We start from the raw sequence: 94,136 nt of genomic DNA on the forward strand, positions 1-94,136 counted from the left end.
GCGGGGGGCGCCGGGCCGGTCCGGCCGGCCGGGCGCCGTCCGTGGCCGTCCCCGTACGCACCGAAGCGGTGGACGGAAGCCCCTTACGTACCGGCGGTACGCGATCTACGCTGATCGCGCCCGGCCGGGGGTTACCCGGCAGTTAAAAAGTGCCTGCTCAGCGGCGTCAGTGCGGCCGCCGCGGGCCCGGAGGACGTCTTGAGCGACACACAGACCACGATCGACAACCGCCCGGCCTCGGTGGCGATGCTCTTCGCCGAGCGGGTGGCGGCGACGCCGGACGGCGAGGCGTTCCGTTATCCGGTGCTCGCCCCGGCCGTCGCGGCCGGGTCCACCGGTCCGTCGGAAGCCGGGCCGGAATCACCGGCCGAGACCGCGCAGTCGGGCACCGGCACCACGGGCACCGGCACGGGCAGCACCGGCACCGACTCCGAAGCGGAGGCGGAGGCGGACGGTCCGGCCGAGGGCTGGGAGTCGCTCACCTGGGCCCAGACCGCCGAGCGGGTCCACGCCGTCGCCGCCGGACTGATCGACCTGGGGATCGACCCCGAGGACCGGGTCGCCCTCATGGCCACGACCCGGATCGAGTGGATCCTGGCCGATCTGGGGGTGATGTGCGCGGGCGGCGCCACGACCACCATCTACCCCACGACCAACGCCGAGGAGTCGGCGTACATCCTCACCGACTCCGGCAGCCGGATCCTGATAGCCGAGGACGCCGAACAGCTCGCGAAGGCCGTGGAGCGCCGTGCCGAGCTGCCCGAACTGCGCCATGTCGTGGTGATCGACCCGGTCGGCGCCGACACCGGTACCGACGGCTTCGTCGTCACCCTCGCCGAGCTGGAGACCCGTGGCCGGGCCCTCCTCGCCGAGCGCCCGGCGGCCGTCGACGAGCGGATCGCCGCGATCACCGCCGATCAGCTGGCGACCCTGATCTACACCTCCGGGACCACCGGCCGCCCCAAGGGCGTCCGGCTGCCGCACGACAACTGGTCGTACATGGCGAAGGCGATCGCCGGGACCGGGCAGATCAACAAGGACGACGTCCAGTATCTGTGGCTGCCGCTGGCCCATGTCTTCGGCAAGGCGCTGATTTCCGGGCAGATCGAGGTCGGCCACGTCACCGCCGTCGACGGCCGCCACGACAAGATCGTGGAGAATCTGCCGATCATCCGGCCCACCTATATGGCGGCCGTTCCCCGGATCTTCGAGAAGGTCTACAACGGGGTCGCAGCCAAGGCCCGTGCGGGCGGCGCCGCCAAGTACAAGATCTTCCGCTGGGCGGCCGAGGTCGCCCGCGACCACGCCCGGATCACCCAGGACAACTTCCGCCGCACCGGCTCCGCCACCGCGCCCTTCGGGCTGCGCTCCCAGCACCGGCTGGCCGACAAGCTCGTCTACAGCAAGCTCCGCGAGGCGTTCGGCGGACGGCTGCGGGTCGCGGTCTCCGGCTCCGCCGCGCTCTCCCCGGAGATCGGCTACTTCTTCGCGGGCGCGGGCATCCACATCCTGGAGGGGTACGGCCTCACCGAGTCCAGCGCCGTCAACTTCGTCAACCGGTACGGGTCCTACCGCACCGGCACCGTCGGCAAGCCGCTGCCCGGTCTGGAGGTCCGGATCGCGGACGACGGGGAGATCCTCCTCCGCGGCCCCGCGGTGATGGAGGGCTACCACGGCCAGCCGGAGCGGACCGCCGAGGTGCTGGAGGAGGACGGCTGGCTCCGCACCGGTGACCTGGGCGAACTCTCCGCCGACGGCTATCTCACGATCACCGACCGCAAGAAGGACCTGATCAAGACCTCCGGCGGCAAGTACATCGCGCCGACCGAGGTGGAGATCCAGTTCAAGGCGATCTGCCCGTACGTCTCGAACATCGTGGTGATCGGCGCGGACCGCAACTACTGCACGGCCCTGATCGCCCTCGACGAGCCCGCGATCCTCGGCTGGGCCGCGGAGCACGGCCTGGAGGACCGCAGCTATCGGGAGGTGCTCGCCGCGCCCGCCACCCGGGATCTGATCGCCGGCTATGTGGAGCGGCTCAACGAGGGCCTCCAGCGCTGGCAGACCGTGAAGAAGTTCCGGCTGCTGCCCCGGGACCTCGACGTCGAGCACGGCGATCTGACCCCGAGCATGAAGCTGAAGCGCCCCGCCGTCGAGCACGAGTTCCAGCACCTGGTCGACGAGATGTACGCGGGCCAGCGCGAGGCGTGACGAAGGGCGGGCCCCGGGCATCCCGGGGCCCGCGCCCTCCGACCCCTTCGGCGCAGGTCGGAGGGGCTTTCGAGGCCGGCCCGACGGCGGGTGCCGGGAGGTTGTCCACAGGGCGCAGTGAGCCGGGCGGAAGTACCGGACAATGGGGGGTATGCCTTCCGTACTGCCCGACGGGGTGCCGGTGCCCGACGACGGGTCGCTCCCCGCCTCCGCGCTCGACGGGGCCGCCGAGCGGCCCCTCGCCTTCTATCTGCACGTGCCGTACTGCGCCACCCGCTGCGGGTACTGCGACTTCAACACCTACACGGCGACCGAGCTGCGCGGATCGGGCGGGGTGCTGGCGTCCCGCGACAACTACGCGGAGACGGTCGCCGAGGAGATCCGGCTGGCCCGCAAGATCCTCGGCGACGACCCGCGTCCCGTGCGGACCGTGTTCGTCGGCGGCGGGACACCCACCCTGCTCGCCGCCGCCGACCTCGTCGCGATGCTCGACACGGTCCGGACCGAGTTCGGCTTCGCGGACGGCGCCGAGATCACCACGGAGGCGAACCCGGACTCCGTCGACCCCGCCTACCTCGCCGAACTGCGGGCCGGCGGCTTCAACCGGATCTCGTTCGGGATGCAGAGCGCCCGGCAGCACGTGCTGCGCGTCCTGGACCGCAGCCACACCCCCGGCCGGCCCGAGGCCTGTGTCGCCGAGGCCCGCGCCGCCGGGTTCGAGCATGTGAACCTCGACCTCATCTACGGCACCCCCGGCGAATCCGACGACGACTGGCGGGCGTCCCTGGAGGCGGCCGTCGGCGCGGGACCCGACCATGTGTCGGCCTACGCCCTGATCGTGGAGGAGGGCACCCGGCTGGCGAGCCGGATCCGCCGCGGCGAGGTGCCGATGACGGACGACGACGTCCACGCCGACCGCTATCTGATAGCCGACGAACTGCTCGGCGCCGCGGGCTACGACTGGTACGAGGTGTCGAACTGGGCCACCACCGAAGCGGGCCGCTGCCTCCACAACGAGCTGTACTGGCGCGGCGCCGACTGGTGGGGCGCGGGCCCCGGGGCCCACAGCCATGTCGGCGGGGTCCGCTGGTGGAACGTGAAGCACCCGGGCGCTTACGCGGCGGCCATCGCCGAAGGCCGCTCCCCGGGCGCGGGCCGCGAGCTGCTCACCCCGGAGGACCGCCGGGTCGAGCGGATCCTGCTCGAACTCCGCCTCCGCGAGGGCGTCCCCCTGTCCCTGCTGCGCCCGGCGGGCCTGCGCGCCGCGACCCGGTCCCTGACGGACGGCCTGCTGGAGCCGGGCCCGTACGAGGAGGGCCGCGCGGTCCTGACCCTGCGGGGCCGCCTGCTCGCGGACGGGGTGGTCCGGGACCTGGTCGACTGACCCCGCCGCCCCCGGGGGCCGCCGCCAGCCAGGCACCCGCGCCCGGCGCCCGGCCCGGCACCCGCGCCCCGGGTGCCGCGGACTACTCCGGGGGCGCCGTGACGAAGTCGATCAGCTCCTCGACCCGGCCCAGCAGCTCCGGCTCCAGGTCCTTGTAGGAGTGGACCCGGGAGAGGATGTGGCGCCAGGCCGCGCCCGTGTCGGGGGGCCAGCCCAGCGACCGGCAGACGCCCGTCTTCCAGTCCTGGCCGCGCGGGACCCGGGGCCAGGCCGGGATCCCCACCGACGACGGCTTCACCGCGCCCCATACATCGATATACGGATGCCCCACCACCAGCACCTGCGGATCCGTCACCGACGCCGCGATCCGCGACTCCTTCGAGCCGGGCACGAGATGGTCCACCAGGACCCCCAGCCGGGCGTCGGGACCGGGGGCGAACCCGTCGACGATCGCGGGCAGATCGTCGATCCCCGCCAGATACTCCACCACCACCCCCTCGATCCGCAGATCGTCCCCCCACACCCGTTCCACCAGCTCGGCGTCGTGCCGGCCCTCCACATAGATCCGGCCCGCCCGCGCCACCCGCGCCCGGGACCCCGGGACGGCCACCGAACCCGAGGCGGTACGCGCCGGACGCGCCGGAGCTCCCGCCCCCGGGCGCACCAGCGTCACCACCCGCCCGTCCAGCAGAAAGCCGCGCGGCGCCAGCGGGAACACCCGGTGTTTGCCGAACCGGTCCTCCAGCGTCACCGTCCCCGCCTCGCACGCCACCACCGCCCCGCAGAATCCGGTGGCCACCTCCTCCACCACCAGATCGGGGTCCGAGGAGTCCGCGGGCACCTCGGGAACCGGCGCCGACTTCTTCCACGGCGGGGTCAGATCAGGGCTGTAGCTGCGCATTCGCCGACGCTACGACACGCCGAACCGGTCCGCCAGCACAGCGCGCTGCGCCCGGACGAACGCCGCGTCCACCACGGCCCCGTGCCCCGGTACGTACACCGCGTCCGCCCCGCCCAGCGCCAGCAGCCGGTCCAGCGCCCCGGGCCAGCAGGCACCGACCGCGTCCGGGCCCGCCTGCGGTTCGTCCGACTCCTCCACCAGGTCCCCGCAGAACATCACCCCAGGGTCGCCGGGGACCCAGACCACCAGATCGTGCCCGGTGTGCCCCGGGCCCGCGTTCACCAGCACCACCCGCCGCCCGCCGAGGTCCAGCGCCCGTTCGTCCGTCACCGTGTGCCCCGGCACCACCAGGGCCCGCGCCGACCGGGCGGCCTCCTCCCGCGGCACCCCGAACCGCACCGCGTCCTCGTGCAGCACCTCCCGCTCCGCCCGCAGCAGCGCCGCCACCCCCGCCGCCCCGAAGACCTCGGCGCCGGGGAACGCCGCCGTCCCCATCACATGGTCGAAATGGGGATGGCCGAGCGCGATATGCGTCACCCGGCGACCGCCCAGCAGCGCCTCGGCCTGCGCCCGCAGCTCCGCGCCCTCCGCCAGCGTCGAGCCCGTGTCGTACAGCAGGGCGCCGTCGCGGCCCGCGATCAGCCCGCAGGTCGCGTCCCACCCCGGCAGCCTGCGACGGCCCACCCCCGGGGCCAGCCGTTCCCACCCGTGGTCTTCCCAACCGATGTCCATACCGGGACGCTATCGCCACGATCACGGGCGAAGCGGTCGGTGGTGGCGCGGTAGCGTGGTCGGTCACCTTGCTACGGCCGTACCGGGCGGCCGTACACTGGCACGAAGAAAACTTGGCACTCGGGCACGTGGAGTGCCAGGCGAACCACCGGGGAACACTTCCGGGACCACCAGACAGGCGGACGAGCGGCCCCGGCCGCTCCTTCGAGCAGCCGGACGACGCAGTTGGAGGTGGGCGCGATGCTCAGCGAACGCAGACTCGAGGTCTTGCGCGCCATCGTCCAGGACTATGTCGGCACGGAGGAGCCGGTCGGCTCCAAAGCGCTCACCGAGCGCCATCGGCTCGGCGTCTCACCGGCGACCGTCCGCAACGACATGGCGGTGCTGGAGGAGGAGGGCTTCATCGCCCAGCCCCACACCAGCGCCGGACGCATCCCCACCGACAAGGGGTACCGGCTCTTCGTCGACCGTCTCGCGGGCGTCAAGCCGCTCTCCGCGGCGGAGCGGCGGGCCATCCAGAGCTTCCTCGACGGCGCCGTCGACCTCGACGACGTCGTCGGCCGTACGGTGCGGCTGCTGGCGCAGCTGACCCGCCAGGTCGCGATCGTCCAGTACCCGTCGCTGACCCGGTCCACCGTCCGCCATGTCGAGCTGCTGTCGCTGGCCCCGGCCCGGCTGATGCTCGTCCTGATCACGGACACCGGCCGGGTCGAGCAGCGCATGGTCGACTGCCCGGCGCCGTTCGGCGAGACGTCTCTCGCCGATCTGCGGGCCCGGCTCAACAGCCGGGTCGTCGGCCGCCGGTTCACCGATGTGCCCCGGCTCGTGCAGGATCTGCCGGACTCCTTCGACCCGGAGGACCGCGGCACGGTCTCCACCGTGCTCTCCACCCTCCTCGAAACCCTCGTCGAGGAGACCGAGGAGCGGCTGATGATCGGCGGTACCGCCAATCTCACCCGCTTCGGACATGATTTCCCGCTGATCATCCGGCCGGTGCTGGAGGCGTTGGAGGAGCATGTGGTGCTCCTCAAGCTCCTCGGCGAGGCCAAGGAGTCCGGCGGGATGGGCGTGACCGTGCGTATCGGTCACGAGAACGCCCATGAGGGCCTCAACGCGACGTCCGTCGTCACCGTCGGCTACGGTTCCGGCGACGAGGCGGTTGCGAAACTCGGCGTGGTCGGACCGACCCGCATGGACTACCCCGGAACGATGGGAGCGGTACGCGCAGTGGCACGTTACGTCGGACAGATCCTGGCGGAGTCGTAAGTGGCCACGGACTATTACGCCGTACTCGGCGTACGCCGCGACGCGTCCCAGGACGAGATCAAGAAGGCGTTCCGCAGGCTCGCCCGGGAACTCCATCCGGATGTGAACCCGGATCCGAAGACGCAGGAGCGGTTCAAGGAGATCAACGCCGCCTACGAGGTGTTGTCGGACCCGCAGAAGAAGCAGGTCTACGACCTCGGCGGCGATCCGCTGTCCCAGGCGGGCGGCGGCGGGGCCGGTGGCTTCGGCGCCGGTGGCTTCGGCAACTTCTCGGACATCATGGACGCTTTCTTCGGTACGGCGTCCCAGCGCGGCCCGCGTTCGCGCACCCGGCGCGGCCAGGACGCGATGATCCGGCTGGAGATCGACCTGAACGAGGCGGCGTTCGGGACGACCAAGGAGATCCAGGTCGACACCGCCGTCGTCTGCACCACCTGCTCCGGTGAGGGCGCCGCGCCCGGCACCTCGGCGCAGACCTGCGACATGTGCCGCGGACGCGGTGAGGTCTCCCAGGTCACCCGCTCTTTCCTGGGCCAGGTCATGACCTCCCGGCCCTGCCCCCAGTGCCAGGGCTTCGGCACGGTCGTCCCGACCCCCTGCCCCGAGTGCGCGGGCGACGGGCGGGTCCGTTCGCGGCGCACCCTGACGGTGAAGATCCCCGCCGGTGTCGACAACGGCACCCGGATCCAGCTCGCGGGCGAGGGCGAGGTCGGCCCCGGCGGCGGCCCCGCCGGTGATCTGTACGTCGAGATCCACGAGCTGCCGCACGCGGTGTTCCAGCGCCGCGGCGACGATCTGCACTGCACGGTCACCATCCCGATGACCGCGGGCGCCCTCGGCACCAAGGTGCCGCTGGAGACCCTCGACGGGGTGGAGGAGATCGACATCCGGCCCGGAACGCAGTCCGGCCAGTCGATCCCGCTGCACGGGCGCGGGGTGACCCATCTGCGCGGCGGCGGCCGCGGCGACCTGATCGTCCATGTCGAGGTGACGACCCCGACCAAGCTCGACCCCGAGCAGGAGCGGCTGCTGCGCGAGCTGGCCGAGCTGCGCGGCGAGGACCGGCCCCTGGGCCAGTTCCAGCCCGGTCAGCAGGGCCTGTTCTCCCGGCTGAAGGACGCGTTCAACGGCCGCTGAGCCGTCCCCGCGCACTCTTCCCGGCGTACGGAACGCCCCCGGTCCCCCTGTCGTTGTCGGGACCGGGGGCCCGTTTCGTCACGGACGTGCACAGGTGGCACGATGCCTCCATGTCCTCCCCGCCGCCTTCCGTCCTGTCCGAGCTGTCCCGGTACCCCGTGATCGCGGCCCCCATGGCCGGCGGGGCGTCGAACTCCCGGCTCGCCGCCGCCGTCTCCGCGGCGGGCGGCCTCGGGTTCCTCGCCGCCGGTTACAAGACGGCCGACGGGATGTACCAGGAGATCAAGCAGATCAGGGGAGCGACTTCCAGGCCCTTCGGTGTGAACCTCTTCATGCCGCAGCCCCGGACCTCCGACCCGAGCGCCGTCGAGGTCTACCGGCAGCAGCTCGCGGGCGAGGCGACCTGGTACGAGACTCCGCTCGGCGACCCCGAGTCCGGCCGGGACGACGGCTACGAGGCCAAGCTGGCGATCCTGCGGGACGATCCGGTGCCCGTCGTCTCGTTCACCTTCGGCTGCCCCGCCCCGGACGTCCTGGCGTCCTTCGCGCGGGCCGGGACGTACACCGTCGTCACCGTCACCACGCCCGATGAGGCCCAGGCCGCGCAGTGGGCGGGCGCGGACGCGCTCTGCGTCCAGGGCATCGAGGCGGGCGGCCACCAGGGCACCCACCGCGACGACCCGGCGAACGACGGCACCGGTATCGGACTGCTGTCGCTGATCACCCTGGTCAGGGCCGTGGTCGAGCTGCCCCTGATCGCTACCGGAGGGCTGATGCGGGGCGACCAGATCGCGGCGGTGCTGGCGGCCGGGGCGAGCGCGGCCCAGTTCGGTACGGCGTTCCTGGTCTGCCCCGAGTCCGGCGCCAACCCGCTGCACAAGCAGGCGATGACGAACCCGCTGTTCGTACGGACCGAACTGACCCGCGCCTTCACCGGCCGCCCCGCCCGCGGCCTGGCCAACCGCTTCCTGCGCGAGCACGGCCCGTACGCCCCCGCCGCCTACCCCGAGGTGCACCACCTCACCAGCGGTCTGCGCAAGGCCGCCGCCGCGGCCGGCGATCCGCAGGGCATGTCCCTGTGGGCCGGGCAGGGCCACCGGCTCGCCCGTGAGCTGCCCGCCGCCGATCTGGTGGCCACCCTGGTCGCCGAGTGGCACGAGGCGGCCGGCGCGGCCGAGCACGACGCCGCCTCCGGAGCCGTAACGGACGAGGAGGGCACCCGATGACCGCGCCCGTCTTCGTCGTCGACTCCCTCGACGGCACCGCCCCCGGCTCCGTCGTCACCCTCGAAGGGCCCGAAGGACGCCACGCCGTCTCCGTCAAGCGGCTCAGGGCCGGGGAGGACGTCGTCCTCACCGACGGTCTCGGCCGGGGCGCCGCCGGCCGGGTCCTGGGGACCGAGGGCAAGGACCGGCTCGTGGTGGAGGCCGTCGGCCTTCTCGCGGAGCCCGAGTCGTCGCCCCGGATCACAGTCGTCCAGGCCCTGCCCAAGGGCGACCGGGGCGAACTCGCCGTGGAGACCATGACCGAGACCGGCGTCGATGCGATCGTCCCCTGGTCGGCGGCCCGCTGCGTCACCCAGTGGCGGGGCGAGCGGGGCGCCAAGTCCCTGACGAAATGGCGCGCCACGGCCCGCGAGGCGGGCAAGCAGTCGCGCCGACTGCGCTTCCCGGAGGTCGCCGAAGCGGCCACCGGCCGTCAGGTCGCGGAGCTGCTGGCCGCCGCCGACTTCGCCGCGGTCCTCCACGAGGAGGGCGCGACCCCGCTCGCCACGGCCGATCTGCCCGCCGACGGCTCGATCGTGGTCGTCGTCGGCCCCGAGGGCGGGGTGTCCCCGGAGGAGATCGCACTCTTCGAGGCCGCGGGAGCCCGCCCGTACCGGCTGGGCCGCAGTGTGCTGCGCACCTCCACGGCGGGTACGGCGGCGACGGCCCTCCTCCTGACCCGTACGGGCCGCTGGTCCTGATCCCCATGTCGGCCGGTCCCGGCGGTGACCCCCGCGTCGGCCGGTCCCGGCCGCCCGCGCGGCCGATGGCACAGTCGGGGCGCGGCGCGCACCGGTTTCCCCCGTCGTTAGGCCGTTCGGGTGATGTATGGCCGCATGCGGTCTGTCGCCGGGGCCCCGGTGATGCCACCCTTCCGTGCATGCGCGACAGGACGGGCGGTACGGCCGCCGCGACACGGCGGCGGGGAGCGGTGGCCGGGCTGGCCGTGGCCGCGGTCGTGATGGGGGCCGCGGCCTGCGAACCGGGCGGGGAGCGGACGATGTCGGCCGCCTCCGTCGCCAGGACCACCGAGCACACCGCGCAGAGCACCCTGGAGCGGATCGGATTCGACGTACGGCGGTTCACCTGTACGGCGACCCTGCCCGGCGAGGGCGGCCGGAGCGCGGCCCCCGCCGGTACGGCCGCGGCGACCGTCGCCTGTGAGGGCCGGACCCGCGACGACCGCCCGATCGCGGTCAAGGGGAAGGTCACGGACGAGACACCGGGCATCTGCGTACGCGGCGACCTCGACGCCCGGGTCGACGGGAAGCCGGTCTTCGAGGCCCGGTATCTGGGCCGCTGCGACAAGGGCAGGACCTACGCCCCCGTGACCCGGGAGGCCGGCGAGCGGACCGAGCCGACTCCCGCACGCAGCGGGAAGCGGACCGAGGAACGGCCGGACGACGGGACCAGGACCCGGATCAGGACCAGGACCGTCACCGAGACGGCGACGAAGACGGCGACGAAGACCGCCACCGAGACGGCGACGGTGACGGCGACCGTCACCGTGACGGCCACCCGGACCGCCGCCCCGGAGAACTGACCCCCGGCACCGGGGCCCGCACGTCCCGACCACGGTCGATACCATGCAGACGCTGACGACCAGTGGTGTCGAGGAGTCGAGAAGGAGCCGGGCATGGCGGGAGAACCGCAGGCGGACTGCCTGTTCTGCAAGATCGTGGCGGGGGAGGTGCCCGCGACGATCGTGCGGGAGACCGAACACGTCGTCGCCTTCCGCGACATCAACCCCCAGGCGCCCACCCACGTCCTGGTGATCCCCAGGGCGCACTACCCGGACGCCGCGTCCCTCGCCGCCGCCGCGCCCCACCTCGCCGCCGAAGTGCTGGCCGAGGCCGGGCAGGTCGCCGCCGACGAGAAGGCCGACCAGTACGGCTACCGGATCGTCTTCAACACCGGCGCGGGCGCCGGGCAGACCGTCTTCCACGCCCACGCCCATCTGCTCGGCGGACGCGGTCTCGCCTGGCCCCCCGGATAAACCGGACGGGCGGCGGACTCGGGCGGCGGGCTCGGGCGACGGGCGACGGGCTCGGGCGAACAGAAGGCAGTCATCGGGACAGGCAGGTCAGACATCGTGTCCGTACGCGAACTCGTGGTCCTCGGCACGGCGAGCCAGGTCCCCACCCGGCACCGCAACCACAACGGCTATCTGCTCCGGTGGGACGCCGAAGGGCTGCTGTTCGACCCCGGTGAGGGCACCCAGCGGCAGATGCTCCGCGCCGGGGTCGCCGCCCACGACATCAACCGGATCTGCGTCACCCACTTCCACGGCGACCACTCCCTCGGCCTCGCCGGAGTGATCCAGCGGATCAACCTCGACCGGGTCCCGCACGAGATCACCGCGCACTATCCGGCGAGCGGACAGCGGTTCTTCGAACGATTGCGGTACGCCACCGCCTACCGCGAGACGGTCTCCCTCACGGAGGGGCCCGTCGCCGCCGACGGGGCGATCGCCCGGACGCCCGCGTACACCCTCGAAGCCCGGCGGCTCTCCCACCCCGTCGAGTCCTACGGCTACCGGCTCGTCGAACCCGACGGACGCCGGATGCTGCCCGAGCGGCTCGCCGCGCACGGCATCGCGGGCCCCGACGTCGGACGGCTCGGACGGGAGGGCGCCATCGGCGGTGTCACCCTCGACGACGTGAGCGAGCCGCGACCGGGCCAGAAGTTCGCGTTCGTCATGGACACCCGGCTCTGCGACGGCGTCCACGCCCTCGCCGACGGCTGCGATCTGCTCGTCATCGAGTCGACCTTCCTCGACGAGGACGAACGGCTCGCCGTCGACCACGGCCATCTGACCGCGGGACAGGCCGCCCGGGTGGCCCGGGACGCGGGCGTACGCCATCTGGTGCTCACCCACTTCTCCCAGCGGTACCCGGACGCCGACGCGTTCGAACGCCAGGCGCGGGCCGCCGGATACGAGGGCGAACTCACCGTCGCCAAGGACCTCATGAGGATCCCGGTACCCAAACGCACCCGATGACCCCGGCCGCACTGCCCGCACTGCCCGCACCATCCGTACCACCCTCACCAGCTCAGAAAAGATCCGACCGTGCCGCTCCCCAAAGCCGAACTCCACCTCCACATCGAGGGCACCCTCGAACCCGAACTCGCCTTCGCGCTCGCGGAGCGCAACGGCGTCACCCTGCCCTACCGGGACACCGCCGAACTGCGCCGCGCCTACCTCTTCGAGGACCTCCAGTCCTTCCTCGACCTCTACTACGGACTCATGGCGGTCCTGCGCACCGAGGACGACTTCGCCGAACTCGCCGACGCCTATCTCGCCCGCGCCGCCGCACAGGGCGTCCGCCACGCCGAGATCTTCTTCGACCCCCAGGCCCACACCGCACGCGGCGTACCGCTGCCGACCGTCGTCGCGGGACTCACCCGGGCGCTGGACGCGGCACCGGAGCGCCACGGGATCTCCACCCGCCTCATCATGTGTTTCCTGCGGGACCAGTCGGCCGAGTCCGCCATGGAGACCCTCCGGGCCGCCCGGCCCCATCTGGACCGGATCACCGCCGTCGGCCTCGACTCGGCGGAAGTCGGCCACCCGCCGTCGAAGTTCAAAGACGTCTACGAGGCCGCGGCGGCGCTCGGACTGCGCCGCGTGGCCCACGCGGGCGAGGAGGGCCCGCCGTCGTACATCCATGAGGCGCTGGACGTCCTCGGCGTCGAACGGATCGACCACGGGCTGCGCTGCCTGGAGGACACCGACCTGGTGGACCGACTGGTCCGGGAGCGTATCCCGCTGACCCTCTGCCCGCTGTCCAACGTCCGGCTCCGGGCCGTCGACACACTGGAGGCCCACCCGCTGCCCCGGATGCTGGACGCCGGGCTGATGTGCACCGTCAACTCCGACGACCCCGCCTACTTCGGCGGATACGTCGGCGACACCTTCCACGCCGTACGCGAGGCGCTCGGCCTCGACCAGGAGCAGCTGCGCGAACTGGCCAGGAACTCCTTCCTGGCCGCCTTCCTCGACGACGACGAGGAGCGCAGGGCCCTGCTGCTCGCCGAAGTGGACGCGTACGACTTCGCCGCCGAGGACACCGCGACCGGCTGAGCCGCGACCCACCGCAGACACGGCCCGGGACCGGCCGGACGCGCCTCCCGCGCGCCGGCCGGTCCCCGCGACCGCTTATCGCGCGCCGGCCTCCCGGTGATCACCCCACCTCCCGGACGGGGATTTGGCAGACTGGCCGAATCTGCACCACGCACAGAAGCGGCAGGCACGGTGATCACCCGACACGGCGCACAGCACCCCGAACTCCCGCACTCCCCGAAGCACCGGGACGGCGGCTCCCCGACCGCGCGGAACGAGAGTCTGCTCGATCCGCTCGCCACCCTCAGGGCCCCCGGCGACCCGGCCTGCGACGTCTATCTGACGGGGACGGTCTTCCTCGACATCATCCTCACCGGGCTCGACTCGGCGCCCGTACGCGGCACCGAGTCCTGGGCCCGGGGCATGGGATCCAGCCCCGGCGGCGTCGCCAACATGGCCACCGCCCTCGCCCGGCTCGGCCTGCGCACGACCCTGGCCGCCGCCTTCGGCGACGACCACTACGGCGACTACTGCTGGGACGCGCTGGAACAGGGCGAGGGCATCGACCTCTCCCGGTCGCGGACCGTACCCGGCTGGCACTCCCCGGTGACCGTCTCCATGGCGTACGAGGGCGAGCGGACCATGGTCTCCCACGGCCACGAGGCCCCACCGCCCGACGTCCGGCACCACTGCCCGCCCGCCCGCGCCGCGGTGGCGTCCCTGGGCCCCGAGGGGGCGCCCTGGATCGCCGAGGCCGCCGCCGAAGGCACCCGGATCTTCGCGGACGTCGGCTGGGACGAGACGGGCCTGTGGGACCCCTCGCGCCTCGCCGACCTGGCGCACTGCGAGGCGTTCCTGCCCAACGCCGAAGAGGCCATGCGCTACACCCGCACCGACTGTCCCCGCCGCGCCGCCCACGCGCTCACCGCCTACGTACCGACAGCGGTCGTCACCCTCGGTGCCGAGGGCGCCTACGCCGTCGACGGCGCGACCGGCGCATGCGCCGAGGTCCCCGCGATCGCGGTCGAGGCGCTCGACCCCACGGGCGCCGGAGACGTCTTCGTCGCCGGATTCGTCACCGGCACCCTCGCCCAATGGCCCCTGGCCGACCGGCTGGCCTTCGCCGGACTGACCGCCGCGCTCTCCGTCCAGGAGTTCGGCGGATCGCTCTCCGCGCCCGCCTGGTGGGAGATCGCCGCCTGGTGGCGCTACGTCCAGGACGCCCCCCGGCAGGACCCCGCGGCACTGCGCCGCTACGCCTTCCTCGACGATCTGCTGCCCGCCCCCGCCAGCCCCCTGCCGCTGCGCCGGGCGGTCCCCACCATCGGCTTCCGCAACCCGGCCTGACCACCGGATCCCACGGCTCCCGGCCGGTCCCCGCCGCCCGGGAGCCGCCTCCGCCGGAAATGCCTCGGCCGTTGTCGGCGCCGCGTCGTAGGCTTGTGACCCAGAGGTTGTCGAGCGGCGAGAACCCTGCATCAGGAGGTAGGCGCAGGCCACAGAGCCGGCCCATGACTCAGACACCCACAGCACAGAACTCGAAGTCCGCGCGGCGCTCCCGGAGCGACGAGGCACGAGCCTTCTTCACCGTCCCGGCGAAACACCCCATGGTGACGGTCCTCGGCTCCGGCGACTCCCTGCTGCGCGTGATCGAGGCGGCTTTCCCGGCAGCCGATATCCATGTCCGGGGCAATGAGATCAGCGCCGTCGGCGTACCGGCCGAAGTCGCCCTGATCCAGCGCCTGTTCGACGAGATGATGCTCGTGCTCCGCACGGGACAGCCGATGACGGAGGACGCCGTGGAACGCTCGATCGCCATGCTCAGAGCGGAGGCGAACGGCGACGGCGACGGGACGGAGACCCCCGCGGAGGTGCTCACCCAGAACATCCTCTCCAGCCGCGGCCGCACCATCCGCCCCAAGACGCTCAACCAGAAGCGTTATGTCGACGCCATCGACAAGCACACGATCGTCTTCGGCATCGGCCCCGCGGGCACCGGCAAGACGTATCTCGCCATGGCGAAGGCGGTCCAGGCCCTCCAGTCCAAGCAGGTCACCCGGATCATCCTGACCCGCCCCGCCGTCGAGGCGGGCGAGCGCCTCGGCTTCCTGCCCGGCACCCTCTACGAGAAGATCGACCCCTATCTGCGCCCGCTCTACGACGCGCTGCACGACATGCTCGACCCGGACTCCATCCCCCGCCTGATGGCCGCCGGGACGATCGAGGTGGCACCGCTGGCCTACATGCGGGGTCGCAGTCTCAATGACGCTTTCATCATTCTGGACGAGGCCCAGAACACCAACCCCGAACAGATGAAGATGTTCCTCACCCGGCTCGGGTTCGACTCGAAGATCGTCATCACCGGTGACGTCACCCAGGTCGACCTCCCGAACGGCACCAAGAGCGGACTGCGTCAGGTGCAGGACATCCTCGACGGGGTGGAGGACGTCCACTTCTCGCGGCTCACGTCGCAGGACGTCGTCCGGCACCGGCTCGTCGGCCGTATCGTCGACGCGTACGAGAAGTACGACGGCCGCTCCGAGGAGCGCGCCGGCGGTGCGCACCAGCACGGCCGGCAGCATCCGCAGGACGGCCGAGGCTCCCACGGGAAGTAGTACGAACCAGACCATGTCGATCGACGTCAACAACGAGTCCGGAAGCGAGATCGACGAGCAGGCGGTGCTCGACATCGCCCGCTACGCCCTCGCCCGGATGCGCATCCACCCGCTCTCCGAACTGTCGGTGATCGTCGTGGACGCCGAAGCCATGGAGCAGTTGCACATCCAGTGGATGGACCTGCCGGGGCCGACCGATGTCATGTCCTTCCCGATGGACGAGCTCCGGCCGCCCGCCAAGGACGACGAGGAGCCCCCCCAGGGGCTCCTCGGGGACATCGTGCTCTGCCCCGAGGTCGCCAAACGGCAGGGTGAGGAGTCCCCGACGAAGCACTCCATGGACGAGGAGCTCCAGCTGCTCACCGTCCACGGGCTGCTCCATCTGCTGGGGTACGACCACGAAGAGCCCGACGAGAAGGCCGAGATGTTCGGACTGCAGGGCGCGATCGTCGACGGCTGGCGCGCCGAGCGGGGGATCACCGGTCCCTCCCCGGCCCCGACCGTGTCATGAGCGGCCCGTTGATCGCCGGGGCGGTCCTGCTGGTCGTCGTCGCCTGGCTGGCGGCCTGTGCGGAGGCCGGGATCGCCCGGGTCTCCAGCTTCCGGGCCGCCGAGGCGCTGCGCTCGGGGCGGCGCGGGGCCGCCAAGCTGGCGCAGGTCGCCGCCGACCCGACCCGCTATCTCAATGTCGCCCTGCTGGTGCGGGTCGCCTGCGAGATGGCGGCCGGGGTCCTGGTGACCTATGTCTGCCTCCGGGAGTTCCCCGAGACCTGGGAGGCGCTGGCCGTCGCCATCGCCGTGATGGTCCTGGTGTCGTACGTGGCGGTGGGGGTGTCCCCGCGCACCATCGGCCGGCAGCATCCGCTGAGCACGGCCACGGCCGCCGCCTATGTCCTGCTGCCGCTCGCCCGGATCATGGGCCCGATCCCGCAGCTGCTGATCCTGCTGGGCAACGCCCTCACCCCCGGCAAGGGCTTCCGCAAGGGGCCGTTCGCCTCGGAGGCCGAGCTGCGGGCCCTGGTGGACCTGGCCGAGCAGGAGTCCCTGATCGAGGACGACGAGCGCCGGATGGTGCACTCGGTCTTCGAGCTGGGCGACACCCTCGTCCGGGAGGTGATGGTGCCGCGGACCGACCTGGTCTGCATCGAGCGGCACAAGACCGTCCGCCAGGCGCTCACCCTGGCGCTGCGCTCCGGCTTCTCCCGGATCCCGGTGACCGGCGAGAACGAGGACGACGTCGTGGGCGTGGTCTATCTCAAGGACCTGGTCCGCAAGACGCATGTCAACCGGGACGCGGAGAACGACGTGGTCTCCACCGCGATGCGGCCCGCGGTCTTCGTGCCCGACACCAAGAACGCGGGCGATCTGCTCCGGGACATGCAGCAGAAGCGGAACCATGTCGCCGTCGTCATCGACGAGTACGGGGGCACGGCCGGGATCGTCACCATCGAGGACATCCTGGAGGAGATCGTCGGCGAGATCACCGACGAGTACGACCGTGAGCTGCCGCCCGTGGAGGATCTGGGCGCGGGCCGGTTCCGGGTCACCGCCCGGCTCGACATCGGGGACCTCGGCGAGTTGTACGGGGTGGGCGCGCTCGACGACGAGGACGTGGAGACCGTCGGCGGGCTGCTGGCCAAGGCGCTGGGCCGGGTACCGATCGCGGGCGCCACGGGCCGGGTGGAGCTGCCCGACGGACGGTCGCTGCGGCTGACGGCCGAGTCCCCGGCCGGGCGGCGGAACCGGATCGTCACGGTCCTGGTGGAGCCCGTCGCGGCGGCGCTGGGCGAGGAGTCGGCGGCGTGAGCGGGCGCGGGATGGGACCGGCCGGAGTGCGGGCGTTCTGTCTCGGCTTCAACGACGCCGTGGAGGAGTTCCCCTTCGGGGACGAGGTCGCCGTCTTCAAGGTGGCGGGGAAGGTCTTCGCCCTGGGGTGGCTGGACCGGCCGCCGCTGCGGATCAACCTCAAGTGCGAGCCGGAGAACGCGCTCCGGCTGCGCGCCGAACATCCGGAGATCGTCCCCGGCTACCACATGAACAAGCGCCACTGGAACACGGTGACGGTCGGCGGGCTGCCGCCGCGGCTGGTCCGGGAGCTGATCGAGGACTCGTACGACCTGGTGGTCGCGGGTCTGCCGCGGGCCGTCCGGCTCCGGCTCGACCGGCCGTGACACGGCCTATGCTCGGGGCATGACGCAGAGCAGCGATTCGCCGGGCGCCGGGATCGACCCCGAGGACCGGAAGATCATCACACTGGCGCGGAGCGCGCGGGCCCGTAACGGGGCGGCCGAGGGCGCCGCCGTACGGGACGAGACCGGGCGGACGTACGTCGCGTCGACGGTGGAGCTGCCGTCGCTGCGGCTGAGCGCGCTGCGGACGGCGGTCGCGATGGCCGTGGCGAGCGGCGCGCGGTCGCTGGAGGCGGCGGCGGTGGTGACGGCGGCCGGCGGCGCGGTCTCCGACGAGGACCGGGCGGCGGTACGGGACCTGGGCGGCACCGGCACCCCGGTCCTGCTGGCGGGCCCCGACGGCGCCCTCGTGGAGGCGGCCCCGGCCGGTTGACCGGCCGGGACCTTTTCCGGCCGACCGAGCCTCCGGGGCCCATGGGCCCCGGCCCGCGCCTCCCGGTCCCGGTGGGGGACCCGCGCCGTGTTGCCGTCCCTTCACGGACCGCCCCCGGCCCCCCCCGTCGACCCCGGGCCGGAGGCCCCCGGCCCGGCCTGATGTCCTCGCGGACCGAAACCCCCTGAGAAATCAAGGGGATCCTTCTTGCAATCCCCGGCCGGTTGCGCCTCAATGAACAGCAGCTCGACCGACGGATCGTCAGATCCACCGTGACGGCCCGGTCCGGGACCCGAGAGCCACGGGTCCCTGCCGGCTCGGGCCGTCGTCTTCCGCCGCGCGGCGTGCGCACCCCGCCCGCGGTGTCCACCGGCGATCCACGCACACCCTTGTGACCGCGGCCCTCGGCGCGGTGTACCCGTACACGCAGGTGACGATCCGATCCGTGCCGCTCCGGGGCGGCACGCGCCGGGACGCCGCCCGGTCCCGGGTGCCCGTAAGCGGTGGGCCGTACCGACGATCCCCCCACGGGGAAGTGGAAAGGGGTACCCATGCGAGGCAGCAGAGGCAGCGGCATCGGAGGCGGTAGGGGCAGAGGCAGGGGCCGTACCGCCGCGGTCGGTTCGGCGGTGGTGGGGGCGCTGGCGGCCCTGTCGCTGGCGTACGCGCCCGCCGCCGGGGCGGTCACCCCGACCCTGGCGACGGCGGACTACGACTGCGGCACCTGGGGCGGCGGCCAGGCCAGGCTGACCGCGACCCAGGACGGGACGCGGGCCACCATGACCCTGCGGTCCGCCGTGAAGACGCCGGTCGCGGTGGCCGCCGACACCATCAACGCGACGCTCACCTTCGCCAAGGCGGGCGGGGGTACGAAGGCGTTCACCGGGATGCGGAACCCGGCGCTCCCGGCGTTCGGTTCGGTGGTGATCGGGCCGCTGTCGGCCACGGTCGCGCCCGGTGACAGCCTCAACTCGTACTTCGCGGGACCGGCCCTGACGATGACGATCTTCGGGTTCCCGGTGAGCTGTGACGCGGTGACCTCCCAGTCGCCGGGGCCGTTCGTGTTCTGACCGGCCGCCCGGGGCCGCCCGCTCGCGCGGCGGCCCCGGGCACGTACCACTTCCACCGCCCCCGTCCGGGCGCCACCGCCGGACGGGGGCGGCGCGTTGCGCTCCGGCGGCCGGATCTTGACAGTATCTGATGGGTCATCAGTCAACGGGTCCCGTCCGCCTTGACTTCTTCCGGCCACCGCTCGTCAATGGCCGTCCGTCAGTCGCGGAGCCCCCCGGCGCCCGAGGCCTCCGGGACGTCCCGGGCCCGGCCCCCGGGCGTCCCGGGCCCGCCGCGGCCTTCCGAAGGAGGCACCCCATGGCCCCTGCCATCCGGACCAGCGGGCGAAGACCACCCGCCCGACGGGCCACCGGCCGGCTCCGGTGGGGCGCGGCGCTCGGCGGCGCCGCGCTCCTGGCGTCCACCGTCGCGCTCTCCGCGCCCGCGAGCGCGACCACCGCCGCCGTACCGGTGGACTTCGCGACCCGCTGCGTCCCGCCCCCGATCGCCGGGCTTCCGCCCATCAACGGCACCACCACCGCCGAGATCACCGTCGACAACGCGACGCCCCGGGTCGGCGACACCGTCACGGTGACGTACAAGGTCACCAGACCCGCCGCGAGCAACCCGGTCGATCTCGCCCTGCCCGCCGACATCATGACGCCCACCGGCAAGGTCGTCGTCGGCGGCGCCCAGTCCGGCGTCCTCACGGTCGCCGGGCCGAAGAAGAACCCGCCCGTGCCCGGCAAGGGGGAGTTCCCGCCGTTCTCGATGACCGGGACGTTCACGGTCACCGCGGCCGGTTCGATCACCCTCGCCCCCGGCGACTACAACATCCACACCAGCTACATCATGGAACTGGACACCCCCTGTACGGTCTCCAACCCGCCCGCCCCCGTCTCGCGGACGATCGTCGCCACCGAGCGGCCCGGCGCCAACGAGCGCGCCATCGCCCTCGGTACGGCGTCCGGGAAGCCCGGTGAGCGGGTCACCGTCACGGGGAGCAGGTTCACCCCGCTCGCCGACATCACCGTCGCCGGACGGGCCGGGGCGGCCGAGACCGCCGACCGGATGACCTTCACGGCGGACGCCGAGGGCGGCTTCACCGCCCGGCTCAAGGTCAACGACAAGGCGACCACCGGGGTCGTCGCCTACGAGGGCGCGGCCTGGACCGCCGACAAGGGCGCGGGCCCGGCCGCGTACACCGTGATCGACGACACCCCGCTGCCGCGGAACAGCCAGAAGCTGACGGCCTCCGTGACCGCGGGCACCCTGTCGATGACCCAGGAGGGCGACGCCGTCCAGCTCTCCGCCGTGGACTTCGGTACGGGCGGCGCGGCCACCGGCGATCTGCGGAAGGTGACGGTCAAGGACTTCCGCGGCGGCCCCGCGGGCTGGTCCCTCACCGGCAAGGTCACCGACTTCACCGGACCCGGCGGCAAGATCGACGCCGGGGCGCTCGGCTGGACCCCGGCCTGCGCCACGAAACCGGGCAGCCCCAGTACCTGTGTCCCGGGCTCGGCCGGGACCGTCGGCGGCCAGGGCGCGACCCTCGCCTCCGCCCCCGACGGAGCACTGACCGGCGGCGAGTTCACCGTGGACGCGCGGCTGTCGCTCGACGTCCCCGCGTTCACCGCGCCCGGCGCCTACTCCGGGGTGCTCACACTCACCCTCACCTGACCGCCCGGCGGCCCGGGCGCGCACCCGCCCGGCCGCCCCGATCCCGGGGGTCCGCACCCATGATCCGGCTGTCCCCTTTTCCGTCCCCTTCCCCTTCCCCGTCCCCGTCCCGCGCCGCCCGGCGCCGTGTCCTTCCGCCCGGTGTGCTCGCCGCCGCCCTCGCCCTGGTGCTGCTGCCCGCCCCCGGCCCGGCCCGCGCCGCCGAGAACGCCGAATGGTCCGTGTACCCCGTCGCCTCCGTACCCGGCGGCCGGCCCTACTTCCATCTCGCGGCGGCCCCCGGCACCACCGCCGGCGACCGGGTCACCCTCACCAACAAGACCGCGGCGCCCCTCACCTTCCGGCTGTACGCGGCCGACGCCTACAACACCGAGCGCGACGGCGGCTTCGCCGTCCGGGCCGTGACCGAGCGGCAGCGCGGCATCGGCGCCTGGGCCAGGCCCGCCCGGGAGCGGGTCACCGTCCCCGCGCGCGGCTCCGTCACCGTCCCGTACACCCTGACCGTGCCCGAGGACGCCGAACCCGGCGACCACGCGGGCGCGCTCGTCGCCCTCGACGAGCGGATCAGCCGCTCCGGCGGTCCCGTCGACATCGGCGTCCGCCGGGCGGTGGGCGCCCGGATCCATCTGCGGGTGGAGGGACCGGCCGTGCCCGCGCTCTCGGTCGAGGATCTGCGGCTCGCGCACCACCGCCCGCTGCTGCCCGGCACCGGCGACAGCACCGCCGTGATCTCGTACACCCTCCACAACCGCGGCAATGTGACCCTCAACCCCCGGGTCGAGCTGGCGGCCGAGGGGCTCTTCGGCCGCGATCTGCTGGCCCGGCGGCTGACGGCCGTCCCCGCCGAGCTGCTGCCCCGGCAGAAGGTCCGGCTCACGGAGCGCTGGCGGGGCGCGCCGCACACCGAATGGGGCGAGGTACGGCTCACCGCCACGGCGCAGGGCGTCCGGGAGTCCGCAGGAGTGTCGTACGTCGCCCTGCCCTGGGTCGCCGCCCTGGTCCTGGCCGTCCTGGGCGGGGGCGCCGGGGTGTGGCTCCGGGTTCGCCGGAGGGCCGGTCATGCCGGGGATACGGCCTGAGGACCACCCCGCCGGAGGTCCCCGGAGTGCGGCTTCCGGGGGGTCCGGCGGGGGAGCGGGTACGGAGGGCGCGCGCATCGGGGAGAATGAGCGCATGAGCGTCAGTACCCAGTCCACCGAGTCCGTTCCCCACCGGGCGGGCTTCGCCTGCTTCGTCGGCCGCCCCAACGCGGGCAAGTCGACCCTCACGAACGCTCTGGTCGGCCAGAAGGTGGCGATCACCTCCAACCGGCCCCAGACCACCCGGCACACCGTGCGGGGCATCGTGCACCGCCCCGAGGCCCAGCTGATCCTGGTCGACACCCCCGGCCTCCACAAGCCGCGAACCCTGCTCGGCGAGCGGCTCAACGACGTCGTCCGCACCACCTGGGCCGAGGTCGACGTGATCGGTTTCTGTCTGCCCGCCGACCAGAAGCTGGGCCCCGGCGACCGCTTCATCGCCAAGGAGCTGGCGGGGATCAGGAAGACCCCGAAGGTCGCCATCATCACCAAGACGGACCTGGTGGACTCCAAGACCCTCGCCGAGCAGCTCGTCGCCGTCGACCTGCTCGGCAAGGAGCTGGGCTTCGAGTGGGCCGAGATCATCCCGGTCTCGGTGGTGGGCGGCAAGCAGGTGCAGCTCGTCGCCGATCTGCTGACCCCGCTGATGCCCGAGGGCCCGCCGCTCTACCCCGAGGGCGACCTCACCGACGAGCCCGAGCAGGTCATGGTCGCCGAGCTGATCCGGGAGGCGGCGCTGGAGGGCGTCCGGGACGAGCTGCCGCACTCCATCGCGGTCGTGGTCGAGGAGATGATCCCCCGCGAGGACCGGCCGAAGGACCGCCCGCTGCTGGACATCCACGCCAACCTCTACATCGAGCGGTCCAGCCAGAAGGGGATCATCATCGGCCCCAAGGGCGCCCGGCTCAAGGAGGTCGGCTCCAAGTCGCGCAAGCACATCGAGGCGCTGCTCGGCACCCCGGTCTATCTCGATCTGCACGTCAAGGTCGCCAAGGACTGGCAGCGCGACCCCAAGCAGCTCCGCAAGCTCGGTTTCTGACCGCCGCCGCGACCGCTTCCCGCCGCGACCGCTCCCCGCCGGGGGCCGTCGCCGGGGGCCGTCAGGCGCCCTCGCGCAGGACCCGGGAGACCAGCCGCCGCTGGGCGGCGGTGAGCCGGGGTTCGGCGGTGTGGACGGTCCGCCCGTCGACGGTGATCTCGTACGCGAACCCGTCCGGCACCCCGGCCCGGGCCGGGCCCGCCGAAGCGGCCTCCTCGACCGCCGCGCGGGCGAGGGCGCCCCACTCGGCCGCGTCGGGGCGTCCTGTGGTGTCGACCGTGGCGAGACGCTCGATCCCGGCGAAGCCGCCGGTGCGCCGGATCTGGATACGCATGACATCCGTTCTAGTACGGATCCGGGCGGGGCTCCAGTACGGATCCGGGCCGGGACGCCGGTACGGATCCGGGCCGGGACGCCGGTACGGATTCCGGCGGGGCTCCCGTACCGGCTCGGGCGGGGCGGTGCCGGACCGCCCCGCCCGGATTCGTACCGCCCGGATCCGTACCGCCCGCCGGTTCAGGAGGTCGGCACTCCCACCGTCGACCACGCCTTCAGCACGCCCTCGACCTCGTCCCCGCCGTCGCCGTAGCGGGCCCTGGCCGCGGCCACGGTCAGCCGGGCGAACTCGTCGAAGCGGGCGTCCTGCGTCAGCTCGCCGCCGGTGAGGGTGTCGTACCAGATCTGTCCGGCCCGCTCCCACGACTTGCCGCCCAGCTCGGTGGCGAGGAGGTAGAAGGCGTGGTTGGGGATGCCGGAGTTGATGTGGACGCCGCCGTTGTCCCGGCCGGTGCGGACGTAGTCGTCCATCGTCGCGGGCTGCGGGTCCTTGCCGAGGACGTCGTCGTCGTACGCGGTCCCCGGCGCCTTCATACTGCGCAGCGCGACCCCGGTGACCGCGGGCGCCAGCAGGCCCTCGCCGATCAGCCAGTCGGCCTGCTCGGCGGTCTGGCCGAGGACGTACTGCTTCACCAGGGCGCCGAAGACGTCCGACACGGACTCGTTGAGCGCGCCGGACTGGCTGAAGTACTCCAGGTTGGCGGTGTACTGGGTCAGTCCGTGGGCCAGCTCGTGCGCGATCACGTCGACCGGGATGGAGAAGTCGAGGAAGATCTCGCCGTCGCCGTCGCCGAAGACCATCTGGGAGCCGTCCCAGAAGGCGTTGCCGTACTCCTCGTCGTAGTGGACGCTGGCGTCCAGCGGCAGCCCGGCGTCGTCGAGGGAGTTGCGGCCGTACGACTTCAGCAGCAGCTCGAAGGTGGCGCCGAGGCCCGCGTAGACCCGGTTGACGGTGGCGTCCTTGCCCGGCTGGTCGCCCTCGCCGCGGACCTTGCGGCCCGGCAGCACGGTGCGGTTCCGGCAGTCGTAGATCGTGCGGTTCGGCTCGGCGTCCTCCGCCGCGACCGCGGCGCCGGCGGCGGCCGCGAAGCCGCGGACCGTGGTGATCCGGCGCCGGGTCCGCTGGGCGGCGTCGCGTTCCAGGGTGCGCAGGGCGCGGTCGGCGATCCGCGCGTTCTCGGCCCGGGCGAGTTTGTCGAGCAGATGCGGCGGGACGACGGTGCAGAAGACGGTGTGGAATGCCATGGAACGCAATGTGACACCGGGGCACGGACCTGTCACTAGCCGCGAGCGGTATTAGTGAAATGGAGTGAAGGGCCCCGTTTCGCGCTGACGGAACGGGCGCCCCCGCGTCCTTCGGAGCGCCCCCGGAAGGACCCCGTCGGCGGTCATCCGGAATCCCGCATACTGATACGGGGCGGCGGGCGTCCGGTCCGTCGGATATGCTCCCCGGCATCATGCGTTTCGGGCTGCTTCTTCTTAGCTGCCGCGGCGAGGGCCTGTAGTCGTAGGCCGACCCCCTCCCCGCGGGACAAGCTGCTGCTTCGAACCGTCGGCCGGTCGATTTTCCACCGGATCCCGAGGAGCCCGCGCACATCATGACCGACGCCGCCATCGGCCGCCCCACGCCGATCACCACCGCCACCCACGCCCAGCAGCCGTCCGGGATGCCGATCCACAAGTACGGACCGTACGAGGCCGTGGCCATCCCCGACCGCACCTGGCCGGACAACCGCATCACCAAGGCGCCCCGCTGGCTCTCCACCGATCTGCGCGACGGCAACCAGGCGCTGATCGACCCGATGTCCCCGGCGCGCAAGCGGGCGATGTTCGATCTGCTGGTCCGGATGGGCTACAAGGAGATCGAGGTCGGCTTCCCGTCCTCCGGTGAGACCGACTTCGCCTTCGTCCGCTCGATCATCGAGGACGGCGCGATCCCCGAGGACGTGACGATCTCCGTCCTCACCCAGGCGCGCGAGGAGCTGATCGAGCGCACCGTCGAGTCCCTGAAGGGCGCCCGCCGGGCGACCGTGCATCTGTACAACGCCACCGCCCCCACCTTCCGCCGGGTCGTCTTCCGCGGCTCGAAGGACCAGGTCAAGCAGATCGCGGTGGACGGCACCCGGCTGGTGATGGAGTACGCGGAGAAGCTGCTGGGGCCCGAGACGGTCTTCGGCTACCAGTACAGCCCGGAGATCTTCACCGACACCGAGCTGGACTTCGCGCTGGAGGTCTGCGAGGGCGTCATGGACGTCTGGCAGCCCGAGGACGGCCGCGAGATCATCCTGAATCTGCCGGCCACCGTCGAGCGGTCCACCCCGTCCACGCATGCCGACCGCTTCGAGTGGATGTCGCGGCACCTGTCCCGGCGGGAGTACGTCTGTCTCTCCGTGCACCCGCACAACGACCGCGGCACCGCCGTCGCCGCCGCCGAGCTGGCCGTCATGGCGGGCGCCGACCGGATCGAGGGCTGTCTGTTCGGCCAGGGCGAGCGCACCGGCAACGTCGACCTGGTGACCCTGGGCATGAACCTGTTCTCCCAGGGCGTCGACCCGCAGATCGACTTCTCGCAGATCGACGAGATCCGCCGGACCAGCGAGTACTGCAACCAGATGGAGATCCACCCGCGCCACCCCTACGCGGGCGACCTCGTCTACACCGCCTTCTCCGGCTCCCACCAGGACGCCATCAAGAAGGGTTTCGACGCGCTGGAGGCGGACGCCGCCGCGGCCGGGAAGACCGTCGACGACATCGAGTGGAACGTCCCGTATCTGCCGATCGACCCCAAGGACGTCGGCCGGTCGTACGAGGCCGTGATCCGGGTCAACTCCCAGTCCGGCAAGGGCGGGATCGCGTACGTCCTGAAGAACGACCACAAGCTGGACCTGCCGCGCCGGATGCAGATCGAGTTCTCGCGGATCATCCAGGCGAAGACGGACGCGGAGGGCGGGGAGGTCACCCCGGCCGACATCTGGACCGTCTTCCAGGACGAGTACCTGCCCAACCCGGGCAACCCGTGGGGCCGGATCCGGCTGCGCTCCGGCCAGTCCACCACCGACACCGACGGCGTGGACACCCTGACCGTGGAAGCGGTCGTCGACGGCGCGGACACCGTACTGACAGGCTCCGGCAACGGCCCGATCTCCGCCTTCTTCGACGCGCTGCAGGCCGTCGGGATCGACGCCAGGCTGCTCGACTACACCGAGCACACCATGAGTGAGGGCGCGTCGGCGCAGGCCGCCTCGTATATCGAGTGCGCCATCGACGGCAAGGTGCTGTGGGGCATCGGGATCGACGCGAACACCACCCGGGCGTCCCTGAAGGCAGTCGTATCGGCGGTGAACCGGGCCGGGCGCTAGCCCGGACCCCGGGCCTGTGATCCCGGGGGTCGCGGCCGCCGCCCGTTGTGAGCGGGCACCCGGTACGCACCGGCCGTAGGCGGACCGCGCGCCGGCCGTGGTCACCGCTCGTCCGTCCGTCCGATCCGCCATCACCCGGCCGGGAGCCCCCGGACCGCCCCCCTCGTGTCACCGCAGCTCGGGAGGGGAGCCGGTCCGGGGGCTTCGTCGTCGGTATCCGGCCATGTGCGGACCGGTGCGCTCCGGGGTGCTGACGTGCCGCCGTCCGTGTGGCTAACATCACGCCAACACGGCTGTGCCGTGGCACAGCGATGCCCGTGGGCGCAGGCCGGCGGGGGAGGCCGGCGGAGGTGCGACGAGGTGCGGACGGACCGGGGTGTATTCGGTCGACGGTTGTGGGTCTGCGGCGTTTCCACCGCGTGGAACACGGTCGGTGACGGCGAGTTCTTCTGCGCCGCCTGCGGCGGCGACCGCAACTACCGGCGCCGGACGGGGCGCCGCAGGTTCACCCTGCTGGGGATCCCGCTGCTGCCGCGCGGTTCGGCGGGGCCCGTCGTCGAATGCGCCTCCTGCCACGGCCACTTCGGTATGGACGTCCTCGACCACCCCACGACGGCGCGGTTCTCCGCGATGCTGCGGGACGCCGTGCACACGGTCGCGCTCGCGGTCCTCGCGTCCGGCGGCACGGAGTCCCGGCCGGTCCGCGAGACCGCGGTCGCCACGGTGCGTGCCGCGGGGCTCCACGACTGTACGGAGGACCAGCTCACCGGGTTGATCGAGGCCCTCGCCGCCGACACCGGGCGCTTCATCAGCGACACCGGGCCGTGCGGGGCCGCCCTCGCCATCGAACTCCACGAGGCGCTGGAACCCCTCGCGCCGCATCTCGCCCCGGCCGGCCGGGAGTCGATCGTGCTCCAGGGCGCGCGGATCGCCCTCGCGGACGGCCCGTACACCCCGGCGGAGCGCGAGGTCCTCACTACGGTCGGCACCGCCTTGCAGCTGCCGCCGGCCGACACGGTGAGGCTCCTGAGCACGGCCCGCTCCTTGTCCCCTTGACCCTCCGGGTCCGGCTCCCCGGCATCTGCGGAGATCCCTCCCGTCGCTGCCGTCCGCGCCTTGTGCCTGGCTTGTCGCGCAGTTCCTCGCGCCCCTGAAAGCCCTTGGTGGCCCGGCACTCCGAAATGGGGCACAAAATCAGCGGCGGTGGGGGAGCAGTGTGAGGATCAGGGCGGCGGCCGCGGCGACGAGTGCGGCCGCCGTGCGGAGGGCGAAGGAGAAGCCCTCGGCGGCCGCGAGGCCCACCAGTGCCGCGATTCCCACCGCCCCGCCGATCTGCTGGACCGAGCCGAGCAGCGCCGACGCCAGGCCCGCGTCCCGCTCCGTGGTGTCCGCGACGGCCGCGATCGCCAGGGCGGGGAAGCCGAGGCCCGAGCCCAGGGCCGCCACCAGTACCCCGGGCGCGATCCCCGTCGCGTACGCGCTGTCCGCCGTGATGCCCGAGAGCATCAGCAGTCCGGCCGCGCTCACCAGGAACGACACGATCAGCGGCGATCGCACGCCGTACCGGGCCACCGCCCATGAGGAGAGCCGGACGCCGGTCAGCACCCCCACCGCGTACGGCAGATACGCGAGCCCCGCCTTCAACGGCCCGTACCCCAGGACGTTCTGGAGGTGCAGCATCACCAGGAACGACATGGCGAAGAACGCGGCCGTGAACAGCAGCGCCGCCACCAGGGACACCGCCCGCGACCGCCGCGCGGGGAACGCGAGCGGCACCAGCGGGTCCGCCGTCCGCGCCTCCACCGCCAGGAACGCCCCGCCCAGCGCCGCGGCGAGCGCCAGCGGTACGACGGCGTACCCGTCCCAGCCGTGTTCGGCGCCCCGCAGCAGTCCGTGGACCAGGGCCAGCAGCGCGCCCGTCCCGAGCAGCGCGCCGGGCACGTCGATCCGGGCCCGGCGCTCCGGCCGTCCGCCCGCGGGCAGCAGCCTCGGCGCCATCAGCAGCGCCGCCGCCGCGATCGGCAGATTGATCAGGAACACCCACCGCCACGACAGCAGATCCGTCACCACCCCCGAGATCACCAGTCCGGTCGTCCCGCCGAGCGCGGCCACCCCGCCCCAGACGCCCATCGCCTTCGCCCGCTCGCCCTCGCCCGGATACATCAGGGTGATCAGCGACATCGCGGCCGGGCTGGCCAGTGCCGCGCCCGTGCCCTGCGCGAACCGGCCCGCCACCAACTGCCACGGCTCCTGGGCCAGTCCGCAGAGCAGACTCGCCGCCCCGAACAGCGCCACCCCGGCGATGAAGACCTCCCGGCGGCCCAGCAGATCGGCCGCCCGGCCGCCGACCAGCAACAGGGCGCCGAAGGCGAGGAAGTAGGCGTTCACCACCCACGCCAGACCCGCCGTACCGAAGCCGAGATCGTCCCGGACGGTGGCCAGCGCGACGTTCACGACCGAGTCGTCGAGGACGAGCATGAAGTGGATGAAGGAGAGCAGCACGAGCGCGGCGGTACGCCGTCCGCCCGTGGTGACCTGGGCTGTTGTCGTCATACGCCGACGCTATGCAGCCCGCTCGAAGGCCGCGATACGCTACCGGGACAGGTGATAGCGCGTTGGGGACAAGGCCGCGCGTCCGGACGGAGGCACCCTCGTGGATCTGCCCGCACCCTGCCCCGCCCCGGACGGCGCCGGCGCGATCGTCGTCGGCAGCTTCCCGATCCTCTCCGGCGAGTGGTTCCCCGACCACAGCCACGACCGGCACCAGCTCGCCTGGAGTCGCCGCGGCGTCATCGGCGTCGCCGTCGGCGACACCTACTGGGTCCTGCCGCCCACCCGCGCCCTGTGGATCCCCGCCGGGGTCGTCCACCGGCCGGGCGCCACCCGCGGGGCTCTGCTCAGCTCCCTCTACCTCACCCCCGACCGCTGCGCCGTCGACTGGACCGAGCCCACCGCCGTCGCCGTCGACGGCCTCCTCGCCCGGCTGATCGTCCATCTCGGCCGCGACGATCTCGCCGCCGACGCCAGGCTGCGCGCGGAAGCCGTCGTACCGGATCTGCTGCGTCCCCTGCCCGCCGCGCCCATCGACGTCCCCGCGCCCACCGACGCCCGGGTACGGGCCGTGGCCGACGCCCTCGCCGCCGATCCCGCCGACCCGCGCGGACTCGACGCCCACGCCCGCGCCGTCGGCGTCAGCCGCCGTACCCTCACCCGGCTGTTCGCCGCCGACACCGGCATGAACTTCGACCGCTGGCGCACCCATGCCCGGCTGCGGGCGTCCCTGCCGCTGCTCGCCGAGGGGCAGCCGGTGTCCCGGGTCGCCCACGCCGTCGGCTACGCCACCGCCAGCGCGTTCCTCGCCGCGTTCAAGAGGACCGTCGGCACCTCCCCGAGCCGCTATCTCAACGGCGGCCCGTACGACGGGGCCTGACGGTACTTCCGGCGCCTACTCCCCCGGGAGTAACGGGGGACCCGTTGCGCCCCCGGCAGTACGTGTCATCTCGCCCCCCGGCGGGACGAGGAGACCCGTCCGGCGGCGGGAGGGTGGGGCTGTAGCCCGCGCACCCGAACGCCGTACGAAGGGGGAACCGCAATGAGGTCCACCGTCCCGCAGCACACCACAGGCCGGGCCGGTCCACCGGGACCCGGCACCACCCCCACCCCCGGCGAACGGCGCCGCCGCCGGGCCCTGCCCTGGGCCGTCGTCCTGCTGTGGCTGGCCGTCGTCGCGGTCGTCCTGCCCTTCGCGGGCAAGATGGAGGAGGTCCAGCGCGACAACATCGTGGACTATCTGCCCGCCGACGCGGACTCCACCCAGGTCGCGAGGATCGAACAGAGCCTGCCCGGCGGCGAGACCACCGAAGTCGTCCTCGTCTACGGCCGCGACGGCGGACTGCGTCCCGAGGACCGCGCCGCCGTCGAGCGGCAGGCCGCGTCCTTCGCCGCCGAACACCGGCTGGTGACCCCGCCGAAGCCGGTGCCGTCCGCGGACGGCACGACCCTCATGGTGCCGATCGCCAGCAACGAGCCCGGCAACGAGGAGGAGAGACGACTCGCCTTCGTCGAGGACGTCCGCGCCGCCTTCTCCGGCACCGGCGGACTCACCGTCGACGTCGGCGGGCCCGCCGCCCTGGAGAGCGATATGGACGAGGTCTTCTCCAGCATCGACGGCACCCTGATGATCGCGACCGTCGCCGTGGTGACGATCCTGCTGATCCTCACCTACCGCAGCCCGTTCCTGTGGCTGGTGCCCCTGGTCACCGTCGGGGTCGCCGCCCTGCTCACCCGCGGGGTGATCTACGGACTCGTCCAGGGCTTCGATCTCACCGTCACCAGCCAGAGCGCGGGCGTCATGACCGTCCTCGTCTTCGGCGCGGGCACCGACTACGCCCTGCTGCTGATCGCCCGCTACCGTGAGGAACTCCGCCGCCATCCGCGGCCGTACGACGCCATGGCCGCCGCCCTGCGCGGCTGCGGACCCGCCGTCCTCGCCTCCTCCGGCACCGTCGCAGCCGGACTGCTCTGCCTGCTGGCCGCCGACCTCAACAGCGCCCGGGGACTCGGCCCGGTCGGCGCCGTCGGGGTGGTGGCAGCGCTGGTCGCCATGCTGACCCTGCTGCCCGCCCTGCTCGTCCTCCTCGGACGGCGCGTCTTCTGGCCGCTGATCCCCGCCCACGGCACCGAACCGCCCCGGGGCAGGTCCCTTTTCGCCGCCATGGGCAGCTCCGCCGGGCGCCGTCCGCTCGCCGTCCTCGTCACCGGCGGAGTCGTGCTGGGCGCGCTGGCGCTGGGCGCGTTCAACCTGCCCGGCGGGATCAAGACCGAGGACTCCTTCACCGAGAAGCCCGAGTCCGTCGTCGCGATGCAGCGCCTCGCCGACGCCTTCCCCGACCGCAGCAGCCGCCCCATCGCCGTGATCGCGCCCACCGACCGCGCCGACGAGGTCGCCGCGAAGGCCAGGGCCCGGGACGGGGTGGCCGCCGTGGAACGCGGCCGCAGCGCCGAGGGCTGGACCGAGATCGCCGTCTTCGCCGATGACGCCCCCCAGTCGGCGGGCGAGACCGCGACCATCAAGGGGCTCCGCGCCGACCTCGGCGGGACGGCCCACGTCGGCGGGGAGAGCGCGCAGGAGATCGATCTGGCGGCCACCAACGAACGCGACCTGAAGGTCGTCATCCCACTCGTCCTCGGCGCCGTCCTGCTGATCCTCGTCGTCCTCCTGCGCTCGGTCGTCGCCGCGCTCGTCCTCGGCGCGGCGGTGGTCGCGGTCTGGGGCGCCGCCTGGGGCCTGGGCGGGCTGGTCTTCGAACCCCTCTTCGGCTTCCAGGGCGTCGACCGGGGCATCCCCCTGCTCTCCTTCGTCTTCCTCGTCGCCCTCGGCGTCGACTACGGCATCTTCCTGATGCACCGGATGCGGGAGGAGGCGCTCGCCGGCGCCGAACCCGCCGAGGCCGCGCTGATCGCGCTGCGTACCACCGGCGGTGTCATCGCCTCGGCGGGCGTCGTCCTGGCCGCCACCTTCGCGGTCCTGATGAGTCTGCCGCTGGTGCCGCTGGTCGAGATGGGCTTCCTGGTCGCGGTCGGCGTCCTGCTGGACACCTTCCTGGTCCGTACGTATCTGGTGACGTCCGCGAGCCTGCTGCTGGGCCGCGCGGTGTGGTGGCCCGGCGCGCTCTACCGCCGTCGCCCGGCGGCCGTGACTTCCACGGGTCACGACCCGAAGTCGCGGGACGACACAGTCGACTCCGACGAGACGGCCGACGCGGCCGGCATCGTCACCAAGGGGCCGGAGGACCGCCAACCCGCGGCGACCTAAACCCTGTTCGAGCACGGACAAGCCCCCTCGGTTCCGCTCCCGAGGGGGCGGGGCCGTATCCCGTACCCCAGGATGGAGCCGATGGACACCGCCGACGCCCCACCTCCAGCCCCGCCCGCCCCGGGAACCACCGGGCCCCGGCCGAAGTCCGGCTGCGGGCCCCGGCGGCCGGGGGAGTGGCTCGCCGACGTCCTCGGCCGGGACCCGCTCGCCGTCCCCCGGCTGCGCCGCAACGACGCCGTACTCGCCGCCGTCGCCGGCGCCTTCGCCGTCGGTCTGGCCGCGTTCGCCAAGGACGGCCGGCAGCCCGACCCCATCGGCTGGCTGCTGCTCACCGGCGCGGTCCTCCCGCTGGCCTGGCGGCGCACCCACACCTTCCCGGCGATGCTGGCCGGGATGGCGTGCGTCGCCCCGTACCACGCCATGGACAACGCCCATGTCGCCCCCATGCCCGCGACATTGATCCTGCTCTACACCGTCGCGTCCCTCTCCCGGCCCCGGACCACCGCCGTCGTCGGCGTCGGCATCGTCGGAGTCGCCGTCGGGGTGATGTTCGCCGTCGGCATGCACCAGGGCATCGAGGCCCTGCGGACCTCCGGCTGGATCGTCGCCGTCCTCTTCCTCGGTTCGGAGATGCGCGTCCACCGCCGCTACATCGCCTCCGTCATCGCCCGCGCCGAACACGCCGAACGCACCCGGGAACAGGAGGCCGCCCGCCGGGTCGCCGAGGAGCGCATCAGGATCGCCCGCGATCTGCACGATCTGCTCGCCCACTCCATCACCGTCATCGGGGTGCAGACCTCCGTCGCCTCCCACGTCCTCACCGTCGATCCCGACCGACTGGACCGGGCGGCCCTGGCCAGGGCCCTCGAAGACATCGCCGACACCTGCCGCACCGCCCGGGGCGAACTGCGGACGACCCTCACCGTCCTGCGCACCGACCCGCCCGGGGACACCGTCGGCCCGCCGGGCGCGGGCGGCCCCGGCCGCGGCGGCCCCCTGCCCGACCTGGCCGCCCTCCCCGGGCTCGCCGCCGCCTCCGGCGCCGCCCTGACCCTGTGCCCCGGGGACGACCGCCTCCCGCCCGCCGTCGCCGCCGCCGCGTACCGCATCGTCCAGGAATCCCTCACCAACGCGGTACGCCACGGCGGTACCGGCGTCCGCGTCGACGTTGCCGTCGAACGCCGTGACGACGCCCTCCACGTCGTCGTCACCGACGAGGGCGACGGCGCCCCGCACGACCCGGCCGCCCCCGCCGCCCCACCCGGCTTCGGTATCGCCGGAATGCGCGAGCGCGCCCGCAGCGTCCGCGGCACCCTCAGCGCCGAACCGCGCCCCGGCGGCGGCTTCCGGGTCGCCGCCGTGCTTCCGCTCCAGCCCACGGAGACCCCCGAATGACCACCGGAACCGGCCGTCCGATACGCGTCCTGCTCGCCGACGACCAGCATCTCGTCCGCGCCTCCTTCGCCCTGCTCGTCTCCTCGGCGCCCGATATGGAGGTCGTCGCCGAGGCCCGCGACGGCGCCGAGGCCGTGGCCCGCGCCCGCTCCGCCCGCGCCGACGTCGTCGTCATGGACATCCGGATGCCCCGGCTCGACGGCATCGGGGCCACCCGGCAGATCGCCGCCGACGAGGACCTCGCCGGGGTCCGGGTCCTCGTCCTCACCACGTACGACACCGATGAGTACGTGGTCGAGGCGCTACGCGCCGGAGCCTCCGGCTTCCTCGTCAAGGACACCCGCCCGGCCGATCTGCTCGCCGCGATCCGCACCGTCGCCGCGGGCGACGCCCTGCTCTCCCCGGGCCCCACCGCCCGGTTGATCGCCCGGGTACTCGCCGCCCCCACCGCGCCCCGCCCCGGCAGCGCCGGACCCGACGACCTCACCGACCGGGAACGCCAGGTCCTCGTCCTGGTCGCCCGCGGCCTCAACAACGCCGAGATCGCCGAGACCCTCGCACTCTCCCCGCTGACCGCCAAGACCCACGTCAGCCGGATCATGGGCAAGCTCGCCGCCCGCGACCGCGCCCAGCTCGTGATCGTCGCCTACGAGTCCGGCCTCGTCGTCCCCGGCGGCGGTGAACCGGATTCCCGAGGACCGTCCTAGCGCCCCGCCGCGTACGCGAGAATGGACGCCATGAGCCTGTTCCGCGACGAAGGCGTCGTCCTGCGCACTCAGAAGCTGGGCGAGGCCGACCGCATCATCAGCCTGCTGACCCGCGGCCACGGGCGGGTCCGGGCCGTGGCGCGCGGAGTGCGGCGGACCAAGTCGAAGTTCGGGGCAAGGCTGGAGCCGTTCTCCCACGTCGACGTGCAGTTCTTCGCCCGCGGCGGTGAGCTGATCGGCCGCGGGCTGCCGCTCTGCACCCAGAGCGAGACCATCGCCCCGTTCGGCGGCGCCATCGTCACCGACTACGCCCGCTACACCGCGGGCACGGCCATGCTGGAGACCGCCGAGCGGTTCACCGACCACGAGGGCGAGCCCGCAGTCCAGCAGTATCTGCTGCTCGTCGGCGGGCTGCGGGCCCTGTCCCGGGGCGAGCACACGCCCCGCCTCGTCCTCGACGCCTTCCTGCTCCGCTCCCTCGCGGTCAACGGCTACGCGCCCAGCTTCGAGGACTGCGCCCGGTGCGGGCTCGACGGGCCCAACCGGTTCTTCTCGGTCGCCGCGGGCGGGGTGATCTGCGGGGACTGCCGGGTGCCGGGGAGCGTCGTCCCGTCGGCGGAGGCCATCGGGCTGCTCAGCGCGCTGCTGACCGGCGACTGGCCCACCGCGGACGCCTGTGAGCCCCGGCACGTACGGGAGGGCAGCGGACTGGTCGCCGCCTATCTGCACTGGCATCTGGAGCGCGGACTGCGGTCCCTGCGCTACGTCGAGAAGGACGGCGGCCCGCCGCGCCCCGGCTCCGCCGGTCACATCGGCACCCAGGACACCCGGACGACGCCCGTATGACGCCGGTACGACAACCTGTACGACACCTCTACGACGAGCACATCACACACCGCACACAGGAGAAGTGAGAGCCGCAATGGCACGACGCGGAATCCTCGGCCGTAACCGCCGTGAGTACCAGGTCCCCGAGCCGCACCCGTCCGGTGAGCGGCCGCCGAAGATCCCCGGTGAGCTGGTCCCGAACCATGTCGCCGTCGTCATGGACGGCAACGGCCGGTGGGCCAAGGAGCGCGGTCTGCCCAGGACCGAGGGGCACAAGGTCGGCGAGGGTGTCGTCCTCGACGTCCTCAAGGGCTGTCTGGAGATGGGCGTCGGCAATCTGTCGCTGTACGCCTTCTCCACCGAGAACTGGAAGCGCTCGCCGGAGGAGGTGCGCTTCCTGATGAACTTCAACCGGGACGTCATCCGCCGCCGCCGCGACGAGATGGACGCGCTGGGCATCCGGATCCGCTGGGTCGGCCGGATGCCGAAGATGTGGAAGTCGGTCGTCCAGGAGTTGCAGGTCGCGCAGGAGCAGACCAAGGACAACGACGCGATGACGCTCTACTTCTGCGTCAACTACGGCGGTCGGGCCGAGATCGCCGACGCCGCGCAGCGGGTCGCCCAGGAGGTGGCGGCGGGCCGCCTCGACCCGGCGAAGGTCAACGAGAAGACGCTGCGGAAGTATCTGTACTACCCGGACATGCCGGATGTGGATCTCTTCCTGCGGCCCAGCGGCGAACAGCGCACATCGAACTATCTGCTCTGGCAGAGCGCCTACGCCGAGATGGTCTTCCAGGACGTGCTCTGGCCCGACTTCGACCGGCGCGACCTGTGGCGGGCCTGTCTGGAGTACGCCAGCCGCGACCGGCGCTTCGGCGGGGCGAAGCCGAACGAGGTCCAGGCGCGCAACCCCCGCTGACCCTCTTCGGACCCCCGGATGCACGGCGGCGGGGACGAGCACTGCCCGTCCCCGCCTCCGCGTACGTCTTTCTTGTACGTCTCAGCTCTCGCCGACCGCCTTGCCGACCGCGGTCGCCGCGCACTCCGCGCACGTACCGAAGATCTCCACGGTGTGCGCCACATTCACATAGCCGTGCTGGGCGGCGACAGACTCGGCCCACGACTCCACGGCCGGGCCCTCGACCTCGACCGCCTTCCCGCAGACCCGGCACACCAGATGGTGGTGGTGGTCGTCGGTGGAGCAGCGCCGGTAGACGGACTCGCCGTCGCTGGTGCGCAGCACATCGACCTCGCCCGCGTCCGCCAGCGACTGGAGGGTGCGGTAGACCGTCGTCAGGCCCACCGAGTCGCCGCGGTGTTTGAGCATGTCGTGCAGCTCCTGCGCGCTGCGGAACTCGTCCACCTCGTTGAGCGCGGACGCGACCGCCGCGCGCTGCCGGGTCGACCGGCCTCGGACGGGGGTGGTGTTTCCGCCGGATGGCGCCGTCGCCACAGGTGCCTCCTCCATTGACCGCACAACGTGTCACGGTCAATTCTGCCAGGCCCCGCGCCGCGTACGGCACCGGTCGGCACGACCCGCCGGTCCGACCGGGGCCGAAGAGGGCCCCGGGACGGTCCCGGGACGGGCCGACGGGAGCTGGGAGCGGGCCGCGGGGAGGGCGCGGAAGGGGCTCGGGGCGAGGGCCCGGCGGGGGTGTCAGACCCTGACGTCGTCCCCCGGGACCCGGACGCCCGGCACCCCGCACTCCCCGGTCACCGCCGCCTCGGCCGCCTTCGCCCGGCGCCGGGCCAGCGGTGCCGCGAGCACGGCCAGCACACCGAAGACCCCGATCGCCAGCAGCACGATCGTCGCCCCGGGCGGTACGTCCCGGTAGTACGAGGTCGTGGTGCCGGCCAGGGTCACCGCGACCCCGATGCCCACGGCCAGCGCGAAAGTCGCCCGGAACGACCGGGTGAGCTGCTGCGCGGCGACCACCGGGACCACCATCAGGGCGCTGACCAGCAGCAGCCCGACGACCCGCATGGCGACCGATACGGTCACCGCGGCCGTGACCGCGATCAGCAGGTTCAGCACCCGCACCGGGAGCCCGGTGACCCGGGCGAACTCCTCGTCCTGGCTGACGGCGAAGAGCTGCCGCCGCAGGCCCACGGTGACCAGCACCACGAACCCCGCCAGCGCGCCGATCGCCGTCAGATCGGCGTCGGAGACGGTGGAGAGCGAGCCGAAGAGGAAGGAGCCGAGGTCGGCGGTGGAACCGGTCTCCGAGACATTGACCAGCATGACGCCGCCCGCCATACCGCCGTAGAAGAGCAGGGCGAGCGCGATGTCGCCGCGGGTGCGGCCGTACGCCCGGATCAGCTCCATGGCGACCGCGCCCGCGACCGAGACCAGGGTCGCCATCCAGATCGGATTGGTGGAGAGCAGGAAGCCGAGGCCGACGCCGGTCATGGCGACATGGCCGACGCCGTCGCCGAGCAGCGCCTGGCGGCGCTGGACCAGATAGACACCGATGGCGGGCGCCGTGATCCCGACCAGGACGGCCGCGATCAGCGCCCGCTGCATGAACGCCGTTTCGAGGATTTCCATGGTCAGCTCAGCAGTCCCGTGCGGAGCGGCTCGTCGGCCGCGTGCGGATGTACGTGGTCGTGGCCGGGCAGCGCGTGCTGTCCCACGGCCTTCGGCGGCGGCCCGTCATGGACGACACAGCCGTCGCGGAGCACCACGGCCCGGTCGATCAGCGGCTCCACCGCGCCCAGCTCGTGCAGGACGAGCAGGACGGTCGCCCCGGCCGCCACCTGCTCGCGCAGGGTCGATGCGAGCACCTCCTGGCTGGCCAGGTCGACACCCGCCATCGGCTCGTCCATGATCAGCAGCTCGGGTTCGGAGGCCAGCGCGCGGGCGATCAGCACCCGCTGGTGCTGGCCGCCGGAGAGCGCGTCCACCGAGTCCTTCGCCCGGTCCGCGAGACCGACCAGACCGATGGCCCGGTCGACGGCCGCCCGGTCGGCCCGGGACAGCAGCCCCAGCCGGGTGCGGGAGAGCCGGCCGGAGGTGACGACCTCCCGGACGGTCGCGGGGACGCCGCTCGCGGCGGTGGTCCGCTGCGGTACGTAGCCGATCCTGGCCCACTGGCGGAAGCGCCGCAGCTCGGTGCCGAACAGCTCGACCCGGCCCTCGGTGAGCGGCACCCGGCCGATCACCGAGCGGACGGCCGTCGACTTGCCGGAGCCGTTGGCGCCGAGGAGCGCGACGACCTCGCCGCGGGCCACGGTCAGATCGATACCGCGCAGGACGGGCCGGGAGCCGAGCGCGGCCCGGGCCCCGTGCAGGGATATGACCGGCGGCTCGGCCGCCGGGATCGACGCGGTGCTCATTTCGCCCCCAGGGCGGTCTTCAGTGCCGTGAGATTGGCGTTCATCACGGCGAAGTAGTCGCGGCCCTTCGACTTGTCGGTGATGCCCTCCAGCGGGTCGAGGACATCGGTCCGCAGTCCGGCGTCCCCGGCGAGGGTCTTCGCGGTCCGGTCGCTGGCGAGGGTCTCGAAGAAGACCGTGGAGACCTTGTCCGCGGCGGCCACCTTCCGCAGATCCTTGATCCGGGCGGGGCTGGGCTCGGCCTCGGGGTCGATGCCGGCGATGCCCTCCTGGATCAGCCCGTACCGCCCGGCGAGATGGCCGAAGGCGCTGTGGGTGGTGATGAAGGTACGGGTGGTGGTGTTCTTCAGGCCCTGCTCGAAGGCGGCGTCGAGCGTCTTCAACTCGGCGACCAGCGCATCGGCGTTCTTCTTGTACGCCGCCGCGTTGTCCGGGTCGGCCTTGCCGAGCGCGGCCCCGACGCCCGCGGCGATCTCCGCGTACTTCACCGGGTCGAGCCAGACGTGCGGATCGGTGCCGCCGCTGCTGTGGTCGTGGCCGTGGTCGTCCGCGTGGGCCCCCGCGCCCGTGTCGCCGCCGTGGCCGTGACCGTCGTCACCCCCGGCGTGCTCACCCTCGGCGTGCTCGCCCTCGGTGTGCTCGCCGGCGCTGTGCGGCTCGGTCTCCGTCAGCTTCGCCGCGTCCGTCTTGTGCTCGACCGGCGTCTTCTCGATCGCGCTGTCGACGGCGGGCTGGACGCCCTTGAGGTAGAGGATGTAGCCGGCCTTCTCCAGCTGAGCGGCCTGGCGGGGCTTGAGCTCCAGATCGTGCGGCTCGACACCCGGCTTGGTCAGGGTGGAGACCGTCACATGCTCGCCGCCGACGCGCTCGGCGAGGAACTGCATCGGATAGAACGACGCGATCACCTTCAGCTTGCCGTCCTCCTTGCCGTCCGACGCGTCGGCGGAGGAGCAGGCCGACAGCGCGAGCAGGCCGAGGGCGACCGTGCCCGCGGTGATGGCCGGGGGTATCAGATGGCGTACGTTCATGACTGTCATTTTCAACAAACTTGGAAACCATTGTCAACAAGATGAGGTGAAAGAGGACTGGAATCGGTAGTTCCGGTTCCGGTCCGGGCCTGGGGGAATACGGTCCCGGCTCAGGGGCCCCTCGATTTGATCCCGGGGGTGCGCACGCCGGTAATCTGAAGCATTCGCCCAGCCGTCGTCCCCTATGAAGAGAGCACCGTGGCCGCCGACAAGATCGACACGATCGTCAACCTGAGCAAGCGCCGTGGCTTTGTCTACCCCTGCAGCGAGATCTACGGTGGTCAGCGCGCTGCCTGGGACTACGGGCCGCTCGGAGTCGAGCTCAAGGAGAACATCAAGCGCCAGTGGTGGCGTTACATGGTCACCTCGCGCGAAGACGTCGTCGGTCTCGACTCGTCGGTCATCCTGGCCACCGAGGTGTGGGAGGCGTCCGGCCATGTCGCGACCTTCTCCGACCCGCTCACCGAGTGCACCTCCTGTCACAAGCGTTACCGTGCGGACCACCTGATCGAGACGTACGAGGAGAAGCACAACGGCAAGTCGCCCGAGAACGGGCTCGCCGACATCAACTGCCCCCACTGCGGCACCAAGGGCGCCTTCACGGACCCCAAGCAGTTCTCCGGTCTGCTCGCCACGCACCTCGGCCCCACCCAGGACTCGGGCTCCGTCGCCTATCTGCGTCCCGAGACGGCGCAGGGCATCTTCACCAACTTCGCCCAGGTCCAGCAGAGCTCGCGGAAGAAGCCGCCGTTCGGCATCGCGCAGATGGGCAAGTCCTTCCGCAACGAGATCACGCCCGGCAACTTCATCTTCCGGACCCGTGAGTTCGAGCAGATGGAGATGGAGTTCTTCGTCAAGCCGGGCGAGGACGAGCAGTGGCAGCAGTACTGGATGGACCAGCGCTGGAACTGGTACACCGGCCTCGGCCTGCGCGAGGAGAACATGCGCTGGTACGAGCACCCGCTGGAGAAGCTCTCGCACTACTCCAAGCGCACCGCCGACATCGAGTACCGCTTCCAGTTCGGCGGCAACGAGTGGGGCGAGCTGGAGGGCGTCGCCAACCGTACCGACTACGACCTCTCCGCCCACTCCAAGGCGTCCGGCCACGACCTGTCGTACTTCGACCAGGAGGCCGGTGAGCGCTGGACCCCGTACGTCATCGAGCCCGCCGCCGGTGTCGGCCGCACGATGCTGGCCTTCCTCCTCGACGCCTACAACGAGGACGAGGCGCCCAACGCCAAGGGCGTCATGGAGAAGCGCACGGTCCTGCGGCTCGACCCGCGGCTGGCCCCGGTGAAGGTCGCGGTGCTGCCGCTCTCCCGGAACCCGCAGCTCTCCCCGAAGGCCAAGGGCCTGGCGGCCGACCTGCGGCAGAACTGGAACATCGAGTTCGACGACGCGGGCGCCATCGGCCGCCGCTACCGCCGCCAGGACGAGATCGGTACGCCGTTCTGCGTGACCGTCGACTTCGACACCCTCGACGACAACGCGGTCACCGTGCGCGAGCGCGACACCATGAAGCAGGAGCGGGTCTCCCTCGACCAGATCCAGGCGTACCTGGGCGCCCGCCTGCTGGGCTGCTGACCCGCGGCGGGACACGGGCGACGCCGGACCGGGGGCCTTGTGGCCCCGGTCCCGAGGCCGGCCGGGCGATCAGCCCGGCCGGCCTCCGGCGTCCCCGGCCGTCCCCGGCGTCCCGAGCGGCGGAAATCCTGGTGCCCCGGGCGCCCCGGCCGGGGTAACGTCACCCCCATGTATTCGTTCTTCCAGATCTACGAGTGAGAGCGCGGCGGCGGCCCGGCGGCGGTGACGCCCGGCCCCGCCCCCTTCCGACATCCCCACAGTCACATCTCACAATGGGAGAACCCCATGGCCAAGAGCCGTAACAACCTCCTCGGTGTCGGCGGACAGCGCCGCAAGCTGTCCCGCGGGGACCAGCAGAGCGGCAGCACCGCGAGCGCCGCCGACCGCAAGGCCGCCGCCGACTTGAAGGCCGACCTCGTGGCCCGGATGCGCGAGCGCACCCAGGACCCCGACGCCACCGAGGCCGCCCAGGACGCCTGACCCGCACCCCGAGCGCCCGGCCCTCCGAGGGCCGGGCACCTCGGGTCGCTAGGGGCGCGGGGAACTGCGCGAGCAACCACGCACGGTCCGCGGACCGGAACGGGCCTTTCGTGGCAGATGGCATCGGAGCCTCGGGCGACGGATTCCCGCCGTAGCGGTGATGCGGAGTTCCGGCGACACACCGTGCGTGGCTTGTCGCGCAGTTCCCCGCGCCCCTGGATACCCGAGGTACCCGACTCCGAAGAGGCAGGCGCCCCTGGATACCCGTGCGCGGGCCCTGCGGAGGGCATGGCTACCCGGGTGCGCGGGAGACCCGCTCCTGGTCCCGGTCGCCCGCCGCCAGGCGACCGGCGCAGCCGAGCGCCGTACTCCGCGCCCAGCGCCCCGTCGTCAGCGCGCCCACCAGCAGCACCAGCGCCCCGCAGCCCGCGATGATCCACCAGGCCGGGCGGCTCGCGGCGGCGAACCGGTCCGCGTAGTCCGCGCCGCGCGCGACCGTCCCCAGGCCGATGGTGACGCCGGCGGCCAGCACCGTACCGATCACGGCGACCCCGAGGGTCTGGCCGATCTGGCGGCTGGTGGAGGCGACCGCCGCCGCGACGCCCGCCTGGGCGCGCGGCATCCCGGAGACCGCCGTATTGGTGATCGGCGCGTTCACCATGCCGAAGCCCACACCGAACAGCACATACGCGGTGAACAGCAGGGTGTTCGACGACGCCGCGTCGAAGGCGGCGAACAGCACCCCGCTCGCCGCCATCGTCACCCCGGCGATCAGCAGCGGTGTCCGGGGCCCCACACTGCCCACGAGCCGCCCCGACAGCGGCGCCGCGACCAGCGTCACCGCCGCCATCGGCAGGGTGTAGAGCCCGGCGTGCAGGGCGTCGTAGCCGCGGACGTCCTGGAGGTAGAGGGTGTTCATGAAGAGGAAGCCGCCGAGTGCGGCGAAGGCGGCGATCGCGATCACCGTGGCGCCGCTGAACGGGGCGCTGCGGAAGAACCGCAGATCGATGAGGGGTTCGCGGCGCCGGGGCTCGTACCAGACCACCCCCGCCAGGGCGAGGACGGCGATCACCGCCGCGACCGCGTCCGTCTCGATGATCGCGTAGGTGGTGGCGCCCAGCAGGGCGATGATCAGCAGCTGGCCCACCGGGTCGAAGCGCCGGGGCTCGGGCGCCCGGGACTCGGGGACGTAGCGGAAGGTCAGTACGAGGGCGAGCAGCCCGACCGGGATATTGACCCAGAAGATCGAGCGCCAGCCGACCGAGTCCACCAGCACCCCGCCGACCAGGGGTCCCGCGGCCATCGAGATCCCGACGACACCGCCCCAGATCCCGATCGCGCGAGCCCGTTCCACCGGGTCGGTGAACGTGTTGGTGATGATCGACATGGCCACCGGGTTGAGCATCGACCCGCCCACCGCCTGCACCATCCGGAAGACGACCAGCAGCTCCAGACTGGGGGCGGCCGAGCACAGGGCGGAGCCCAGGGTGAAGATCACCAGGCCGGCCAGGAAGACCCGGCGGCGGCCGATCCGGTCGGCGGTCGACCCGGCGAGCATCAGCAGGGACGCCAGCACGAGTGTGTAGGCGTCGATCGTCCACTGGAGGCCGGAGACGGTGGCGTTCAGCTCCCGGCCCATCGACGGCAGTGCCACATTGAGGATCGTGTTGTCGAGACTGACGATCAGCAGGCTCATACAGCAGATGCCCAGGACGACCAGACGTCGCCGCGGTGTGAGCTGGGACACAGGCATGTGTCGATAGTACGGTTAACTAATCAACCGCGCCCCGCTGTCTGAGCCATACGCGACAATGGACGGATGACCACGCTCGCCACGTCCCCCGCACTCCCGGCGGCGGCTCCCGCGCCCGGGGCCGGGGCCGCGCCCGCCGAGGCGCTCGCCATCGGTCCGCACACCGTCCGTCCGCCGGTCGTGCTCGCCCCGATGGCGGGGATCACCAATGCGCCCTTCCGCACCCTGTGCCGGGAGTTCAGCGGCGGCAAGGGCCTGTTCGTGAGCGAGATGATCACCACCAGGGCGCTGGTCGAGCGGAACGACAAGACCATGCAGCTGATCCATTTCGATGCGACCGAGACACCGCGTTCGATCCAGCTGTACGGGGTCGACCCGGTCACCGTCGGCAAGGCCGTACGGATGATCGTGGACGAGGACCTCGCCGACCATATCGACCTCAACTTCGGCTGCCCGGTCCCCAAGGTCACCCGTAAGGGCGGCGGCTCGGCCCTGCCCTACAAGCGGCCCCTGCTGCGGGCGATCCTGCGCGAGGCGGTGGGCAACGCGGGCGCCCTGCCGGTCACGATGAAGATGCGCAAGGGCATCGACGACGACCATCTGACCTATCTGGACGCGGGCCGGATCGCCGTCGACGAGGGTGTCACGGCGATCGCGCTGCACGGCCGCACGGCCGCCCAGCACTACGGCGGGACCGCGGACTGGGAGGCCATCGCCCGGCTCAAGGAGCACGTCCCCGAGGTCCCCGTCCTGGGCAACGGCGACATCTGGTCCGCCGACGACGCCCTGCGGATGGTCCGGGAGACCGGCTGCGACGGTGTGGTCGTCGGCCGCGGCTGTCTGGGGCGGCCGTGGCTCTTCCGCGATCTCGTCACCGCTTTCGAAGGCGGTACGGAGCGGGTCGCGCCGACCCTGCGCGAGGTGGCCGCCGTGATGCGCCGCCACGCGGAGCTGCTGGGGGAGTGGATCGGGGACGAGTCCCGGGGCGTGATCGACTTCCGTAAGCACGTCGCCTGGTATCTGAAGGGCTTCGCGGTCGGCTCCGAGATGCGCAAGCGGCTGGCGATCACCTCGTCGCTGGCCGAGCTGGACGAGGGGCTCGGCCTCCTCGACCTCGACCAGCCGTGGCCCGAGGGCGCGGACGGCCCGCGCGGCCGGACCTCCGGCAACAACCGGGTGGTCCTGCCGGACGGCTGGCTGAAGGACCCGTACGACTGTGCGGGCGTCGGCGCCGAGGCCGAACTGGACACCTCGGGCGGCTGACCCCTCCCCTTCTCTTCGCGTTGCGACCGCCGGGCGGCCCTCAAGGGCCGCCCGGCGGTCGTTTCGGGGGTCCCGGGGTCGTCCGGATGGCGGAACGGAGGGTCGTTCCGGTGCGTGATTCTCGCCACGCTTGATAGGGGTCCCGCTCGAATGAGCGATTTAAGGCTGACTGTAGAACATCAAAGGTGGCACTCCGTGCCACCCCTGCTGCGTTCGACTTGCCGGGCCGATCGTCACTCCCTGTCGTGATATCGAGCCTTTCTGTGGCGTGCCGTGGTGATGCGTTCAAGGGGTGAAGGGGACGGGTAAAGACGTCTTTCCGTCAGTTCACTTTCGATCCGGTGGCGGACGAGTGGTTACGGCCGTATGACGGCCAAGTGGACGTACCCAGACGCCTTCGATCTGGGTATGTTCCTCGCCGTCAGGGCAGCCACCGAGCCTCGAAGGGTCGAGAGCCGTGTCGGAAAATCAGGATCTCCGCGATCAGAAGTTCGTCTACGACTTCACCGAGGGGAACAAGGACCTCAAGGACCTGCTCGGTGGCAAGGGCGCCAACCTCGCCGAGATGACCAACCTCGGGCTGCCCGTCCCTCCGGGCTTCACCATCACCACCGAGGCGTGCAAGGTCTACCTCGACAGCGGGAAGGAGCCCCCGGCGCTGCGGACCGAGGTGAGTGCGCACCTCGACGCGCTGGAGGCGGTTATGGGCAAGAAGCTCGGCGACCCCGGCGATCCCCTTCTCGTCTCGGTCCGTTCGGGCGCCAAGTTCTCCATGCCCGGGATGATGGACACCGTTTTGAACATCGGCCTCTCGGACGCCTCGGTGACCGGTCTGGCCGGGCAGGCGGGCGACGAGCGGTTCGCCTGGGACTCGTACCGCAGGCTCATCCAGATGTTCGGCAAGACCGTGCTCGGGGTGGACGGCGAGCTGTTCGAGGAGGCGCTGGAGGAGGCCAAGGCGGCCAAGGGCGTCGGCGTGGACACCGATCTCGACGCGGCCGATCTGAAGAAGCTGGTCAAGCACTTCAAGAAGATCGTGAAGACCGAGGCCGGACGGGACTTCCCGCAGGACCCGCGGGAGCAGATGGACCTCGCGATCTCCGCGGTCTTCGACTCCTGGAACGGCGACCGGGCCCGGCTCTACCGCCGTCAGGAGCGCATCCCCAACGATCTGGGGACCGCCGTCAACGTCTGCTCCATGGTCTTCGGCAATCTGGGCCCGGACTCCGGGACGGGGGTCGCCTTCACCCGTGACCCGGCCAGCGGGCAGCAGGGCGTCTACGGCGACTACCTCCAGAACGCGCAGGGCGAGGACGTGGTCGCGGGGATCCGCAACACCGTGCCGCTGGCCGATCTGGAGGGGATCGACAAGGCGTCGTACGACCGTCTGATGAAGATCATGGAGACGCTGGAGAACCACTACCTCGACCTCTGCGACATCGAGTTCACCATCGAGCGCGGACAGCTGTGGATGCTCCAGACCCGGGTCGGCAAGCGGACCGCGGGTGCCGCCTTCCGGATCGCCACCCAGCTCGTCGACCAGGGCCTGATCGACGAGGCCGAGGCCCTGAACCGAGTCAACGGCGCCCAGCTCGCCCAGCTGATGTTCCCCCGCTTCGACGAGGACGCCGAGGTCGAGCTGCTCGGCCGGGGGATCGCCGCGTCGCCCGGCGCCGCCGTCGGCAAGGCCGTCTTCGACTCGTACACCGCCGTCAAGTGGTCCCGCTCCGGTGAGCGGGTCATCCTCATCCGCCGGGAGACCAACCCCGACGACCTCGACGGGATGATCGCCGCCGAGGGCATCCTCACCTCGCGCGGCGGGAAGACCTCGCACGCGGCCGTGGTCGCCCGCGGGATGGGCAAGACCTGCGTCTGCGGGGCCGAGGACCTCGAAGTCGACACCAAGCGGCGGCGGATGACGGTCGGCGGGACCGTGGTGGAGGAGGGCGACCTGGTCTCCGTCGACGGCTCCACCGGCAAGGTCTACCTGGGCGAGGTGCCCGTGGTGCCTTCGCCGGTCGTCGAGTACTTCGAGGGCCGGATGCACGCGGGCGCCGACGACGCCGACGAACTGGTCGGCGCCGTGCACCGGGTGATGGCCTACGCGGACCGGGTCCGCAGGCTGCGGGTGCGGGCCAACGCCGACAACGCCGAGGACGCGCTGCGCGCCCGCCGGTTCGGCGCCCAGGGCATCGGGCTCTGCCGGACCGAGCACATGTTCCTCGGCGAGCGGCGCGAGATGGTGGAGCGGCTGATCCTCGCCGACCACGACGAGGAGCGCGCCGAGGCGCTGGAGAAGCTGCTGCCGCTCCAGCGGAAGGACTTCGTCGAGCTGTTCGAGGCGATGGACGGACTGCCGGTGACGGTCCGGCTGCTCGACCCGCCGCTGCACGAGTTCCTGCCCGACATCACCGAGCTGTCGGTCCGGGTCGCGCTCGCCGAGGCCCGCAAGGACCACAACGAGAACGATCTGCGGCTGTTGCAGGCCGTCCACCGGCTGCACGAGCAGAACCCGATGCTGGGGCTGCGCGGGGTCCGGCTCGGGCTGGTCATCCCCGGCCTCTTCGCCATGCAGGTACGGGCGATCGCCGAGGCCGCGGCCGCCCGCAAGGACGCCAAGGGCGATCCGCGCGCCGAGATCATGATCCCGCTGGTCGGTACGGTCCAGGAGCTGGAGATCGTCCGGGACGAGGCCGAGACGGTGATCGCCGAGGTCGAGGCGGCCACCGGGGTGACCCTCAAGCTGGCCCTGGGCACGATGATCGAGCTGCCGCGGGCGGCGCTGACCGCCGCTCAGATCGCCGAGGCCGCCGAGTTCTTCAGCTTCGGCACCAACGACCTCACCCAGACCGTGTGGGGATTCTCACGCGACGACGTGGAGGCGAGCTTCTTCACCGCGTACCTGGAGAAGGGCATCTTCGGGGTCTCGCCGTTCGAGACCATCGACAGGGACGGCGTCGGATCGCTGGTACGCAGCGCCGTGGCCGCCGGGCGGGCCACCCGGCCGGGGCTGAAACTCGGCGTCTGCGGGGAGCACGGCGGCGACCCCGAGTCGGTCCACTTCTTCCACGAGGTGGGGCTCGACTACGTGTCCTGCTCGCCGTTCCGGATCCCGGTCGCCCGGCTCGAAGCCGGCCGGGCGGCGATCCAGTCGCAGGGCAGCGATTCGCGCTGACCTTCGAACCCCGGGGTCGCCGCCGTCCGTTACCCATCCCTCAATGGACGGCGGCGGCTCCGGAACCCAGAACGGAAGGAGCGGGCGCCATGTGCGGGGCGCCCGCTCCTTCGCCTCTTGTCGCTCTCTTATGAGCGTTTTCTGATTCCGCCCGTTGTCCGCGGTTAGCGCGACTTCCGGAAAGTCGTTGCCGAATTCGACTTTGCGGGCCGGGCCGGAAATGAACGGACGATGAGATTCCGCCCGAGACACGGGCGGGGCGCGGCCCGTGGATCCCCATCCTCGGGCCGCGCCCCATTACCCCGGCCGGACAGGGAGCCGCACCTTCTGTCACCCGCCGCCGGACGATGCAAAGCCCCCCACGGTCTTCGCGCCGTCCATCGGAGACAGAAGGAACCTGCCCGACGCGGTACAGCCTTTCGGTTCGCACCCGTTGCGGGCGAGGCTTTTCAACTCTGGCTGAAACTCCGTGGTAACCGGTTGTGATGATGTGCATACTCAGTGGTAGGGGGCGATTGCTCATGCAACAGTGGGGGTTCAGTGCTCCGTATCCATTTCACCGGCGACGATCTGGCCAGAGTGAGAATGGCGGCAAAACCTGATGTCCTGTGGGAGACCATTCTCAGTTTTCATCGTTTGAGAGAGCGCCGACGTGCGGTGATGTTCGGGGAATGGCGCTCGGAAACGCGCGCCAGGTTGAATGGTGAAACAAACCTGCTGGCGGCACTCGTACCGACCCGGGGCTATTTTCCGGACTTCCTGACTCCGTCCGAAGCGAGCGGCGGTCTCGAATCGGGTCTCGCGGCGATACGGGCCACGCCGCCCGGGCGACTCCATTCCGAACTGACTCTCGCGTCAGCATCCCGTGCATCCGCCCGTGCCGCCGCGCGTGCGCCGGGGCCGCCGTCCGGACCTGCGGCGGGAGCCGCGGGGCTGTCCGACCGGGCTCCGACGGGTGCCACGGCCGGGGCCTTACCCGCCCCCGCCGTCGCCGGGCTCGCCGAGGGGCGGCCGGGCCCGATGTCCCGGCTGCTGACCACCTTGCGCGGCTACCACCGGGCCGCCGTCGAGCCCTACTGGGCACATATTCAAGCCAGAGTCGAGGCCGATCGCGCGGTCCGCGGCCGGGCGCTGCTCGACGGGGGAGCCGCCGAACTCCTCTGCTCGCTGCCGCCCGTGCTCCGCTGGCGTCCGCCGGTCCTGGAGGCCGACTACCCCGTCGACCGCGAACTGCGGCTCGACGGCCGGGGGCTGCTGCTCCAGCCGTCCTTCTTCTGCCGGGACACCCCCGTCGTCCTGCGCGACACCACGCTGTCGCCGGTCCTCGTCTATCCCGTGGCCCACCCGCCGGACCAGGTCTTCGGCGAGACGACCGGTGCCCTCGCCTCCTCCCTCGGCCGGCTCGTCGGCCATACCCGCTCCGCGGTCCTCCAGGCGATCCGCTACGGCTGCACCACGAGTGAACTGGCCCGCAGGGCGGGGGTCTCCCTCGCCTCGGCCAGCCAGCACGCGGCGGTCCTCCGGGAGGCGGGCCTCGTCCTCACCCTCCGCCACGGGAACGCGGTACTCCACACCCTGACCCCCCTGGGCGCCGCCCTCCTCCGCGGCGGCGCCCCCGCGGAGGCGCCCACGCTCTGAGGAAACGTATCCCCTGGCCGCCTCCGGCCGCCTCCGGCCGCCCGCCGGAGGCGGTCAGGGGCAATGGGGGGACCCCCAGCGCCCCCAACTACCCCCTTGGCCCCGGCCCCTCAGCGGAGGCGCGCAGACGCAGGCGGCAGATCACGGCCTCCGTGTCCCGCCGTACCGCGTGCGCCAGTACCGCGCCCCGCTGGTTCTGGAGCAGCCGCTGCCACAGCCGCTCCGGCTCCATCTCCGGTATGAGGACGGTCACCCGGGTTTTCGGGTGGTACTTGTACACCCGCCGGACGTACTCGGCCACCGGCCGCCCGATCGTCCGGTGCTCCGAGTGCAGCTCCACCAGCTCCACCCCCGGATCCCACAGCTCCCAGTCCCGGCGCAGCGCCCGCGCCGCCTCCCGGTCCTCCGGGTCCGCGTGGGTCACCGTCACCGCCCGCACCTCGTCGCCCAGCGACACCGCCGCGTTGAGCGCCTCGCACGTCAGCCGGGACAGATGCGATACGGGGACGATGACGAGGGAGCGGTCGCGGTGCGGCGCCTCCGGGACCCGGCCGAGCCCGATCCGGTCGTCGATGCGCCCGTACGCCCGGTGCACCCGCTCGAACATCACCACCAGCGCCGGCAGCGCCAGCACGATCAGCCACGCGCCCTCGGTGAACTTCGTCGCCGTCACCACCAGCGCGCTGACCCCCGTCAGGACCGCCCCGAGGCCGTTCAGTACCGCCTTGCGCCGCCAACCCGGCGCCCGCAGGGACCGCCAGTGGACCACCATCCCGGTCTGGCAGACGGTGAAGCCCACGAACACCCCGATCGCGAACAGCGGGACGAGGGTGTTGGTGTCCCCGCCGGAGAAGACCAGCAGCAGCGCCGCGACGGCCGCCAGCACCACGACTCCGTACCGGTGCACCTCGCGGTCCGCCTTCAACCGGAAGACGTGCGGCAGGTAGTTGTCCCGGGCCAGTAGCGACATCAGGACCGGCAGCCCGCCGAACGAGGTGTTGGCGGCGAGCGCCAGCAGGACGACCGTGGCGAACTGGACGACGTAGAACCCCCAGCCGTGACCGAGGGACGCGTCGGCCAGCTGCGCCAGTACCGTCACCCCTTCCACGGGCTGGAGATGGAACCGGCCGATCAGGACCGAGAGACCGATCAGCATCACCCCGAGGAGCGCGCCGAGCGCGACCTCCGTGTGCTGTGCCCGCCGGGCGGCGGGCGCCCGGAACGACGGCACGGCGTTGGCCACCGCCTCCACCCCCGTCAGCGCCGAACAGCCCGAGGCGAACGCCTTCAGCAGCAGCAGCGCGCCGACGGTGGTGGCGTTGTCGCTGAGGGCCGAGGCATGACCGGCCGCCGCCTCCGTCGACACCGGGGCGTCCCGGAACAGCCCCACCGCGATCAGGGTGAGGATCGAGCCCACGAAGACCGCCGTCGGGACGACGAACGCCTTCGCCGAGTCGGCGATACCCCGCAGGTTGACCGCCGTGACCAGGACCAGCACCCCGAGGCAGAGCCACAGCCGGTCGTCGTAGAGGGCGGGGAACGCGGAGGTGAGGGCCGCGACCCCGGCCGTCACGGAGACGGCGACGTTGAGGACGTAGTCGAGAACGAGGGACGCCGCGGCCGTCAGGGACGTACGCCGTCCCAGATGGCGGCGGGCGACCGCGTACGACCCGCCGCCGTCCGGGAACGCCGCGATCACCTGGCGGTACGAGGCCACCAGCACGGCCAGCAGGCCCGCGATGGCCAGCGTCACCGGCAGGGTGTAGCCGAGCCCGGCGGCCCCGGCCGCCGCCAGCACCAGCACGATGGCCTCCGGCCCGTACGCCACCGACGCCATGGCGTCCAGGGACAGCGCCGCCAGGCCCTGGACGGCGGTCAGCCGGTGCCGCTCGCCCGGGTCGCGACCGGGCGCCGGTACGCCACCGGGCACCGGGTCGCCGTCCGGCGCCCGGTCCCCGTCGTCCGGCCGTACGCCGCCGTCTCCTTCCGGCCGCGTTCCCGTTTCCGCCGCCGGCCCCGGAACGACCGCCGGAATCAGGGCGTCCGCCGGAATCAGGGCGTCCGGCGGTTTCACGAGCCGCGGACCCACCCCGCTCCCGCTCGCGGGACCGGCCTGCCCGGACGGTCTTCCGGCGCCGCCGCACGCCGTGGAACTACTGGTCATCGTGGTGATCCCCCTCCGGAAACGACCCTCGCGACAAGGGCGGTCCCCAGCCTGAGGGCGCGAATTCCACGGCGCGCGCCCTCTTGTCACGTCTTTTGCACCCACCACGTCCGTCTTCACGCGATATTGACGCGGACATACAGAAACCGTCAGCGACCCGGCGGAACGGCGGACGGACACCCCCGCCGGGCCTACGCTCCCGGCCATGGAATCTCAGCGCCCCGGCGGCGGGCCGGGAGAGTACGGGGACCACGGGGACCACGGGGAGAGCCCCGGGGCGACGGCGGCCGCCGGGCCGGGGACACCGGACGACGGCGGGGATGTGCTCGCCGAGGACCGGAGATGGACCCACGACCTGTGGGCCGCCGCCTTCTGCGCCCTCGCCCTGCTGCTCCTCCTGCACATCGTCGACCTCGGCCGCGACACCCTCACCGTGCCGCGTTCCGCCCTGTGGTCGGGGCTCGCGCTCCTGCTCCTCGCCGTGCTGTACCCGCCCCGGGTCACCGTCGGCCACGACTGGCTCGCCGTCCGCGGACTGCTCCGCGAACGCCGGGTCCGTACCGACCTGCTCATCCACATCGCCCGCCGCGAGGGCATCGCCCAGCGCGTCGTCCTGCGGGACGCCGAGGGCCACCGGGTGGAGGTCGACCCCGTCACGCTCGCCGTCAACCCGCTGATCCGGCACGAGCTGGACCGGGGCGCGCGCCGCTCGCGGGAGAGCGGACTGCTCCGTACCGGAACTTCCGCACTCGACGGGCTCCGCGCCCGGATGGCGGACGCCGACGCCGAGGCGGCGCGCGCCGTCTTCGACGCCTCCGGCCTGAGCTGACGCCGCCGCCACGCGTGGTCGCCCGGGAGTCACCGGGGTAGAGTGACCGTCCCGCGCGCCGGACCGGCGCGCGACCGCGAGCCGATGTGCCGACGACCCGGGGAGGTGGGACCCATCACCGCTGTGACGGACGGGGTGCTCCCCTCGAACGGCCCGACGACCGGGACGGTTCACCGCTACCGGTGAACTCCGTGGAGCGCCCTTCGGATCCCCGGAAGGCTTCCATGTCGTACCCACTCGCCTCCCCTTCGCCGCGCCCCCCGGCGCGTGCCGCCGCGCTCCGTACCACCCCTCTCCCCGCCCCCGCCCTCGACCCCGCCGCCGTCGTGGCCCGGCTGCGCGCCGCGGGCTGCGTCTTCGCCGAGGAGGAGGCGCGGCTCCTGATCGACGCCGCCGCCGAAAGCTCCACCCCGACTTCTGCCGGCACCCCCGCGGACACCTCCACCGGATCCTCCGGCGGTGCCGCCCGGCTCGCCGCGATGGTCGAACTGCGCGCCGCGGGCCGACCGCTGGAGCACATCGTCGGCTGGGCCGGATTCGCCGGACTGCGGATCGCCGTCGACCCGGGCGTCTTCGTCCCCCGGCGGCGTACGGAGTTCCTCGCCGCGACCGCCGTCGCGCTCGCCCCGCCGCGGCCCGTCGCCGTCGATCTGTGCTGCGGCTCGGGCGCACTCGGCGCCGCCCTGGCCGTCCGGCTCCCGGGCACCGAACTCCACGCCGCCGATATCGACCCGGCCGCCGTCCGCTGCGCCCGGCGCAATGTGCGGGACTTCGGCGGGCGGGTGTACGAGGGCGATCTGTACGCCCCCCTGCCCGCCGCCCTGCGGGGCCGGGTGGACGTCCTGCTGGCCAATGTGCCGTACGTCCCCACCGAGGAGATCGGGCTGCTGCCCACCGAGGCCCGGGAGCACGAGGCCCGGGCCGCGCTCGACGGCGGCGCGGACGGGCTGGACGTTCTGCGCCGGGTCGCGGCGGAGGCGGGGGAGTGGCTGGCGCCCGGCGGGTCCCTGCTGTTCGAGACGGGGGAACGGCAGGCGTCCCGGGCGCTGGGGATCGTGGCGGCGACCGGGCTCGCGGCCCGGGTGGAGACCTCCGACGAGTGGTGGGCGACCGTTGTCGTGGGGAGGCGTACGCCGTGGTGAGAAGGGGTATCCGGCGGGCGGTGTTTTCGAGCCGCCGCCATGGCCCGCCGGGCGGTACGGGCGCCGGCCGTGGGAATGTGGGAGCCGTGGGGGCCGGAGGCGGCTACCGCCCGGCGCGGCGGCACCGGCCGGCCACTCCGCACAGCAGTGTCAGACCTTCCGGTTCTCGTCCGGCAGCGGCGGTTAGGGGGCGCCTCGTGGCGCGGCAGGAGCGGGCGATCCGCACACGACGGAAGATCCTCGTGGAGGCGGCCAGGGTGTTCGACGAAGTCGGATACGAGGCCACGAAGATCACCGACATTCTGGAACGGGCGGGTCTGACCAAGGGAGCCCTCTACTTCCACTTCGCGTCCAAACGCGAACTGGCCCAAGCGGTACTGGACGCCCAGGCCGAGGCGCTGCCGCTGATCCCGCCGCACGAGCTGAAGCTCCAGGAGGCGATCGACGGCGCCCAGGTGCTGTCGCATCTGCTCCTGCCGAAGACCGGCGACCCGATCTTCCAGGGGAGCGTACGGCTCACCGTCGACGCGGGCTCGGCCCGGGACGGCCTCGACCGGCGGGTACCGATGCGGGCGTGGAACCAGATCAACGAGGTCAAGTTCCGGGAGGCGCAGGCGAACGGCGAGATGCTGCCGCATCTGGACATGGAGGCCATCTCCTGGATGGTGACCGCGACCTTCACCGGAACCCAGGTGATGTCCAGCATCATGACCGACCGGCAGGACATGCCGCGGCGGATGGCCGAGCTGTTCCGGTGTCTGATGACGGGGATCGCGGTCCCCGGGGTGCTGGCCCGGCTCGACTTCACGCTGGACCGGGGGCGGCTGCTGTACGACCAGGTGACCAGGGAGCACGCGGGGCGGGAGCGACGGGTGGCGCAGGTGTGATCCGGCCGTCCCTGTGGGCTCCGGCGTTTCACACTCGCCCGACCCCGATCAGATGGGCGTACGCGACCACATTCCCCCGATAGCGGTCCGACTTCTTGTCGAAGCCGCCGCCGCAGGTGATGACCCGCAGTTCGGCGCGTCCGCGAGCGCCGTACACCTTCTCGTCCGGGAAGCCGTCGGCCTCGTACACCTCGATCGCGTCGATGGTGAACACGGCCACCCGGCGATCGGCCCTGACCACCTCGATCCGGTGCCCCTTCTCCAGTGCGCCCAAGGCGTAGAAGACGGCGGGACCGCTCGCGTTGTCGACATGACCGGCCACGATCGACGTGCCGTCGGCGCCCGGTGGCGTACCGTCCCGGAACCAGCCCGCCAGATTCCGGTCACCGGCGGGCGGTACGTCCAGGCTGCCGTCGCGGCCCAGGCCGAGACCCCGCATCGGGGCGTCGACGCCGATATCGGGGATCCGCAGCCGCAGCGGCTGGGACGGCGGCAGCGGGGCGGCGGCGGCGTCCGTATGGAAACGGGGTCCCGCCGCGAACGCCTGCGCGGCGGAGGGGACGGGCGGACCGACGGTCGTCCGCGCGCCGTTCTGGACGAGCCACAGACCGGCACAGACGGCGGCGGCCAGACACCACCCTTTGGCTTTGGAGCTCAATGGACCTCCACGGTGATCACCCGGGTGCGGTGATGTCCCCCGCCCCGCCGGGCCGCACCGGCGGGGCCGGGGTCCGGGGAGCGGGGGACACTGCGGGACGGGGGCCGCCGAGCGGCGGCCCGTCAGCTGCCCTGCGCGCCTCTCGCCCGACGCCGCAGAAGCAGGGTCCCGCCGACGGCGGCGGCGGCCAGTACGGCCGCGCCCGCCGCGATCCGGGTGGTGTCGGGGCCCACACTGCCGCCGAGACCGGTCCTCACATGCCCACTGGGCTCGTCGTGGCGCCGCTCGCCCGACTGCTCGTCGTTCCCGCGATGCCTTATCACCACATCGCCCGAGCTGCGCTTGCCGTTCTTGCACCGCACCTCGACGCGGTAGCTCCCGGACTCCACACCGCTCGGCGTCCGGAACTCCCCGACGACGGAGTCCCGGTGCGACCCGGGCGACAGATGGAACTCGTCCACCCCCAGCGCCCGCGCGTCGCCGGTGCCGTGCCCGTCCTTCCCGCATGCCGTGGTGTTGACGGTGATCGTGGTCCCCGGCTCGGCGGTCGACGGGAAGACCTCCAGCTGATCGTGGTCCCCGGCGTACGCCCCCGCCGCCGCGCCGAATCCGATTCCTGTGGTCGCGACGGCCAGCACGGCACTGGTCAGCAGGCGGGCGGTGGTGCGCATGGGTCCTCCGAGGCGCGGGATTACGGGTCCGTCCCCTCCGAGATAAGTCCCACCCCGTGCCCCACGCCTGCTGATATCTCGTCAGATCTCGCCCTCGCGCGCGGCGTGTCGCCCTGGACGCGAGACGTCACCGCAGGTCAACGAGGGTGCTCCGGTACGCGACCGGAGACGTGCCGATCGGGTGACGGGCGTGACGGGTGACGGGCGTGACGGGTGACGGGTGAGGGGAGACAGGCGGGAGACGGCGGGGCTTGCGTCAGTGCGTACCGAATCCGGCGGTATCGAGGTCGAACCCGAAGGGCTCGGGGATCCGCAGCGGCTTGCCGAAGGGCTTCGTCGTCCGGGAGCGATAACCCGTGGGGGAGGGGTCCCAGAACGCCGTGATCTCCTCGGCGCCCATGTCGAGGACGAGGTACACGGGAACCGTGCGCCCGTAGACCTCCAGCTTGTCCTGCCAGTCGGCGTCCCGGGTGGAGACGGACGTCAGCTCGGCCACCAGGGACAGGGCCTCGCCGTCGGCATGCCGGCCCTCCGCGTCGAAGGCCGATTCGTCGGCGACGTGCAGATCGGGACCGAAGGCGCGGCGGGAGTGGGCGAACACGAAGAGGAAGGGGGAGGTGTCGGCGTCGTGCCCCTCCGGCGCATGAGCCCCGAGCTGCCGCCGCAACAGCTTCATGGGCCTCTTGTAGCGCAGCTTCGACCACGGCGACACGACGATCTTTCCCCGGACGAGTTCGGCTTTGTACCCGTCGGGGGTGTCGAGTTCCGCCACGACTCGGAGCAGGCTGTCGAAGTCCCCGGTGGCGCCCGGATCTCCGGCGCCTGCCGGGTTTTCGGCGGATGAGGCGTCCGCCGACGCCTGCCGATGCGTCATGGTGGTCACGGTAGTTCCCCGTACGGTCATTCGCGGGTATCCGGCTCGAACGCAGTCGCCTCCGGCGCCTGCTGAACCCGTATCCGCGGGACTCACCCGTACGGGCGAACGAGGGGATTTGACCTCAACCATGCTTCAGGTCGGACCCTCGTGCGCATGGACATCACAACGCAGCACCACACCGAAGTGCCGATGAGGCTGGTCGTCGTATCGGGCAGCAACCGGCAGGGCCGATTCGGGCCCGTCGTCGTGGACTGGTTCCTCGAACACGCGCGGCGGCGGGGGGACTTCGCCACCGAAGTCGTCGACCTCGGCGAGGTCGAGTTCCCCACGGACCTGGGGCCCCGGCTGCCCGAGGGCGCCGAGGCGGTGACGGCGAAACTGGCGGCGGCGGACGCGTTCGTCGTCGTGACACCCGAGTACAACCACTCCTACCCCGCGGCCCTCAAGAGCCTCATCGACTGGCACGGCACCGAGTGGCGCGCCAAGCCCGTCGCGTTCGTCTCCTACGGCGGGCTGTCGGGCGGGCTGCGGGCCGTCGAGCATCTGCGGCCGGTCTTCGCCGAACTGCACACCGTCACCGTCCGCGACACGGTCTCCTTCCACCACGCCCACACCCAGTTCGACGCCGAGGGACGCCACCGGAACCCCCAGCGCTGCGACGCCGCCGCCAAGACACTGCTCGACCAGCTGGCGTGGTGGGGCCGGGCGCTGCGGGAGGCCAGAGCCGTCCGGCCGTACGAGGCCTGAGAGGGTACCGGCCGGCCGTCAGGCCCGGCGGCCCAGCAGAGCCAGCAGCCTGGTCTGATGGCTGTCGCCCGGCGGGGGCTCGATCGGCGGGGCGAACAGGCCCGTCGCCGACAACTGGGCCGCGTACGGGGTGACCTCGTCCAGCGCGAAGGCGACCAGGTCCTCCGGGAGCCGCTCGGGCGCGCCGATCGCTCGCGCGAGGTCCCACGAGTGGACCACCGCGTCGGTCGTCATCTGCGCGCAGTACGCCACGGCCGGTGTCTCCCCGTACGACAGCTGGACCGTCCGCTTCAGCGCCCCCGGCGCGGCGAACGCCCGCTTGGCCGCCCGCGCCGCCGCGTCCCACGCGGCGCGCGGGTCCCGGCCCAGCACATCGCCGTCGTACCCGTCCCCGACATCCGCGATCGTGGCGCCGTCCGTCACCAGATCGGGCACCCACAGCTGCTCGGCGGTCAGATGGTTGACCAGATCCCGCACGGACCAGTCGGTACACGGCGTCGCCTCGCCCCACTGATCGGCCCGCACGGCGTGGACCCGCTCCGTGAACAGCCCGAGCGCCGCGGAGTGCCGGGCGAGCAGGGTGCGCACGTCATGTTGCAAATGTGCCATGCGCCCACTGTGGCGCGACAGCCCCGACTCCACCGCGACCCTCCCCCCGCGTGTCGACCCCACCCCCCCTCGACCCCCGACCCCGGGCCGCGCCCCGCCGTGCCGCCCCGGCGTCCTCCGGTCAGTCGTCGGCCGACGCCAGGGCCTCCCGGACGCCCTTCTCCCGGGCGCCGAGGAAACGCGGGTCCGGCTGGAGCGCGATGTCCATCGCGGCCTTGCCCGCCGCGACCAGTTCGCGCGCGCCGCCGTAGAACCAGGTGCCGTCGTGGGGTTCGCCGACGCCGACGCCGTACGCGTCGATCCCGGCGGAGTCGCAGAGGGCGAGGGCGCGGCGGATGTGGAAGCCCTGGGTCACCAGGACCGCGCGGTCCACGCCGAAGATCTTCCGGGCCCGGACGCAGGAGTCCCAGGTGTCGAAGCCGGCGTAGTCGCTGACGATCCGCTCGTCCGGGACGCCTTTCCCGGCCAGATACGTCCGCATCGCGTCGGGCTCGTCGTACTCCTCGCGGCTGTTGTCACCGGTGACCAGGACGACCCTGACCTTCCCCGAGCGGTACAGCTCCGCGGCCGTGTCGAGGCGGTGGGCGAGATACGGCGTCGGGCGCCCGTCCCACAGACCCGCGCCGAAGACGACGGCGACGTCCTGCTTCGGGACGTTCGCGACCGTACGGATCCGGTCGTCGGTGGAGAGGTGGAGCCAGGTCGCGGGGGTCAGCGCCAGCACCGTGCCGAGCATGGTGGCCTGAACCAGCCGGCGGCGGGTGCGCCGGGAGCGGGGCAGCCGGGGCCGCAGCGCCCGCAGCACGGGACGGGCGGCGTCGGGCAGCCGCTCCCACAGCCGTATTCGTGGTCGGTCCATGCCCGGTCAGACGCCTGATCGGCGCGTGCGGTTCTGCCGCGGGCGTCATCACGCGATCACCGAACCCGACGCACCCGCATGTCAGGTACATAGCCATCGGCGGTCTCCTTCGATCGACGAGGCCCCCCGGACGGTGCCGAGGAGCGGTCCGACCCCAGGATGCGCCGTTCCGGTGCGGCCCGTACCGGCCTGTGGACAACCCGCCCCCGGCCCCGGCCGTGAAGGCGTGAACCCGGCCCCCGGGCGTCCCCCCGCGCCCGGCTGTCACCGCCGCCGGTTACCGTCGGGGCATGGAAGGCACCACCGGCACGACACCGAACGGGCCCGGCGCCCAGGGCCCGCACCCCCATGCGTACGGGCACCCGGCCGCCCCGGGACACGGCGGCGCGCAGGAGCATCCCGCGCACCCACGGGACGGCCACCCCGGCTCCTTCGGCGACGACGCGTACGGCTACGACGAGGCGGCCACCGCCCGCTGGGCGCCCGAGCCGGACAAGCGCCCCGGCCGGACCGCCTTCCAGCGCGACCGCGCCCGGGTGCTGCACTCCGCGGCGCTCCGCAGACTCTCCGGGAAGACCCAGGTCGTCACCCCCGGCACCCGCAACCAGGCCTGGGACGCCAGCCCCCGCACCCGGCTCACCCACTCCCTCGAATGCGCCCAGGTCGGCCGGGAGCTGGGGGCCGCGCTCGGCTGCGACCCCGACCTCGTGGAAGCCGCCTGCCTCGCCCATGACCTCGGCCACCCGCCCTTCGGGCACAACGGCGAGGTCGCGCTCAACGAGGTCGCCGAGGACTGCGGCGGCTTCGAGGGCAACGCCCAGTCCCTGCGTCTGCTCACCCGGATCGAGCCCAAGAGGTTCCTCACCGCCGAGGCGGCCGAAGCCGCCGGCATCACCGACCCCCGCGCACCCGGCACCCCCGGCGCCCCCGTGAGCGTCGGGCTCAACCTCACCCGCGCCGCCCTCGACGCCGCCACCAAATACCCCTGGCCCCGCGGCGGCCATCCCACCGACCCCGCGTCGGTCAAATTCGGGGTGTACGAGGACGACCTGCCCGTCTTCGCCTGGATCCGCGACGGCGCGCCCCGCCACCGCCGCTGCTTCGAGGCCCAGGTCATGGACTGGTCCGACGACGTGGCCTACTCCGTCCACGACTTCGAGGACGGCCTCCACGCCGGTCATATCGACCCCAATCTGCTGCTCGCCGAGCCCGAGCGGGCCGATATCCAGCGCGTCGCCATCGGCCGCTACGTCCCCGCCGACACCGACCCCGAGGAGCTGTCCGAGGCCCTCGACCGCCTCCTCGACCACGACTGGTGGCCCCACCACTACGACGGCTCCGCCCAGGCCCAGGCCCGGCTCAAGGACGCCACCAGCCAGCTCATCGGCCGGTTCTGCCTCGCCGCCGAGGGCGCCACCCGTGAGCGGTACGGCACCGGGCGCCTCACCCGGTACGCCGCCGAGCTGGTCGTCCCCCGCGCCACCCGCAACGAATGCGCCGTCCTCAAGGCCGTCGCCGACCGCTATGTGATGCAGCGCGCGGAACAGGCCGCGCTCCGCGCCGACCAGCGCGTCGTCGTCGCCGAGCTGGCCGAGGCGCTGGCCCGGCGCGCACCCGACGGACTCGACCCCCAATTCCGGGCCCTCTTCGACGCCGCCCCCGACGACCGGGCGCGCGGTCGGGTGATTGTGGATCAGGTCGCGTCCCTCACCGACGCCTCGGCGCTGACCCTGCACGCCCAGCTCACAGCCCGCCGCTGACCCTCTGACCGGCCCCGGAGAGGGGGCGTCGACAAGACACGCCCGGGGTACTCCCTCTTCCGCCATCACGCTCCGTGCGGGACGCTCGCAGCAGGCCGCTGCGGCACGGAGCACGGACGGCCGCCGGTGGGACAGAAGCACAGAGGAGGCATCAAGTGGTCGACGGACACCGGACATTCGTCATCGTCGGCGGTGGTCTCGCCGGGGCCAAGGCCGCCGAGACCCTGCGGGCGGAGGGCTTCACCGGGCGAGTGATCCTCATCGGCGACGAACGCGACCACCCATATGAACGCCCTCCGCTCTCCAAGGGCTATCTCCAGGGCAAGGACAGCCGTGACAGCGTCTTCGTCCACGAGCCCGGCTGGTACGCCCGCGCCGATGTGGAGCTGCACCTGGGCCAGACCGTCGTCGCCGTCGACCGGCAGTCCCGGTCGGTACGGCTCGGCGACGGTACGGTCCTCGGCTACGACAAGCTGCTGCTGGCCACCGGCGCCGAGCCCCGGCGCCTCGACATCCCCGGCACCGAGCTGGCCGGGGTCCACCATCTGCGGCGCCTCGCCCACGCCGAACGGCTCCGCCAGGTGCTGGCCGCCCTCGGCCGCGAGAACGGCCGCCTGGTGATCGCCGGAGCCGGCTGGATCGGTCTGGAGGTCGCCGCCGCGGCCCGCGGCTACGGCGCCGAGGTCACCGTCGTCGAGCCCGAGCCCACGGCCCTCCACCAGGTCCTGGGCCCCGAGCTGGGCCAGCTCTTCACCGATCTCCACCGCGAGCGGGGCGTCACCTTCCATTTCGGCGCCCGGCTCACCGAGATCACCGGCCAGGACGGCATGGTCCTCGCCGCCAGGACCGACGACGGCGAGGAGCACCCCGCGCACGCCGTGCTCGCCGCGATCGGCGCCGCCCCGCGCACCGCACTCGCCGAGGCCGCGGACCTCGCGCTCGCCGACCGCGCCCACGGCGGCGGGATCGCCGTCGACGCCGCCCTGCGCACCTCCGACCCCGATATCTACGCGGCCGGGGACGTGGCCGCCGCCGAGCATCCGCTGCTGGACACCAGGATCCGGGTCGAGCACTGGGCCAACGCCCTCAACGGCGGCCCGGCCGCCGCCCGCTCGATGCTCGGCCGCGACGTCGTCTACGACCGGGTGCCGTACTTCTTCTCCGACCAGTACGACCTCGGGATGGAGTACTCGGGCTGGGCCCCGCCCGGCACCTACGACCAGCTCGTGCTCCGCGGCGACGTCGGCAAGCGCGAGTTCATCGCCTTCTGGCTGCGCGACGGCCGGGTCCTGGCCGGAATGAATGTGAACGTGTGGGACGTCACCGGCACGATCCAGGCGTTGATCCGCTCCGGTGGGCCGGTCGACCCCGACGCACTCGCCGACCCCTCCGTGGCCCTGACCGAACTGACCGGCGGACGCACCGGCTGACCCGTCCGCCGCGGGGCCCCCGGCCGCAGAACCCCGTCCGCCGCGGGGCCCCGGGCCGCCGACGAACCGGCCGCCGGGGACCGCCCCCGGGACTCTCGCGGGACCTTCGCGGATCCGTCGCGGGAGCTTCCCGGGACCGCCCGCGGCCGGTTCCGGACGGCCGGTCGTCCACAGGGCCCCGGAAGTGTCCCCGCGCCACCGTAGACTTCACGCGTGGCAGGCAGGATCAACGATGACGACGTCAAGGCGGTACGGGACGCGGTCCCGATCGATTCCGTCGTGTCCGAGTACCTCCAGCTGCGGAACGCGGGCGGCGGCAATCTGAAGGGGCTCTGCCCCTTCCACGACGAGAAGTCGCCGTCGTTCCAGGTCAGCCCGAGCAAGGGACTCTTCCACTGCTTCGGCTGCCAGGAAGGCGGCGACACGATCGCCTTCGTGATGAAGATCGATCATCTGACCTTCGCCGAGACGGTCGAGCGGCTGGCGGCCCGCGCCGGGATCACCCTGCGGTACGAGGAGGGCGGCTACAACCCCTCCCACCAGCGGGGCGAGCGCATCCGCCTGATCGAGGCCCACAAGGTCGCCGCCGACTTCTACCGGGACCAGCTGGAGAACGGCGCCGAGGCCGAGACCGGCCGCGCCTTCCTCGCCGACCGCGGCTTCGACCGCGACGCCGCCGAGCACTTCGCCGTCGGCTACAGCCCCCAGGGCTGGGACCACCTCACCCGCTTTCTGCGCGGCAAGGGCTTCAGCGACAAGGAGCTGGTCCTCTCCGGGCTCTCCCAGGAAGGCCGCCGCGGCCCCATCGACCGCTTCCGGGGCCGGCTGATGTGGCCCATCCGCGATATCGCGGGCGATGTCGTCGGCTTCGGCGCCCGCAAGCTGTACGAGTCCGACAACGGCCCCAAGTATCTGAACACCCCCGAGACCGGGATCTACAAGAAGTCCCAGGTGCTGTACGGCATCGATCTGGCCAAGAAGGAGATCGCCAAGACCAGCAGCGCCGTCGTCGTCGAGGGGTACACCGATGTGATGGCCTGCCATCTCGCCGGGGTCACCACCGCCATCGCCACCTGCGGTACGGCCTTCGGCGGCGACCACATCAAGATCCTGCGACGGCTCCTGATGGACAACGCCACCGCCGAGGTGATCTTCACCTTCGACGGTGACGCGGCCGGCCAGAAGGCCGCCCTGCGCGCCTTCGAGGACGATCAGAAGTTCGCCGCCGAGACCTCCATCGCGATCACCCCGGGCGGCATGGACCCCTGCGAGCTGCGGCTCGCCGAGGGCGACGGGGCGGTCCGCAGCCTGGTCGGCGATCGGACGCCGCTCTTCGAGTTCGCCCTCCGCCATGTGGTGAAGCGCCACAATCTGGAGAGCCCCGCGGGCCGGGCAGCGGCGCTCGACGAGGCCGCGCCCATCGTCGCCGGGATCAAGAACATCGCCATCCAGCACGAGTCCGCGGTCCAGCTCGCGGGCATGGTCGGCATCCTCGACACCCAGTTCGTGGTCAAGCGCGTCTCCCAGCTCGCCCGCTGGGCCCGGGACCGCGGCGGCCGGGGCCCGGCCGCCCCGCCCCGCCCCGGCGGCGACCGGCACACCGCGGGCCCCTCCGGCGCCGCCGTCCCCGGACCCGCGGGACCGGCGCTCAACCTCCGCAGCCCCGCCCACCGCACCGAGCGCGAGCTGCTGAAGCTCGCCCTCCAGCGCCCCGAGCTGGTCTCACCCGCCTTCGACGCCTACGGATCCGACGAGTTCACCGCGCCGCCCTACACGGCCGTACGGCAGACCATCGCCGAGGCGGGCGGCGCCGAGCAGGGCACCGCGGACCCGGCCGGCTATCTGGTCATGGTCCGGGACGCGGCGGCCGACGACACCGTCCGGGCGCTGGTCACGGAGCTGGCCGTCGAGGCGATCCACTGCCGGACCATCGACGAGACCTATGCCGGGGTCCAGCTGGTCCAGGTCCGGCTGCGCGCCGTCGACCGCCGGATCGCCGAGGTCCAGGGCACCCTCGCCCGGCTCGGCCAGGGCGCCGACCCCGAACGGCACACGGCCGTACAGAACGAGCTGTGGGTCCTCCAGCAGTACGCCCAGTCCCTCCGCAACCACGGCGCCGCGGCCCTCTGACCCGGGACGGCCGCGGCCCCCTGCCCCCGGGCGGGGCGGCCCTCCGACCCGGGGCGCGACGACCGGACCCCGCGCCCCGCGCCCGGCCCGCCTTCTCCCGAAGGCCCTCGCGAGCCCGCCCGGTAGCGCGGCACGGTAATCGGCCGGTCACGGAACGGACTCAAAAAAACGCCGCACGCCCCTCGTGGTGGAGATGTGCCGTACCCCACACTGGGGGCGGTGCCCGAGTCCTCGGAGCGCGGCCGGCCCACCGCCGGTGGGCCTCTCACTCCCGCGGATCCGCTCATCGTGTACGGGACGGACAGCGGCCCGGCCGCAGCCGTCCCGCTGCCGCACGCCCTCGAACCGGCAGCGATCACCCTGGAGGTCGCCCCGTGCAGACCCGGACCCAAGCCCGGACCCTCACCCCGGCCCCACCGGCCGCCGACGCCCCCGGCGGCCCGCGCCGCGATCCGGGCGAAGCGCTCGCCACCGTACCGGCACAGCATCCGCCGCCCGGACATCCCGAGGCGATACCCGAAGCCGAGACCGAAGGACCCGAGATGCCCGAGGCCGCCCGGACCCTGGCCCGGGCCGACAGCGGCGGCCCCTCGTCCGACCTGTTCCGGCAGTATCTGCGGGAGATCGGCCGGATACCCCTGCTCACCGCGGCCGAGGAGGTCGAACTCGCCCGCTGCGTCGAGGCCGGGCTGTTCGCCGAGGAGAAGCTCGCGGGCACCCCCGATATCAACAACTCCCAGCTCGCCGTCGATCTCGACCGGCTGGTGGTCCTCGGCCGGATGGCCAAACGCCGCCTCATCGAGGCGAATCTGCGGCTCGTGGTCTCCGTCGCCAAACGCTATGTCGGCCGGGGCCTGACCATGCTGGACCTCGTCCAGGAGGGCAATCTCGGCCTCATCCGCGCGGTGGAGAAGTTCGACTACGCCCGCGGCTACAAGTTCTCCACCTACGCCACCTGGTGGATCCGGCAGGCGATGTCCAGGGCCCTCGCCGACCAGGCCCGGACCATCCGCGTCCCCGTCCATGTCGTCGAACTCATCAACCGCGTCGTCCGCGTCCAGCGCCGGATGCTCCAGGAACGCGGCCAGGAACCCACCGCCGAAGAGGTCGCGGCCCAGCTCGACCTGCCGCCGGAACGCGTCGGGGAGGTCCTGCGGCTGGCCCAGGAACCGGTCTCCCTGCACGCCCCGGTGGGGGAGGAGGACGATGTCGCGCTCGGCGACCTCATCGAGGACGGCGACGCCGCGTCCCCCGTGGAGTCCGCCGCGTTCCTGCTGCTGCGGGAGCATCTGGAGGCCGTGCTCTCCACCCTCGGCGAACGCGAACGCAAGGTGGTCCAGCTGCGGTACGGCCTGGTCGACGGCAGGCCGCGCACCCTGGAGGAGATCGGCCGGATCTTCGGCGTGACCCGGGAACGGATCCGCCAGATCGAGTCCAAGACCCTCAACAAGCTGCGCGACCACGCCTTCGCCGACCAGCTGCGGGGCTACCTCGACTGAGGAAGCCCCACACCCGGCCGACCCGTGCCCCGTCGACCCGTGTCTCAGTCGACCTCCGCCACCGCCTGGGCGAACTGCGCCGAGTACAGCCGGGCGTACGCCCCGTTCGCCGCCAGCAGCACGTCGTGCGTCCCCTGCTCCACGATCGAACCGTTCTCCATCACCAGGATCACATCGGCGTCCCGGATCGTGGAGAGCCGGTGCGCGATCACAAAGCTCGTCCGCCCCTTGGCCAGCCGTGCCATCGCCTTCTGGATCAACACCTCGGTACGGGTGTCCACCGAGCTCGTCGCCTCGTCCAGGACCAGGATCACCGGGTCCGAGAGGAACGCCCGCGCGATGGTGATCAGCTGCTTCTCCCCGGCGCTGACGCCCGCGCCGTCGTCGTCGATCACGGTGTCGTACCCGTCGGGCAGCGTCCGGACGAACCGGTCCGCGTGCGCCGCCCGCGCCGCCTCCTCGATCTCCGCGCGGGTCACCTCCCGTGCGGCTCCGTAGGCGATGTTCTCCGCGATCGTGCCGCCGAAGAGCCAGGTGTCCTGGAGGACCATGCCGATCCCCGACCTCAGCTCGTCCCGGGGCAGACCGGCGATATCGACCCCGTCGACACTGATCCGCCCGCCCGTGACCTCGTAGAACCGCATCAGCAGATTGACCAGGGTGGTCTTCCCCGCCCCCGTCGGGCCGACGATGGCGACCGTCTGGCCCGGCTCGACGCCCAGCGACAACTCCTCGATCAGCGGCCTGTCCGGCTCGTACCGGAACGACACCCGCTCCAGCTCGACCCGGCCGGCCGGGCGCCGAACGGCCGCCGCGCCGGGCGCGCCGCCGGTCCCGTCCCCGCCACCGCTTCCGTTCCCGGTCCCGTGGACCGATTTCGCGGTCGCGGTCGCGGTCGCGGTCGCGGGAGCGTCAGGGGTCTGCTCCTCCGCGTCCAGCAGTTCGAACACCCGCTCCGCCGACGCCACCCCCGACTGCACCAGATTCGCCATCGACGCGACCTGCGTCAGCGGCATCGAGAACTGCCGGGAGTACTGGATGAACGCCTGTACCTCCCCGATCGACAGCGTCCCGGACGCCACCCGCAGCCCGCCGACCACCGCCACCAGCACATAGTTCAGATTGGAGACGAAGAACATCAGCGGCTGCATCATCCCGCTGTGGAACTGCGCCTTGAACCCGGCCTCGTACAGCGCGTCGTTCTGCTCGGCGAACTCCCGGGCCGACTCCTTCTGCCGCCCGAACACCTTCACCAGCGAGTGCCCCGTGTACATCTCCTCGACATGGGCGTTCAGCTTCCCCGTCGTCCGCCACTGCTGGACGAAGTGCGGCTGGGACCGTTTGCCCACCCGGGTCGCCACGGCCACCGACACCGGCACGGTCACCAGCGCGACCAGCGCCAGCAGCGGGGAGACCCAGAACATCATCGCCAGCACCCCGACGATGGTCAGCAACGAGTTGATCAGCTGCCCCATCGTCTGCTGGAGGGTCTGGGCGACATTGTCGATGTCGTTGGTGACCCGGCTGAGCACCTCGCCCCGCTTGGCCCGGTCGAAGTACGACAGCGGCAGCCGCTCCAGCTTCCGCTGGACGTCCTCCCGCATCCGGTACACCGCCCGGTTGATCACCTTGATCGAGCAGCGGGTGGCCACCAGCGCCAGCAGCCCCGAGAGCAGGAACAGCACCAGCGCCACCAGCAGCACCTGCCCCACGGCGGTGAAGTCGATGCCCCGCCCCGGGGTGAAGTCCACCCCGGAGAGCATGTCGGCGAGCCCGTTGTCGCCGTCGGCCCGCAGATCCGCGATGACGCCGGCCTTGTCCGTCCCCTCCACACTCCGGCCGACGACCCCGGCGAAGATCAGGTCGGTGGCCCGCCCCAGTACCCAGGGGCCCACCACCGAGAGCGCCACACTCAGCACCGCCGCGGCCAGCATCACCCACAGCAGGGCCCGGTCCGGCGCGAGCTGCCGCAGCAGCCGCCGCCCCGACCCCGCGAAGTCCATCGACCGCTCCGCCGAGCCTGCCGTCATCATGCGTGGCCCGCTCATGCGGCCTCAGCCTCCGTCAGCTGGGAGAGGACGATCTCCCGGTAGGTTTCGTTCCGCTCCATCAGTTCCTCGTGGGTACCGGAGCCCACCACCCGGCCCTCGTCGAGGACGACGATCCGGTCGGCGTCGCGGATCGTCGACACCCGCTGTGCCACGATCACCACCGTCGCCTCCGAGGTCTCGGCCGACAGCGCCGACCGCAGCGCCGCGTCCGTGGCGTAGTCGAGCGCCGAGAACGAGTCGTCGAAGAGGTAGATCTCCGGCCGCTGCACCAGCGTGCGGGCGATCGCGAGCCGCTGCCGCTGCCCGCCGGAGACGTTCGTGCCGCCCTGCGCCACCGCCGCGTCGAGCCCGCCGTCCAGCTCCCGTACGAAATCGGCCGCCTGCGCCACCTCCAGGGCCCGCCACAGCTCGTCGTCGGTCGCGTCGGGCCTGCCGTACCGCAGATTGGTGGCGACCGTCCCGGAGAAGAGATACGGCCGCTGCGGGACCAGGCCCACGGTCCTGGCCGTCAGCGCCGGGTCGAGCGACCGCACATCGACCCCGTCGACCAGTACCGTGCCGCCGGTCGCGTCGAACAGCCGGGGGACCAGCCCCAGCAGGGTCGACTTGCCGCTGCCGGTGGAGCCGATCACGGCCGTCGTCTCGCCGGGCCTGGCGGTGAGGGAGACGCCCCGCAGGACCGGCTCCTCGGCGCCCGGATAACGGAACTCGACGTCCCGCAGCTCCAGATGCCCGTGCCGTTCCAGCGCGCGCACCGGCTCCCGGGGCGGCGCCACGCTCGACGAGGTGGACAGCACCTCCTCGATCCGCTCGGCGCAGACCTCGGCCCTGGGCACCATCATGAACATGAAGGTGGCCATCATCACGGCCATCACGATCTGCATCAGATACGCGAGGAAGGCGGTGAGTGCCCCGATCTGCAGCTCCCCGTCGTCGATACGGTGGGCGCCGAACCAGACCACGGCCACGGACGAGACGTTGACCACCGTCAGCACGGTCGGGAACATCAGCGCCATCAGCCGGCCGGTGGCCAGCGACACATCGGTCAGCCCGGTGTTGGCCTCCCGGAAGCGCTCCCGCTCGTACGCGTCCTTCACAAACGCCCGGATCACCCGGTTCCCGGTGATCTGCTCGCGCAGAACCCGGTTCACCGTGTCCAGCCGCTCCTGCATCGTCCGGAACAGCGGGCGCATCAAGATCACGATCACCGTCACGGCGATCCCCAGCACCGGGACGACCGCCAGCAGGACGGTGGAGAGCGCCACATCCAGCCAGAGCGCCATCACGATGCCGCCGACACACATGATCGGCGCGGAGACCATCAGGGTGAACGCCATCAGGACCAGCATCTGCACCTGCTGGACGTCATTGGTGGTCCGGGTGATCAGCGACGGGGCGCCGAACCGGCCCACCTCCCGCGCGGAGAAGCTCTGCACCCGGTCGAAGACCGCGGCGCGGACGTCCCGGCCGAGCGCGGCGGCCGTCCGCGCCCCGTAGAACACGGCGCCGATGTTGCAGACGACCTGGACGAGGCTGACGGCGAGCATCACCGCCCCGAGCCGGAGCACCGTATCGGTGTCCCCCTTGACCACGCCGTCGTCGATGATGTCGGCGTTCAAGGTGGGCAGGTAGAGGCTGGCGCTGGTCTGGAGCAGTTGCAACAGCACCAGCAGGGCGATCGTTCGCGTGTACGGACGCAGATGGGTCTTGAGCAGTCGTATCAGCACGTGCTGTCTCTCGAAGTCGGCAGGCGGCGGGTCCCGGGGGCTGCGAGCAGCATGGAACCTCGACCCGACTCGAGGTCAAGTAGGTCCGGCAACGGCGACGCCCCGGTCCATCTTGCGGCACCGGGCCGCCGAACCCCAGGCGATTTTCCTCAAACCCGGGTCAAAGCCGGGCCCGGCAAGATCGACAAATCGACAAGGGGCTGGTCAGAGCAGCCCGCCCAGGCCCAGATTGGCCGGGCCCGGCACCCCGCCGCCGCCGTAGGTCCCGTCGCCGCCGCCGTACGCGCCCCCGGCGCCGTTCCCGCCCATCGCGGGCACCGGCGGGAACGCCCCCGGGTGGAGCTGGTCGCGCGTCGCCCCGTACTGCTGGCGCACCGACCGCCCCACGGCCGCGTCCTCACCCGGCTCCAGCACCTCCAGCGCCGCGGGCCGCCAGGCGGGCGGGGCGGCGGGGGAGAGGGAGCCCCGGGACACCCCGAGCGCCCACGCCGCCTGCCGGGCGGCGCCGATGGCCGCGTAGTCGGCGGGCTGCGGTACGACGATCTGCGCGCCCAGGATGCCGGGCGCGGCGGACCGTACCGCGGGCAGATCGGCGCTGGCGCCCAGCAGGAACACCCGGCGCACCTGTACGCCCCGGTCGCGCAGCACGTCCATGGCGTCGGCGAGGGAGCAGAGCATGCCCTCGAAGGCGGCGCGCGCCAGATGCTCCGGGCGCATCGACTCCCGGCGCAGCCCGCTCAGGGTGCCCGCGGCGTGCGGCAGCTCCGGGGTCCGCTCGCCCTCCAGATACGGCAGCAGCACCAGGCCCGAGGCGCCGGGCGTGGACTTCATCGCGAGGTCGGAGAGGGCGCCCAGGTCCTCGACGCCGAGCAGCTCGGCGGTGCCGCGGAGGGCCCGTACCGCGTTGAGGGTGTGGACGACCGGGAGGTGCATCCCGGTGGCGTCGGCGTACGAGGTGATCATCCCGGCCGGGTCGGCGAGCGCCTCGTGGTGCACGGCCGTCACGGAGCCCGAGGCGCCCAGCGACACCACGGCGTCGCCGGGACCCACACCGAGACCGAACGCGGCGGCCATCGTCTCGCCGGTGCCGGCGGAGATCAGCAGCCCCTCGGGGGTGGTGCCCGCGGTGTCGGCGGGGCCGATGACCTCGGGCAGCCCGCAGTGGTGGCCGAGCGCCAGCTCCACCAGATCGGAGCGGTACGTCCCCGTCGCCGCCGACCACCAGCCGGTGCCGGAGGCCCCGCCCCGGTCCGTGGTCCGCCGCTGCGGGCGTCCCAGGAGCTGCCACACCAGCCAGTCGTGCGGCTGGAGCACGGCCGCGATCCGCCGCGCCGCCTCCGGCTCGGCCTGCGCCAGCCAGCGCAGCCGGGCCACCGGACGGGTCGCCTGCGGTACGGAGCCGATGGCGTCGGCCCAGACCTGCCGCCCGCCGAGCGCGTCGATCAACTCGGCCGCGGCGACCTGGGCCCGCCGGTCGTTCCCCACCAGTGCCGGACGCACCGGGGCGCCCTGCTGGTCGAGCGCCACCAGCCCGTTCTGCTGCGCGGAGACGCCGATGGCCTGCACGCCCTCCAGCAGCCCGCCGGCCGCGGCCTCGCCGAGCGACAGCAGCCACGCCTGTGGATCGACGTCGGTGGCCTTGGGATCCACGGGGTGCTGGGCGTATCCCTGGCGTACCACGGTGCCGGTGTCCTCGTCGCAGACGACGACACGGCTGAAGGCGGACGAGCTGTCCAATCCGGCGACTATCCCCATGGGGAAGGATTCTGCCCCACGCCCGCGCCGACCGGTCCCGCCGGACCCCACCGCTTATGTGTTGCTGGTGCCCCAGTCGTCCTCGGCGCCCTGGCCGCGCTCCCGCAGCGACCGCACCCGCTCCGCCACGGACTCCGGCAGCCGGTCCCCTACCTTGTCGCCCACCACGTGCAGGGCCTTGCCCGCGAGCCGCTGTCCGTTCTGGGCCGCGGACTCGGCGGCGTTGCGCACGGCCGGGTTCTGCGACATCTCCCGGACCGACTTCCGCAGCTGTTCGTAGCGCTCGCGGCCGGCCCGCGCGCCCAGCACATAGCCGACACCCAGCCCGACGGCGAACGTGAGCTTGTACCGCATCGCTCTGCTCCCTTCCCTGTACGCCCGGTCCCCGCCCGCCTACCCGGACCGGGCCGTGATCACCCGGGACCCTACCGATTGGCGGAGCACCCCCCTGCTTGCGCTAATGTATGTGTCGCAGCGAGCACACGCCCTCCGGGAAGCCTCCGGTAGGTACGTTCGGTGCACACGCAGCAATCCCCTGTAGCTCAATTGGCAGAGCAGCCGGCTGTTAACCGGCAGGTTACTGGTTCGAGTCCAGTCGGGGGAGCGCAATCCCCTGTAGCTCAATTGGCAGAGCATTCGGCTGTTAACCGGAGGGTTGCTGGTTCGAGTCCAGCCGGGGGAGCGTCAAGCGCAGAGGACCCGTCACGGGTCCTTTTCGCGTTTCCGGACCGATGGTGTCCGGTCCTTCTTCCCTGTCCTCACGAGGTGTTGGAGGGGTGTGTTCCCGAGAGCCTGGTGATTTCCGGTACCGCGGGGAACCGTGCAGGCCGCGGCGTAGTCTTCACCTGCGAGCAGGGCCGACCATCCGAGGCAGCAGATCGTATGACCGGCTATGCTGCGGCAGACGGCGCGCACATTTGTGCGCGACGCGCCGTTAGGGGCGGTAGCTCAGCCGGTTAGAGCAGCGGACTCATAATCCGTCGGCCGTGGGTTCGAGTCCCACCCGCCCCACCGAGCCGCAGGTCAGAGAATCGTTCTGGCCTGCGGATTTTTTATGCGCCGCGATGGTAGCGGCGACTCCCTTCTCCCGCTTCCCCTCTCGTGTCCGAAGGCGCACCGCCGGGCATGTTGGTCATGTACCGTCTGTATGTACATGATGGATGTCGACGGAGCGGGGTGATGGGGATGTCCGTCACGCAGATCGACCTCGACGACGAGGCGCTGGCCGAGGCGATGCGCCTGATGGGGACGGTGACCAAGAAGGAGACGGTCAACGCGGCCCTCCGGGACTACGTGGCCCGGATCAGGCGGCTGGAGGCCGCCGAGAAGCTGGCGGCGCGCGGTGCGCGGGGTGAGTTCGACGCCGCCGCCGAGGCCCACCGGGCCGCCAAGCGTGCGCGCCGGGCGGCCTTCGAGTGATCACCTATCTCCTGGACACGTCGGCCCTCTGGTATCTCCTGCGGACACCGGACGCGCTGCGGTCATGGGAAGGGCATATCGCCGCCGGGGTGTTCTTCGTGTGCGAGCCCACGCGTACGGAGTTTCTGTACTCGGCCACCGGGCCCGCGCACCGGGACGAGGTCGCGGACGAGTTGGACGCCCTGTGCGCCTTGGCCCCGGTTCCGAAGAACGGCTGGCGCTGGGTGGACACCGCCCAGTACAAGCTGACCCAGCACGGGCAGCGTCGCTCCGCGGGGGCCGTCGACCTCCTGGTGTGCGCGACGGCCGTCCACCACGGCCATACCGTGCTCCATGTGGACAACGACTTCGTGACGGTGGCCTCGGTACTCAAGGAAGTGGAGCAGCGCGACGCCCGGGGGTGACGCGGGCGTCGCGCGGGTTCGCCGGTCGGGGCCCGGGCCCGGGGGTCAGGGGGTGATGGTGAAGCCGCGTTTGGCGCCGAGTTCGCGGAGGGACCTCTGGCCGGGGATGCCGTCGGCGTCGGGGCCGGTGTAGCCGAGGCCGCGCTGCCAGGCGGCGTACGCCTTCCTCGTGGCGGTGCCGTAGTGGCCGTCGGCGAGGGAGGCGGTGAGCAGGCCCTCCTTGACCAGGGCCTGTTCGACGGTCTTCACCCCCGCGTAGCTGACAGGGGTGCCGGGGCGGGCGGGGTCCTGGCGGGCGGCCGCGACGAGTTTCGAGAGGTCGACCACCGGCTTGGCCGGCCCGGTGGGCGGCTTGGGCTTGGGGGCGGGGCGTTCGGCGAGCCGGGCGGCGACCTTCTCCCGCAGGTCGGGCATGGTGAAGCCCCTGGGGTCGGATTTGTCGTTCGACCACTCCAGATGGCCGATCACGGACTTCGATGACCAGCCGTGAACCCGGCACAGGGCGGCCGAGACCCGTTCGATGGCCTCCAGTTGGGCGGCGGGCCAGGGGTCCTTCCCGTCGCCGAGGTTCTCGCACTCGAATCCGTAGAAGTGGCGGTTGCCGTCGACGCCGTCGGCGTTGCCCTTGGTGGGGGCGGGGGGCCGGGCGCCGTACGACTCGGCTTTGACGGCTTCGAGGACGACGGGGTCGCCGCCGCCGGCGTGGTTGGTCCGCCCCCAGCCGACCAGATGGACCGTGCCGTCCTTGGTGATCACGGCATGGCACAGCGGCCCCGGCAGACCGGAGTAGCCGTCGCGGCAGATACGTACGGGATCGACGGGGCTCTTGGTGACGGTGTGGTGGATCACGATGCCGTGGACGGGGCCCCAGGGGCGGCCGGACCCCGTCCTGGTGTGGTTCTGCCAGTCGCCGACTTCGGCGACCTCCACCCCCTCGGCGCGGAGGGCGGCCTCGAACTGAGCGGCGGTCATCGGTGTTGCCATCGGCGTTTCTCCAGTGGTGCGGGGACGCTGACTCATACGGCTGATCCGCAGAGTCGTTCATGGCAACAGGAAAAATCGGCTACTTGAGGGCTGAAATCCCCTGAAGAGATGAATTTCGGAGTAAATGCCGGTGTGCACGCCCCTGGTTGGCGCCCTTGTGCGCCGATCGCCGGGGCGGGTGGGTCTGTTGCGTCGTACGTGGCGCCGCGCGGGCGCCGCTCGGGCTCGGCTCGGGCGTCGCGTGAGGGACCGGAATCCCCTTGCCGTGCTCGCCGCCCGCTGCCGACGATGCCCCCATGGACCGTTTCGCCGCGTTCGACGGCACCCCGCTCGCCTGCCGGATCAGCGGCTCGGGCGAACCGCTGATCTGTCTGCCCGGCGGCCCCATGCGCGCCGCCGCCTACCTCGGCGACCTCGGCGGGCTGACGGTGGACCGGCGGCTCGTCCTGCTCGACCCGCGCGGAACCGGGGCGTCCGGTGCGCCCGCCGACCCGGATACGTACCGCTGCGACCGCCAGGTCGACGACATCGAGGCGCTCCGGCTGCGGCTGGGACTCCCGGGCCTCGATCTGCTCGCCCACTCGGAGGGCGGCGATACGGCGCTGCTGTACGCGGCCCGCCATCCCGACCGGGTCCGCGGCCTCGTCCTCGTCACCGCCCGCGCCCGTGCCCGTGCCCTCGGGATCGACTTCACCGGCGCCGACCGGCGCGCGGCGGAAGCACTCAGGGCGGACGAGCCCTGGTACGCGTCCGCCCGCGGCGCCTATGCCGCCGACCGGGACATCGCCGCCCCCTTCTTCTACGGGCGGGCCGCTTCGACGCCGCGGCCGCCGCGCTCGACGCGCCCGTAGGCACGCGCTCGTAGGCACGCGCCCGCAAGCACGTGCTCGCGGGCGTACCTCGACAGGTCCGCGACATAAGATTTCGGCCATGGCTGAAATCGAGTTGCCGGACGAGCTGGTGGAGCTGGAGATCCGGGCGTGGGCGGAGATCCGCGAAGGGCGGCTGGCCGTGGAGACCGCCGCCGCGGTACAGGCGGCGATCACCGCCTACGCGCGGGAGGGCGGGGTGAGCCGCTACGAGGTGGAGAAGCAGCTCAAGGCCCGGGTCCGCGGGAGCGGTGAACCGCCCGCGGCCTGATGTCCCGGACGCCTGGTGAAGGCCCCGACCGGAGGGGACTGGTCGGGGCCTCCATGGTGGAATCCGCGCGCCCGCGAGGTGCGCGCACTTCGAGTCTCCGCCCGCCCGGGGGGTTGGTCAAGCGGCCTCGGCGCCATTCCGCCCGAGGCTTGCATCTGCGGGTTGATCAGGCATATCACCTTGTGTCTGCAACCCTGGCGCACATATCTTGTCGCATATGCAGTCCTATACGATCGGCCGGGCCGCGCGCCTGCTGGGCGTCAGCCCCGACACCGTGCGCCGCTGGGCCGACGCGGGCCGGGTGGCCACCCACCGCGACGACGCCGGCCGGCGCCTCATCGAAGGCCGGGACCTGGCCGCGTTCTCCGTCGAACTCGCCCAGGGCGACGACGGCGACGAGGGGGAGCCCTCGTACACCTCCGCCCGTAACGCCTTCCCCGGCATCGTCACCGCCGTGAAGCTCGGCGACATCGCCGCGCAGGTCGAGATCCAGGCCGGACCGCACCGGCTGGTGTCCCTGCTCACCCGGGAAGCCGTCGAGGAGCTGGGCCTGGAGGTCGGGATGGAGGCCACGGCCCGGGTGAAGTCGACCAGTGTCCACATCGACCGTCCCTGACCCCTGTGAAGGAGCCCCGCCCGATGGTCCCCGTACCGACGCGCCCCGTACCCCGCCCGACCCGCCGTGCCGTCCGCCGCGCCGCGCTCGCGCTGACCGCCGCCGTCGCCCTGCTCGTACCGCTCACCGCGTGCGGTGACAACGATTCCGGCGGCTCCGGGGAGTCCAAGAGCTCCGGGGACGGCGGCAAGCCGCCGAAAGCCGAGCTGACCGTGCTGGCCGCCGCGTCCCTGAAGGACGTCTTCACGACGGCGGGCGCCGCGTACCAGAAGGCCAACCCCGGCACGGAGATCACCTTCTCTTTCGCCGGATCCCAGGAGCTCGCCGCCCAGGTCCGCCAGGGCGCCCCCGCCGACGCCCTGGTCACCGCCGACATCAAGACCATGGACGGGCTGAAGGGCGAGACCGGCACCCCCGCCGTGATCGCCAAGAACCGGCTCGTCATCGCCGTCGAGGACGGCAACCCGCGCAAGGTCGGCGCCCTGAAGGACCTCGCCGACCCGAAGCTGAAGGTCGTCCTCGCCGCGCCCGAGGTACCCATCGGCCGCTACAGCAAGAAGATCCTGGACGCCCAGGGCATCACCGTGAAACCCGTCTCCCAGGAGCCGAACGTCCGGGCCGTGCTGAGCAAGGTCCAGTTGGGCGAGGCCGACGCCGGACTCGTGTACCGCACCGACGCCGCCACCGCGCCCGACAAGGTCGACGCGATCGAGATCCCCGACGCCCAGAACGCCGTCGCCGAGTATCCGGCTGCCACCCTCAAGACCACGAAGAACGAGGCCGCCGCGACCGCGTTCGTGACCTGGCTCAACGGCCCCGAGGCACGGAAGCTCCTCCTCGACGCGGGCTTCCAGCAGCCGTAAGCCCGTGCTCCGCAAGCCTCTTCCGTACGGGACCCGGGAGCGCGGCCCGCGCGCCCGGGTCCCCGCAGCCCTGGCCGTACCCGCCCTGCTCGCCGTCGCGTTCCTGCTGCTGCCGCTGATCGGCATCCTCGCCCGTACCGACTGGTCCGAACTCGGCACCCATCTCACCAGCCCCGGAGTGACCGAGGCCCTCGGCCTCTCGCTCCTCGTCTCGTTCTGGGCGCTCGGCCTGTCCCTGCTGCTCGGTGTGCCCCTTGCCTGGCTGCTGGCCCGTACCGACTTCCCCGGCAAGGCCCTCGTCCGCACCCTCGTCATGCTGCCGATGGTGCTGCCGCCCACCGTCGGCGGTGTGGCGCTCCTCCTCGGCTTCGGGCGGCGCGGACTCCTCGGGCCGTGGCTGGAGGACACCTTCGGGATCACCCTGCCGTTCCACACCTCGGGCGCGGTGGTCGCCGCCACGTTCGTCGCGATGCCGTTCCTCGTCATCAGCCTCGAAGGCGCGCTCAACGGGCTCCGCCCGGAGTACGAGGAGACCGCCGCGTCCCTCGGCGCCTCACCCCTGCGGGTGTTCCGTACCGTCACCCTCCCGATGGTCGCCCCCGGCCTCCTCGCGGGCGCCGCCCTCACCTGGGCCAGGGCGCTCGGCGAGTTCGGGGCGACGATCACCTTCGCGGGCAACCTCCCCGGGGTGACGCAGACCCTCCCGCTCCAGGTCTATCTGCTCCTCCAGGACGACCCGGCCGCCGCGACCTCCGTATCGCTGCTGCTGCTCGCCATCGCCATGGCCGTCCTGATCGCCCTGCGCGGCCGGTGGACCGGCGGCGCGGTCGCCGACCGTACCTCTGCCGACGCCGCCCCCGGAGACGACACCTACGACGACGCTCCGTCGGGCGACCCCCCGGACGGCCGGTGGTCCCTCCACACCCGGGTCACCGGCTTCACCCGGCTCACCCTCGACGCCGCCCCCGGCACCACGATCGCCGTCGTCGGCCCCAACGGAGCAGGGAAGACGACCCTGCTCCGCGCCCTCCTCGGCCTCACCCCGCGCGCCCACGCCGAACTCCGCCTCGGCGACGAGGACGTCACCCGGCTGCCCCCGCACCGGCGCCGGGTCGCCTGGGTCCCCCAGAACGGCGCGCTCTTCCCGCATCTGAGCGCGCTCGACAACACGGCGTACGGGCTGCGCTCCCACGGCGTCCCCCGTACGGAGGCCCGCCGCACCGCCCGCCGCTGGCTCGACCGCCTCGGCGTGGGCCATCTCGCCCACCGCCGCCCCGCCCAGCTCTCCGGCGGCCAGGCCCAACGCGTCGCCCTGGCCCGCGCGCTGGCCGCTGGCCCCCGTCTGCTGCTCCTCGACGAACCGCTCGCGGCGCTCGACCAGACCACCCGCGCCCGGGTACGGCACACCCTGCGCCGCCACCTCGACGGCTTCGGCGGCGTCTGCCTGATCGTCACCCACGACCCGGTGGATGCGGTCTCCCTGGCCGACCGCGTCCTGGTCCTCGACAACGGCACCCCCGTCCAGGACGCCCCACCCACCGAACTCACCCGCCACCCCCGCTCCCCGTGGGTCGCCCGCATGCTGGGCCGCAACGCCTACCCCGGCACGGTGGCCCCGGACGGCTCGATCACGCTACGAGACGGCGGCCACCCCCTGACCGTCGCCGACCCCCCACCCCCCGGCACGGAGATCCTCGCGGTGATCGCCCCCGAATCCATCGCCCTCCACCCCACCCGCCCCACGGGCAGCCCCCGCAACGTCCACCCCGGCACAATCCGCGAGATCACGACATCGGGCGCCCGCCTGCGGGTCCTGGTGACATCCCCGGAAGCCCCCGACCTGATCGCGGAGATCACCCACGAGTCGGCGACGGAGTCGGGCCTGGCGGAGGGCGTGAAGGTATGGACGAGCGTGAAGGCGACGGAGGTGGTGACGGTGGCGCTGTGAGGCCCTGGGGGAGGGGGTCCTTCCTAAGGTGGCGGCGTGCATGACGGAGGCTGTGTGCGAGATGCTGACGACACGAGGCCGGCCAGCGGGTCCGGCTGCTTGAGCCAAGTAAATGAAATGCGCGTTGACTGCCGGAAGAAGTGCAGGTCAGGAAGTGTCGTCCCCGCGTGTGCGGGGGTGGTCCGGGTGACCCGGGTTCGGTCTCGAACGATGGTTCGTCGTCCCCGCGTGTGCGGGGGTGGTCCGATGTGGGCGATGACGAAGCCGGACCTCGGGGTGTCGTCCCCGCGTGTGCGGGGGTGGTCCGCTCGGGTACCAGTTCGCGGGGTCGGCGCGGCGGTCGTCCCCGCGTGTGCGGGGGTGGTCCCTGGGCGAACTCCTCGTCGGGTAGCTGCTCGATGTCGTCCCCGCGTGTGCGGGGGTGGTCCGTAGGCCGACTCTCCGCGGGCGTCGGTGCCGAGGTCGTCCCCGCGTGTGCGGGGGTGGCCCCGCGGTGTTGATGTCGAGCCCCACCGCGTACGGGTTGTCCCCGCGTATGCGGGGGTGGATCCGGTGCCCCCGTCTCCCCGCCTGCCGGCCACTCGTTGTCCCCGGCGCGGAGCGACTGCACCAGCGGGCCGCCGAAGTCCTGCTGTCCACCGCATGAGGGACCAAATGAACACTCTCACCCTTGGCGTCATCGTGCTGACCATGGGAAACCGCGAGCCGGAACTACGGGCCCTCCTCGATTCGGTGGCCGCGCAGGACGGGGGCGCTGCCACGGTTGTCGTACTGGGCCAGGGCACCGGGGTGCCGGATCTCCCGGCCGGGGTGGTGGCCGTCGAACTACCGGAGAACCTCGGGATCCCCGGAGGCAGGAACGCCGGTGTCGCATGGCTGCGGAAACACGGCGGCGTGGACATCGTGGTGATCCTGGACGACGACGGTCTCCTGCCCGGGACCGACACCCTGCGCCTGGTGAGGGAGGCGTTCACCGTTGCCCCCCGGCTGGGGATCGTGAGCTTCCGCATCGCCGATGAGGACGGGCTGACCCAGCGCAGGCACGTCCCCCGCCTGGGCGCCTCCGACCCGTTGAAGTCCGGACCGGTCACCACCTACCTCGGCGGCGGCCACGCCATCCGTATGAGCGTGATCGACGAAGTCGGCGCGTTCCCGACCCCGTTCTTCTACGCGCACGAGGAGACCGACTTCGCCTGGCGCGCCCTGGACGCCGGATGGGATATCCACTACCGCGCCGACCTCGTACTCAACCACCCCCGCACCGCCCCCTCGCGCCACGCCCTCTACTACCGCAACACCGGCCGCAACCGCGTCTGGCTGGCGAAACGGCATCTGCCCGCCGTCCTGGTGCCCGTGTACCTGATGACATGGGCGGCGTACACCGTCAAACAGAGGCCTCCGACGGAGGGCCTCAAGGCGTGGTGGGCCGGATTCTTCGAAGGGGTGCGCGTGCCGTGCCCGCCGCGAAAACCCATCCGGTGGCGCACGGTGTGGCGGATGACCAGGCTGGGGCGTCCGCCGGTGATCTAGGTCGTCTCTTTCGGATCTTGCCGGGCTCGCGTGCCCTGGCACCGCGCCTCGCCGCGTTGTCGTCAGTCGTCGACGCTCCGCGTGGACTCCATCCTCCGCCTTGCGATCCACGGCACCAGACCCCGCTCACTGATCCGGCCTGATCCGAAAGAAACTCCCTAGTCGGCCTCAGAAGGGCGTACGCATCGAGCGCTGCTCCCACTCGCGGATGCGGGTTGTTCCGGTCCCGGCTGCGGGTCCTGGTGACGTCCGCGGAAGCCCCCGGCCTGGTCGCGGAGATCACTCACGAGTCGGCGACGTAGGTGGTGAGCGTGCCGGGTCCGGCCGGCCGTCGCGGCTGTTGCCGCCCGAGGACCGGGGCGTCAGTGGCCGTCCACGGTCGGCCGGTGATGGACGTACTCCACCACGGTGCCGTCCGGATGCCGAGCGTTGAACCCGGCCCCGGTCGGTACCTCCTGAAGCGGAAAGACGATCTCCGCACCCTCGGCCACGAGCCGGTCGTAATAGGGGCGGACATCGTCGACGAGCAGGGTCCCCGTGGTGCTGCGGAACGGCCGCAGATCCTCCCGGCCGCCCTCGATCAGGAGGAACGCGCCGACCGTCGCCAGGCGGAGATTCTTTGCGGGGAACGCGAAGCGGGCATCGGCGTCGACGTCTTGCAGGCGTTCATAGAACGCGATGCGGGATTCCAGCTCGCCGGGTTCGACGAACACCCTGATGAGCACCCGGGGTTCGCGCAGGTCGGATGAGTCGTTATGCCTGCGCCACACTTGGGGAGCAGTAGTTTCGTCGGCCATCGCGCCAGTTTCCGCACGCCTGGTGTGCGAATCAAGCGATGGGCAAGTTGTTCACAGGGTCGTCGCACCAGGCCGTCGTACCGGTGGCGGTCACCGTCAGCCCGAACCGCGTCGGCCCGGGACACCCGGCGGCCGCCCACCACCTGTGAGCACCGGCCAGTTCGTCCCAGAGACGTCGTGGCCCGCTTTGGTAGACGGTGTTCTCCGTCGAGCCGTCTGCGAGTACCGCGGCGGCCCACGACAGGTCGGTCAGGCCGTAGAGCCATGCGCTGACAGCCGGGCCACGCCGGTCGGCCAACAGTGCGCAGTCCCCGATCAGCAGTCCCGCCACGGCGGCGAATGGGTGCCGCAACCGGTCGTCGAGCCCGAGGTCCGTCGCGGTCAGGTCGGTCACCCCTGTGTCGGCGTCACCGGGGAACCCGTCCGGGAGGTACGCGGCCTGGTCGAGCCGGTGCCGCTGGGAACGGATCTTCATGAACTCGACCGTTCCCGTGAACGGCCCCGAGGCGCTTCGTCCGTCGTCGGCGACGACGAGGCCGGCGAGGCAGTCCACATTGCTGAAGCGCGTTCCCCATGGCGCGACGATCCGCCCGCCCGGCCGGGTCTGTTCGACCCACGCGTACGGGAGACCGCGCACACCGGCCGTGGCGATGACCCGGTCGTACGGTGCCCCGGCGGGATGACCGAGCAGCCCGTCGCCGGTGACCACTTCCGGGCCCGGCCCGAACCCGGCGAGCCGGTCGCGGGCGGCTTCGGCGACGGTGGCGTCCACTTCTACGGTGACCACGTTCGCGGCACCGAGGCGGTGGGCGAGCAGGGCGGCGTTCCACCCCGTCCCGGTGCCGATCTCCAGCACCCGGTCACCGTCACGTACATCCAAATCTCGGAGCATACGGGCGACGACGCTCGGCATCGACGCCGAGGACGTGGACAGCCGCCCGGGTTCCGGGCCCGTATGGGCACCGTCGTCCCACTGGGTGACGACCGGTACATCGGCGTCCGCGTACGCGTTCCACCTCTCGGGGTCGTCGCTTCTCGACACCCTGACGCTCGCGCCCGTTTCCATGTCGTAGGGCCACATCGCATCGGGCAGAAACGCGGATCGCGGCACGGCCTCGAAGGACGGAACCCATGCCGGGACCAGGGCCCCGGATTCAAGGAGCCCGCGCCGCACTTCGTCCCGCCGCGCGCGTCTCGACGGCCCGGGAGCCGTCACTTGCGGTGCTTGCCGTCCCCTTCGGGGGTACTGCCGTCAGGACTCGGCGGCTCCTGCGGCGGAGTCCACGGCTGCCCCGGGAGGCTGTCATTGCTCCCGCCACCGTCTCCACTGTCCTCGCCGCCGCCGCTGCGCATGACCGACTCGACCATCACGACCTCCCAAGCTCACCGTATGGACTCATACAGGACTGTAGAGACGAGTGGAGCCGGTCAACAGCCCGCAATTGAGCCCTCTGCAAAAATACCTCGGGTGGGTGACACATCATTTGGCCACTCGTGATGGGGTTTGTTGAAACGTTTTCGCAGATGCGCAGGGTCGAGATCGACGGAACCTGCGGTAGCGGCGCGAGTAACCGGTCTTTCAATGACCTCACACGTCTCGTGGACACCCCGACTAATGTGGGGAATTCTCAGGATGCCCGGCGTTCAGCCGAGGGACTTCTCGATGGCCTCGAAGATGTCCGCGTCGGTTTCCTGCTGCCACGTCGGCAGATCGGGCCAGTCGGCCACGTACCCCGGCTTCGGGTCCTCGAAGTGCTTGAACATCTGCGCGGTCCAGCAGATGGCGACGAAGCGGCCCTTCTGTTCGCGGGAGAGCCGGGCCGTGTGTCCGCCGCTGATCTCGACGAACCGGCGGACCTGCTCGTATACGGATCCCGCGGCTTGCCGCTCCCACTCCGGTGTGTCGTCCCAAGGGGTGATGTACCCGGCCTTCGGTTCCCCCGGGAAGTGCCGCCGCACTCCGGCGATCCATGCCTCGCGGAACAGTCGTGCGCCTTCGGTCTGCGACATGCGACTCCTTTTCGTTTCGGTTTTCCGGGAAGCGATCGTTCTCGGCTCCGGATGGGGCCACGGGCCGACGGCCGGAATCGCCGCTGGTTCAAGCAACCGCACTCAGGGCGTCGGCGAGGGTGTCGCGGCCGGGTGTGTCGTGGGGGAGTGCTCGATACAGCGCCAGAGTTCGTGTCCTCGTCAACCCCGTTCGATACGCCTCCGGCAGGTCACCGTAGACGCGGGCTGCGAGCCGGGCGGCGGTGTCGCGGTCGCCGTCGTGGGCCCGGCAAGTGGCTTCGTCGATCGTGATCAATGCCCTCGTCATGAGCGATGGCGTGCGTGTCAGCGCGAGCGCGGCCTGTTGGGTCTCGTACGCCCGTCGTGTCTCTCCGAGGTGGGTGAACGCCTGGGACAGATGGACGTGGTGTTTCTGCAAGGGGTATCCGAACCAGGTGTCCGCACGCTGTTGCGGGGTCAAATGGTCCGCCAGTCGTTCGACGTCGGCCACCGCGTCGAGTGCGCGCTGCCGGTCACCGCTGACCGCGTAAGCGCGAGCAGCGACCGCCGAGGCGAGGGCTCCCGCCGCGCTCGGTGCGGCACCGGCGATGTGGCGTGCGCGGTCCGCGAGGCGGGCGGAGGCGGCGGCCGCTCCATAGTTGAGCGGCACCATCGCTTCGCGGGCGAGTACCCAGGCATGGAGCAGTCGATCGCCGGACTTCTCCGCCGCCCGAGCGGCGGTGGCGCTCCACCGATGGGACTCACGATGGTGCCCCAAGTCGTGGAGGACGATGGCCACCATTCCTGCCAACTGCCCTGTGACATGGGCGAGAACGGAGCGATCCGCGTCGCTGTGGGGGCGGGTCAGCAGTGGTCTGAGGTCATCGAACTCGGCGGCGAGGTCCCCGAGAACGGCTGCGGGGTCTTGGCCGTGGTAGCCGTAGCCGTACCGTTCGGTCGTGGACTCCCAGTAGTCCAGATCTGTGGCCCGGTCGGCGGCGAGGGCGGCGTCGACGTCCTTGCGGGTGGTCGTGAGTGCGGCGAGCCCGGGACCTGCCATTCCGGCCGCGAGCGCGCCGCGGAGTACTGCGCGGCGCTTCATTGGGTCGTCTTCCTGTTCATCGTCGTTGGTGTCCGGCATTGGCCCGATTTCCCACGGGCGTGCTGCCAAGCCTAGGCGGGCGCCGGGGATTCTGAGTCCGTCTGCGATGCGTTCAAGCACCGGCAACGAACTAACCGTCCCATCTCCGCGCGCCATACGGCTGACACGTTCGGGACGAATGTCGCACGCCTCCCCGATCCGGTTGAAGCTCAAGCCGCCCTGGGCATGCGCCAGGGCGAACACCGCCCCGATGTCGCAGCGTTCCAACGCGGCGCGGACGCGCGGGTCGTTCAGCAACGTGGTGGGGAGAGCAGTTGGCGACAGCGGTTCCATTGTGGCCCCTTGGCTGAGCGGCGGTACCCCCACGACGGGTACCCCCATCATGGGCCCCTCTCCGCCTGGTTACCGCAAGGCTGCGTCCGTTCTTCAATGGCCCAACAGCCCACAGCTGAAACGGGTTACCGCTGTTGCCTCTTGTTTCAAAGCCCCCAAGTGGATTGTCCGGCGACGCTCCACCCGGGTTTGGACCGCGCAGCTTTCGAGGAGCTGATCATCCGTATGCGTGCATCTGTCGCCCATGTGTTCGTCCGCACGAGGTGGTTGCGATGACTCTGGAGAGCTTGCTGGCCGAGCCTCGGCCTGTCGTCGATGCGGTGGTGTGTGGGGTGTGTGGGCGGGAGACGGCGGCGCCGGTGGAGGTGCGGCCGGGTGTTGTCGCCTGTCCGGAGCACGTTCTCGATGTGTTCGAGAATCGGGTGGTGGCCCGGTGACCGGTATGGAGCTTCCGGTGTTCCGGGGGCGGGTGGTGCCGTGGATCACGCCGTGGTCCGGGGCGCCGGAGCTGCCCGCACCCCTGGTCCGTGCCCCCGGCGGGCGGGGGATCGCCTACGCCGACGAAGGCGTGCACGACCGCACGTACGACGGGGTGCTGCTGGCGCGCGGACGGGGGCACCGGAGCACGGATGCGGGCGGGTATCCGCTGTACGACCAGGTCGATCCCCGGCGCCAGCACAAAGCCGCCGACCAGCTCCTGTGCCAGGTCTGCGGCACCAAGCCGCCCCACTCCCGCGAGGGCCGGCTGTGGCTCCTCGCAGGCGTGGACGACGCGGTGGAGGAGGCGCTGACCCTCACCCCACCGATCTGCCCCACCCCCTGCGCCGTGCTCGCCCTGCGGCAGTGTCCGGCGCTCGCGAAGGCGCACACGGCGGTACGGGTGCGCTACCCCAGGCCGTGGGGCTACCACGGCACCCTCCACACCCCCGGCACCACCCCGCAACCCGTGGCCCTGCCGCACGAAGACCCCCGACTGCCCTGGCTCCTCGCCGAGCGCGCCGTCACCCGCCTCATCGGCTGCACCCCCACCCACCTCCCATGAAGCCCGTGAGCAGCGCCCGCGTCCACCACGCCGCCCTCGGCGACCCGGCCGAAGCACGCGACAGCTACCCCGGGGACGAGGCTCTGGTGCAGCAGCTCGTGGGTATCGGGTATCCCGTCCACGCCATCGCCCGGGCCACCCGCGCCTTCCACCTCCGCGCCGTCACCCACCTCGTACGCGACCTCGGGATCGGGCAGATCGTGGAAATCGGACCCGGCCTTCCACCCCACACCACCCCTGCCACCCACCACATCGCCACCCGGCACCACCACAACCGGACCCGCGTCCTGTACATCGACCACGACCCCGAAGTCACCGCCCACCTCAACACCGCCTACGAAGACGCCGGAAGCGGAATCCGCTCCCTCACCGGCGACCTGCGCCAACCCGACGACATCCTCACCGACATCGCCCTCCACCTCGACCTGCGGAAGCCCGTCGCACTCGTCGCCACCGGCGTCCTCGACCAGATCACCGACGACGACCATCCACACGCGGCCGTACGACGCCTCCTCAACGCCCTCCCCACCCGCAGCGCCCTCGTCGCCACCCACCTCACCCACGAACACGACCCCCAGACAATCCACCGGGCCGCACGCCTCCTGACCGACGCCGGACTGCCGACCTACCCCCGGGGCTTCGAGGAGATCGCCGCCTTCTTCGACGGCCTCACCCCCATCGGCCCCGGCCTCGTCCCCACCGCCCAATGGCACCCCACCCACACCGACAACCACGCACCACCCACCGACCACACCTACAGCGCCATCGGACACCTCACCTGAAAGAACCCTCCGTGCACACCATCCGCGTCACCGGCGAGATCCGAATCCAACCGCCCCTCCCACAGCGCCTGACACAGGCGACTCCGTACCACCCCGACAACCCCGAAACCCCGCCCTACGGCTGCGACCTCATCCTCCACCTCGACACCACCGGCAACGCCACCCACCTCACCACCCGACGCCACGACACCCACGCCCTCACCCACCAAATCCAACACGCCCTCAACACCTTCCCCGACCACACCTTCACCGGCCACCTCCACTGCCACGGCAACCAACCCGGAAACCAATGGCACATCACCATCACCAACGGACACGCCAAAGTCACGCGGACAGCGGAGGCTTAACGGCATCGACCCCGGTCCGCGTTACGCGTCCATACCCAGCGCCCGCTTCATGATCTTGCCCATGTCGTTGCGCGGCAGCGCGTCCAGGAAATGGATCACGCGCGGGCGCTTGTGGGGCGCCAGCTGGGCGGATACGTGGGCGGCCAGCTCGGCCGGTGACGGGCGGGTGTCCGGGGTGGCCGGGACGATCCAGGCCACCACGCGCTCGCCGAGGTCCGGGTCGGGCTCGCCGGTGACCGCCGCCTCCCGTACCCCGGGGTGGTCCAGCAGCGCGTTCTCGATCTCCCCGGCGCCGATCTTGTAGCCGCCGCTCTTGATCAGGTCCGTGGCCCGCCGCCCCACGATCCGTACCGAGCCGTCCGCGTCCCGTACGCCCATGTCCCCGGTGCGGAACCAGTCGCCGTCGAACGCCGCCGCCGTCGCGTCCGGCCGGTTCAGATAGCCCGTGAAGAGGTTCGCGCCCCGGACCTGGATCTCCCCGATGGTCTCCCCGTCGTACGAGGTCACCGGCTGCCCGCCGTCGTCCACCAGCCGCAGTCCCACGCCCGGCAGCGGTACCCCGACCGAGCCCGGCCTGGGTGTCGGGTCGTCGGCCCGGACGCTGGTGTTCATCAGCGTCTCCGTCATGCCGTACCGCTCCACGACCCGGCGGCCGGTGGCGGTGGTGAGCCGGGTGTGGTCGGGCAGCGGCAGCGCCGCCGAACCCGACACCAGGAGCCGCGCCCCCGCCAGCGCCTTCACCAGCGCCGGGTCCTCGTCGACCGTCTCCGCCAGCCGGTGGTACATCGTCGGCACACCGAACAGCAGCGTCCCGCCGTCCGCCAGTTCGCGCCGCACCCCGTCGACGGAGAACCGTCCCAGATGGCGCAGCTCCCCGCCGCGCCGCAGCGGCCCGAGGACCCCGAGGATCAGCCCATGGACATGGAACAGCGGCAGCCCGTGCACCAGGACGTCGTCCCCGGTCCACGCCCAGGCGTCGGCGACCGCGTCCAGGGTGGCGGCGATCGCCCGGCGCGGCAGCACGGCGCCCTTAGGGGGGCCCGTGGTGCCCGAGGTGTAGACGACCATCGCCGGGGCGGCCGGGTCCACCGGACCCGGCGGCGGTCCGCCGACCCCCGTCACCGGGATGTCGACCCGCTCATGCGCCGCCAGCGGCGCGGGCAGTTCGTCCCCGGGGCCCGCCAGCACCAGCCGGGGCGCGCTGTCCGCCAGGATGTGCCCCAGCTCCCGCTCGCCCGTCTTCGGGTTCAGCGGTACGACGGGCACCCCGGCGAGCAGCGCGGCCACCACACCGACGGCGGTCTCCAGCGTCGGCGTCGCCCACAGCGCGACCCGGGACGCGCCGCCGATCCGTACCGCCAGCTCACCCGCGGCGTCCGCCAGTTCGCCGTACGTCAGCGACCGGTCCCCGAACCGCAGGGCCGGGCGGCCGGACGACGACCGCAGCGCCGGGAAGAGGTCCCCGGCGCCGTAGGTGTCGTCGTCGTGGGTCAGGTCGTCGTCCGTCATGGCGGGTCATCCTCCGTCGGTGGCCGGGCTGCCGGGCTTCGCCCCATTCTTCAGCCCGGGGCTCCCGGTGTCCGCCCCGGCGGTGCGCATCCTCCCGTACGCGTAGACACAGCCGGCCAGCGCCAGGTCCGACAGCAGCATGAAGCCGATGGCGTACGAACCCTTGGCGCTGTAGATCGCGCCCATCACCAGCGGTGGTACGAAGCCGCCGAGGCCGCCCATCGCGCCCACGATCCCGGTGACGCTGCCGATCTGCGACTGCGGAGTCACCCGCGCCACCAGGGCGAACACAGCGCCCGACGCGGCGCCGAGGCCGGCCGCCATGAGCAGCAGGAAGAGGGTGCCGCCCGGGTTCAGCGGCGGGTCGAAGGCCTGGGCGATCGCGGTCAGCGCCACCAGGCCGAGCGCGGCGGCGGTGACGTACGCCGGATGGACCCGGTCCGACAGCCAGCCGCCGAACGGCCGGAACACCACCGTGACCAGGGCGAATCCGGCGGCTTTGGTGCCCGCGTCGGTGGGGTCCAGCTCGTACCAGGTCCGCAGATACGTCGGCAGATAGACCCCGAACGCCACGATCCCGCCGAACCCGATCGCGTACAGCGCCGACAGCTCCCAGGTGACCCGCAGCCGCCCGGCGCGCGCCAGCCGCACCCCGAGGGACTCGGTGGGGATTTTCCGGTCCGGCCGGTCGGTGATGAGGAAGAAGGAGAGGACGGCGAAGACGGCGAGGGCGGCGGCGACCACCAGGAAGGGGAGGTTCTCGCCGTGTTTCGCGATCCGCGGGGTGAAGTAGCCGGACAGGGCGACACCGCCCATGCCCATCCCGAAGATCCCGATCGCCAGACCGCGCCGGGCGGGCGGGAACCAGGAGTTCACCAGCGGTACGCCGATCGCGAACGTGGTCCCGCCGAGGCCGAGCAGGAAACCCGTCGCGAGCATCGCCGCGTACGAACTCTTCGCCGGGATCAGCAGCAGTACGGGCACGATCGTGGCGGCGCTGACCAGGGGGAACATCACCCGGGCGCCATAGCGGTCGGTGAGCGCGCCGACCGGGACCCGGCCCAGGGACCCGACCAGGACGGGCACCGCGACCAGGACCGACTGCTGGAAGGAGTCGAGACCCAGCCGGTCCTGGTAGAAGCCGCCCAACGGTGAGATCAGGTTCCACGCCCAGAACGTGAGGGTGAAGCCGATCGTGGCCGCGGCGAGATTGCGGTACGCGGCGAAGGGGCCGCTGGCGACGTGGTCCACACCGCCAGTCAAGGGCGGGGGCGGGGGCCGGGCGCGCTGGGGTACTCCGTACGGGCGGCGCCCCGCATGGTCGAGGCGCTACCGGGGTGCTTCCCAGACGGTCGTACGGCCCCGGGCGCTCCCGGCCTCCGGCCCGGCGCCTGGTTCCGGCGCGCCGTCGTCGCCGACCGTGAGGCGGATCCCGGGCGCGCCGTCCCCGAGCAGGACCGTCGCGTCCACCACCACCTCGACCGCGCCGACACCGGGGCGGCGGTGCGCGGCGGCGAGCGCCGAGCGCAGGGCCGCGATCAGCCGCTCGTCGGCGGGCGGGCGGATCAGCGCGTCGACCGGGCCGCGAAAGTGCACCGACGGCGGGAAGCCGAGCAGCGCGGCGGCGCCCGCCGTCTCCCGCAGCACCCGGCCGCGGAAACCGGTCGGCGCGTCGGCGGGCGGCTGCTGGAGGGCGAAGATGGTGGTCCTGACCTCCTGGATGGTGGAGTCGAGTTCGTCGACCGCCCGGCCGATCAGCTCCGCCGCCTCCGAAGCCTCGGGCAGGGCCCGGCGGCGCGCGGACTCCAACATCATCTCCGTGGCGAACAGCCGCTGGACGACGAGATCGTGCAGATCGCGGGCGATCCGGTCGCGGTCCTCGAACACGGCCAGCCGCTCGCGGTTGTGCTGGGCGTCGGCGAGTACGAGCGCGAGGGCGGCCTGGGAGGCGAACTGCGAGGCCAGCAGCCGTTCGAGGGCGCTGTACGGGCGGCCGTCGCGGCTTCGGGGCAGGGCGAGGGTGCCGATGAGCCGGCCGCCGGACTGGAGCGGCAGCATCATCGAGGGGCCGAAGCGGGTCCTCACATGGGTGGTCATCCTGGGGTCCGTCGCGGAGTCCTCGACGAACACCGGCTCGCCGCCGAGGAGCTGGACCAGGACGGGGGAGCCGGGGGCGATGGTCGTTCCCACGATGTCGTCCGACGAGCCGGTGTCGCGGTCGCCGTCGCGGTCGTGGTCGCGGTCGCGGTCGGTGCCGGTGCCGCGGTCGCCGTCGTCGGTGTCGGTGAAGGGACCGCCGGTGTCCGCGTCAGTCGACGCCGCGACGATCTCCATACCCCCGTCGGCCGTCGGCTGGAGGACCACCCCGGCCGCGGCCCCCGCCAGGATCCTCGCCCGTTCGGCCACCGTCATCAGGGCGTCCTGCGCGCTGCTGCCGGTCAGCAGGGCCGTCGTCACGGCCGCCGCGCCCTCGATCCAGCGCTCCCGCTGGCGGGCGGTCTCGTACAGCCGTGCGTTGCCGATCGCCGTACCCGCCTGGGATGCGAGCATCCGCAGCAGCGCCAGATCCCCCTCCGTGAAGGGGCCCCCGTGCTTCTCCGTCAGATAGAGATTGCCGAAGACCTCGGTATGCACCCGGATCGGGACACCCACGAAGGACCGCATCACGGGGTGGGCGTCGGGGACGCCGGAGGAGCGGGGATCCTGGGTGAGGTCGTCGATCAGCAGGGGCCGGGGATCGCGGATGAGGAGCCCGACGATGCCCGCGTCCCCCGTCGGCAGCCGGCCGATCCGGTGCCGCTCCTCATCGCTCATCCCGCAGGTGAAGAGGTCGGAGAGGGTGCCGCGCTCCGGGTCGATGACGCCGAGCGCGCCGTACCGGGCGCCGGTGAGCGCTGCGGCCGTGTCGACGATGTGCTGGAGCGTGGCGGGCAGTTCGAGATCGGTGCCCAGGCCGAGGACCGCCTCCAGCAGGACGTGCAGCGGGGGAGCGCCGTCGTCCACGGGCTTCCCGCCTCCCCTCGCGCCGCCGGGTCCGGCCCCGCGTCGTACGTCTACCGGGCGACCTCCGCCAGCGGATTCAGGACCAGTGGCTGGATCTTGCCCTCCAGCATCGCCCCGAGGCCGAGGATCGCACAGATGTCCGGGCGCTCGGCGATCTCCACCGGCATCCCCGTCGTGTCGCGCAGCATCTGGTCGAGGCCGGGGAGCAGCGCGCTGCCGCCGACCATGGTGATACCCCGGTCGGCGAGGTCGGCGACCAGATCGGGCGGGCAGTCCCTGAGGACCCGGCCGATGCCGTCGAGTACCAGTGTCAAGGGGGTGTGGATGGCGTTGCGTACCGCCGCCGTGTCGACATGGACCGTACGGGCCAGGCCGGTGGCGACGTCCCGGCCGTGGATCTCGGTGACCTCGGGCCCCTGGGATGTCAGACCGTTGCCGCTGAGGGCGAGCTGGAGGGGGCGTACGGACTGGCTGGGCAGCATCAGCTCGTGCTGGGTCCGCAGATGCTGGATCACCGCGGCGTCGATGGCGTTGCCGCCCACCGGCACCCGCTCGGCCCGCACGATCGAGCCCAGGGACAACACGGCGAGCTGGGTGGTCGCCGCCCCGCACACCATGATCATGGTGGCGGTCGGCTGCTCCACGGGCAGTCCGCAGCCCACGGCCGCCGCGATCAGGGTGTCCACCAGCTCGACCCGGCGGGCGCCGAGACCGATCATGGTCTCCACGGCCGCGCGCTGGGCCAGCGGGTCGGCGTCGTGGGGCGTACAGGCCGCCGCGCGCAGCCGGGGCTTGCGGCGGAGCTGGCGGCGGAGCTTCTCGCCCAGCAGATGGCGCAGCATCCGCTGGGCCATCTCGATGTCGACGACCGTTCCGCCGGAGACCGGGCGGGCGACCCGGATGTAGTGGGGGGTGCGGCCCGTCATCTGTTCGGCGAGCGCGCCGACGGCGATGAGGGACCCGGTCCTGGTGTTCACGGCGGCGACGCTCGGTTCGTCGACCACGAGTCCGGCGCCCTTGACGAAGACCCGGGTACGGGCCGCGCCGAGGTCCACGGCGACATGGCAACGGCGCAGCTGCTCCAGACTGACGTTCACGACGATCCTCCCGAGGCGGTACGGCGATCCGGCGATCCGGCGGTAGGCGCGGTACGCGCGGTACGTGGTCGCTCTCGCATCGTCCGTCCGGGGCGGCGGCGGCGCGCGTCGGGTGGGCCGCCCGGGTTACGCCCGGGTCACCGGGGTGCCTGACGGGGCGTCATCGGAAAGAGGGTCAGAGCAGGCGTTGCAGCAGGCCCCAGCTGAATTCGGCCACCACGCGCCGCCCCTCGGGCAGTGTCAAGGACACCTGCCAGCGTGTCGGCGCGGATCCCTCCATCGGAGTCGCCGGGGCGAACGCGCGGGCCGCCTCGTCAGCCGTACAGGACCAGGGCGTCAGATCGTCCACCGTACGGAGTACGGGGGCGGCGGCGCCCGGCGCCCGTACCAGCCACTCGTTCCACACCGCGCCGCCCGGGACCATCGCGGTCACCTCGAACCGCAGATCCGGCCAGAGGGGGACGGGCCACCGATGGGCCTCGCACTCCAGATCGCCGACCCGGCGGCGGACGGAGGACTCGGGCGGGCCGAGGACCGAGCGGTAGCGGGCGAGCGCGCCGCGCGGGGAGCGGGAGCGGCACATCGCCTGCCAGCGGCGGTTGGCCTCGCGCATCCCGGCGGCCGAAGCGCCCAGCTCCCGGCGGGCGTCCTCGACCAGTCCCGGCTGGTGGTCGGCCATCCGGCGGAGCAGGACGAGCTGGAAGTCGGGCGGACCGAAGGGCGGGGGTGGCGTGGTCATGCCCGCCATCCTCCCCGACGGTGCGAAGCGCCGGGTGGACATCCGCCGGGGATGTCAATGCCTCAAACCCCGATTCACCCGTGGGTGGAGAGTCCCCACAGGATCCTCACACGGCCCGTCACTTCTGTCTCATGGCGCCCCATAACCTGCGGGCGCCATGGATTACTGCCATCAGTGCCGACGACACCTCAACGGCGCCCTCGCCTGCGCGGGCTGCGGAACCCCCGCTCACGAGCTGCGCCGCGACCCCGCCGGTGGACGGGAGGACCCGGGCGGGCGATCCGGGTACGGCGTGCCGGAGCCGGCTCCCGCGCGCGGCCACGGCACGGGTAGCGGCGATGTCGATGCCGACGTCGACGCCGACGTCATCGAGCTGGGCGAGGTGTCCTGGCGTACGCGGGACGGCCGGGACGGCGGAGAGGGCGGTACGGATCCGGGCGCGCGCCCGGTGCCCGGAGGCGGGCGCTCCGGGGCGGGGGAGCGGGGCCGGGGCGGTCGGCGCGCCGCGTCCCGGGGCCGGACCAGGACCCGGCCCGGTGGGCGGCGGGCCCGCAGCAGGCGGGGCCGTAACGTCATCGTCGGAGTCCTCGGGCTGGTACTTGCCGGGGGCGCGCTGAGCCTGACGGAGCTGGCCCGGGAGGGCGACGGCTCCGCCCGCGTCAAGGAGAAGGACCTCAGCCGGGGCGAACCGCTGCCCGCGCCCGAGGCGCCCGAGGAAGGCACGGTCCCCGACGAGCCGGACGCCGTGACCGGGCGGCCGTCGGAGCACCCCGGGTCGCGGGGGTCGGGACGGCCCACGGCGACCGCGACCGCGACCGGTACCGGGGCCGGGACGCGCCCGGGTCCTTCGCCGAGCCGCGTCGTGACGGCCCCGGCCGCGCCGAAGCCGTGGGGCGCGCCGCCCCCCGCCCACCCCGCCCCCTCGCCCCCCCGGACGCCCGGGCCCCCCCCGCCCCCCGGCGCGGGCCCCGCGCCCCCCGGGTAGGCCCCGCCCCCGCCGCCCCCGCCCCCCC

The 94,136-nt window shown here is 72.3% G+C and carries 85 protein-coding genes, 3 tRNA genes and 1 CRISPR repeat array; of the genes, 57 read left to right on the top strand and 31 right to left on the bottom strand.

The window, feature by feature from the left end; genetic code table 11:
- Positions 1-198: 198 nt before the first annotated feature.
- On the top strand, positions 199-2,211 hold the full coding sequence (locus ACFXG1_RS12780) for an AMP-dependent synthetase/ligase (protein ID WP_384720291.1): 2,013 nt from the start codon (positions 199-201) through the stop codon (positions 2,209-2,211).
- Between the two features lie 142 nt (positions 2,212-2,353).
- Positions 2,354-3,595: a radical SAM family heme chaperone HemW gene (gene hemW, locus ACFXG1_RS12785; RefSeq protein WP_384720288.1), complete on the top strand. Its 1,242-nt coding sequence runs from the start codon at positions 2,354-2,356 to the stop codon at positions 3,593-3,595.
- An 82-nt stretch (positions 3,596-3,677) separates the two neighbouring features.
- Here the strand turns inward: hemW and ACFXG1_RS12790 are convergent, their stop codons facing one another.
- Positions 3,678-4,496, bottom strand: coding sequence for a DUF3097 domain-containing protein (locus ACFXG1_RS12790; RefSeq protein ID WP_384742328.1), 819 nt, complete (start codon positions 4,494-4,496; stop codon positions 3,678-3,680).
- Between the two features lie 9 nt (positions 4,497-4,505).
- Complete coding sequence (locus tag ACFXG1_RS12795) at positions 4,506-5,228, bottom strand: MBL fold metallo-hydrolase (RefSeq protein WP_384718614.1); 723 nt, start codon at positions 5,226-5,228, stop codon at positions 4,506-4,508.
- A 240-nt stretch (positions 5,229-5,468) separates the two neighbouring features.
- On the opposite strand from ACFXG1_RS12795, the gene hrcA reads away from it, so the two are divergent.
- From hrcA to era, 18 genes are all read left to right on the top strand, one after another.
- Positions 5,469-6,494 (top strand): heat-inducible transcriptional repressor HrcA, encoded by a 1,026-nt coding sequence (gene hrcA / locus ACFXG1_RS12800; protein ID WP_384718616.1) that lies wholly within the window; start codon positions 5,469-5,471, stop codon positions 6,492-6,494.
- Entirely contained in the window at positions 6,495-7,631 is a 1,137-nt protein-coding gene (gene dnaJ, locus ACFXG1_RS12805) for a molecular chaperone DnaJ (RefSeq protein WP_384718618.1), read from the top strand.
- 110 nt (positions 7,632-7,741) lie between these two features.
- The gene (locus ACFXG1_RS12810) at positions 7,742-8,857 is read left to right on the top strand and encodes a nitronate monooxygenase (protein ID WP_384718620.1); all 1,116 of its coding nucleotides are present in this window, start codon (positions 7,742-7,744) and stop codon (positions 8,855-8,857) included.
- Positions 8,854-9,597, top strand: coding sequence for a 16S rRNA (uracil(1498)-N(3))-methyltransferase (locus ACFXG1_RS12815; protein ID WP_384742331.1), 744 nt, complete (start codon positions 8,854-8,856; stop codon positions 9,595-9,597). The genes ACFXG1_RS12810 and ACFXG1_RS12815 overlap by 4 nt, the downstream gene beginning before the upstream one ends.
- 179 nt (positions 9,598-9,776) lie before the next feature.
- Positions 9,777-10,439 carry a hypothetical protein gene (locus ACFXG1_RS12820; protein WP_384720035.1) on the top strand — a complete coding sequence of 221 codons (663 nt, stop codon included), beginning with the start codon at positions 9,777-9,779 and terminating at the stop codon, positions 10,437-10,439.
- A gap of 93 nt (positions 10,440-10,532) precedes the next feature.
- On the top strand, positions 10,533-10,892 hold the full coding sequence (locus ACFXG1_RS12825; protein WP_384720037.1) for a histidine triad nucleotide-binding protein: 360 nt from the start codon (positions 10,533-10,535) through the stop codon (positions 10,890-10,892).
- A 96-nt stretch (positions 10,893-10,988) separates the two neighbouring features.
- Positions 10,989-11,897, top strand: a complete 909-nt coding sequence (locus ACFXG1_RS12830) for a ribonuclease Z (RefSeq protein WP_384720039.1) — start codon at positions 10,989-10,991, stop codon at positions 11,895-11,897.
- 69 nt (positions 11,898-11,966) lie between these two features.
- The gene (locus tag ACFXG1_RS12835) at positions 11,967-12,980 is read left to right on the top strand and encodes an adenosine deaminase (protein ID WP_384720041.1); all 1,014 of its coding nucleotides are present in this window, start codon (positions 11,967-11,969) and stop codon (positions 12,978-12,980) included.
- Positions 12,981-13,241: 261 nt separating this feature from the next.
- On the top strand, positions 13,242-14,306 hold the full coding sequence (locus ACFXG1_RS12840; RefSeq protein ID WP_384718810.1) for a carbohydrate kinase family protein: 1,065 nt from the start codon (positions 13,242-13,244) through the stop codon (positions 14,304-14,306).
- Between the two features lie 164 nt (positions 14,307-14,470).
- Entirely contained in the window at positions 14,471-15,574 is a 1,104-nt protein-coding gene (locus ACFXG1_RS12845; protein WP_384718802.1) for a PhoH family protein, read from the top strand.
- A 13-nt stretch (positions 15,575-15,587) separates the two neighbouring features.
- Positions 15,588-16,085, top strand: a complete 498-nt coding sequence (gene ybeY / locus ACFXG1_RS12850; RefSeq protein WP_384718804.1) for an rRNA maturation RNase YbeY — start codon at positions 15,588-15,590, stop codon at positions 16,083-16,085.
- Positions 16,082-17,380: a hemolysin family protein gene (locus ACFXG1_RS12855; protein WP_384742335.1), complete on the top strand. Its 1,299-nt coding sequence runs from the start codon at positions 16,082-16,084 to the stop codon at positions 17,378-17,380. The genes ybeY and ACFXG1_RS12855 overlap by 4 nt, the downstream gene beginning before the upstream one ends.
- An 11-nt stretch (positions 17,381-17,391) precedes the next feature.
- On the top strand, positions 17,392-17,745 hold the full coding sequence (locus ACFXG1_RS12860) for an MmcQ/YjbR family DNA-binding protein (RefSeq protein WP_384718812.1): 354 nt from the start codon (positions 17,392-17,394) through the stop codon (positions 17,743-17,745).
- Between the two features lie 19 nt (positions 17,746-17,764).
- Positions 17,765-18,136, top strand: a complete 372-nt coding sequence (locus tag ACFXG1_RS12865; protein ID WP_384718808.1) for a cytidine deaminase — start codon at positions 17,765-17,767, stop codon at positions 18,134-18,136.
- A 551-nt stretch (positions 18,137-18,687) separates the two neighbouring features.
- On the top strand, positions 18,688-19,206 hold the full coding sequence (locus ACFXG1_RS12870) for a hypothetical protein (protein WP_384742338.1): 519 nt from the start codon (positions 18,688-18,690) through the stop codon (positions 19,204-19,206).
- 298 nt (positions 19,207-19,504) lie between these two features.
- A complete protein-coding gene (locus ACFXG1_RS12875) occupies positions 19,505-20,866 on the top strand; it encodes a beta-xylosidase (RefSeq protein ID WP_384720113.1) in 1,362 nt (453 codons plus the stop codon).
- A 59-nt stretch (positions 20,867-20,925) separates the two neighbouring features.
- A complete protein-coding gene (locus ACFXG1_RS12880) occupies positions 20,926-21,945 on the top strand; it encodes a WxL protein peptidoglycan domain-containing protein (protein ID WP_384720111.1) in 1,020 nt (339 codons plus the stop codon).
- A 94-nt stretch (positions 21,946-22,039) separates the two neighbouring features.
- A complete protein-coding gene (gene era / locus ACFXG1_RS12885; protein ID WP_384720109.1) occupies positions 22,040-22,984 on the top strand; it encodes a GTPase Era in 945 nt (314 codons plus the stop codon).
- Positions 22,985-23,045: 61 nt separating this feature from the next.
- Here the strand turns inward: era and ACFXG1_RS12890 are convergent, their stop codons facing one another.
- The gene (locus ACFXG1_RS12890; protein ID WP_384742341.1) at positions 23,046-23,318 is read right to left on the bottom strand and encodes a protealysin inhibitor emfourin; all 273 of its coding nucleotides are present in this window, start codon (positions 23,316-23,318) and stop codon (positions 23,046-23,048) included.
- A gap of 182 nt (positions 23,319-23,500) precedes the next feature.
- Complete coding sequence (locus tag ACFXG1_RS12895) at positions 23,501-24,565, bottom strand: M4 family metallopeptidase (protein WP_384718794.1); 1,065 nt, start codon at positions 24,563-24,565, stop codon at positions 23,501-23,503.
- Positions 24,566-24,918: 353 nt separating this feature from the next.
- On the opposite strand from ACFXG1_RS12895, the gene leuA reads away from it, so the two are divergent.
- Both leuA and ACFXG1_RS12905 read left to right on the top strand, forming a co-directional pair.
- Positions 24,919-26,679, top strand: a complete 1,761-nt coding sequence (gene leuA, locus ACFXG1_RS12900; RefSeq protein WP_384718796.1) for a 2-isopropylmalate synthase — start codon at positions 24,919-24,921, stop codon at positions 26,677-26,679.
- A gap of 360 nt (positions 26,680-27,039) precedes the next feature.
- On the top strand, positions 27,040-27,735 hold the full coding sequence (locus tag ACFXG1_RS12905; RefSeq protein ID WP_384718798.1) for a TerB family tellurite resistance protein: 696 nt from the start codon (positions 27,040-27,042) through the stop codon (positions 27,733-27,735).
- A 138-nt stretch (positions 27,736-27,873) separates the two neighbouring features.
- Here ACFXG1_RS12905 and ACFXG1_RS12910 read toward each other — a convergent pair whose 3' ends face one another.
- Positions 27,874-29,232 (bottom strand): MFS transporter, encoded by a 1,359-nt coding sequence (locus ACFXG1_RS12910; protein WP_384742344.1) that lies wholly within the window; start codon positions 29,230-29,232, stop codon positions 27,874-27,876.
- Positions 29,233-29,332: 100 nt separating this feature from the next.
- On the opposite strand from ACFXG1_RS12910, the gene ACFXG1_RS12915 reads away from it, so the two are divergent.
- From ACFXG1_RS12915 to ACFXG1_RS12940, 6 genes are all read left to right on the top strand, one after another.
- The gene (locus tag ACFXG1_RS12915) at positions 29,333-30,109 is read left to right on the top strand and encodes a helix-turn-helix domain-containing protein (RefSeq protein WP_384720063.1); all 777 of its coding nucleotides are present in this window, start codon (positions 29,333-29,335) and stop codon (positions 30,107-30,109) included.
- 162 nt (positions 30,110-30,271) lie between these two features.
- Positions 30,272-32,494, top strand: coding sequence for an MMPL family transporter (locus ACFXG1_RS12920; RefSeq protein WP_384720061.1), 2,223 nt, complete (start codon positions 30,272-30,274; stop codon positions 32,492-32,494).
- An 81-nt stretch (positions 32,495-32,575) separates the two neighbouring features.
- Positions 32,576-33,892, top strand: coding sequence for a sensor histidine kinase (locus ACFXG1_RS12925; protein ID WP_384742346.1), 1,317 nt, complete (start codon positions 32,576-32,578; stop codon positions 33,890-33,892).
- Positions 33,889-34,599, top strand: a complete 711-nt coding sequence (locus ACFXG1_RS12930) for a response regulator (protein ID WP_384714848.1) — start codon at positions 33,889-33,891, stop codon at positions 34,597-34,599. The genes ACFXG1_RS12925 and ACFXG1_RS12930 overlap by 4 nt, the downstream gene beginning before the upstream one ends.
- 30 nt (positions 34,600-34,629) lie before the next feature.
- Positions 34,630-35,445 (top strand): DNA repair protein RecO, encoded by an 816-nt coding sequence (recO, locus tag ACFXG1_RS12935; protein ID WP_384714851.1) that lies wholly within the window; start codon positions 34,630-34,632, stop codon positions 35,443-35,445.
- A gap of 76 nt (positions 35,446-35,521) precedes the next feature.
- Positions 35,522-36,346, top strand: coding sequence for an isoprenyl transferase (locus ACFXG1_RS12940; RefSeq protein ID WP_384714854.1), 825 nt, complete (start codon positions 35,522-35,524; stop codon positions 36,344-36,346).
- Between the two features lie 81 nt (positions 36,347-36,427).
- On the opposite strand, the gene ACFXG1_RS12945 is transcribed toward ACFXG1_RS12940, so the two are convergent.
- The 4 genes from ACFXG1_RS12945 to ACFXG1_RS12960 all read right to left on the bottom strand — a co-directional run bounded on the left by ACFXG1_RS12945 (position 36,428) and on the right by ACFXG1_RS12960 (position 39,791).
- Complete coding sequence (locus ACFXG1_RS12945; RefSeq protein WP_384714857.1) at positions 36,428-36,880, bottom strand: Fur family transcriptional regulator; 453 nt, start codon at positions 36,878-36,880, stop codon at positions 36,428-36,430.
- 204 nt (positions 36,881-37,084) lie between these two features.
- The gene (locus ACFXG1_RS12950) at positions 37,085-37,975 is read right to left on the bottom strand and encodes a metal ABC transporter permease (RefSeq protein ID WP_384714860.1); all 891 of its coding nucleotides are present in this window, start codon (positions 37,973-37,975) and stop codon (positions 37,085-37,087) included.
- 2 nt (positions 37,976-37,977) lie between these two features.
- On the bottom strand, positions 37,978-38,763 hold the full coding sequence (locus ACFXG1_RS12955) for a metal ABC transporter ATP-binding protein (protein WP_384742350.1): 786 nt from the start codon (positions 38,761-38,763) through the stop codon (positions 37,978-37,980).
- Positions 38,760-39,791 (bottom strand): metal ABC transporter substrate-binding protein, encoded by a 1,032-nt coding sequence (locus ACFXG1_RS12960; protein ID WP_384714863.1) that lies wholly within the window; start codon positions 39,789-39,791, stop codon positions 38,760-38,762. Before ACFXG1_RS12960 ends, ACFXG1_RS12955 begins: the two co-directional genes overlap by 4 nt.
- 198 nt (positions 39,792-39,989) lie before the next feature.
- On the opposite strand from ACFXG1_RS12960, the gene ACFXG1_RS12965 reads away from it, so the two are divergent.
- Together ACFXG1_RS12965 and ACFXG1_RS12970 are read left to right on the top strand one after the other, a co-directional pair.
- A complete protein-coding gene (locus ACFXG1_RS12965; RefSeq protein ID WP_384714866.1) occupies positions 39,990-41,375 on the top strand; it encodes a glycine--tRNA ligase in 1,386 nt (461 codons plus the stop codon).
- 285 nt (positions 41,376-41,660) lie between these two features.
- Positions 41,661-41,855, top strand: a complete 195-nt coding sequence (locus ACFXG1_RS12970; RefSeq protein ID WP_384717584.1) for a DUF6243 family protein — start codon at positions 41,661-41,663, stop codon at positions 41,853-41,855.
- A gap of 292 nt (positions 41,856-42,147) precedes the next feature.
- Here the strand turns inward: ACFXG1_RS12970 and ACFXG1_RS12975 are convergent, their stop codons facing one another.
- On the bottom strand, positions 42,148-43,608 hold the full coding sequence (locus ACFXG1_RS12975; protein ID WP_384717587.1) for an MFS transporter: 1,461 nt from the start codon (positions 43,606-43,608) through the stop codon (positions 42,148-42,150).
- A gap of 66 nt (positions 43,609-43,674) precedes the next feature.
- Between ACFXG1_RS12975 and dusB the strand changes: the two genes are divergently transcribed.
- From dusB to ACFXG1_RS12990, 3 genes are all read left to right on the top strand, one after another.
- Entirely contained in the window at positions 43,675-44,871 is a 1,197-nt protein-coding gene (gene dusB / locus ACFXG1_RS12980) for a tRNA dihydrouridine synthase DusB (protein WP_384742353.1), read from the top strand.
- Between the two features lie 457 nt (positions 44,872-45,328).
- A complete protein-coding gene (gene ppdK, locus ACFXG1_RS12985) occupies positions 45,329-48,046 on the top strand; it encodes a pyruvate, phosphate dikinase (protein ID WP_384742355.1) in 2,718 nt (905 codons plus the stop codon).
- A gap of 540 nt (positions 48,047-48,586) precedes the next feature.
- On the top strand, positions 48,587-49,684 hold the full coding sequence (locus ACFXG1_RS12990; protein WP_384742357.1) for an ArsR/SmtB family transcription factor: 1,098 nt from the start codon (positions 48,587-48,589) through the stop codon (positions 49,682-49,684).
- 88 nt (positions 49,685-49,772) lie between these two features.
- Here ACFXG1_RS12990 and ACFXG1_RS12995 read toward each other — a convergent pair whose 3' ends face one another.
- Entirely contained in the window at positions 49,773-51,848 is a 2,076-nt protein-coding gene (locus ACFXG1_RS12995) for an amino acid permease (protein WP_384713777.1), read from the bottom strand.
- 205 nt (positions 51,849-52,053) lie between these two features.
- On the opposite strand from ACFXG1_RS12995, the gene ACFXG1_RS13000 reads away from it, so the two are divergent.
- From ACFXG1_RS13000 to ACFXG1_RS13010, 3 genes are all read left to right on the top strand, one after another.
- Entirely contained in the window at positions 52,054-52,677 is a 624-nt protein-coding gene (locus tag ACFXG1_RS13000; protein WP_384742359.1) for a hypothetical protein, read from the top strand.
- Positions 52,678-52,901: 224 nt separating this feature from the next.
- On the top strand, positions 52,902-53,819 hold the full coding sequence (locus ACFXG1_RS13005) for a putative protein N(5)-glutamine methyltransferase (protein ID WP_384713771.1): 918 nt from the start codon (positions 52,902-52,904) through the stop codon (positions 53,817-53,819).
- 197 nt (positions 53,820-54,016) lie between these two features.
- A complete protein-coding gene (locus ACFXG1_RS13010) occupies positions 54,017-54,706 on the top strand; it encodes a ScbR family autoregulator-binding transcription factor (RefSeq protein WP_384713768.1) in 690 nt (229 codons plus the stop codon).
- A 28-nt stretch (positions 54,707-54,734) separates the two neighbouring features.
- Here ACFXG1_RS13010 and ACFXG1_RS13015 read toward each other — a convergent pair whose 3' ends face one another.
- From ACFXG1_RS13015 to ACFXG1_RS13025, 3 genes are all read right to left on the bottom strand, one after another.
- Complete coding sequence (locus ACFXG1_RS13015; protein ID WP_384713765.1) at positions 54,735-55,364, bottom strand: class F sortase; 630 nt, start codon at positions 55,362-55,364, stop codon at positions 54,735-54,737.
- A gap of 122 nt (positions 55,365-55,486) precedes the next feature.
- Entirely contained in the window at positions 55,487-56,035 is a 549-nt protein-coding gene (locus ACFXG1_RS13020; protein WP_384742361.1) for a hypothetical protein, read from the bottom strand.
- 256 nt (positions 56,036-56,291) lie between these two features.
- A complete protein-coding gene (locus tag ACFXG1_RS13025; protein ID WP_384712035.1) occupies positions 56,292-56,909 on the bottom strand; it encodes a Uma2 family endonuclease in 618 nt (205 codons plus the stop codon).
- 156 nt (positions 56,910-57,065) lie between these two features.
- On the opposite strand from ACFXG1_RS13025, the gene ACFXG1_RS13030 reads away from it, so the two are divergent.
- On the top strand, positions 57,066-57,659 hold the full coding sequence (locus ACFXG1_RS13030) for an NADPH-dependent FMN reductase (protein ID WP_384712032.1): 594 nt from the start codon (positions 57,066-57,068) through the stop codon (positions 57,657-57,659).
- 18 nt (positions 57,660-57,677) lie between these two features.
- On the opposite strand, the gene ACFXG1_RS13035 is transcribed toward ACFXG1_RS13030, so the two are convergent.
- Together ACFXG1_RS13035 and ACFXG1_RS13040 are read right to left on the bottom strand one after the other, a co-directional pair.
- A complete protein-coding gene (locus tag ACFXG1_RS13035; RefSeq protein ID WP_384712029.1) occupies positions 57,678-58,268 on the bottom strand; it encodes a TIGR03086 family metal-binding protein in 591 nt (196 codons plus the stop codon).
- 121 nt (positions 58,269-58,389) lie between these two features.
- Positions 58,390-59,127: a vancomycin high temperature exclusion protein gene (locus ACFXG1_RS13040; protein ID WP_384712026.1), complete on the bottom strand. Its 738-nt coding sequence runs from the start codon at positions 59,125-59,127 to the stop codon at positions 58,390-58,392.
- Positions 59,128-59,417: 290 nt separating this feature from the next.
- On the opposite strand from ACFXG1_RS13040, the gene ACFXG1_RS13045 reads away from it, so the two are divergent.
- From ACFXG1_RS13045 to ACFXG1_RS13060, 4 genes are all read left to right on the top strand, one after another.
- On the top strand, positions 59,418-60,887 hold the full coding sequence (locus ACFXG1_RS13045) for a deoxyguanosinetriphosphate triphosphohydrolase (protein WP_384712023.1): 1,470 nt from the start codon (positions 59,418-59,420) through the stop codon (positions 60,885-60,887).
- Positions 60,888-61,042: 155 nt separating this feature from the next.
- Positions 61,043-62,317, top strand: a complete 1,275-nt coding sequence (locus ACFXG1_RS13050; RefSeq protein WP_384712020.1) for an NAD(P)/FAD-dependent oxidoreductase — start codon at positions 61,043-61,045, stop codon at positions 62,315-62,317.
- 213 nt (positions 62,318-62,530) lie between these two features.
- Complete coding sequence (gene dnaG, locus ACFXG1_RS13055; RefSeq protein WP_384742365.1) at positions 62,531-64,447, top strand: DNA primase; 1,917 nt, start codon at positions 62,531-62,533, stop codon at positions 64,445-64,447.
- Between the two features lie 374 nt (positions 64,448-64,821).
- The gene (locus ACFXG1_RS13060) at positions 64,822-65,946 is read left to right on the top strand and encodes an RNA polymerase sigma factor (protein ID WP_384712014.1); all 1,125 of its coding nucleotides are present in this window, start codon (positions 64,822-64,824) and stop codon (positions 65,944-65,946) included.
- Between the two features lie 44 nt (positions 65,947-65,990).
- Here the strand turns inward: ACFXG1_RS13060 and ACFXG1_RS13065 are convergent, their stop codons facing one another.
- The 4 genes from ACFXG1_RS13065 to ACFXG1_RS13080 all read right to left on the bottom strand — a co-directional run bounded on the left by ACFXG1_RS13065 (position 65,991) and on the right by ACFXG1_RS13080 (position 71,833).
- The gene (locus ACFXG1_RS13065; protein WP_384712005.1) at positions 65,991-67,994 is read right to left on the bottom strand and encodes an ABC transporter ATP-binding protein; all 2,004 of its coding nucleotides are present in this window, start codon (positions 67,992-67,994) and stop codon (positions 65,991-65,993) included.
- Positions 67,991-69,724, bottom strand: coding sequence for an ABC transporter ATP-binding protein (locus ACFXG1_RS13070; RefSeq protein WP_384742367.1), 1,734 nt, complete (start codon positions 69,722-69,724; stop codon positions 67,991-67,993). Before ACFXG1_RS13070 ends, ACFXG1_RS13065 begins: the two co-directional genes overlap by 4 nt.
- Positions 69,725-69,928: 204 nt before the next feature.
- The gene (locus ACFXG1_RS13075) at positions 69,929-71,479 is read right to left on the bottom strand and encodes an FGGY family carbohydrate kinase (RefSeq protein WP_384742369.1); all 1,551 of its coding nucleotides are present in this window, start codon (positions 71,477-71,479) and stop codon (positions 69,929-69,931) included.
- Positions 71,480-71,533: 54 nt separating this feature from the next.
- On the bottom strand, positions 71,534-71,833 hold the full coding sequence (locus tag ACFXG1_RS13080) for a YtxH domain-containing protein (protein WP_384722851.1): 300 nt from the start codon (positions 71,831-71,833) through the stop codon (positions 71,534-71,536).
- 177 nt (positions 71,834-72,010) lie between these two features.
- On the opposite strand from ACFXG1_RS13080, the gene ACFXG1_RS13085 reads away from it, so the two are divergent.
- The 5 genes from ACFXG1_RS13085 (at position 72,011) to ACFXG1_RS13105 (ending at position 73,302) form a co-directional block, all read left to right on the top strand.
- Positions 72,011-72,083, top strand: a tRNA-Asn gene (locus tag ACFXG1_RS13085).
- A gap of 5 nt (positions 72,084-72,088) precedes the next feature.
- Positions 72,089-72,161 (top strand) — tRNA-Asn (locus tag ACFXG1_RS13090).
- A gap of 255 nt (positions 72,162-72,416) precedes the next feature.
- Positions 72,417-72,490, top strand: a tRNA-Ile gene (locus ACFXG1_RS13095).
- A 174-nt stretch (positions 72,491-72,664) separates the two neighbouring features.
- Entirely contained in the window at positions 72,665-72,898 is a 234-nt protein-coding gene (locus ACFXG1_RS13100; protein WP_384722854.1) for a type II toxin-antitoxin system VapB family antitoxin, read from the top strand.
- Entirely contained in the window at positions 72,895-73,302 is a 408-nt protein-coding gene (locus tag ACFXG1_RS13105; RefSeq protein WP_384722857.1) for a PIN domain nuclease, read from the top strand. Before ACFXG1_RS13100 ends, ACFXG1_RS13105 begins: the two co-directional genes overlap by 4 nt.
- Before the next feature lie 45 nt (positions 73,303-73,347).
- On the opposite strand, the gene ACFXG1_RS13110 is transcribed toward ACFXG1_RS13105, so the two are convergent.
- On the bottom strand, positions 73,348-74,286 hold the full coding sequence (locus tag ACFXG1_RS13110; RefSeq protein WP_384742372.1) for an N-acetylmuramoyl-L-alanine amidase: 939 nt from the start codon (positions 74,284-74,286) through the stop codon (positions 73,348-73,350).
- Between the two features lie 296 nt (positions 74,287-74,582).
- On the opposite strand from ACFXG1_RS13110, the gene ACFXG1_RS13115 reads away from it, so the two are divergent.
- From ACFXG1_RS13115 to ACFXG1_RS13140, 6 genes are all read left to right on the top strand, one after another.
- A complete protein-coding gene (locus ACFXG1_RS13115) occupies positions 74,583-75,137 on the top strand; it encodes an alpha/beta fold hydrolase (protein WP_384721337.1) in 555 nt (184 codons plus the stop codon).
- Positions 75,138-75,216: 79 nt separating this feature from the next.
- A complete protein-coding gene (locus ACFXG1_RS13120; protein ID WP_384721340.1) occupies positions 75,217-75,426 on the top strand; it encodes a hypothetical protein in 210 nt (69 codons plus the stop codon).
- A 208-nt stretch (positions 75,427-75,634) separates the two neighbouring features.
- Positions 75,635-76,042, top strand: coding sequence for a molybdopterin-binding protein (locus tag ACFXG1_RS13125; RefSeq protein ID WP_384721343.1), 408 nt, complete (start codon positions 75,635-75,637; stop codon positions 76,040-76,042).
- 23 nt (positions 76,043-76,065) lie between these two features.
- Complete coding sequence (modA, locus tag ACFXG1_RS13130) at positions 76,066-76,905, top strand: molybdate ABC transporter substrate-binding protein (RefSeq protein ID WP_384742375.1); 840 nt, start codon at positions 76,066-76,068, stop codon at positions 76,903-76,905.
- A gap of 4 nt (positions 76,906-76,909) precedes the next feature.
- Entirely contained in the window at positions 76,910-78,853 is a 1,944-nt protein-coding gene (locus ACFXG1_RS13135; RefSeq protein WP_384715070.1) for an ABC transporter permease, read from the top strand.
- Between the two features lie 156 nt (positions 78,854-79,009).
- Positions 79,010-79,403: direct repeats of the CRISPR family, unit length 28 nt; unit sequence GTCGTCCCCGCGTGTGCGGGGGTGGTCC.
- A 104-nt stretch (positions 79,404-79,507) separates the two neighbouring features.
- The gene (locus ACFXG1_RS13140) at positions 79,508-80,383 is read left to right on the top strand and encodes a glycosyltransferase family 2 protein (RefSeq protein WP_384715073.1); all 876 of its coding nucleotides are present in this window, start codon (positions 79,508-79,510) and stop codon (positions 80,381-80,383) included.
- A gap of 362 nt (positions 80,384-80,745) precedes the next feature.
- On the opposite strand, the gene ACFXG1_RS13145 is transcribed toward ACFXG1_RS13140, so the two are convergent.
- The 5 genes from ACFXG1_RS13145 to ACFXG1_RS13165 form a co-directional block, all read right to left on the bottom strand.
- Complete coding sequence (locus tag ACFXG1_RS13145) at positions 80,746-81,180, bottom strand: VOC family protein (protein ID WP_384715076.1); 435 nt, start codon at positions 81,178-81,180, stop codon at positions 80,746-80,748.
- A 31-nt stretch (positions 81,181-81,211) separates the two neighbouring features.
- A complete protein-coding gene (locus ACFXG1_RS13150; protein ID WP_384715079.1) occupies positions 81,212-82,291 on the bottom strand; it encodes a methyltransferase domain-containing protein in 1,080 nt (359 codons plus the stop codon).
- Positions 82,292-82,392: 101 nt separating this feature from the next.
- On the bottom strand, positions 82,393-82,548 hold the full coding sequence (locus ACFXG1_RS13155; protein ID WP_384715082.1) for a hypothetical protein: 156 nt from the start codon (positions 82,546-82,548) through the stop codon (positions 82,393-82,395).
- Positions 82,549-82,824: 276 nt separating this feature from the next.
- Positions 82,825-83,190 carry a hypothetical protein gene (locus ACFXG1_RS13160; protein WP_384715085.1) on the bottom strand — a complete coding sequence of 122 codons (366 nt, stop codon included), beginning with the start codon at positions 83,188-83,190 and terminating at the stop codon, positions 82,825-82,827.
- Between the two features lie 88 nt (positions 83,191-83,278).
- Positions 83,279-84,604, bottom strand: a complete 1,326-nt coding sequence (locus tag ACFXG1_RS13165) for a hypothetical protein (RefSeq protein WP_384715088.1) — start codon at positions 84,602-84,604, stop codon at positions 83,279-83,281.
- Positions 84,605-84,876: 272 nt separating this feature from the next.
- Here ACFXG1_RS13165 and ACFXG1_RS13170 point away from each other — a divergent pair, with 272 nt between their 5' ends.
- The 4 genes from ACFXG1_RS13170 to ACFXG1_RS13185 are packed head-to-tail and all read left to right on the top strand — an operon-like array spanning position 84,877 to position 86,775.
- Positions 84,877-85,041 (top strand): hypothetical protein, encoded by a 165-nt coding sequence (locus ACFXG1_RS13170; RefSeq protein ID WP_384742378.1) that lies wholly within the window; start codon positions 84,877-84,879, stop codon positions 85,039-85,041.
- A 5-nt stretch (positions 85,042-85,046) separates the two neighbouring features.
- Complete coding sequence (locus tag ACFXG1_RS13175; RefSeq protein WP_384742380.1) at positions 85,047-85,646, top strand: hypothetical protein; 600 nt, start codon at positions 85,047-85,049, stop codon at positions 85,644-85,646.
- Positions 85,647-85,651: 5 nt separating this feature from the next.
- Positions 85,652-86,428: an SAM-dependent methyltransferase gene (locus tag ACFXG1_RS13180; RefSeq protein WP_384742382.1), complete on the top strand. Its 777-nt coding sequence runs from the start codon at positions 85,652-85,654 to the stop codon at positions 86,426-86,428.
- 11 nt (positions 86,429-86,439) lie between these two features.
- On the top strand, positions 86,440-86,775 hold the full coding sequence (locus tag ACFXG1_RS13185) for a hypothetical protein (protein WP_384742384.1): 336 nt from the start codon (positions 86,440-86,442) through the stop codon (positions 86,773-86,775).
- 21 nt (positions 86,776-86,796) lie between these two features.
- Here ACFXG1_RS13185 and ACFXG1_RS13190 read toward each other — a convergent pair whose 3' ends face one another.
- From ACFXG1_RS13190 to ACFXG1_RS13210, 5 genes are all read right to left on the bottom strand, one after another.
- Positions 86,797-88,284, bottom strand: coding sequence for an acyl-CoA synthetase (locus ACFXG1_RS13190; RefSeq protein WP_384742385.1), 1,488 nt, complete (start codon positions 88,282-88,284; stop codon positions 86,797-86,799).
- 6 nt (positions 88,285-88,290) lie between these two features.
- Complete coding sequence (locus ACFXG1_RS13195; RefSeq protein WP_384716303.1) at positions 88,291-89,535, bottom strand: MFS transporter; 1,245 nt, start codon at positions 89,533-89,535, stop codon at positions 88,291-88,293.
- Positions 89,536-89,613: 78 nt separating this feature from the next.
- The gene (locus tag ACFXG1_RS13200) at positions 89,614-91,287 is read right to left on the bottom strand and encodes a GAF domain-containing protein (protein ID WP_384716300.1); all 1,674 of its coding nucleotides are present in this window, start codon (positions 91,285-91,287) and stop codon (positions 89,614-89,616) included.
- 50 nt (positions 91,288-91,337) lie between these two features.
- Entirely contained in the window at positions 91,338-92,384 is a 1,047-nt protein-coding gene (locus ACFXG1_RS13205) for a rod shape-determining protein (RefSeq protein WP_384716297.1), read from the bottom strand.
- A gap of 175 nt (positions 92,385-92,559) precedes the next feature.
- Positions 92,560-93,132, bottom strand: coding sequence for a hypothetical protein (locus ACFXG1_RS13210; RefSeq protein WP_384716294.1), 573 nt, complete (start codon positions 93,130-93,132; stop codon positions 92,560-92,562).
- 148 nt (positions 93,133-93,280) lie between these two features.
- Here ACFXG1_RS13210 and ACFXG1_RS13215 point away from each other — a divergent pair, with 148 nt between their 5' ends.
- Positions 93,281-94,108, top strand: a complete 828-nt coding sequence (locus ACFXG1_RS13215; RefSeq protein ID WP_384742388.1) for a hypothetical protein — start codon at positions 93,281-93,283, stop codon at positions 94,106-94,108.
- The last annotated feature ends 28 nt before the right edge of the window (positions 94,109-94,136 follow it).

Source organism: Streptomyces sp. NPDC059248, assembly GCF_042753905.1.
GTDB lineage: Bacteria > Actinomycetota > Actinomycetes > Streptomycetales > Streptomycetaceae > Streptomyces.

Excerpts from the sequence above, each read along its gene's own strand:
- ACFXG1_RS12860 (WP_384718812.1), top strand. The coding sequence starts at position 17,392 with ATGGGACCGGCCGGAGTGCGGGCGTTCTGTCTCGGCTTCAACGACGCC.
- ACFXG1_RS13120 (WP_384721340.1), top strand. The coding sequence starts at position 75,217 with ATGGCTGAAATCGAGTTGCCGGACGAGCTGGTGGAGCTGGAGATCCGG.
- ACFXG1_RS12920 (WP_384720061.1), top strand. The coding sequence starts at position 30,272 with ATGAGGTCCACCGTCCCGCAGCACACCACAGGCCGGGCCGGTCCACCG.
- ACFXG1_RS13110 (WP_384742372.1), bottom strand. The coding sequence starts at position 74,286 with ATGGCAACACCGATGACCGCCGCTCAGTTCGAGGCCGCCCTCCGCGCC.
- ACFXG1_RS13065 (WP_384712005.1), bottom strand. The coding sequence starts at position 67,994 with ATGAGCGGGCCACGCATGATGACGGCAGGCTCGGCGGAGCGGTCGATG.
- hemW (WP_384720288.1), top strand. The coding sequence starts at position 2,354 with ATGGGGGGTATGCCTTCCGTACTGCCCGACGGGGTGCCGGTGCCCGAC.
- ACFXG1_RS13155 (WP_384715082.1), bottom strand. The coding sequence starts at position 82,548 with ATGGTCGAGTCGGTCATGCGCAGCGGCGGCGGCGAGGACAGTGGAGAC.
- ACFXG1_RS12795 (WP_384718614.1), bottom strand. The coding sequence starts at position 5,228 with ATGGACATCGGTTGGGAAGACCACGGGTGGGAACGGCTGGCCCCGGGG.
- ACFXG1_RS12940 (WP_384714854.1), top strand. The coding sequence starts at position 35,522 with ATGGCACGACGCGGAATCCTCGGCCGTAACCGCCGTGAGTACCAGGTC.
- ACFXG1_RS12925 (WP_384742346.1), top strand. The coding sequence starts at position 32,576 with ATGGACACCGCCGACGCCCCACCTCCAGCCCCGCCCGCCCCGGGAACC.
- ACFXG1_RS12890 (WP_384742341.1), bottom strand. The coding sequence starts at position 23,318 with ATGCGTATCCAGATCCGGCGCACCGGCGGCTTCGCCGGGATCGAGCGT.
- ACFXG1_RS12855 (WP_384742335.1), top strand. The coding sequence starts at position 16,082 with ATGAGCGGCCCGTTGATCGCCGGGGCGGTCCTGCTGGTCGTCGTCGCC.
- ACFXG1_RS13030 (WP_384712032.1), top strand. The coding sequence starts at position 57,066 with ATGGACATCACAACGCAGCACCACACCGAAGTGCCGATGAGGCTGGTC.
- ACFXG1_RS13165 (WP_384715088.1), bottom strand. The coding sequence starts at position 84,604 with ATGGAACCGCTGTCGCCAACTGCTCTCCCCACCACGTTGCTGAACGAC.
- ACFXG1_RS12960 (WP_384714863.1), bottom strand. The coding sequence starts at position 39,791 with ATGAACGTACGCCATCTGATACCCCCGGCCATCACCGCGGGCACGGTC.
- ACFXG1_RS13210 (WP_384716294.1), bottom strand. The coding sequence starts at position 93,132 with ATGGCGGGCATGACCACGCCACCCCCGCCCTTCGGTCCGCCCGACTTC.
- ACFXG1_RS12930 (WP_384714848.1), top strand. The coding sequence starts at position 33,889 with ATGACCACCGGAACCGGCCGTCCGATACGCGTCCTGCTCGCCGACGAC.
- ACFXG1_RS13115 (WP_384721337.1), top strand. The coding sequence starts at position 74,583 with ATGGACCGTTTCGCCGCGTTCGACGGCACCCCGCTCGCCTGCCGGATC.
- hrcA (WP_384718616.1), top strand. The coding sequence starts at position 5,469 with ATGCTCAGCGAACGCAGACTCGAGGTCTTGCGCGCCATCGTCCAGGAC.
- ACFXG1_RS12875 (WP_384720113.1), top strand. The coding sequence starts at position 19,505 with ATGGCCCCTGCCATCCGGACCAGCGGGCGAAGACCACCCGCCCGACGG.
- ACFXG1_RS13025 (WP_384712035.1), bottom strand. The coding sequence starts at position 56,909 with ATGACGCATCGGCAGGCGTCGGCGGACGCCTCATCCGCCGAAAACCCG.
- ACFXG1_RS12910 (WP_384742344.1), bottom strand. The coding sequence starts at position 29,232 with ATGACGACAACAGCCCAGGTCACCACGGGCGGACGGCGTACCGCCGCG.
- ACFXG1_RS13160 (WP_384715085.1), bottom strand. The coding sequence starts at position 83,190 with ATGTCGCAGACCGAAGGCGCACGACTGTTCCGCGAGGCATGGATCGCC.
- ACFXG1_RS13005 (WP_384713771.1), top strand. The coding sequence starts at position 52,902 with ATGTCGTACCCACTCGCCTCCCCTTCGCCGCGCCCCCCGGCGCGTGCC.
- ACFXG1_RS12845 (WP_384718802.1), top strand. The coding sequence starts at position 14,471 with ATGACTCAGACACCCACAGCACAGAACTCGAAGTCCGCGCGGCGCTCC.
- ACFXG1_RS13215 (WP_384742388.1), top strand. The coding sequence starts at position 93,281 with ATGGATTACTGCCATCAGTGCCGACGACACCTCAACGGCGCCCTCGCC.
- ACFXG1_RS13020 (WP_384742361.1), bottom strand. The coding sequence starts at position 56,035 with ATGCGCACCACCGCCCGCCTGCTGACCAGTGCCGTGCTGGCCGTCGCG.
- ACFXG1_RS13000 (WP_384742359.1), top strand. The coding sequence starts at position 52,054 with ATGGAATCTCAGCGCCCCGGCGGCGGGCCGGGAGAGTACGGGGACCAC.
- ACFXG1_RS12995 (WP_384713777.1), bottom strand. The coding sequence starts at position 51,848 with ATGACCAGTAGTTCCACGGCGTGCGGCGGCGCCGGAAGACCGTCCGGG.
- ACFXG1_RS12870 (WP_384742338.1), top strand. The coding sequence starts at position 18,688 with ATGCGAGGCAGCAGAGGCAGCGGCATCGGAGGCGGTAGGGGCAGAGGC.
- dusB (WP_384742353.1), top strand. The coding sequence starts at position 43,675 with ATGACCACGCTCGCCACGTCCCCCGCACTCCCGGCGGCGGCTCCCGCG.
- ACFXG1_RS13035 (WP_384712029.1), bottom strand. The coding sequence starts at position 58,268 with ATGGCACATTTGCAACATGACGTGCGCACCCTGCTCGCCCGGCACTCC.
- ACFXG1_RS13170 (WP_384742378.1), top strand. The coding sequence starts at position 84,877 with ATGACTCTGGAGAGCTTGCTGGCCGAGCCTCGGCCTGTCGTCGATGCG.
- ACFXG1_RS12880 (WP_384720111.1), top strand. The coding sequence starts at position 20,926 with ATGATCCGGCTGTCCCCTTTTCCGTCCCCTTCCCCTTCCCCGTCCCCG.
- modA (WP_384742375.1), top strand. The coding sequence starts at position 76,066 with ATGGTCCCCGTACCGACGCGCCCCGTACCCCGCCCGACCCGCCGTGCC.
- ACFXG1_RS13175 (WP_384742380.1), top strand. The coding sequence starts at position 85,047 with ATGGAGCTTCCGGTGTTCCGGGGGCGGGTGGTGCCGTGGATCACGCCG.
- ACFXG1_RS12815 (WP_384742331.1), top strand. The coding sequence starts at position 8,854 with ATGACCGCGCCCGTCTTCGTCGTCGACTCCCTCGACGGCACCGCCCCC.
- ACFXG1_RS12865 (WP_384718808.1), top strand. The coding sequence starts at position 17,765 with ATGACGCAGAGCAGCGATTCGCCGGGCGCCGGGATCGACCCCGAGGAC.
- ACFXG1_RS12895 (WP_384718794.1), bottom strand. The coding sequence starts at position 24,565 with ATGGCATTCCACACCGTCTTCTGCACCGTCGTCCCGCCGCATCTGCTC.
- era (WP_384720109.1), top strand. The coding sequence starts at position 22,040 with ATGAGCGTCAGTACCCAGTCCACCGAGTCCGTTCCCCACCGGGCGGGC.
- ACFXG1_RS12825 (WP_384720037.1), top strand. The coding sequence starts at position 10,533 with ATGGCGGGAGAACCGCAGGCGGACTGCCTGTTCTGCAAGATCGTGGCG.
- ACFXG1_RS13100 (WP_384722854.1), top strand. The coding sequence starts at position 72,665 with ATGTCCGTCACGCAGATCGACCTCGACGACGAGGCGCTGGCCGAGGCG.
- leuA (WP_384718796.1), top strand. The coding sequence starts at position 24,919 with ATGACCGACGCCGCCATCGGCCGCCCCACGCCGATCACCACCGCCACC.
- ACFXG1_RS12810 (WP_384718620.1), top strand. The coding sequence starts at position 7,742 with ATGTCCTCCCCGCCGCCTTCCGTCCTGTCCGAGCTGTCCCGGTACCCC.
- ACFXG1_RS13045 (WP_384712023.1), top strand. The coding sequence starts at position 59,418 with ATGGAAGGCACCACCGGCACGACACCGAACGGGCCCGGCGCCCAGGGC.
- ACFXG1_RS12955 (WP_384742350.1), bottom strand. The coding sequence starts at position 38,763 with ATGAGCACCGCGTCGATCCCGGCGGCCGAGCCGCCGGTCATATCCCTG.
- ACFXG1_RS12950 (WP_384714860.1), bottom strand. The coding sequence starts at position 37,975 with ATGGAAATCCTCGAAACGGCGTTCATGCAGCGGGCGCTGATCGCGGCC.
- ACFXG1_RS13040 (WP_384712026.1), bottom strand. The coding sequence starts at position 59,127 with ATGGACCGACCACGAATACGGCTGTGGGAGCGGCTGCCCGACGCCGCC.
- ACFXG1_RS12790 (WP_384742328.1), bottom strand. The coding sequence starts at position 4,496 with ATGCGCAGCTACAGCCCTGATCTGACCCCGCCGTGGAAGAAGTCGGCG.
- ACFXG1_RS13190 (WP_384742385.1), bottom strand. The coding sequence starts at position 88,284 with ATGACGGACGACGACCTGACCCACGACGACGACACCTACGGCGCCGGG.
- ACFXG1_RS13080 (WP_384722851.1), bottom strand. The coding sequence starts at position 71,833 with ATGCGGTACAAGCTCACGTTCGCCGTCGGGCTGGGTGTCGGCTATGTG.
- ACFXG1_RS13075 (WP_384742369.1), bottom strand. The coding sequence starts at position 71,479 with ATGGGGATAGTCGCCGGATTGGACAGCTCGTCCGCCTTCAGCCGTGTC.
- ACFXG1_RS12970 (WP_384717584.1), top strand. The coding sequence starts at position 41,661 with ATGGCCAAGAGCCGTAACAACCTCCTCGGTGTCGGCGGACAGCGCCGC.
- ACFXG1_RS13140 (WP_384715073.1), top strand. The coding sequence starts at position 79,508 with ATGAACACTCTCACCCTTGGCGTCATCGTGCTGACCATGGGAAACCGC.
- ACFXG1_RS13145 (WP_384715076.1), bottom strand. The coding sequence starts at position 81,180 with ATGGCCGACGAAACTACTGCTCCCCAAGTGTGGCGCAGGCATAACGAC.
- recO (WP_384714851.1), top strand. The coding sequence starts at position 34,630 with ATGAGCCTGTTCCGCGACGAAGGCGTCGTCCTGCGCACTCAGAAGCTG.
- ACFXG1_RS12820 (WP_384720035.1), top strand. The coding sequence starts at position 9,777 with ATGCGCGACAGGACGGGCGGTACGGCCGCCGCGACACGGCGGCGGGGA.
- ybeY (WP_384718804.1), top strand. The coding sequence starts at position 15,588 with ATGTCGATCGACGTCAACAACGAGTCCGGAAGCGAGATCGACGAGCAG.
- ACFXG1_RS12975 (WP_384717587.1), bottom strand. The coding sequence starts at position 43,608 with ATGCCTGTGTCCCAGCTCACACCGCGGCGACGTCTGGTCGTCCTGGGC.